The sequence below is a fragment of the Cytobacillus firmus DS1 genome (genome assembly GCF_000565285.1).
Lineage (GTDB): Bacteria > Bacillota > Bacilli > Bacillales > Cytobacillaceae > Cytobacillus > Cytobacillus firmus_A.
The window spans coordinates 115,343-212,166 of sequence record NZ_APVL01000010.1; the positions used below are offsets into that span (position 1 = coordinate 115,343).

At 41.9% G+C, this 96,824-nt stretch carries 92 protein-coding genes, 1 tRNA gene, 2 pseudogenes and 2 riboswitches (1 of these 97 cut by a window edge); of the genes and pseudogenes, 20 read left to right on the forward strand and 75 right to left on the reverse strand.

Annotated elements, in window-relative coordinates; translation table 11 throughout:
• From opuFB to PBF_RS14520, 4 genes are all read right to left on the reverse strand, one after another.
• A protein-coding gene (gene opuFB / locus PBF_RS14505; RefSeq protein ID WP_035330565.1) for an osmoprotectant update ABC transporter permease/substrate-binding subunit OpuFB crosses the window boundary here: on the reverse strand, positions 1 to 974 show its 5' portion. 544 nt of this gene lie to the left of the window's left edge; only the first 974 of its 1,518 coding nucleotides appear in the window; it begins with the start codon at positions 972 to 974; its stop codon lies off the left edge, out of view.
• Positions 971 to 1,924 (reverse strand): ABC transporter ATP-binding protein, encoded by a 954-nt coding sequence (locus tag PBF_RS14510; protein ID WP_035330570.1) that lies wholly within the window; start codon positions 1,922 to 1,924, stop codon positions 971 to 973. The genes opuFB and PBF_RS14510 overlap by 4 nt, the downstream gene beginning before the upstream one ends.
• Positions 1,925 to 2,099: 175 nt before the next feature.
• Complete coding sequence (locus tag PBF_RS14515; protein ID WP_035330573.1) at positions 2,100 to 2,396, reverse strand: hypothetical protein; 297 nt, start codon at positions 2,394 to 2,396, stop codon at positions 2,100 to 2,102.
• A 137-nt stretch (positions 2,397 to 2,533) separates the two neighbouring features.
• A complete protein-coding gene (locus PBF_RS14520) occupies positions 2,534 to 3,739 on the reverse strand; it encodes an NAD(P)-dependent malic enzyme (RefSeq protein WP_035330576.1) in 1,206 nt (401 codons plus the stop codon).
• Between the two features lie 139 nt (positions 3,740 to 3,878).
• Here PBF_RS14520 and PBF_RS14525 point away from each other — a divergent pair, with 139 nt between their 5' ends.
• Positions 3,879 to 4,772 carry a LysR family transcriptional regulator gene (locus PBF_RS14525; RefSeq protein ID WP_035330579.1) on the forward strand — a complete coding sequence of 298 codons (894 nt, stop codon included), beginning with the start codon at positions 3,879 to 3,881 and terminating at the stop codon, positions 4,770 to 4,772.
• 48 nt (positions 4,773 to 4,820) lie between these two features.
• Here the strand turns inward: PBF_RS14525 and PBF_RS14530 are convergent, their stop codons facing one another.
• The 3 genes from PBF_RS14530 to PBF_RS14540 all read right to left on the reverse strand — a co-directional run bounded on the left by PBF_RS14530 (position 4,821) and on the right by PBF_RS14540 (position 9,102).
• Complete coding sequence (locus PBF_RS14530) at positions 4,821 to 5,525, reverse strand: gamma-glutamyl-gamma-aminobutyrate hydrolase family protein (RefSeq protein ID WP_035330582.1); 705 nt, start codon at positions 5,523 to 5,525, stop codon at positions 4,821 to 4,823.
• Positions 5,526 to 5,668: 143 nt separating this feature from the next.
• Positions 5,669 to 7,318 carry a catalase gene (locus PBF_RS14535; protein WP_035330584.1) on the reverse strand — a complete coding sequence of 550 codons (1,650 nt, stop codon included), beginning with the start codon at positions 7,316 to 7,318 and terminating at the stop codon, positions 5,669 to 5,671.
• 668 nt (positions 7,319 to 7,986) lie between these two features.
• Positions 7,987 to 9,102, reverse strand: a complete 1,116-nt coding sequence (locus tag PBF_RS14540) for an IS110 family transposase (protein WP_035330586.1) — start codon at positions 9,100 to 9,102, stop codon at positions 7,987 to 7,989.
• A 183-nt stretch (positions 9,103 to 9,285) separates the two neighbouring features.
• Between PBF_RS14540 and PBF_RS27040 the strand changes: the two genes are divergently transcribed.
• Complete coding sequence (locus tag PBF_RS27040; protein WP_268745120.1) at positions 9,286 to 9,411, forward strand: hypothetical protein; 126 nt, start codon at positions 9,286 to 9,288, stop codon at positions 9,409 to 9,411.
• A gap of 324 nt (positions 9,412 to 9,735) precedes the next feature.
• Here PBF_RS27040 and PBF_RS14545 read toward each other — a convergent pair whose 3' ends face one another.
• Positions 9,736 to 10,521: a glucose-1-dehydrogenase gene (locus tag PBF_RS14545; protein ID WP_035330588.1), complete on the reverse strand. Its 786-nt coding sequence runs from the start codon at positions 10,519 to 10,521 to the stop codon at positions 9,736 to 9,738.
• Positions 10,522 to 10,533: 12 nt separating this feature from the next.
• Positions 10,534 to 11,388, reverse strand: coding sequence for a GRP family sugar transporter (locus tag PBF_RS14550; protein ID WP_081757284.1), 855 nt, complete (start codon positions 11,386 to 11,388; stop codon positions 10,534 to 10,536).
• Positions 11,389 to 11,682: 294 nt separating this feature from the next.
• Between PBF_RS14550 and sstT the strand changes: the two genes are divergently transcribed.
• Positions 11,683 to 12,915 carry a serine/threonine transporter SstT gene (gene sstT / locus PBF_RS14555; RefSeq protein ID WP_035330592.1) on the forward strand — a complete coding sequence of 411 codons (1,233 nt, stop codon included), beginning with the start codon at positions 11,683 to 11,685 and terminating at the stop codon, positions 12,913 to 12,915.
• Between the two features lie 88 nt (positions 12,916 to 13,003).
• Here sstT and PBF_RS14560 read toward each other — a convergent pair whose 3' ends face one another.
• Complete coding sequence (locus tag PBF_RS14560) at positions 13,004 to 13,399, reverse strand: VOC family protein (protein WP_035330595.1); 396 nt, start codon at positions 13,397 to 13,399, stop codon at positions 13,004 to 13,006.
• A gap of 302 nt (positions 13,400 to 13,701) precedes the next feature.
• Positions 13,702 to 13,989 carry a M4 family metallopeptidase gene (locus PBF_RS14565; protein ID WP_343299442.1) on the reverse strand — a complete coding sequence of 96 codons (288 nt, stop codon included), beginning with the start codon at positions 13,987 to 13,989 and terminating at the stop codon, positions 13,702 to 13,704.
• Between the two features lie 311 nt (positions 13,990 to 14,300).
• On the opposite strand from PBF_RS14565, the gene PBF_RS14570 reads away from it, so the two are divergent.
• A complete protein-coding gene (locus PBF_RS14570; RefSeq protein ID WP_035330600.1) occupies positions 14,301 to 16,208 on the forward strand; it encodes a CoA-disulfide reductase in 1,908 nt (635 codons plus the stop codon).
• Positions 16,209 to 16,347: 139 nt separating this feature from the next.
• Positions 16,348 to 16,674 (forward strand): hypothetical protein, encoded by a 327-nt coding sequence (locus PBF_RS14575; RefSeq protein WP_035330603.1) that lies wholly within the window; start codon positions 16,348 to 16,350, stop codon positions 16,672 to 16,674.
• Positions 16,675 to 16,732: 58 nt separating this feature from the next.
• Here PBF_RS14575 and PBF_RS14580 read toward each other — a convergent pair.
• From PBF_RS14580 to PBF_RS14625, 11 genes and pseudogenes are all read right to left on the reverse strand, one after another.
• Positions 16,733 to 17,342: pseudogene (locus PBF_RS14580) on the reverse strand (YdeI/OmpD-associated family protein).
• Positions 17,343 to 17,926: 584 nt separating this feature from the next.
• Positions 17,927 to 18,103, reverse strand: coding sequence for a hypothetical protein (locus PBF_RS26505; protein ID WP_019381986.1), 177 nt, complete (start codon positions 18,101 to 18,103; stop codon positions 17,927 to 17,929).
• 195 nt (positions 18,104 to 18,298) lie between these two features.
• Entirely contained in the window at positions 18,299 to 19,489 is a 1,191-nt protein-coding gene (locus PBF_RS14585) for a PLP-dependent aminotransferase family protein (protein ID WP_035330605.1), read from the reverse strand.
• A 55-nt stretch (positions 19,490 to 19,544) separates the two neighbouring features.
• Positions 19,545 to 20,117, reverse strand: coding sequence for a GNAT family N-acetyltransferase (locus PBF_RS14590; protein ID WP_035330607.1), 573 nt, complete (start codon positions 20,115 to 20,117; stop codon positions 19,545 to 19,547).
• A gap of 108 nt (positions 20,118 to 20,225) precedes the next feature.
• Positions 20,226 to 20,804: an O-methyltransferase gene (locus PBF_RS14595; RefSeq protein ID WP_035330610.1), complete on the reverse strand. Its 579-nt coding sequence runs from the start codon at positions 20,802 to 20,804 to the stop codon at positions 20,226 to 20,228.
• 110 nt (positions 20,805 to 20,914) lie between these two features.
• Positions 20,915 to 21,021: riboswitch (SAM riboswitch) on the reverse strand.
• Between the two features lie 74 nt (positions 21,022 to 21,095).
• Entirely contained in the window at positions 21,096 to 25,556 is a 4,461-nt protein-coding gene (locus PBF_RS14600) for a hypothetical protein (protein WP_035330612.1), read from the reverse strand.
• Positions 25,534 to 26,280, reverse strand: coding sequence for a DUF6063 family protein (locus PBF_RS14605; RefSeq protein WP_035330614.1), 747 nt, complete (start codon positions 26,278 to 26,280; stop codon positions 25,534 to 25,536). Before PBF_RS14605 ends, PBF_RS14600 begins: the two co-directional genes overlap by 23 nt.
• The gene (locus tag PBF_RS14610; protein ID WP_235192259.1) at positions 26,280 to 27,791 is read right to left on the reverse strand and encodes a hypothetical protein; all 1,512 of its coding nucleotides are present in this window, start codon (positions 27,789 to 27,791) and stop codon (positions 26,280 to 26,282) included. Before PBF_RS14610 ends, PBF_RS14605 begins: the two co-directional genes overlap by 1 nt.
• Positions 27,782 to 28,855 (reverse strand): Wadjet anti-phage system protein JetD domain-containing protein, encoded by a 1,074-nt coding sequence (locus PBF_RS14615; protein WP_235192260.1) that lies wholly within the window; start codon positions 28,853 to 28,855, stop codon positions 27,782 to 27,784. Before PBF_RS14615 ends, PBF_RS14610 begins: the two co-directional genes overlap by 10 nt.
• 275 nt (positions 28,856 to 29,130) lie before the next feature.
• The gene (locus PBF_RS14620; RefSeq protein WP_035330620.1) at positions 29,131 to 29,616 is read right to left on the reverse strand and encodes an AraC family transcriptional regulator; all 486 of its coding nucleotides are present in this window, start codon (positions 29,614 to 29,616) and stop codon (positions 29,131 to 29,133) included.
• A gap of 113 nt (positions 29,617 to 29,729) precedes the next feature.
• Positions 29,730 to 30,260 carry a cell wall hydrolase gene (locus PBF_RS14625; protein ID WP_035330622.1) on the reverse strand — a complete coding sequence of 177 codons (531 nt, stop codon included), beginning with the start codon at positions 30,258 to 30,260 and terminating at the stop codon, positions 29,730 to 29,732.
• A gap of 219 nt (positions 30,261 to 30,479) precedes the next feature.
• Between PBF_RS14625 and PBF_RS14630 the strand changes: the two genes are divergently transcribed.
• On the forward strand, positions 30,480 to 30,989 hold the full coding sequence (locus PBF_RS14630; protein ID WP_035330624.1) for a GNAT family N-acetyltransferase: 510 nt from the start codon (positions 30,480 to 30,482) through the stop codon (positions 30,987 to 30,989).
• A 48-nt stretch (positions 30,990 to 31,037) separates the two neighbouring features.
• On the opposite strand, the gene PBF_RS14635 is transcribed toward PBF_RS14630, so the two are convergent.
• The 7 genes from PBF_RS14635 to PBF_RS14665 all read right to left on the reverse strand — a co-directional run bounded on the left by PBF_RS14635 (position 31,038) and on the right by PBF_RS14665 (position 38,958).
• On the reverse strand, positions 31,038 to 32,408 hold the full coding sequence (locus PBF_RS14635; RefSeq protein ID WP_035330627.1) for an excalibur calcium-binding domain-containing protein: 1,371 nt from the start codon (positions 32,406 to 32,408) through the stop codon (positions 31,038 to 31,040).
• 227 nt (positions 32,409 to 32,635) lie between these two features.
• On the reverse strand, positions 32,636 to 33,637 hold the full coding sequence (gene add, locus PBF_RS14640) for an adenosine deaminase (RefSeq protein WP_035330629.1): 1,002 nt from the start codon (positions 33,635 to 33,637) through the stop codon (positions 32,636 to 32,638).
• A 54-nt stretch (positions 33,638 to 33,691) separates the two neighbouring features.
• A riboswitch (purine riboswitch) is annotated at positions 33,692 to 33,791 on the reverse strand.
• A 45-nt stretch (positions 33,792 to 33,836) separates the two neighbouring features.
• The gene (gene nadR / locus PBF_RS14645; protein ID WP_035330630.1) at positions 33,837 to 34,859 is read right to left on the reverse strand and encodes a multifunctional transcriptional regulator/nicotinamide-nucleotide adenylyltransferase/ribosylnicotinamide kinase NadR; all 1,023 of its coding nucleotides are present in this window, start codon (positions 34,857 to 34,859) and stop codon (positions 33,837 to 33,839) included.
• Entirely contained in the window at positions 34,860 to 35,555 is a 696-nt protein-coding gene (gene pnuC / locus PBF_RS14650; protein ID WP_035330632.1) for a nicotinamide riboside transporter PnuC, read from the reverse strand.
• A 31-nt stretch (positions 35,556 to 35,586) separates the two neighbouring features.
• Positions 35,587 to 36,351, reverse strand: a complete 765-nt coding sequence (locus PBF_RS14655) for an NUDIX domain-containing protein (protein WP_035330634.1) — start codon at positions 36,349 to 36,351, stop codon at positions 35,587 to 35,589.
• A 236-nt stretch (positions 36,352 to 36,587) separates the two neighbouring features.
• The gene (locus PBF_RS14660) at positions 36,588 to 37,562 is read right to left on the reverse strand and encodes a bile acid:sodium symporter family protein (RefSeq protein WP_035330635.1); all 975 of its coding nucleotides are present in this window, start codon (positions 37,560 to 37,562) and stop codon (positions 36,588 to 36,590) included.
• Between the two features lie 4 nt (positions 37,563 to 37,566).
• On the reverse strand, positions 37,567 to 38,958 hold the full coding sequence (locus tag PBF_RS14665; RefSeq protein WP_035330636.1) for an FAD-binding oxidoreductase: 1,392 nt from the start codon (positions 38,956 to 38,958) through the stop codon (positions 37,567 to 37,569).
• Between the two features lie 200 nt (positions 38,959 to 39,158).
• Here PBF_RS14665 and PBF_RS14670 point away from each other — a divergent pair, with 200 nt between their 5' ends.
• Positions 39,159 to 39,854 carry a FadR/GntR family transcriptional regulator gene (locus PBF_RS14670; protein WP_035330637.1) on the forward strand — a complete coding sequence of 232 codons (696 nt, stop codon included), beginning with the start codon at positions 39,159 to 39,161 and terminating at the stop codon, positions 39,852 to 39,854.
• A 20-nt stretch (positions 39,855 to 39,874) separates the two neighbouring features.
• On the opposite strand, the gene PBF_RS14675 is transcribed toward PBF_RS14670, so the two are convergent.
• Positions 39,875 to 41,935, reverse strand: a complete 2,061-nt coding sequence (locus PBF_RS14675) for a DUF4179 domain-containing protein (RefSeq protein ID WP_235192261.1) — start codon at positions 41,933 to 41,935, stop codon at positions 39,875 to 39,877.
• Between the two features lie 162 nt (positions 41,936 to 42,097).
• Positions 42,098 to 43,009 carry an SDR family oxidoreductase gene (locus tag PBF_RS14680; RefSeq protein ID WP_035330640.1) on the reverse strand — a complete coding sequence of 304 codons (912 nt, stop codon included), beginning with the start codon at positions 43,007 to 43,009 and terminating at the stop codon, positions 42,098 to 42,100.
• A gap of 95 nt (positions 43,010 to 43,104) precedes the next feature.
• On the opposite strand from PBF_RS14680, the gene PBF_RS14685 reads away from it, so the two are divergent.
• Both PBF_RS14685 and PBF_RS14690 read left to right on the forward strand, forming a co-directional pair.
• Positions 43,105 to 44,070, forward strand: coding sequence for a helix-turn-helix transcriptional regulator (locus tag PBF_RS14685; RefSeq protein ID WP_035330642.1), 966 nt, complete (start codon positions 43,105 to 43,107; stop codon positions 44,068 to 44,070).
• 476 nt (positions 44,071 to 44,546) lie between these two features.
• A complete protein-coding gene (locus PBF_RS14690; RefSeq protein WP_035330644.1) occupies positions 44,547 to 44,876 on the forward strand; it encodes a hypothetical protein in 330 nt (109 codons plus the stop codon).
• 247 nt (positions 44,877 to 45,123) lie between these two features.
• Here the strand turns inward: PBF_RS14690 and PBF_RS14695 are convergent, their stop codons facing one another.
• Together PBF_RS14695 and PBF_RS25875 are read right to left on the reverse strand one after the other, a co-directional pair.
• Complete coding sequence (locus PBF_RS14695; RefSeq protein ID WP_035330646.1) at positions 45,124 to 45,618, reverse strand: DUF1456 family protein; 495 nt, start codon at positions 45,616 to 45,618, stop codon at positions 45,124 to 45,126.
• A gap of 182 nt (positions 45,619 to 45,800) precedes the next feature.
• Positions 45,801 to 45,897 (reverse strand) — tRNA-Sec (locus tag PBF_RS25875).
• A 123-nt stretch (positions 45,898 to 46,020) separates the two neighbouring features.
• Between PBF_RS25875 and PBF_RS14705 the strand changes: the two genes are divergently transcribed.
• Together PBF_RS14705 and PBF_RS14710 are read left to right on the forward strand one after the other, a co-directional pair.
• Positions 46,021 to 46,446, forward strand: a complete 426-nt coding sequence (locus PBF_RS14705) for a DUF2621 domain-containing protein (RefSeq protein ID WP_035330650.1) — start codon at positions 46,021 to 46,023, stop codon at positions 46,444 to 46,446.
• Between the two features lie 112 nt (positions 46,447 to 46,558).
• Positions 46,559 to 47,053 (forward strand): DinB family protein, encoded by a 495-nt coding sequence (locus PBF_RS14710; RefSeq protein WP_035330652.1) that lies wholly within the window; start codon positions 46,559 to 46,561, stop codon positions 47,051 to 47,053.
• A 49-nt stretch (positions 47,054 to 47,102) separates the two neighbouring features.
• Here PBF_RS14710 and PBF_RS14715 read toward each other — a convergent pair whose 3' ends face one another.
• The 3 genes from PBF_RS14715 to PBF_RS14725 form a co-directional block, all read right to left on the reverse strand.
• Positions 47,103 to 47,591 (reverse strand): CcdC family protein, encoded by a 489-nt coding sequence (locus PBF_RS14715; RefSeq protein ID WP_035330654.1) that lies wholly within the window; start codon positions 47,589 to 47,591, stop codon positions 47,103 to 47,105.
• A 152-nt stretch (positions 47,592 to 47,743) separates the two neighbouring features.
• On the reverse strand, positions 47,744 to 48,103 hold the full coding sequence (locus tag PBF_RS14720) for a response regulator (protein WP_035330744.1): 360 nt from the start codon (positions 48,101 to 48,103) through the stop codon (positions 47,744 to 47,746).
• Between the two features lie 278 nt (positions 48,104 to 48,381).
• Entirely contained in the window at positions 48,382 to 49,089 is a 708-nt protein-coding gene (locus tag PBF_RS14725) for a cytochrome c biogenesis CcdA family protein (protein ID WP_035330656.1), read from the reverse strand.
• Between the two features lie 319 nt (positions 49,090 to 49,408).
• On the opposite strand from PBF_RS14725, the gene PBF_RS14730 reads away from it, so the two are divergent.
• On the forward strand, positions 49,409 to 49,579 hold the full coding sequence (locus PBF_RS14730; RefSeq protein ID WP_035330658.1) for an aspartyl-phosphate phosphatase Spo0E family protein: 171 nt from the start codon (positions 49,409 to 49,411) through the stop codon (positions 49,577 to 49,579).
• 61 nt (positions 49,580 to 49,640) lie between these two features.
• Here the strand turns inward: PBF_RS14730 and PBF_RS14735 are convergent, their stop codons facing one another.
• A complete protein-coding gene (locus PBF_RS14735) occupies positions 49,641 to 50,048 on the reverse strand; it encodes an Lrp/AsnC family transcriptional regulator (protein ID WP_035330660.1) in 408 nt (135 codons plus the stop codon).
• 118 nt (positions 50,049 to 50,166) lie between these two features.
• On the opposite strand from PBF_RS14735, the gene PBF_RS14740 reads away from it, so the two are divergent.
• The gene (locus PBF_RS14740) at positions 50,167 to 50,928 is read left to right on the forward strand and encodes an MBL fold metallo-hydrolase (RefSeq protein WP_035330661.1); all 762 of its coding nucleotides are present in this window, start codon (positions 50,167 to 50,169) and stop codon (positions 50,926 to 50,928) included.
• Positions 50,929 to 50,967: 39 nt separating this feature from the next.
• Here the strand turns inward: PBF_RS14740 and PBF_RS14745 are convergent, their stop codons facing one another.
• The 9 genes from PBF_RS14745 to yneA all read right to left on the reverse strand — a co-directional run bounded on the left by PBF_RS14745 (position 50,968) and on the right by yneA (position 59,793).
• Entirely contained in the window at positions 50,968 to 52,761 is a 1,794-nt protein-coding gene (locus PBF_RS14745; RefSeq protein ID WP_035330663.1) for an ABC transporter ATP-binding protein, read from the reverse strand.
• A 4-nt stretch (positions 52,762 to 52,765) separates the two neighbouring features.
• A complete protein-coding gene (locus tag PBF_RS14750) occupies positions 52,766 to 54,514 on the reverse strand; it encodes an ABC transporter transmembrane domain-containing protein (protein WP_035330665.1) in 1,749 nt (582 codons plus the stop codon).
• A 106-nt stretch (positions 54,515 to 54,620) separates the two neighbouring features.
• Positions 54,621 to 55,061 (reverse strand): DUF6376 family protein, encoded by a 441-nt coding sequence (locus tag PBF_RS14755; RefSeq protein WP_235192262.1) that lies wholly within the window; start codon positions 55,059 to 55,061, stop codon positions 54,621 to 54,623.
• Positions 55,062 to 55,195: 134 nt separating this feature from the next.
• Positions 55,196 to 55,411 (reverse strand): YneF family protein, encoded by a 216-nt coding sequence (locus tag PBF_RS14760; protein ID WP_009330559.1) that lies wholly within the window; start codon positions 55,409 to 55,411, stop codon positions 55,196 to 55,198.
• A gap of 86 nt (positions 55,412 to 55,497) precedes the next feature.
• Positions 55,498 to 55,935, reverse strand: a complete 438-nt coding sequence (gene sirA, locus PBF_RS14765; protein ID WP_035330668.1) for a sporulation inhibitor of replication protein SirA — start codon at positions 55,933 to 55,935, stop codon at positions 55,498 to 55,500.
• Positions 55,936 to 56,197: 262 nt separating this feature from the next.
• Positions 56,198 to 58,204 (reverse strand): transketolase, encoded by a 2,007-nt coding sequence (tkt, locus tag PBF_RS14770; protein ID WP_035330670.1) that lies wholly within the window; start codon positions 58,202 to 58,204, stop codon positions 56,198 to 56,200.
• A gap of 224 nt (positions 58,205 to 58,428) precedes the next feature.
• A complete protein-coding gene (locus tag PBF_RS14775) occupies positions 58,429 to 58,662 on the reverse strand; it encodes a DUF896 domain-containing protein (protein ID WP_035330672.1) in 234 nt (77 codons plus the stop codon).
• Between the two features lie 141 nt (positions 58,663 to 58,803).
• A complete protein-coding gene (locus PBF_RS14780) occupies positions 58,804 to 59,451 on the reverse strand; it encodes a YneB family resolvase-like protein (protein WP_035330674.1) in 648 nt (215 codons plus the stop codon).
• Between the two features lie 9 nt (positions 59,452 to 59,460).
• Positions 59,461 to 59,793 carry a cell division suppressor protein YneA gene (gene yneA, locus PBF_RS14785; protein WP_035330676.1) on the reverse strand — a complete coding sequence of 111 codons (333 nt, stop codon included), beginning with the start codon at positions 59,791 to 59,793 and terminating at the stop codon, positions 59,461 to 59,463.
• A gap of 158 nt (positions 59,794 to 59,951) precedes the next feature.
• On the opposite strand from yneA, the gene lexA reads away from it, so the two are divergent.
• Positions 59,952 to 60,575, forward strand: coding sequence for a transcriptional repressor LexA (gene lexA, locus PBF_RS14790; protein WP_035330678.1), 624 nt, complete (start codon positions 59,952 to 59,954; stop codon positions 60,573 to 60,575).
• Positions 60,576 to 60,860: 285 nt separating this feature from the next.
• Positions 60,861 to 61,145 carry a DUF4257 domain-containing protein gene (locus PBF_RS14795; RefSeq protein WP_009330566.1) on the forward strand — a complete coding sequence of 95 codons (285 nt, stop codon included), beginning with the start codon at positions 60,861 to 60,863 and terminating at the stop codon, positions 61,143 to 61,145.
• A gap of 112 nt (positions 61,146 to 61,257) precedes the next feature.
• On the opposite strand, the gene glnA is transcribed toward PBF_RS14795, so the two are convergent.
• The 4 genes from glnA to hflX form a co-directional block, all read right to left on the reverse strand.
• Complete coding sequence (gene glnA, locus PBF_RS14800) at positions 61,258 to 62,592, reverse strand: type I glutamate--ammonia ligase (RefSeq protein ID WP_035330680.1); 1,335 nt, start codon at positions 62,590 to 62,592, stop codon at positions 61,258 to 61,260.
• Positions 62,593 to 62,695: 103 nt separating this feature from the next.
• Positions 62,696 to 63,103 (reverse strand): MerR family transcriptional regulator, encoded by a 408-nt coding sequence (locus tag PBF_RS14805; protein WP_035330681.1) that lies wholly within the window; start codon positions 63,101 to 63,103, stop codon positions 62,696 to 62,698.
• A gap of 188 nt (positions 63,104 to 63,291) precedes the next feature.
• The gene (locus PBF_RS14810; protein ID WP_035330683.1) at positions 63,292 to 64,563 is read right to left on the reverse strand and encodes an aminotransferase class I/II-fold pyridoxal phosphate-dependent enzyme; all 1,272 of its coding nucleotides are present in this window, start codon (positions 64,561 to 64,563) and stop codon (positions 63,292 to 63,294) included.
• Positions 64,564 to 64,576: 13 nt separating this feature from the next.
• A complete protein-coding gene (gene hflX / locus PBF_RS14815) occupies positions 64,577 to 65,833 on the reverse strand; it encodes a GTPase HflX (protein ID WP_035330685.1) in 1,257 nt (418 codons plus the stop codon).
• A gap of 236 nt (positions 65,834 to 66,069) precedes the next feature.
• Between hflX and PBF_RS14820 the strand changes: the two genes are divergently transcribed.
• Complete coding sequence (locus PBF_RS14820; RefSeq protein WP_035330687.1) at positions 66,070 to 66,684, forward strand: trimeric intracellular cation channel family protein; 615 nt, start codon at positions 66,070 to 66,072, stop codon at positions 66,682 to 66,684.
• Between the two features lie 68 nt (positions 66,685 to 66,752).
• Here the strand turns inward: PBF_RS14820 and PBF_RS14825 are convergent, their stop codons facing one another.
• From PBF_RS14825 to miaA, 4 genes are all read right to left on the reverse strand, one after another.
• A complete protein-coding gene (locus tag PBF_RS14825) occupies positions 66,753 to 66,986 on the reverse strand; it encodes a glutaredoxin family protein (protein ID WP_035330745.1) in 234 nt (77 codons plus the stop codon).
• A gap of 66 nt (positions 66,987 to 67,052) precedes the next feature.
• Complete coding sequence (gene spoVK / locus PBF_RS14830; protein WP_035330689.1) at positions 67,053 to 68,003, reverse strand: stage V sporulation protein K; 951 nt, start codon at positions 68,001 to 68,003, stop codon at positions 67,053 to 67,055.
• Between the two features lie 423 nt (positions 68,004 to 68,426).
• The gene (hfq, locus tag PBF_RS14835) at positions 68,427 to 68,660 is read right to left on the reverse strand and encodes an RNA chaperone Hfq (protein WP_035330690.1); all 234 of its coding nucleotides are present in this window, start codon (positions 68,658 to 68,660) and stop codon (positions 68,427 to 68,429) included.
• Between the two features lie 27 nt (positions 68,661 to 68,687).
• The gene (gene miaA, locus PBF_RS14840) at positions 68,688 to 69,650 is read right to left on the reverse strand and encodes a tRNA (adenosine(37)-N6)-dimethylallyltransferase MiaA (protein WP_035330692.1); all 963 of its coding nucleotides are present in this window, start codon (positions 69,648 to 69,650) and stop codon (positions 68,688 to 68,690) included.
• Positions 69,651 to 69,924: 274 nt separating this feature from the next.
• On the opposite strand from miaA, the gene mreBH reads away from it, so the two are divergent.
• The gene (mreBH, locus tag PBF_RS14845) at positions 69,925 to 70,932 is read left to right on the forward strand and encodes a rod-share determining protein MreBH (protein ID WP_035330694.1); all 1,008 of its coding nucleotides are present in this window, start codon (positions 69,925 to 69,927) and stop codon (positions 70,930 to 70,932) included.
• A 171-nt stretch (positions 70,933 to 71,103) separates the two neighbouring features.
• On the opposite strand, the gene mutL is transcribed toward mreBH, so the two are convergent.
• The 6 genes and pseudogenes from mutL to PBF_RS14870 form a co-directional block, all read right to left on the reverse strand.
• Positions 71,104 to 73,026, reverse strand: coding sequence for a DNA mismatch repair endonuclease MutL (gene mutL / locus PBF_RS14850; RefSeq protein ID WP_035330695.1), 1,923 nt, complete (start codon positions 73,024 to 73,026; stop codon positions 71,104 to 71,106).
• Positions 73,027 to 73,044: 18 nt separating this feature from the next.
• Positions 73,045 to 75,645 carry a DNA mismatch repair protein MutS gene (gene mutS, locus PBF_RS14855; protein WP_035330697.1) on the reverse strand — a complete coding sequence of 867 codons (2,601 nt, stop codon included), beginning with the start codon at positions 75,643 to 75,645 and terminating at the stop codon, positions 73,045 to 73,047.
• A 379-nt stretch (positions 75,646 to 76,024) separates the two neighbouring features.
• Positions 76,025 to 76,642 carry a PH domain-containing protein gene (locus PBF_RS14860; protein ID WP_035330699.1) on the reverse strand — a complete coding sequence of 206 codons (618 nt, stop codon included), beginning with the start codon at positions 76,640 to 76,642 and terminating at the stop codon, positions 76,025 to 76,027.
• Positions 76,643 to 76,758: 116 nt separating this feature from the next.
• Entirely contained in the window at positions 76,759 to 77,217 is a 459-nt protein-coding gene (locus PBF_RS26805) for a VOC family protein (RefSeq protein ID WP_430515285.1), read from the reverse strand.
• A 279-nt stretch (positions 77,218 to 77,496) separates the two neighbouring features.
• Positions 77,497 to 77,829 (reverse strand): annotated as a pseudogene (locus PBF_RS26810) (VOC family protein); the annotation flags it as partial.
• Positions 77,830 to 77,971: 142 nt separating this feature from the next.
• Positions 77,972 to 78,517 carry an outer spore coat protein CotE gene (locus PBF_RS14870; protein WP_035330703.1) on the reverse strand — a complete coding sequence of 182 codons (546 nt, stop codon included), beginning with the start codon at positions 78,515 to 78,517 and terminating at the stop codon, positions 77,972 to 77,974.
• 307 nt (positions 78,518 to 78,824) lie between these two features.
• On the opposite strand from PBF_RS14870, the gene PBF_RS14875 reads away from it, so the two are divergent.
• The 3 genes from PBF_RS14875 to PBF_RS14885 all read left to right on the forward strand — a co-directional run bounded on the left by PBF_RS14875 (position 78,825) and on the right by PBF_RS14885 (position 79,953).
• Positions 78,825 to 79,199, forward strand: coding sequence for a hypothetical protein (locus PBF_RS14875; RefSeq protein WP_035330705.1), 375 nt, complete (start codon positions 78,825 to 78,827; stop codon positions 79,197 to 79,199).
• A gap of 43 nt (positions 79,200 to 79,242) precedes the next feature.
• A complete protein-coding gene (locus tag PBF_RS14880) occupies positions 79,243 to 79,539 on the forward strand; it encodes a hypothetical protein (RefSeq protein WP_035330707.1) in 297 nt (98 codons plus the stop codon).
• 63 nt (positions 79,540 to 79,602) lie between these two features.
• Positions 79,603 to 79,953, forward strand: coding sequence for a hypothetical protein (locus tag PBF_RS14885; protein ID WP_035330709.1), 351 nt, complete (start codon positions 79,603 to 79,605; stop codon positions 79,951 to 79,953).
• A 106-nt stretch (positions 79,954 to 80,059) separates the two neighbouring features.
• Here PBF_RS14885 and PBF_RS14890 read toward each other — a convergent pair whose 3' ends face one another.
• From PBF_RS14890 to ymfI, 15 genes are all read right to left on the reverse strand, one after another.
• Entirely contained in the window at positions 80,060 to 80,485 is a 426-nt protein-coding gene (locus PBF_RS14890; protein WP_035330711.1) for a RicAFT regulatory complex protein RicA family protein, read from the reverse strand.
• On the reverse strand, positions 80,485 to 82,035 hold the full coding sequence (gene miaB / locus PBF_RS14895) for a tRNA (N6-isopentenyl adenosine(37)-C2)-methylthiotransferase MiaB (protein WP_200870051.1): 1,551 nt from the start codon (positions 82,033 to 82,035) through the stop codon (positions 80,485 to 80,487). Before miaB ends, PBF_RS14890 begins: the two co-directional genes overlap by 1 nt.
• Before the next feature lie 293 nt (positions 82,036 to 82,328).
• Complete coding sequence (locus PBF_RS14900; RefSeq protein ID WP_035330715.1) at positions 82,329 to 83,195, reverse strand: 2-oxoacid:ferredoxin oxidoreductase subunit beta; 867 nt, start codon at positions 83,193 to 83,195, stop codon at positions 82,329 to 82,331.
• On the reverse strand, positions 83,196 to 84,932 hold the full coding sequence (locus tag PBF_RS14905) for a 2-oxoacid:acceptor oxidoreductase subunit alpha (RefSeq protein ID WP_035330716.1): 1,737 nt from the start codon (positions 84,930 to 84,932) through the stop codon (positions 83,196 to 83,198). It lies immediately after the preceding gene.
• A gap of 300 nt (positions 84,933 to 85,232) precedes the next feature.
• Entirely contained in the window at positions 85,233 to 86,156 is a 924-nt protein-coding gene (locus PBF_RS14910) for a dipeptidase (RefSeq protein ID WP_035330718.1), read from the reverse strand.
• Between the two features lie 441 nt (positions 86,157 to 86,597).
• Complete coding sequence (gene spoVS / locus PBF_RS14915; RefSeq protein WP_009330666.1) at positions 86,598 to 86,858, reverse strand: stage V sporulation protein SpoVS; 261 nt, start codon at positions 86,856 to 86,858, stop codon at positions 86,598 to 86,600.
• Positions 86,859 to 87,185: 327 nt separating this feature from the next.
• Positions 87,186 to 87,983, reverse strand: coding sequence for a TIGR00282 family metallophosphoesterase (locus PBF_RS14920; protein WP_035330721.1), 798 nt, complete (start codon positions 87,981 to 87,983; stop codon positions 87,186 to 87,188).
• A gap of 129 nt (positions 87,984 to 88,112) precedes the next feature.
• Positions 88,113 to 89,678: a ribonuclease Y gene (gene rny, locus PBF_RS14925; protein WP_386850996.1), complete on the reverse strand. Its 1,566-nt coding sequence runs from the start codon at positions 89,676 to 89,678 to the stop codon at positions 88,113 to 88,115.
• A gap of 365 nt (positions 89,679 to 90,043) precedes the next feature.
• Positions 90,044 to 91,084: a recombinase RecA gene (gene recA / locus PBF_RS14930; RefSeq protein ID WP_035330723.1), complete on the reverse strand. Its 1,041-nt coding sequence runs from the start codon at positions 91,082 to 91,084 to the stop codon at positions 90,044 to 90,046.
• Positions 91,085 to 91,356: 272 nt separating this feature from the next.
• The gene (locus PBF_RS14935) at positions 91,357 to 92,607 is read right to left on the reverse strand and encodes a competence/damage-inducible protein A (RefSeq protein ID WP_035330724.1); all 1,251 of its coding nucleotides are present in this window, start codon (positions 92,605 to 92,607) and stop codon (positions 91,357 to 91,359) included.
• A gap of 27 nt (positions 92,608 to 92,634) precedes the next feature.
• Positions 92,635 to 93,213, reverse strand: coding sequence for a CDP-diacylglycerol--glycerol-3-phosphate 3-phosphatidyltransferase (gene pgsA / locus PBF_RS14940; RefSeq protein ID WP_035330725.1), 579 nt, complete (start codon positions 93,211 to 93,213; stop codon positions 92,635 to 92,637).
• 505 nt (positions 93,214 to 93,718) lie between these two features.
• Complete coding sequence (locus PBF_RS14945; RefSeq protein ID WP_035330726.1) at positions 93,719 to 94,624, reverse strand: helix-turn-helix domain-containing protein; 906 nt, start codon at positions 94,622 to 94,624, stop codon at positions 93,719 to 93,721.
• 21 nt (positions 94,625 to 94,645) lie between these two features.
• A complete protein-coding gene (locus PBF_RS14950; protein ID WP_035330727.1) occupies positions 94,646 to 95,437 on the reverse strand; it encodes a YmfK family protein in 792 nt (263 codons plus the stop codon).
• A gap of 234 nt (positions 95,438 to 95,671) precedes the next feature.
• The gene (locus PBF_RS14955) at positions 95,672 to 95,929 is read right to left on the reverse strand and encodes a DUF3243 domain-containing protein (protein ID WP_035330728.1); all 258 of its coding nucleotides are present in this window, start codon (positions 95,927 to 95,929) and stop codon (positions 95,672 to 95,674) included.
• A 115-nt stretch (positions 95,930 to 96,044) separates the two neighbouring features.
• Positions 96,045 to 96,767 (reverse strand): elongation factor P 5-aminopentanone reductase, encoded by a 723-nt coding sequence (ymfI, locus tag PBF_RS14960; RefSeq protein ID WP_035330729.1) that lies wholly within the window; start codon positions 96,765 to 96,767, stop codon positions 96,045 to 96,047.
• Positions 96,768 to 96,824: the final 57 nt, after the last annotated feature.

A 96,824-nucleotide genomic window follows, 5' to 3' on the forward strand; every position in this document is an offset into this window, starting at 1 on the left:
TGTTCCTTCATCCCTTTTCTCGCCTGCTCATATACCTCTCTGCGATCAGTGCTTACCGCTGTCTCTTTTAGAAATTCAGCAATGGCTGTACCGGTAAACTCAGGATACACATCGATACTGCCAGACTTCAGAGCATTAAAGACGAATGATGTTTTTCCTAACCCTGGTTTTAACTCGACATTTAGGCCCGTTTCATTTTCAATAAGCAATTTGTACATATTGATCAGGATTTCCGGTTCTGAACCAAGCTTCCCGCCAATGACAATATTCTCTTCTGATTTATTTGTCAGCAGCGGGATCGCCATTACCAGTATCATTGCGCCAATAAAGACTCCCAGCGCTGTGAGCGACCGTTTAAAAGACATATGCTCGAATCGTCGCAGCAGCATATCAAAAAGGATTGCTAATATGGCTGCAGGTATGGCCCCAAGAACGATCAGTGCTGTATTATTTCGATCGATTCCAAGGAGAATCAGTTCTCCCAAGCCTCCCGCTCCAATTAAAGCTGCAAGAGTAGCCGTTCCTACGATTAGTACCATAGCTGTCCTTATTCCGGCCATAATGACCGGCATCGCAAGAGGAAGCTCTACCTTCATGAGCCTTTTGCGCCTGTTCATCCCCATTGCCCTTGCCGCTTCGATAATTGAATCATCCACTTCCTTTATGCCTGTATATGTATTTCTCAGAATGGGCAAAAGGGCATACACGACTAACGCGATAATAGCAGGCACTTTGCCTATTCCGAACAAAGGAATCAAAAGACCAAGCAAAGCTAATGAAGGAACAGTCTGCAATACGGCCGTCACGCCAATGATCCCTTCTGCGATTTTTTGTTTGTTAGTCAGATAAATACCAAGCGGAATCGCAATCAGTACTGCAAAAAACAAAGCGATAAGCGAAATCTGTATATGCTCAATAAGTACGCTTAATAATTGCCCTTTCCTTTCATTAAAAACAGAGCTCAAGGTGTTCATGACCTCACCTCTTCCTGTTTGCTGCGAGCCAGCTTACGAATGACGGCCTGCCTGTTGATCATTCCAATGATGGTTCCGCCATCTTCCACAGCAAGTTCTTCATGAGTGGCCAATAAGCTAAGCGTTTCTTCCAATGAAGCCGAGGCGGAAATGACTGACCCGTTCTGTTCAGATTCTGAAATCGGCAGGAGGATTTCATGAAGGCTGAATCCCTCCATGTATGGTCCCTGCTCTTCCCCCACAAACTGACGGACAAATTCGTTCTCCGGAGTAGAAAGCAGCTCTTCTGGTGTGCCAATTTGAACGATTTCCCCGTCCTTCATGACACAAATGCGGTCGCCGAGCTTTAAAGCTTCCTTCATATCATGTGTGACAAAGACGATTGTTTTCTTTATTTTTTTCTGAAGATGGATTAGGTCATCCTGAAGCTTTTCCCTGCTTATTGGATCCAGTGCACTAAAAGGCTCGTCCATAAGGATGATGGGCGGATTGGCTGCCAGCGCTCTTGTTACACCCACTCTTTGCTGCTGTCCCCCAGAGAGTTCATGCGGCTTTCGGCTTCGGTAGATGTCAGGCTCCAATCCGACCATTTGCAATAACTCATCAATCCGTTCTTTGATTTTCCCTTGATCCCAGTTCTTTAGCTCGGGTACGATCGCGATATTTTCCCCGATAGTCATATGAGGAAACAGGGCAATCTGCTGAAGGACATAGCCAATATCCCAGCGGAGCTCATGAATGTCATAGTCACTGATCCGTTTACCATTGATGAAAATCGTTCCGGATGTCAAAGGAATCAGCCTATTAATCATCTTCAGAACGGTGGTTTTCCCGGAACCGCTCGGACCAATTATCACGAAGAACTCGCCTTCTTTTATATGTAAATTGATTGAATTTACAGCTTTGGTACCATCCCTATACTGTTTCGACACATTGTCAAACTGAATCATTGCTCCACCCCTCTAATATGTTTACATCTGAATTATTCCCTTAACAAATATCCGAAAAACGGTCCTGCCTGCGTTTTCTTTTTTGCTGTTATACTATCATACAGATAGACAGGAAACATTTCCATTTTGACAATCCAAAGAAAAAAACAGCCTCCGCATTGGAGGCTGCCTGTTATTAAGCGGGAGTTCTTTTCAGGTTCTTAAAAAGGGTCGGAAAGTCTTTTCTGATTGCTTCGCGGATATCCCCAAATGCAAGATGGCGAATGGGATAGGTTTTTACTTTCTTTAAGGTGGAATGCGGGTTTCCTTTAAAAATATTTACGGTCTCTTCTAAAAATCTTTCCTGCTGAAACAGATGATTGTTTCGATTTTCAAAGACTTTGTTTTCTGTTTGCTCATAAATAACGTAATAGTTTTCAATGATTTCACCACGGAACATTTCCTGCGTTTCAATTACTTCGTATACTTTCATCGGTATCAGTCTCCCTTTTAAATAAATTCAACATGACGAAAGTGATCAATTCAATCCCATTGGCAAAACCAGCAGCTTTATATTTTGGATACTATGATGTATTTCACTTGAACATGCCTTCGCATGCTAATTTCATTCTATTGGCTTATTATTTGGTTCAGTATAATTTCGATTCGGGCTGCACCTGTTTCCTGGGCTGCTTTTATTACGGCATCCCTTACTGCAGGGACAACCCGGCTGTCGAGCGGCCCTGGAATTACATAATCAGGTGTCAGGTCTGTAGCATCGATTAATCCGGCAATAGCTTCGACTGCAGCCATTTTCATTTCTTCATTAATTTCAGAAGCCCTGACGTCCAGGGCCCCGCGGAAAATTCCAGGGAATGCGAGGACATTATTCACCTGATTCGGCAAGTCGGATCTTCCTGTTCCAACGACTTTAGCTCCAGCCGCTTTCGCCTCTTCCGGCATGATTTCAGGAACTGGATTAGCCATGGCAAAAATAATGGAATCCGGACTCATCGTCTCGACCATTTCCTTTGTTAAGGCACCGGCAGAGGAAACCCCGATAAACACATCGGCCCCAATGATAACATCCTCAAGCGGTCCTTTACGTTTTCCTGGATTGGTGATTTTCGCAACAGACTCTTTGACAGGGTTCATTCGCTCCTGCCTTCCTTCATAAATCGCTCCCTTTGTATCACACATAATGATATTTTTTGCTCCCATATTAAGGAGCAGCTTGATAATCGCAATTCCTGCCGCACCCGCCCCATTGATTACGATTTTTATTTCATCCATTTTTTTGCCGGCAAGCTTCAGTGCATTGATTAACCCTGCTGCTGTTACGATCGCTGTTCCATGCTGGTCATCATGAAAAACGGGGATATTCATTTCCTGCTTCAGCCGTTCTTCAATATAAAAGCAATTTGGTGCCGCGATATCCTCCAGGTTAATGCCTCCAAAGGAAGGCTGCAGCAGCCTGACTGTTTTAATGATTGCTTCAGGGTCCTTCGTATCAAGGCAAATTGGAACGGCATCAATCCCTGCAAAAGCTTTAAATAATGCAGCCTTCCCTTCCATAACAGGCATGGAGGCTTCAGGGCCAATATCGCCAAGTCCCAGCACAGATGTGCCATCAGAAACCACGGCGATTAAGTTTCCTTTTATTGTATAATCATAGACTTTCTCAGGCTGGTCATGGATTCTTCGGCACGGCTCAGCCACTCCTGGGGAATAGGCTAAGCTTAAATCTTTCATGCTGTTCAGCGGCATTTTTACATCGACCGTTAACTTCCCTTGAAACTTCTCATGAAGCAGTAAAGATTCCTTCTGCAAATCCATTCTATCCATCTCCCTATATTGAATATTGTTAATTTTCAGTATTTGTTGTAGATTATTATATAATGAGTGGCATTCATAAATGAAATACATATAATCTATAATCCTTATGCCTTTTGGTTATATGAAAGGAGTGAAATAATTGGATATCCGGCATTTAGAATATTTTGCTGAAGTAGCACAGCACTTAAGCTTCACAAAAGCATCCCACACCCTGCATGTCACCCAGCCTTCTATCAGCAAAGCCATCAAAAATCTCGAAGGCGAACTGGGAGTGCCGCTATTTTACAGGTCATCGAAGCAGCTTGAATTAACGGATGCTGGAAAAGCGGTGTTAATCAATGCGAAAAAAGTGCTGGACGCATTTCAGAACCTTACATTGGAGTTAACAGATCTAATGGAGCTGAAGGGCGGTGAAATCAAAATAGGCATACCTCCCATAGTCGGCGCAGCCTTCTTTTCGAAGCTAATCAGCCAATATAAAGAAAAGTTCCCATTGATCGAAATTAAATTAACAGAGGTCGGCACGAAGAAAATAAAGAAAGGGGTAGAAGATGGCACATTGGATATTGGCCTGATTTGCACGGTCCCGGCCGATGGAAGCGGCTTTGAAATAATCAATGTCCTAAGGGATCCCTTAATGCTCATTATCCACCGGGAACATAGGCTTGCTTCCAAAAAGGAAGTGCATTTTTCAGAATTAGCCAAAGAGCCTTTCATCCTCTACAGAAAAGATTTCACCCTCTATGATCTGATTATTGAGGAATGTTTAAACAGCGGATTTCAGCCTAATATTGTGTGTGAAAGCTCGCAAAAGGACTTCCTGCTGGGAATGGTTGAAGGAAAACTGGGAATCACCATGCTGCCAAGCAAAATCTGTCAAAATATAAACTGCAATGACCTAGTGGTTCTGCCAATCTCTGAATCTGCTGTAAATTTAGAGCTAGGGATGATTTGGAAAAAGGAAAAGTACTTATCCTTTGCGGTCCGGGAGTTTATCGCCGGTGCGGAGATTTATCTGGAGGAAGGGCAGTGAAACGGCCGTCGCAAATTTGAGAATTGCGACGGCTTTTTACTTCTGGAGTTATTGTGAGCAAGCCTTAACAAATGCATCAAATATAGCTTTTGAAGGGTCATCATTCTTTTGTGTCATGCATTCAGGGTGCCACTGTACTCCTAATGCAAAGTGATGCCTTGTACTCTCAAAAGCCTCAATAACCCCATCACTCGCCTCTGCACATACCTCAAAGTTTTCAGGCATTTTGCGGACAGCCTGATGATGATAGCTGTTAACTTTAAAGCTTTGCATTCCAGTAATTTTGTGGAGGAGAGAATCTCTTTTTACCTTCACAAAGTGAGTCGCATGCCAGCGGGGGGCTTTTTGGCCATGCTGCAGCAAAGGTACGCCCATTTGGGAAAAGATGTCCTGATACATATCACCCCCAAGAGCAATACTGAGGACTTGGCAGCCCCTGCATATGGCTAAGATTGGTTTATTTCGAGCAAGCACTTTTTGAATCATTCTGATTTCGAATACATCTCTTTCCGGACAAATACTGCCCAGCTTTTGATGGGGTTCTTCACCAAATAGTGTTGGGTCGATGTCCCCCCCGCCAGTAAGCAGCAGCCCGTCAAGCGTTTCAGCTAATTTTTCGACTTTCTCATCATCCAGCAAATTAGGCACAACAACTGGAACGGCCCCTGCGTTTAATAATGAATGGATATTATCCATTGAAACGGAAAGAGTATGATCATCTAAATTTGATGTAACTCCAATAATTGGTTTCATTCGGCACCTCTGGTTATATAGTTTAGAAGATTATTCTATAGAACCGGGAAGAAGTCCTATCTGCCATAAAAAAAAGAAGCAAAATAAAAAAAGAACTGCCCTGCAGTCAGTATTGCTGACTTTTGGACAGTCCATGTTTGCTATTAATACGGATCCGTTTCATGGCTTTTCTCAACCGCTTCTTTTGATGCCTGGTTTTCATCGATTGAACCCTGGCCATATTTAGATCTACCAGCGTCACGGCCTGGAATTTGTTCTTCCCCGCTCATCGCCTGGATCTCTTTCAAGACTTTCCCGGTTTCTTCCTTGACACGGCGGCCATAGTCTTCATCAGCTTGTGTGAAATGCTCAAACATAGCATCCTGAATCCATTTGTCGCATACCGCTAAAGCTTCAGACAGGTTTTTGATCAGTTCATCTCGCTCCCAGTCATCAAAACTCCTGTAAGTATGGCCGGCCTGGCCGTAATTATTTGGCCGATCGATCGGTGCGCTCATGGCTGCCGCATTATAAGTTGGCCGGTGCGGTGTGCGCCCTTCTTCTGGTGCTTCCTTAAAGCCGCCCTTCATTGAAGGCTCGTAGTTGATATGCGGATTATCTCCTGCCTCTTTCGGGTCACGAATATCCATTTGGCCGCGCTGCTGATTCGTACGTACAGGCGCTTTCGGAGCGTTAACCGGCAATTTCAGATAGTTCGCTCCAACGCGATAACGCTGTGTATCGGAATATGAGAAAGTCCGGCCTTGAAGCATCTTATCATCGGAAAAATCCATTCCATCAACAAGTACTCCCGTTCCAAAAGCCGCCTGTTCAATTTCTGCATGGTAATCCACTGGATTGCGATCAAGCACCATGCGGCCAACAGGAAGCCAAGGAAACTGATCCTCCGGCCAAAGCTTGGTATCATCAAGGGGATCAAAATCCAATTCTGGATGGTAATCATCCTCCATGATCTGTACAAAAAGCTCCCATTCCGGATAATCTCCCCGTTTAATCGCCTCAAATAAATCCTGTGTAGCATGTCCGACATTTTTAGCCTGAATCTCGCTTGCCTCTTCCAGTGTCAGGTTGCGGATACCCTGCTTTGGTTCCCAATGATATTTCACCAGTACAGCTTCCCCTTTTTCATTCACCCATTTATAGGTATTGACACCGGATCCCTGCATGTGACGGTATGTAGCGGGTATTCCCCAAGGTGAAAACAGGAAAGTAATCATATGTGTGGCCTCTGGTGTCCTGGAAACAAAATCAAACATCCGCTCGGGATTTGGAACGTTTGAAACAGGATCAGGCTTGAATGCGTGAATCATGTCAGGAAATTTCATCGCATCACGGATAAAGAATATTTTAAGGTTATTACCGACCAAATCCCAGTTTCCGTCCTCAGTATACATTTTTACGGCAAAACCTCTTGGATCACGTGCTGTTTCAGGAGAATCCTTCGCACCTGCCACAGTTGAAAAGCGGACCATTAATGGCGTCCTCTTCCCTGCACCAGAGAAGACCTTGGCACGTGTATACTTCTCAACCGGCTCATTGCCCACTTTTCCGTATGTTTCAAAGTAACCGAATGCGCCTGCTCCTCTTGCGTGCACCACACGCTCTGGAACCTCTTCCCTGTCAAAATGGGAGATCTTCTCAATGAAATGATAATTTTCCAAAGTAGCAGGTCCCCGATTGCCTATCGTGCGAATGTTTTGGTTATCCGTAACAGGATGCCCCTGCCGAGTTGTCAGTGTCTCACGACTAACATTCTGCTCATTTTCTGTATTCATATCTTTGTTATTTGCCACAATCTAACCTCCTAAAAACGAATGACCATATTTTTCCTCCGAATTAAAAATTCATACCTGAATTTACTTTGATTGTTAATTATTGGATCTTCTTCCAAAATAGATTGCTTGGTTATCATACCCATGTAAATGGAAATAAAACCTTATTGAGTAAATGTACTGATATGAACGAAACTGTCAATGCTCCCTACACAAATTGATTTTGGTTTCAGTTTATGGGTAACTCTAAGAAGAGAAGCGTTTTTCGGCTTCTTTGCTTATTAGTTGGGGTTCAGTCTTTTTCAAGGCTAAGGAATCTCCTTCTCAGCTTACTGACTCCTCCTCAATCTCCAAATTGGCTGTCAAGTGATTTCCTTGACAGGTAATTTGGAGATTGAGATACTTTTTAAAGCTGAGAATGAATAAATTTCTCCTTTCATTTTGATATAAAAAGTTAAGCACACGGCACGAAGGCAAAAATCTCAACTGCGGTTAGCACTCTGATATTCGTGGGTTTTCACATTTTATCTTTCCGTATAAAGGAGCTTCCACTAACTTAAAACGTGCGTTAGCCTATTTAGGCATAGCACAAGTACATTTCGTGGTTTCTCCTTTCCGGTTTTTACCTTTGCCTCCGAGCCCTATGCTCCGACTTTTAAAGAAAATTGAACTCGTTTTATTCGTAATTTTTACTTTGCAATAGTGTTATTTTCAATTTCTTGAGTTACTGCCCAGATAAATCCTGCTAATTCTCTTGCAACGGCTGTTAGTGCCTTCCCAAATGACTTTCCACGTGATAGTAAACGAAAATACTTTTTATGAAGGCGGTTTTGAGCTTTCCATGAGATCATTTGAACATTAGGCAACTGTCCTTCTAGTCTTTTCTTTAAATCTCCCTTTATGGCAGGCGGAAATCGATAGCTCCAGGCTGCTTCTACAAGCAAACGACGAACATGACGGTTTCCTGTTTTTGTAATATTACCTTGCCTTCTGATTTCACCACTTGAGCTTTCGCTTGGAATTAACCCAACGTAAGACATTAATTTTTTGGGAGAATCAAATCTCTTAAATGATCCAATCTCAGCCACAAGGCTGGTAGCTGTTATAGTAGCTATTCCCCTTAATGATTGGAGTGCTTGAATCATTGGTGCATGGTATCCTTCTATTGATTGTAATTTAATCTCTTCTTCTAATCGTTTTACCCGTTGCTCAACTTCATGCAGATGGTGAAGATACTCTTGAAAAACTGCTTTAGAAGTGGAACGTTCAAACTTTAGAGTATTTAACCATTCTCGATATCTACGAGTCCATTTTTTCCCTTTAAAAGGTGGGTGAATATCATTTCTTAAAAGAAATTTAGATAATCGATGTTTTGCTCTTAATTCATCCTCTTTGGCATCTTCACGAGCCCGGACTAAATCCCTAAGTGCTTCGTCATCCTCTGTTGGCACATAAATAGACGTTAATTCACCTGCACGGAATAATTTTGCTAGTTTAATCGAATCTCTACGGTCAGTTTTAATGCGTTCACCTGGTTTCTTAGGGATTAAAGATGGGGCGATCACTTCACATTCAATTCCTAAGCTAAGAAAAACACGATATAAACCATAGCCAGTTGGACCAGCTTCATAGCACACTCGAAGATTCTCTTTTTCTCCAAGCTTTTTTACTAATTTTCTAATGGATTCCGGAGTGTTAGGAATCATTCCCCAATACCTTGGCTCATCTCGACCCTCATCTGCAATGGCAACGGCAATTTTTTCTTTTGAAACGTCTAAACCTACATATTTTATGGTATCCTTCATAATAACTAGCTCCTTCCGTAATGTAGCTCTGATTTGGTTTGCTTTTCCAGTAAACAGTGTAACCAAATTAACCTACGGTGTTACGAGTAAGGAGCTAGTTTCGTTCATGATAACTTAATTAATCTCGTCAGAATAATGTTCATGCCTTTGTAAAAAATATTCTTGTCCAGGGGAGGTGTAGACATGCCGAATCTTAATGATAACAAATTCAAAAAAATTCAATCTGAGAGCCAAAAGCAGGGTAAAACTTACGAAGAGTATGCTGCTGAACTTGAAGCGAACAAAATGGAAGCTCAGAAAAGAAAATAAGTGACAGTAAGGCAGGGAATCAATCCTGCCTTTTTAGTACCCCCTGCATAGCAGGAATTGTCACTGTATGTAACTTTTCTGTTCCCTACACAAAATCTAACATGGTATATTTAATAATTTGTCCGCATCCCGGTCATAGTTTGTTAACATTTACGCATTACAATATAAATGTACCGAAACATTATAAAGCCCTTTTTCTTTACCCCTTCAGGTCCGGCCCTTTTTAAGCGGCCGGATTTTTTATGTTTATCTTTTACGATGGGCATTAAAAGCTCTGTTAACTGCCTAAAAAAAGCCCCTCTGACAATCAGAATAGCTTTCCATTCATCCTTTGCCAGCCTGAAATCCCGGATATTGTGTCATGCCTCCATCAGCATACAAGGTCATTCCGGTGACGTAGCTTGCTTCAGTGGATGCCAGCCATACTGCACATGCTGCTATTTCTTCCGGCTTGCCGATATAGCCCATGGGGATCAGCTCAATGACTCCTGTTTTCAATTCAGGGTCTGCGAATTTTTCCGCATTAATAGGTGTATCAATAGCACCAGGGGCAATGCAGTTCACCCGGATACCGTACGGGGCAAATTCAAGCGCAAGTGTCTCGGTCATCAATTTGACTCCACCTTTGCTTGCTGCATAATGAACAAAATGTGGCCAGGGAATTTCCTGATGAACAGATGACATATTAATGATTGAGCCTTTTATTTTGTTTTCCAGCATGTAGTCAATCGCTTCACGGCAGCCGATAAATTGTCCCGTCAGATTTGTAGAAATAACTTTGTTCCAATCATCCAGGGTGAGTTCTTCTGAAGGGACTTCATTTTCGATCCCCGCATTATTAATCATGACATCGAGAGATCCGAACGTTTTAATGGCATGGGCGATCATTCTTTTAACATCCTCTTCCTTTGTAACATCCCCCTGGATGGCAGAGGCACTGCCGCCAGCCTTCTCAATCGTTTCTATAATTCCCTTTACTTCCTGTTCCTCAGTAAAATAATTAATGACTACCTTCGCTTTTTCAGCACCGAACCGTTCTGCCATTGACTTCCCCAACCCGGACGCTGCGCCGGTAATAACGACAACTTTCCCTTCAAGACTTGGATACATAAGATCACTCCCCTATTTTTTCGTAAAGCCCAGCAATACTCCCCCAGCAATAATAAACAAACAGCCAAGGAGAACCATAAACACCTGTTTTCTGCTTTTCCGCTCATTTAAAAAGAAAAGCCCTCCAATGGTCGAAATTACTATTCCGGTCTGAGAAAGCGAAAAGCTGGTGGCCACACCGATCTTCGGAAGGGAAAGCAGCAATCCCAGATTCCCGGTGCTCCAAATCAGCCCCGTAATGATATTACGGATTGCATATTTGTTATATGGCCTGCGGCGGAGGGTTATGAGGAATGCTCCTGTTACCATTCCAATCGCCTGAGGCAGGATGGCAGACCAGCCGTCAATTTCAAACCAGCGAATTAGTACCACATACCCGACAAAGCCTGCTGTCGATAAAAGGAGTACAAGAAGGCCTTTCTTGAGACTTTTTCCCTGTTCCTTGTCATTTCCCTGTTTCAAAGAAGTAAGAACAGCACCAACAATAATGCAGACCAGAGAAGTTACTCCGATGATAACGCTCATTGTTGTTTCCCATTCTTTAAAGATAAATACTCCAAAAAATGTCGTTCCTATAAGCTGCAGTCCTGTGGACATCGGAGCTGTCTTAGCAACCCCCAAATAGTGGACTGCCCCAAACTGATTTTTCTGCCCAATCGACCAGAACAAACCAGATATAAAGCCGACTGCCCAAACTATATTGGAAAGGTCCGGGCTCTTAAAAAGATAGACAGCGATGGCAAAGAATAAGGCTCCTATTGTCGTACCTAGCGTCTGACTGTCTTCGTCCCCGCCAAGCTTGTTGCTGACAAATACAATGCTGCCCCATGAAACCGCTGCTATGAGGGCTAATAGAATTCCTGTCATGGTGTGTACCTCATCTTTCGATTTTATGTACATTTTTAGATTGCAGTTATATAAGGGCTCTTATTCCACAAGCAAAAAAGTATTTAATTATTTGTTATCATTCCACATAAGCAATCCAATAAAACCATGATAAACAGCAATCTATCTATATTAATAGCCGTTTAACAGATATTTCAATATAATAATTTATCGCACAATTTATAATATTTGTGTTAAACTAACAAATATCACTGCAGGATAACAGTGAAAAGCCATTATTCTCTTTTATATAATAATCACTTCGGAGGGAATCGAATGAAAAACGCAATTAGCAAGTGGAACCAAATAAGCCTGGTTAAAAGAATTCTGCTGGGTATCATCGCAGGTATAGCCCTCGCTTTGACTATTCCGAAAGCAGCGGGATGGGTTTCTATCTTTGGTACTTTATTTGTAGGTGCATTAAAAGCAGTAGCACCGGTACTGGTTTTTTTCCTGGTAATGCATGCCATTTCCAAGCATAGAAGCGGCCAGCAGACAAATATGAAGTCCATTATAGCTCTTTATGGTGTAAGCACCTTTTTAGCCGGACTTGTCGCCGTTGTAGCAAGCTTTATTTTTCCTGTCACTCTTTCACTTGTACCGGGAGCAGAGGATGTAACACCTCCTGGAGGGATAGCAGACGTTCTTACAACCCTGCTGACTAATGTTGTGGACAACCCGGTCAATGCATTGATCAATGGCAATTATATCGGCATCCTGACTTGGGCAATCCTTCTTGGCATTGCCATAAGAAAAGCAGCTGATACAACAAAAAACATGCTCGCAAACTTCTCAGATGCCATCTCGACTCTAGTAAAATGGGTGATCAGCTTCGCTCCAATCGGAATTATGGGTCTTGTGTTTGATGCGATTGTCAGCAATGGGCTTTCTGCACTGATGGATTACGGCAAGTTACTGATCATCCTACTGGGCTGCATGTTCTTTATTGCTCTGATTGTGAATCCTCTTATCGTATTTTTTAATATTCGCAGAAATCCATATCCTCTTGTTTTTAGATGCTTACGGGAAAGCGGAATTACAGCGTTCTTTACACGCAGCTCAGCAGCAAACATTCCTGTAAATATGAGCTTATGCGAAAAGCTTGGGCTGGATGAAGATACGTATTCCGTATCCATTCCATTAGGCGCAACGGTTAATATGGCAGGTGCAGCTGTTACAATTTCTGTTCTGACTCTTGCAGCGGTTCACACTTTAGGTATTCAAGTAGACTTTGGAACAGCCTTAATCCTTAGTGTATTAGCAGCAGTTTCTGCCGCAGGGGCCTCAGGAGTGGCAGGCGGATCCCTTCTTCTCATTCCTTTAGCAGCCAGCTTATTCGGAATTCCGGATGACGTAGCGATGCAGGTTGTCGCGGTAGGATTCATTATTGGGGTATTACAGGATTCATGCGAAACAGCCCTTAACTCTTCCTCAGATGTTCTATTTACAGCAACAGCTGAATATGCAAAGAAGCGAAAGGAAAGCAAAATTGCAAAACTTAGTGCATAATAAATAAAGGAGTCACTCTAAGGTGACTCCTTTACTGAAGCCCTGTCGTTTAAGACGGGCTTTTTTTTATGTATTGTGTCGTTACTATTCACTTCGCATTTGCATCAGGCTGGTGAATTCCGAAAATATTCCCTTCTGTATCCTTGTAGTAACCCTGCCAAGCCATTCCAGGAAGAGCATACTTCGGCAGAGCGACAGTGCCGCCATTCTCAAGGATTCTGGCTTCAGCTGCATCATAATCTTCCACACCCATCGTACACGCATATCCATTTAACGCTTGATTAGCTCCCGGGGGCGGCCCCTGCCTTTGCATCAAAGCACCATTAATGCCCGGCTCTTCTTCATTTCCAGTCACTGCTCCATAATAAGGCATTCCGGCGTACTCACTCCAATCCTGAAATGACCATCCGAATACCTCGCCATAAAACTTCTTGGCCCGCTCCATGTCATCCACATGAACTTCAAAATGAACTAATCTGCCCATAGAATCCTCCTCAGACTTGTAATCGCTTACATAATTATTATAATGCTTGTGTAAAAAAGTACAACTTAAAAAGGGACATTCACATATAGAACGTCACCTCCACATACTCCTATTTATCATTTCTTTGCTATAAGCGACTCAATTTCTTTTGTAATATCAGCAATATACTTATTGTTCAGCTCCTCTTTATCTTTTCCTCTGCTTCAATCATCACCTTTTTAACACAATTAAACAATGTCCATCGGCTTCCGTGATGGTCCACTTTAGATCAGCAAGGGAAGATTCACTTATTTCACCGTCAATCACTGACGCGCATCGTTAAAATCATAATTAGAGGTTAAATATAAAGTTAAAGCGCGGTAATAAATTTTTCCCAGCTTCTCCCTGCCAAGTTCCTGTCCGATTAGGTACGCAGCATGGTTTGTTATGGAAGAATTCACATGGACTCCGCCATTATCGACATTTAAAGGCATGTCGTAATATTCATCCATATTTGCCGGATAGACTCCGCTGCCATATGCTGCTCTTTCCGGATTACTTACGACAACACTGTTAGGATCACTTAAGCTGCGGAATCTCGTTCTCCCAATAGTTAAAAAATTACCAAACCCCTTTCTTTATAATAAATTATTATTAAAATACAGACCGAATCTATCGTTTAATAGTTAACGAAGCTTTTTTTGTCTATTCTGTATACGCCACAATATTGTCACACAACAATAGACAGGATTTTATTGCGTATTTTCATATACCCCATATAGTATATTAATATAAACAATATCTTTTAAACACATCATCATAAAAGGGGATGACTGTACTTTTGCAGGAGTAAACACTGACGGGATTTACAAGTGAAAAAATCAGGTTAAGCATATTTAAAAATAGTCAGGAGGAATATATCATGTCAAAGAAAATTGTTATTGTAGGCGGTGTTGCGGGTGGTGCTACTGCTGCTGCACGATTAAGAAGATTAGATGAAAAGTCAACGATCGTCCTGTTTGAACGGGGTGAACATATCTCGTTCGCCAATTGCGGTCTTCCCTATTATATCGGTGAAACCATTAAGGATCGGAATAAGCTTTTGTTACAAACGCCTGAAGGTATGAGCAAAAAATTTAATCTGGATATTCGCAATCTTTCAGAGGTTATCGGAATAAGCCGTGAACAAAAAACAGTGGAAGTCAAAAACCTCCGTACCGGTGAAATCTATAAGGAATCATACGACACTCTACTTTTATCACCAGGTGCAAAGCCCATCGTGCCGCCTATTGAAGGGCTATCAGAGGCGCAGAATGTTTTCACTCTCAGAAATATTCCGGATACAGATAAAATAAAGGCGTTTGTTGATGAGCAGCATCCGGAAAGCGCAGTTGTAATTGGAGGAGGATTTATCGGGCTGGAAATGGCAGAGAATTTGGCAGAGCGCGGGATTCACGTAACGGTGGTGGAATTAGGCAAGCAGGTGATGGCCCCTATCGATTTTGAAATGGCCTCTATCGTTCATTCCCATCTCAATGAAAAAGGAGTCGATTTGATATTAGAGGATGGAGTCAAGGCGTTTAAGCAGTATGGGAAAACCATTGAACTGGCAAGCGGGACACAGCTTTGCACCGACATGGCGATTTTATCCATAGGGGTAAAACCTGAAAATAAGCTGGCCCTCATGGCAGGGCTGGATGTAGGACAGCGCGGGGGAATTCTGGTAAACGAGTATCTGCAAACGGAAGATCCAGATATTTATGCCATTGGCGATGCCGTTGAAGTGAGGGATTTTATCAATGGAAATGCAGCCATGATTCCTTTAGCAGGCCCGGCTAACCGCCAGGGAAGAATTGCAGCCAATAATATTTACGGGAAGCAGGAAAAGTATAAAGGGACACTCGGTACATCCATTGCCAAAGTATTTGATTTAACCGTCGCCTCCACAGGCATCAATGAAAAACAGCTGTCACAGCTGGGCATGAAATATCAGGCTGTCCATATTCATCCAAGCTCCCATGCAGGTTATTATCCTGGAGCCGCTCCAATCAGTATAAAACTGCTATTTAGTCCAGATACAGGAAAAATCTATGGTGCACAGGCAATTGGGGAAGATGGAGCAGACAAAAGAATTGATGTAATTTCCACAGCCATAAAAGGCAATTTAACTGTGTTTGATTTGAATGAAATTGAGCTGTCCTACGCTCCGCCATTTTCATCTGCGAAGGATCCTGTCAATATGGCAGGATATGTGGCAGAAAACATCATAAATGGCGACACGGTTACCGTCCAGTGGAATGAAATCGATGAAATCGTTGAAAATGGCGGCCTCCTGATCGACGTCCGGGAGCCAATCGAAAGGGAAATGGGCTATATTGCAGGTTCTATAAACATTCCGCTGAGTGAAATACGGGATCGCCTGAATGAAATCCCTAAGGACAAAACGGTTTATGTTTCATGCCAGGTTGGTTTAAGAGGCTATTTAGCTTCTCGTATTCTCAAAGAAAATGGCTTTGTTGTGAAAAATCTGGATGGGGGCTGGAAAACATATTCAGCTGTTCATCAGAAAAAGAGAGCCCTCAATCCAGAGTACGAGGAACACATTCATCCATCCATCTCCATTGATGCAGCGGGGTTAACCTGTCCCGGGCCAATTATGGAGGTCCATAAAAACATAAAGTTCCTTCAGTCAGGTGAATATCTTCAGATCACCACAACTGATTGCAATTTTGTAAAAGATATTGCTTCGTGGTGTGAAAAAAATGGACATTTGCTGGTTAAGACCGGACACAGCAGCAAACACTATCAAACCATTATTCAAAAACGGTAATTGTTTTTTTCAGGATAATAGCTTGGGAAAAAGGAGGAATATCAAACTCCTTTTTCTTATGCTTGAGTTTCTATAGTACAGAATAGACAATCTGCCTTATAATATGAAGTGGCATTATTAATTGGAGGTGAATGATCCTATGGGAAACATACATAATACGTTTGGGTTAAACAAATTCAAAACGATGAAGGAAACATCAAAGGGTGTTGAATTTAAACATATTGGAAACGACGAAATCATTTATCTGCTTCCGAACAAAGAAATTACGATCGTTTTAAATCCAAAAACCGTTGAAGGCAATAAGAAGCTTGTGGAAAAATCCACTGGTCTGAGTCATAGTACTGCACTAAGGGAATTCCCTAAACGGGAACATACTGGCCTTGAACCAATTTCCTATGGATATGCATATAAATTTTTATCTGAAGATGAATTAGATGCATTCCTAAGTGAGTTAAATAATTTTTAGTTTCTAAAAAAAGTTCCTTTCCCAAATGACAAAAAATAAACTGGGTCAGGAACCATTTTTATTTCTTCTTTTGCCTAAACAAATCAATGGATTTATACCCTTGTGATAAAATATCGACCATTTGGGCTTTTCGTTTCTCACGGGTTTTCTGCTGTTTAACAGAAAAGATGTAGCGAGCCCAATCCTTTTGGTAACCTGGGGTTAGTTCCTGATAAAATATCAATTCATTTGGATGATTTGATAAGATTTCTACAATATCATTCACGTTATTTTCATAATCAGCCACACATTGACTAGGAGCTGATGACTTTTTCTCTTTGTTCTTTACTCGTTTCCATCCAACTACCGTAAAGACATCATCCATACTAACCATTTTCGAGAATTTCACTTCGCTATTTTCCAAATACCCATCTTCTCCGACTTTCATTGCCGGGAAAATATCATCCCTATGAACGTATGTATCATACCGTTTATTCTCTTTTTTAGGATAAGAGAAAAATAAATATCCTTTTTCAAGCAGGTGTTCTTCATTCTATTACTTTTCGTGTATAAAACACCATTTCATCAATTGTTTCTACAAAGAAGAAGATTGCATCATGTTCTCCTGATAAAGTGGTTATGCATTCATTAAATACAGCATAGTCACTTGGCTGGTTGAGAACAGCCAAATTATTATATTAGTTAAGCTTTAATTTATAAATGATTGACATAATATACTGCTCCTTTAAATTACCTTCACTTTTCTAAATAGTTTATTAAAGCATCCAAATCTTTCGCACTGGCTTTCTTAAAGGCTCCAGGGATTGGAATTGCCAATGAGAGTTACCCCTTCCAGTTCATGGTAATTCAAGAAGGGGAATTTAAAACATTAACACTTTTATGCGTTTTCACTTTAATAAGTTGAAATAAAAAACAGAATTGTATAAAATTAAAGTGGTCGAACCCTCACAATTCGACCCCCTATTATCCATTGAGCTTAGGAATTTTCTAAGCTCTTTTTTAATGATGCTTTCCTGCCAGTTTGTATAAGATCGATTGAAACTGAAAAACGTATCCTAATTCAAGCTTTATTGGCGACAGGGTATTTTTAAAACCCATAGACTTACCCATCCTATTTATAAAACCACAGAAGATGCCTGCACTTTTCCATCAGGCAGGCATCTTTTGTGGTTTCAGTATTTCCTTTTAATTGGACAAACACTTACGAAGACACTCCAATTTAAAAAGCAGATATGTTATGTACTCTTTGAGGTTAAGATCCTATTGACTGCTCTACTGCATTTTCCCAGCTCGGAAAATAATACAATGCATTTTTCATTAGCTCTGGATTTGATTTCTTTACTTGCTTCTTTCGGGGCGGCTGCCCTTCTTTTTCCAAAAGTTCAGAAATCCCGGTTAATACTTCTTCAACACTCATACTTGTTTCCACATCATTCCTCCTTTTTGAATTCACCTATATAATTTCCATTTGCCGAAAAATTATTCAGTATTTAGCTGGTATTCTATCTGATCCAAAAATCGTTCAAATAAAGCAATCAAATTAAAAGAATAATTTCATCCCTTCATGACTCGCAAAAAATTATCAAAAGGGGATCGTGATAGTCGATGCCACACTGTCCGGCATTTAAAGATAGGCCTCTGCGACTTTTCCCAGCCTGCGAATCCCCTCTGTTATTTCCTTCTCATCCGCATAACTGAAGGAAAGGCGCAGAAACTCCGTTCCGGCTCCCTGGTCTTTGAAAAAGTACTTGCCAGGAATAAAAGATACCCCCTCTGAAAGGGCATGTGTCAACAGTTCCGATGTATCGGCACCGGGAATTTTCATCCACACGAAGTACCCTCCTTCAGGCACATACCAGGAAGCTGATTCAGGAAAGTACTGTTTCAATGCAGAGGTCAGAACATCGCATTTGGATCGGTATGTATCTCTCAAGGTTACTAATTTATTATTAAAATCCGTGTTTGCCAAATAAACAGCCATGGCAGATTGAGCAAACGGATGGTTCAGATCCTTTTTATACCAGGCGCATGCATGGATTATTTCACTTGCTCCCGCTATCCATCCTATACGCATGCCCGGGGCCACTATCTTGGATAGCGAACCGACATGCAGAACTCGGGAGCTTTGATCCATTGCTTTAAGAGTGGGGAGACTTTTATTAAATGATAATTCCCCATAAGCATCATCCTCAACTAATAGGAAATTATATTTGTCTGCCAGCTTCATTACATGCTGCCTGCGTTCTTCTGTCATTGTTGTTCCTGTTGGGTTTTGGAAGTTCGGGATCGTATAAAGAATACGCGGGAGAGCAAGCCCATTTTGCATTCTTTCCTCTAGAATTTCTTCAAATACCTCTGTTTGAAGTCCGTGCTTGTCAACAGGAATACTAATTATATGTTTTGTGTAGTTTTGGAAAATCTCTAAAGCCTCCATATAGGTGGGGGACTCTATAGCAATAATTGTATCCTCATCAAGGAGAATACGGGCAATCAAATCGATCGCCTGACATGCACCTGAAGTGATCAAAAGCTCTTTTTCAGCAACAGATATCCCCCGCTCTTTCAATCTCTTTAAAACTTGTTCCTTGAGTTTTATTATTTTAGGACTTCCTATATAATGGAGCGGCAAATCATGTTCTTCTTCTAATAGACTGTTAACAGCCGCCTTTACCTCTTCATCCGGCACAAGTGCAGGTGCCGGATATCCGCAATGCAGGCGAATACATTCATCTGGAATCTCAGGAATCCACTCCCCAGGAGGAGTATTCTGAAGCGCCTTTTTGATTTTATCATGAAAAAAAGAATCAGCATTCACTACAATCTGCACCCTTCCAGCAGTTTTATTATTCAGTATACATGTTCCACAAAACTTAGAGTAGCAAGTTTTCTTCGAAATGTTTTTTTACTTTTCCCCAATCTTCCTTAATGACACTATAAAGGACAGTATGGCGAATGGTCCCTTCTTTAAGTATCATATGATTTCGAAGTACGCCTTCTTTTACCGCACCGATCCGTTCGATAGCTTTTTGTGAACGGAAGTTTTCATGTCCGGTTTTAATTTGTACGCGATTCAGAGACAGTTCTTCGAAACAGTATGTTAATAACAAATATTTACAGTTCGAATTAATATTCGTGCGCCAATACAGGGTGTTTATCCACGTTGAGCCGATTTCGAGCCGTTTATGCGGGATTGAAATATCGAGAAACCAGGTAGCACCGATTATATTCCCTGTTTTTTTATGGACAATAACAAAAGCAAAATCGGTGCCCTGCTCACGTTTTTGTATCGCATCTTTGACATATTGAATAACCCGGCTTTTATCAGTTAAATCAACAGACATATGCTCCCATATACGATGATCCTGGGCCGCTTCATAAATTCCTTCTGCATGCTCAAGTTCTATCGGAATTAATTGAACAATATCATTCTCTAATTTTTGCATGTCAGCACTCTCCTTGATACAATTAAACCCCTTTTCATTGCTTCAGACAAATATGCAGCAACGCAATTCATGAGATTCCCCATCTGCACTAATAAATATATTCATCTATCAAACCGCTGTTTTCACAGCGAGTACCAGCCCGGTAGCCCAGTCCAATTCTGTTATGTCCAGGTCAGATCTGTCCTGCAGGGTTTTTAATAGTTTAGTGGCTTTGATTTTATACCCTTCAGGCAATTTCTGCTGCGGAAACACATCGTGAATTACATAAAAACCGCCAATATTTAAATGATCCAGGGTTTTGTCCAGAAGCTCGAATTTCCCCGGCCATGTATCTGCAAAAATAAAATCGAACCCTTCCGACAGGTTTTGAATAAAAGCTGCTCCGTCCTCACAGCAAAATGTGATTCTGCTGTCATTCCCGAGGTATTTTCTCGCGATCGATTGGACTGCCGAATCAATGTCAACGGTCGTAAGATTACTGTCCTCATCCATCCCATCCATGATCCAGGAAGCAGACGCTCCCGTACCTGTTCCCAGCTCCAAAAAGCTGCCACCTGGTTTTGAGGCAGCCAGCCCCTTTAGTAAAAATCCTGTTTTTCGATCACAAGACTGTCCGAAGCCGAGCACATCTGATTCCTCAATTATCCTCGTGTATGTTTTCGGAACCTGTATAACGCCGTTTTCCATTTGACCATTCCTCCTCTTTATTCGTGTTTATCTAAAACCAGCCCGAATCACGAAAGAGCATCAAAAAAAGGCCACTCATTATAAGAGGCCTTTACTTATCAAAAAACGACCTCTTATCTCCCAGAGCTTCAACTCTGTTGGAATTAGCACCTTCCTGACCTAATCAGGGGTTGCTGAGGCTTCGCAGGGCCATTCCCTCCGCCTCTCGTGATAAGAATTTGTAATAAATATTAATTTTCATCCAAGTATTGCATAGTTTCAGTAAAATGGCAATACTTTCATTCTTTTAATCTAATGAACAGCTTCCTCCCCCTGATAAATCCGAAAAGCCGGAACAATCGTATCCGACACAATCTCTTTTCCCTTTTCACGGATGAAATCCAATTTATAATACGCGTCGAATCTCTGGCTGATCTCTGTTTTCACTAATTCAGGCGGGGTAACAACGATGAATTGGAACTTCAGCTTATTCGCTACAGCGAAAATAGGATCAAGCACATGGGCAGAAGCAGCTTGTCCGAACGGGTTATCACAGACTAACGGAACCCAGCTTTGGTCAGTTTCACTCTTAACCGAAAGAAGCATCATCATCATGACCATGCGGGCAGAAAGCTTTTGACCGCCGCTGCCATCGGATTTCGTCCTTGAACCCTGGTTGATCGTCTGCCAGGTTGAATAATGCTCTCGCTGCGGTTTTCCGTACATGAAGGCATTATCAGTACGCATGTTATAAACCAACAGTTCTGGGTAACGATTTCTAAGAGAGACAAATAAAATCTGCTCATCACTGATAAGCTGTTTAATTTCCTGATCAAGCAGCTGATTATTGTCATCAATTATCTCGAATCGCTTTGTAATTTTGTTAATGGCTGAAACAAAATGCTGTTTCAGTAAAGGTTCAACATCTTCCGCTTTTTTAGGCAGGATGTCTTCTTTGAGCTGGACAAGCGGGAATGAACCCCGTTCATTCTTCAGCTTCATTTTCGCAATCATCGAGCGAATCGCTTCTGAAATGCTCATCACCTTCATGCTCGCCCGGCTGGCCCAGAAGTTCTGCGCTTTTTCTGCCCGTTCTTTATCGCGTTCCAGCTGATCTAAGCCGCTCTGTGAAAAGCGCTTCATGTTCTGGACGACACTTTGAATATGAGCATAATGCCTTGTATCCATATGATCAAGCGTACTTAAGACTTCATTCTTAAAACGGATTTCCCAATCCTTGCCTTCAATAGCAAGCTTTAAGTTTCTTAGTGATTGTTCAATCTTCGCATGCTTTTCTTGCCCTTCATCCTGAATAGCCTGATGTTTTTCACTCCAGGATAGGATGCTTTGCTTTCCTTGACTCTTTATTTTTTCTATATCCTCATCCGAAAAAGCTGCCGCTTCCTCTTTAAGAATGACGGATAAATGCAATTGATTGTTTTCAAACTCAGTTATGTTTTGTTCTGTCTCTTTTTTGCGCTCTTCTGTTTTCTTTATTTCTGCATTTGTCTGTTTGGTCTGGTCAGCAATTTCTACGGTCTTCACTTCCAGATCAAGCTCTTCCCATTCTTCAGGCTGCTGCTCATGCTTTGCCACTTTTTTAGCGGATTTCTTACGCTGATCCATTCCATGCTTTAAGGACGTTTCCGCAATGGTAACGGTCTTTTCCTGCTCACGCTCTTCTTTTTCTGCTGCCTTTGTTTCCTTTGCAGCTGTCTGAACCATATTCTCCAAAATACTTATTGGTTCATCAGGTACAGAAGCATCCTTCCACTCTTCATTAAGAGCATGAAGTTTTTTTTCCAGCTTCCTTTGCTGCTTCTGTTCGGATTCACGTGTCGCCTGAATCGCGAGCAGTTCACTTGCTTGTTCTTCTTTTGATTTTTGAAGCTGTTTAAGCTCCTCAATGCTGCCATTGATTTTTTCTAAAATATAGGGTGATAATCGCGGAACCTCCTCAGAAGCTTCTGCTTTCTCAGCCGCTGGAAAAGCAGCACCGTCTATAAAAAAGCTTATCTTCTTAATATTTTGCTCGGCTGACAGCTTCCATTCCAGATAGGTTTGGCTCCACTTTTCCTGAAGGTCATTCATGGTCTGAAGCTCGATTCCCAGCTCATTCTGCAGCTTTTCGAAAGCTTCCTTTTGTTTCTCTTTTTCCTGCTTTACCCGTTTATTTTCCTGATGCATCGATTTTTCCCGGTTAAATTCCGCTAAGGATTCGGCATCTTTAGAGAGTTTTTCAATCTTTTTCTTCGTCTTTTCCAGCTGTTCTCTAAGTCCCAGCTGCAGTTCTTTTTCTTTTTCCTCCTGCACGATGATAGCCTGCAATTCCGTTTTCCTTGAAAGCAGTACTTCCTTTTCCTGATGCAGTACTTTTTCGATATCACCTGCAAGGTCATGGGAAATGAATCGGTCTATCTCTTTTATAATACTTCGCAGTGCTGTTTCTGTTTTTTCTAACTCTGCAAGTATATCTTTCTTTTCTTCTATTTGTTTCGCAATCTGAATTTTCCAGTTTGTGAACTGATTTTTATCCGCCAGCAGCTCCTTCTCCGTCCCGGTGATCATCACAAAGGCATTCTGCTGATTTTCACCCGCCATTTCCTCCCTCATAAAAATCGGGACCGGACTTTTAAACATCCTTCCTCCAAGAACCTGCTTATTGATTTTTTCCCATTGCGGCCTGCTGACTACTAAGCCGTACGGCAGGAGAGGATGAGAAAGCATGTGGCTCGCCGTTTCATCGGGCTTTAAGGATTGGAGAAATTGGGATCCGTAAAATACATCAATCCCTGTCTTCTCATCAATCCATTCCTTCAGTTCCTTCACATCATTATTGGCAATCCAGAAATGCTCATCATTCAAGGCATAATCCAGCTGCGTTTCCCAGAGCGCTTTCTTTAATTCTTCCCCCTGCTCGCGATTTTGGGCGAGGAGCTCCTCCACCTCCAGGGCATATTTTGATAAAAGAGCATTCGAGAATGGAGCTGTGACACCTTGCAGCACACCTTGCAGCTGATCGTACAGCTTTGTTTCTTTTTGCTTCTGCTCTTCACTTTTCTTTTTTAGCTCTTCACACTTTTCTTCAGAAAACTGAATGGATTGTGCGAGTGTACCATGGGAAGAAGCAAGCTGATTTTGTTTTTCATTTGATCTATTCTCTTTTGCCTGTAGATCTTCGAGTGCCGCTTCTTTAGTTTCTATCTGTTTAGTCAGATTTTCAATAAAACCTGTTAAATCATAGGTAATGCGGTCTCCGAATTCCTTGATAAGCTGTTCTTCTTTTGATTCAAATTCATGAATTTGAGAATAAAGAAAATCAATTTCTGTTCGAAGCTGGGCAATCTCCTGGGTCTTTTGTTTATCCTGCTTAGACAGGTCGTTTGCTTTTTTCTTTAAAAACCTTTGATATCCGGAATATTGCTGAACGGCTTCCCTAATGGCAGCAGAGGATTTCTCCCATTGCTGTGCCGCTTCTTTTTTGATTTCATCCATTCTTTGATTCACTTGCTCCAGGCCGCTGTTCTGCTCGAGCTTTGCAATTTGCTGGGAAAGCGCGCGAATACTTTGTTCCCCTTCATGCCATTCTTTTAATAATAGCTGAAAAGCCAGCTCCTCTTTTCGCTCCTGCTTTTCCTTCACAGCTTCCTGCAGAACAATATGCTTCTTCTGCTCTTCCGCTAATTTCTTCTCCCAATCCAGCACTTCCCTGTGAGCTTTTGCATACTCAAGATTATCTTTCTGAAAACGCAGATCCACTTGCCTGCCTGTTAATTTTTCGATTTCCTTTTCCAGCTCAATGAGAGTTTCTTCTTCTGTTTTCTTCAAATGCTCCAAAGCGCCAAGCAGCTGTCTTCCCGCCTTAATGCTATCATCTACAATTTCCTTATGCCCGACACCCTTTGCCAGGCTCTCTTCAAAAGGAAGAATATCTTCCAGGAACTCTTTATGTGCCTGCTCTCTTTTCAGCAAAACAGGGAGGTCCTTCGCGATGCTTGCCTGACTCTTAAAAATCTCCACCAGATCGTTCTTCTGATGCTCAGTCCGGTGAAGAACCTGACTGACTGTAGGAATAATCCGCTTTTGGAACAGGGAATGATCATCTTCAGCGCCTTCAAAGAATTTTCCAACACCGCCTTCATCCTTATTAATGTCCTTCATAATATCCCAGTCTTTGCGGTTAATGCCGTATGTATCAAGAATGCGGTAGTGCTTCTTTGTATCCCGGTAAACATCGTATCCATTCCATTTTAAATAATCCTTCAGGCCTTCTGTTTCAGCCAGTTCTCCATCTTCATAGAGCGGAATATGTTCAAGTGATGCTTCTTCTTTCCGTTCAAACTCCCTTGTATAAAAGGTAATATTCGGGACAATTTTCGCTTCCTGTTCAAGCGGTTTGCTCTCTCCGCTTTCTTCATTCATGGAAATCCGCTGTTCTGCTGAAAACATTCCGCCCGTCACCAAATGCCTGCGGTCAGCCCCGTCGAGCTCCCATTGTATAAGAACATGAAAGGTATAAGGTATGAATTGCTCTTTATTATTAAAAAAGAATTGCTGATAATAGCGATTATTCTGCTTTCCCCATGCAGTACCCGGCTTAAGGATCTGAAATATGGTCTGAAGGAAAACACCTTTCCCTCCTCCATTCATCATCGAAATGAGCCCATTTGTGGAGGTTTCCTCATTATGAAAATTAAAGGTGGTGTCCCTATACTGCTTTTGCATGCCATCATATTTCAGGCCGGCAATTCTAATTCGATGTATTTTCGGCATGCTGATCCTCCTCTGTTTTCATTAATTCCTTGAACATTTCATAACGGTCATAGTCATGATACAGGTATTCAATCCGCTCAAATAACTCCTGCTTCGGAATCGCCTTCGGTATTTCCTCCCGATCCAGGATGACGATGAGTCCTTCTGTTTCCAAAAGACGCATGGCACTTGCAATCAATCCGATGCGCGTTCTGCGATTGGCTTTCCTGGCTCCTAAATCATCTGTGTCGACCTCCATGTATTTCCATGTCGTCACAACGTCTTTCATATCAATTTTTTCTTCTTCTCCGAAATCAGGTTTTGCTTTAAGCAGACTATCCCAATTCATGATGACATCATTGACTTGCCGTTCTAATGTATAGAAGCTGATCCCTTCGCGCTTCGTGCGGATCTTAGCCGCCTGATTTCGGTCGATGCCCGCCAGGAATGCCATAATGACAACACTCATCAGGTGAAAATGTTTTTTGGTTTCAACCTGCTTATGCCTGTCCTTCATATGTGTAAAATTCGTTGCAAAAACAGATCCGGTCGGCTGCACAACCAGCTGAATACGTTTAGGCGATTCAATGATAAAGGTCCCGGATTCGTCTGCCATTAAAAGCACCGTCTGTCTTACATCAGGAACGTAATACGCCTGAAAGTGCTCGCTGTTTTCATCGATAACCTTGTCTTTTAAAAGCGTAAAATAAACCGCTGATGCAGTCTTAATACTTTCTGCACTCATCATTTCTCCTCCTGAACACAAATTTTAAACGGAGTGATTTTCATTTGATACCAGAGGAAAGGTTCCGCACGATGGTCAAACTCGGTATAAAGTTTCAATCCTTCAAACACCTGGAATTGCGGATACTCCTGCATCAGTTTATAGAGGAGAATCTCCCTCTCATCGCTCAAGCTCTCTTCCCTCCGGTGCAGCACCTGAACCTTCAGCGGCTTTTTATCAAACATCATCCATAAATCAATCGTTTCCGATTCTTCAAACCATAAATCCTGTACCTCAAGCGGCAATGTCGTTAAATCAGCCAGGGAAAACTCTCCGTATGTCTGCAAATATTGAAACACATAGCTCCAGGCCTTTATAACAGAATCCCAGTTCGTTACCCGCTGATGGGTAATACTTTCCTCTGCCGTTTCTTCCTCCATCGTCTCTGTGAGCTGCTTTTCATCAAATTCCTGTTCGCCCCAGATCCAATCCAAGGGCAAGATAAATTCATTCTTTGGAGAAAATAAAGGACCCAGTACCTTCTCAACACGATCGAAGGAAGATCCCCCCTCCTTCATGAACCAGTTTTCAAAAATGTGCTCCCGAAACGAAACGAGGCTTGTTTCCCAAAATAGTGAAGGGTTTTCCGCTTTTAATTTCATTTCATAGGAGATATTCTGAATCACAAGCTTGGCAAAACGGTCATGCAATTGCCTTGTATGGCCGATCTTTTCCTGCAGGAGGATCAATTCTCTTTGAATGTGATCATCTTCCTCGTTTCTTCGTTTTGTCTTCTCAATCATACTGCTGATGGTACGGAAGTGATTTTTCTCTTCTTCAAATTGTTTTTCAATTTCCGCACGATTATCAGCCCTTTGCATTTCTTCTTCCATCAATAAGATTTTGGGATTATTGATCATTTCTTTTTGAAAGGAGAATTCTCTTGCCATTAAGCGGTTGACCCGTGAAATGAGGTGATCGAGGTTTCGGGTAGCTTTGCGGAAATTACCGTTTTTAATCAGCTGCATACTGTAGAGCTGTTCAATGGTGATCGAGAACTCCTCCGCCATTTCCCTGCTCATGAAAATCATTTCCTGTGAGACATCTGTGAGTTTGTAGACGATTGATCCGCCCATTTCCAGGTTTGTATATAATTCATCCATTGTCACATAACGGAAAACCTGCGTCTCCCATGACTGTCTGATTTCATCGTAATAAAGGGCTTCAAACGGCCTGCTGTACTCTTCTCTTCCCTGATACAAAAGTCCGCTTGTGATTCGTTCAATCTGCTTCTCATCAGCCAATAGCTTCATTTGTTTAATCGAATCTTCCACCATATATTTGATATCTGATTTTCTCCGGTGATCATCATCATTCAATTCCCGATAAAAAATGGTGAGGAGCACCTGCATCAGAATCGTCTGGATATGAGGCTTCAGCTCTCCGACTTCCATTCCTCTTCCAAGCTCAAACAGCGGGTTTAAACGCTGCATCCGCTGGGCGAATCCTTCCCATGACTCGTTCACATCCATCTCCTCCATGTTTCAATTGTCAGGACTTCCTGAGGAATCCGTTTATTTTCCTGCCATAATTGCAATAAGTGTTCTTGCTCCTCTTCCGTAAACCACTTAAAGAACGCTTCACGGTATTTAAGATTTTGAAGCTGGCCGGATTTCTGTTCATTTCTTTGCTCCATACAATCGAGCATTTTACGGTATATCTTCAATGCAGGCTGAATGCAGCATTCCGGATATTTATCAAGCAGCCTGGTCATGATACCGTAGCCTGCAGCATCCAGATCCCCCGCATAATAGAATAGATACGATTTAGCAGGGAAAATTTTAAAGAAAAATGAAAAGCTCCGTTCAATTTTAGTACCTTCCCCATAAATGATCAGTTCAGGCTCGTAATCGAGCAGATCGCTTTCCAATAATTGAATAGAAGTATGAAAGAATGATAGATTCTCGACAATGAGCACTCGCTGGATATCATTAATTTCTTTTCCCTGCTTCATCCAAAACACAAAAGGCTCCCCGTATTTCACTACTTTCAGCTGCTCTTCAGATACGCCAATTCGGGCTAAAAAGCCTTTTCCATCTGGGAAACTGACAGCATCCTGCAGGAATTTTTCATGGCCGAACAGCTCCAGGCTTCTTTCCTCAAGTGAAACAGTTTCCCGTTCGCCGCTGGATTGGAGAAAAGCATATAAATTCCTGATCCGGCTCCATTCCTCCTTCGTCTGCCATTCAGGGTGCCGTTCATAAAACGAAAAATCGAACCGATCAGTTAACTTCATCATCTCGAGGCGATCCCATTTGCCGGTGTGAGCTTTCACATTCACCCAGAAATATAAAGGCAGAGACGGTGTTTTCCCGTTGTATTGATGATTATGTATAGGTGTCAGCTGGCCATCATCCTGCAATGATTGAATGGCTTCATAAAATAGCGAATAACCGTCCATTTCATAATAATCATCCAGCAATTTGCGCAGCTGAAATTCCAAATCATTTATATTTAACTTCTTCTTTTGCTTAGGGTGCTGAATATCTTCAATGAAACTTCTCACCCTTGTTTCGATGATGTTGATTTTGTTCACCTTCTTAAACATCTTTGGGTCTTTAGAGACTGAAAGTATCTCATGCAGACATCAATTTTATTATAAACTAGTTGTGGAATGGATGTAATGGATTTAATAAGGGAGAGAAGAAAATGGGGCAGGGAGTAAGGCAATAAAAGCTCCTCCCCCATTTATAGAGACTGGGGATCCATGCGGCTTCAGTCAGGAAAGCAGGAAAAAATCCAATGGTGCATTTTTTCATAGAAAATCATTTCCTCCTAACTGTTAAGTTATCATTGGGCACTTCAGTAAATTCATCCGGTAATTTTCCTTCTCACCGGTACATATAAGTCAACTCTGCATTTCCCTTCTGCATCTTCAGCAGGATTATTCAGATTAAATTCAAGGTTATGTCTAGCATAATCCGGATCATAACCGCTATTTGGCAGCCATTCTCCAAACATGTACTGATAGGCATTATGCAATTTATCAGGGGTATCATAGAATGGGTAGAGAGCATAATCCCCGCCATCCAGTTTTTTGAACTTTATTTCCTTATGTTTCTCTTTATCAAATCCTTCCGGTAAGGTAACACAGGCATCGTGGCGGCAATCCTTGTTTTCCACTTGATTAGGATTATCCAAAGAGATGCCGATAAAAGATTGCTGTGGCGGGATTAAATTATTGTTGCTTGCCCAGCTAATCAGTCTTCCCCAATGATCCTGCGGCTCAAAATAACTTCCGGTACGCCTGATATGCGCTACTTCTGTTTCAGGTAAATTTTTTACAATGATCTCCATCTTAATCATCTCCCTTATTGGAAGTATTTACCCTGACTTATTTTCGCTATCTTTCTTTAAATTCCTTTTTTCTCCAACAAAAAAGCGCGCAGCTTTTTATGCTGTACGCGCCTTTATATAGCAAATGCATGGCTGCCTATTTTTTTCACAACTTCACGTGAAAAGATCCACTGGCTTGTGGCTGTTTCAGGGTTATAAAAGTAAAGAAACTCTTCGTTTTGCTCCTTATCAATAAGAGCTGTCTCGACGGCCTGAACTGCTTCAATACTTGCCGGTTCATTGATTGAACCATTTTGAACAGGTTCAAAAGCATTCTTCTGATAAATAACATCTTTGACTGTATCCGGGAATTGTTCGTGCTCGACACGATTCAGAACCACGTCAGCAACCGCTACTTTTCCTTCAAACGGCTCCCCTTTTGCTTCAGCCTGTACAAGACGGGCAAGCAGCTTTTTTTCTTCCTCTTTGATGAAGCGATGATCTGTTGATGATGACTCTTTCACGTCAACCTCAACTTTTTTATATGTTAGTGTCTCTGCAGCTTTCTGATCCACTGTCTCGGCATCGAAATGATCTGCAGGAAAAACGCTATATGAACCCATAATGAGTGAAATGGCTGCAACAAACGTTACTATATTTTTCATTTGTAAACCTCCTGTTTGTAGTTTTTAGGTAAAAACAGGCCACTTACAAGGCTAACAGGTTTACAGGGAGAACTCATTAGTGAATCTATGGGAGAATTACCAGTCAAGAAAAAAGAAAATTCAATTTTGCTCTAATAATAACTTTAGATGTATATTTGTTATAGCATGCTAAAAAAAATAAGGTTAACAGCCTGGAAATTGATTGAGGTGTTAAAATAATTGAAAGTACTTGAAACTGACAGATTAATTCTTCGCTGGTTAACAACAGATGATGCAACATTCATTCTCGAACTTTTAAATGAACCTGCTTGGATTCATTATATTGGCGATAAAGGTGTCCGGACGCTTGAGGATGCTAAGAATTATATTGTGACCGGACCCATGAAAATGTACTCCCAGCTGGGCTTTGGCCTTTTTCTAGTTGAACGAAAAGAAGGAAGCTCTCCTATTGGCATGTGCGGATTGATAAAACGAGATACTTTAGACAATGTTGATATTGGCTTTGCTTTTTTATCCAGATATCAAACGCAAGGTTATGGGTTCGAGTCAGCTTCTGCTGTACTAAAATATGGTCATGACCAGCTGAATCTGCAACGGATATTGGCCATAACATCCTTAGATAATCATGCTTCCTCAGCTCTGCTTGAAAAGATAGGCATGAAATTTGAAAGAACGATTATTTTGGATAAGGAAGAGCTTAAATTGTATTTATCGGGGTTCCGAAATTAATAAAATAGGAGAGCAAATCTGCCCCCCTAAACAAATCAGCAAACTCATTTACCCTTCACAAGCAATTCCATCACCATCACGGTCAAGCTTTCTTGAATATCCAAGATCGCCAGTTCTGATAGGAGCTGCGCCTGCAGCTTTTACAGCGTCACAGTTTTTATAGTAGACATTGGCTGCAGCTGCTTTTGCCTCAGCTTCTTCTTGTGCCTTTTGTTCAGCGAGGCGGGCAGCTTCTTCCTCTTTTGCCTTCTCCTCAGCAGCTTCTTCTTTCGCTTTTTGTTCAGCAGCAATCCGTGCAGCCTCTTGTTCTTTTTCCTTTTTTTCGGCAGCAAGGCGGGCAGCTTCCTCATCCTTTGCTTTCTGTTCAGCTGCCAAATTATCACTTTGATCGTCTTTAATTTCAGTATTTGCCTCAGCTACCTCCTGGGAGGGAATTTTTTTATTCTCAGGATCTTCATCACCAAAAATCATAGCCATTCCTATAAATAGAATTAACAAATAGGAAACAGAGGCGACACTCTTTTTCCAGAGCTTACCGCTGCGAAAACCAAGTATTTTTTGGTGCCATTTTCTCTTTTGAATTGTGAAAAAAGCTCCCTTTTCAGCTAATAGATCTGCAAACTCTTTCCCATTGGAGTTAAATGTCAGCTCTCCTCCCTCAATTGCAACAACTGTTTTAAGGGCGAAGTAATCCACAGTTACACCATTGAAGGCACCAATTGCCCACGTGTATAAAAGTTCAGCAAAACGTTCATTATTATCATATTTGTAAATATAGACTAAATCATCTACCACAATATAGTCGCCTTCTGCTTTGTCTTTTTTAAAATTCCCTTGAACAATAAATAGAGCATTAGGATGTTTCTCTTTTAATAATCGTAGACCATTAGCATTACTTCCCTGATTATCTCTTTTTAATAGAAAAGGGGTGATTACTACATTTTGCTTGCGGAATTCTTCCAATCGACCTGCATGAAGAAAATAACTGAAATCATGAGTAACCGTAGTTTCAATCCTGCGATTTGGATTTTGAACTTTTTGATTTAATATAAAGAAAAATTCATCTGTGTCATCATTCTTAGAAATATCATCCACTACAATAAGACGGCCGCCTGCAGAAAAGCTCAGCTTCCATTCATGCTTATCCTTTCCATCTTCAGCAATCCGGATATTAGTTATTGAAGAATAATTATATGAAGAATTCTCAGATCGTGAGATAAACATGATACGGGTATCCGTAAGAGCAACAATTCCATCAATTTCTTTTCCCCCACGTTTATTCAGTTCAGCCTCGATAACTTTCAATACACGTTCATTTTCACCAAGAACAGCCCATCTATCCACTTGTAAAATCTGTCGATACTTCACCTTTAGTGATTTCTGTGACAAGGTAGGATGATTTCCAATCCATTTCTCCATACTCTATTTACCCCCTATGTATACCCCAAGTTGTGATTAAATGATAAATTCCCTGGAATATGGTAACACATCTCCTGTAATATTTGTCATTGCTTCGTAATAATTTAACTAGTAATAATTCCCATGTCTATTAGTTAATTTAAAGAAGATCAAATGGACATAGATTAAAGAGGCGGCGAACCCGAGTTACATTTCACAACCAGGTTCAGAAACCTTATCTTGCAAATTTATATGTCTATCAGATATTTTTTTATTTTTTCCTTTGTCCCTTGATCCGCAAAAGAAGCTTCCACACTATTCATATATATTTGTTTATAATCCTCAGCACTCATAGCAAATTTATTTGAGACTATATCACATTCCTTTGCCATTGTTGTATCTGATACCGTTCTGTTGTCCGTATTAATTGTTACTTTTATTCCATCCCGATGGAAGTCAGAAATGGGGTGTTCACTAAATTGGTTTACCGCTTTCGTTTGCACATTGCTGGTTGGGCATATTTCAAGCACTACCTGTTTTTCCTTTACAAGCTTATATGCCTCTTCACAGTCTTTAATGAATACACCGTGTCCAATTCTTTCAGCTCCCAGCCATTCAACGGCCTCCAGCACATTTTTACCGATTCCCGTTTCACCGGCGTGAATAGTGACTCTGTAACCATATTCTCTGGCAAGCGCGATCGGTTCAATGAATTTTCCGCAGAAGCCTTCCTCTTCGGAGGCACATAAATCAATGGCGACAACCCCTCTTCCAAGGAATGCCTTTCCCTTTTCGACGACCTCAAATGCACTTTCCACACTCATCGTTCTCATGCATGACAAAATGAAATTTCCATTAATATCAAATTCTTCTTCAGCTTCTCTCATCCCTTCAATCACACTTTGGATGATTTCTTCTACGGATAATCCCTTTCGAGTATGAAGCAGAGGGGCAAAGCGGACCTCCATGTATTTCACATTTTCCTTTGCAGCATCTTCAAAAAGCTCATAGGATATTCTTTTCAAATTTTCTTTTGACTGCATAACCAAGTTAGGGATGGAGAATCTTTTTAAATATTCATCCAGGGATTCGCAATCCAACGGGGCAATTAGTTCTTCTTTGATTTTTTCTTTATCAAAAGAAGGCAGGCTGATACGTTCTCGCTTTGCGATATCAATGATGGTCTCCGGTCTGACACTCCCGTCCAAATGGCAGTGAAGTTCAATTTTAGGCATAATAGTAAAATTCATAGCTGGACCTCCTAGATTTTTTTACAAAAAAAATTCCTGATTACGAAGAAAATACAGAACATGTATCTTCTTCGTAATCAGGAATTATTGGTTCCTGGTAGAGACCTCCAAACCATATTATTGGAGTTATACGAATGAAAGTATTTCATTAGGTTTTTTAAAAGGATAATTAATATTATCTTTTTTGTCAATCACTCTCTCAAAATTTCAGCAGCTCTTCAATATGCCCTAATGCACTCTGAAGCCGACCCCTGTAATCACCGCTCAGGATTTTATAATCAATATTATGCTTTCTCAGCAGTGTTTTTAAAGCCTCGTTGTTTTGGAGTCTTACCTCATTCTCACCATGAACCCGAAGACCATCATCCACCCATTTTACATCAGGTTCCAGGTATAGCCACAGGTCATAATCCTGCAGGCTCGCAATTTCATCCAATACTGCTTGATGATCATGGTTGTAAAGGTTGGAATAGAATTGAGTCACAATTGCCTCCGTGTCAATAAAAACCACTTTGTTTGCTTTTTCAATTGCCTTGATTTCTTCAAGCTTGTGGCCGTACGCAATTTTATGGTAATCTTCCTTCACTATTATCCCTTCGCAGCCGCCTAATTCTTCGCAAACCGTCCGGCCATATTCCTCCACAAAAGAAGTATTATAGATTTGAGCAAGATTTCTCGTCAAGGTAGATTTCCCGCAGCTTTCGGTTCCCACCAAAACAACCTTTTTAACGAAATAAGGTTTAACAAAGTCAGGAATGTACTCCCAATGATGAAAGACACCTTGATTACGGATCGCTGTTGCTGATATATTCACAAGTCCCCGATGGGGATCAATCAACTCGTGTTTCGCCTCTGGATAAAGTTCATTAAAGATATCGCTATATTCATACTCTGAACTAAATACATAATCAATGTGCTTTCCAATTGCTTTTTTTATACTCCTGGCACCTTCAGCCCAATTGTAATCGTCATTTCCCTGATCGTCTTTAATGGAAATAACCTTAACATGGGGCATATCTTTTGTTAATTGACTGAGCCAGCGCAAACGGATATGAGGCGGAATATAATCCATTTTAGAATGCTGGCACAATTGCCTGTCACGCAGTTCGCTATGGGACAGCACCACGTACAGTTCATCAACTATGGATGAGGCCTGCACAATGGCATACACGTGGCCAAGATGGAGGGGGAGAAACTTGCCTCCAATAAACCCGACTGTCATTTAAACCGCCTCCTTATTCTGTTTCACATATAATTTCCGCCAGTTGATATAACCATAAATGCTGTTGACCAGGAATGCAGTCCACATGACCAGCATCGAAAAGTCATTGCCTCCCTGCGAAATGAGAGCACTCGCCCAAAGAATAATGGATAGTACATTTACGGAAATCCACAGGAGCCATTGCTCCGCAAATCTCTTCAGCATCAATATCTGAGCAGTTATAGAAAGAACATTTGTAGCTGAATCCGTCCAGACAAAATTGCCCTCTAAATATCTAAGGAAATACCCATATCCAATTGTAAGGACGAGAATGGATACTAATGTATAGAGCCAGCCCTTTGTTGTCAGACTTTTAACCTTCACATCTTCCCCTTTAACATCCCGATTTGTTTTATGCTGTCTCCACAGATAAATCCCGATAAATTGCACCGGAAAATAAAACAGGGCATTGAGCATGGCTTCTCCATAAAGACCATAACCGTAAGCAATATAAGCATAAGTTAAGGTCTGCACGATGCCAAAGTAATAGTTTGCAATCTTCCCCTTCGCCACCAGAACCACACATAACATGCCGCTTATGGATGATATGAGGCCAAGCAGTGAATCCGACCATGCAAAGAAAAGATAAATGTTAACCAACGTAAACGTGATCAGCCATATAATTTCAAACCGCGTCCAGTTCTTAAAAATCCCCATGTGAATCTCTCCCCTTTTATAATGTGCATTTTCACCCTTGCAGCTTATTTCTATATACGGACACAATCGGCTGGAAGTCATTGAATCGATAAAGCTGAGCCGGCGTTTTAGAATAGCGGTTTGATTTCTTGGGCTTTCCGTCTTCGCATACCGCTTCAATAAAAGGAAGTGTCGGTGCTTTTCTGAAAAAGGCAGCATCAGTCGAGATCGAAGGATCATCCAACATCGTCAGTAAGACCCCCTGCAGTTCAGAAAGCACAAATTCCTCAGGAAGAAAATGTTTGGCAAGTGTTGTGAGCGCCATATCTTTTTTAATAAACCAAAGTGCATCATCGATAATGGTTCGATGATCAAATGCAAAATCAAGTTCAACTGCTTCTTCAAGTGAAAATAACTCAATTTCAGATGCATCATATGTCTTTTTCCGGCTCCTTAATGCCGCTTCATTAGCAATAACATAATGTGCATTAGAGATTATCCATCCCCGCAGATCCCGGCCAGGAGAATCATAGACACCAAAATGCTTTATTTTCAATCCTTCCACTCCTGTTTCCTCAGCTAACTTTCGCTCCGCTGCCTGAAATGCAGTTTCTCCTGGCCGGACAAATCCTCCTGGAAGCGCCCACTTCCCTGCTTCCCTGTTTGGATTTCCTTCATGATCCAGCTCACTTCTTTTAATCAGCATAATCTTCAGCTCTTTTTTTGGAGGTTTATACTCTCCAACTTGTTCGGATGTGATTGTAAAAACCGCAATATCACTTGTATAACCGTCTGGTGTAATAAATTGATTCTTCAAATTGGTTCACCTCTGTTTAATTAACATTTTGTTAATTGTTAATTAAAATATATTCCATAATTTGCTTTTCGTCAAGATAGTTTTTCATTCATACGCAAAAAAAAGCTGCCCATTTAATTGAGCAGCTGAAAAAGCGAGATAATTTAGTGTATTCCTTATTTTTACTGAAAGAAAAAGGTGCTTTTCCCTCTCAGTCATGATCGGATAATCGAATGGAAAAACAACATTATTCCAATTTACAACTTCACTTCAACAGGACGAACTGACGTATCTTCTTCAGTTTTAACAGCAGGTTTCTTTGACCAATAAGTCGCCAGAATCGGACCTGAAATGTTATGCCAGGCAGCAGCCAGCACACTTGGAAGTGCTGCCAATGGGCCAAAGTGAGCGGTCGCAAGTGCAACGCCCAGACCTGAGTTCTGCATGCCGACTTCAATGGCAATCGCTCTCCGGTTTACTTCATCCTGACCAAGCACTTTTCCTGCAAAGTAGCCAAGCAGGAGTCCGAATCCATTGTGGAGCATGACGGCTGTAAAAATCAGAAGCCCAGATGCAGCAATAGTTGCTGAATTGCCCGAGACGACTGCAGCCACAATAGTGATAATCGCAGCTACCGAAATAAGCGGTAAAACAGTTAAGCTTTTTTCTACAGCCACAGGGAAGAATTTCTTGATTGCCAGACCTAGAACAATTGGAACAATGATAACCTGGACAATAGACATAAACATTGCTACTGCATCAACCGGCATCCACTGTCCCGCCAGCAGCAGGAGAAGCAGCGGTGTCATGATTGGAGCCAATAGAGTTGAAACGGAAGTCATGGCGATGGACAATGGTACATTTCCTTTGGCCAGATACACCATAACGTTAGAGGCAGTTCCCCCAGGCACACATCCGAGCAATACCAGGCCTGCTGCCAATTCTGCCGGCAAATTCAAAAGTTTCGCAATGACGAAAGCGACCAGCGGCATGATGATAAACTGCGCACAAACACCGATTAAGACAGGCAGCGGTTTCGTAAAGATGATTTTAAAATCGACTGCCTTCAGTGTTAGCCCCATTCCAAACATGACGACGCCGAGAAGGATGGTGATATAGCCCCCCAGCCCTAAAAATGGATCTGGAAACATAAAGGCAATAACCGATGTTAAGATCACCCACACGGCAAAATATTTTCCTGCAATGGTACTGACCGCTTCTAATACCTTCATATCATCACGCTCTTTCTTTTGTTTTTAAGATTTTATTTGGATTGAAAAGGTTATCTGGATCCAGGGCATGTTTTATTTTTTCCATAACCTGAAGCGCCTGACCATGTTCTTTTTGCTGATACTTCTGCTTGCCAACCCCTACACCATGCTCACCCGTGCAGGTACCGCCCCGCTCAAGAGCATAGAGGACAATTTGTTCATTGAACTTTTCTGCCTTTTCCACCTCTTCGGGGTTACTCATATCAATCATCAGGAGTGTATGGTAATTTCCGTCCCCCACATGTCCGACGATTCCTCCAGGAAGTCCCAGCATATCTACTGCTTCCCTCGCATGGCTAATAGCGCCGGAAAGTTCTGAAATCGGCAGGCAGACATCTGTAACCATCATTTTCTTCCCTGGATGGCCATGGATATATGCATAAGCAAGATTATGCCTGGCCTCCCACAAGCGATTTCTTGCTGCATTATCGGTTTCAAATTCAATATCGAGACAATGATGGTCTTCAACAATTTCTCTTGTAAAAGCTACATCCTGCTTCAAGCCGGCTTCATTGCCGTGAAACTCCAAAAAGAGTGTAGGGCTTTCGTTATAGTTCGTTTCACTGAACAAGTTCACCTGTTTCATGGATGGTTCATCGACAAGCTCCACCCTCGCAATCGGAACACCTGCCTGTAATATGGAAACAACCGCTTCAACCGCATCGTTCAATGATGGAAAAGAAGCTCTTGCCGCCATCACATGCTCCGGAATTCCATATACTCTTAAGGTCAATTCCGTAAAGCAGCCAAGCGTCCCCTCAGAGCCAACGAATAGACCATTCAAATGGTATCCCGATGAGGATTTAGCAGCTAAATTGCCTGTATGTATGATCGACCCATCAGCCAGAACCACTTCAAGATCACGTACCTGATCACGCATCACTCCATATTTAACCGATGTTGTTCCGCTCGCATTGGTTGCTGCCATTCCGCCAAGCGTAGCATCCGCTCCCGGATCAACAGAGAAAAACAGTCCATATTTTTTTAATTCCTTGTTGAGCTGCGTGCGAGTGACACCAGGCTGTACACGGACAAGAAAATCATTCTCACGTACTTCGAGGATTTTATTCATCAATGAAAAATCAATTGTAATTCCATGTTCGTACGGTATCACATGCCCCTCAAGACTGGATCCCAGTCCAAAAGGAACGATTGGCACTTTAAATTGGTTTGCCAGCTTCACAATTTCACTGACCTGCTGGGCTGTTTCTGGAAAAACCACAATATCGGGAAGACTCTCCTTATGATATGATTCATCCCTGCCATGCAATTCTCTTACTGTCTGATTTTCAGTTACCTGCTGCTCAGAAAGAGCCTCCTTTAAAGCATGTACGAGGCTCATACTAGTTGTTTCCATCCTATACTCCTTCTTTCTTCTGCTGAAAATTTGGTCAAACCAATGTTATAATTGGTCCAACAAGTTAAATTAATTATACTAACTTGTCAGAAAAATTAAATTATTTATTTTATTATTTTTTAAGGTATTGATTAATAGATTTTAGGTCTGTTACATTTAGGAAAGTAAGAGAGGCCTATTTTGAAAAGAGGGTACGGGGGATGGCGGAGAAAAAAAAGACCTATATGGTTTTAGCAAATAAATTGATAGAATGCTATTTGAGAGGAAATCTTAAACCAGGTGAACGGCTGCCTTCAGAAAGAGAATTGGCAGGACAATTCAATGTCAGCCGGACAACCATCAGAGAAGCCCTTAGAACCCTGGAACTGAACGGGCTTATTGATATCCGCCAGGGAGGCGGAAGCTACGTTAAAGTCTCTGAAGTCCAATCAAGAAAACAAGAGATCATCACAGCTGTTAAAGCAGAAAAGCCTCTGGTTTATGAAATGCTTGAGCTCAGGCGTGCATTGGAAGTCGAATCCTCCTTCCTTGCTGCCAAAAGAGCCACTTCGGCAGACCTTGAAAAGCTGCGTATCGCTTTACATAATATGACACTGTCAAAACAAGACCCAAAATTAGGGTTAAAAGCAGATCTGGACTTTCACATCGGAATTGCCGAGGCCACCCATAACTCGATTTTCATTGAATTGATCCATACCTTAAGGGGGCATATGGAAGATACTATTAAAGCTACACAGAATCATCGCTTTAAGGATCCTTCCCGGTACGAGGATACGATGGAAGAACATAAGGAAATTTATCTGGCTATTGCTTCTGGGGATGGGGATAAAGCAAAGGAATTGATGGAGTGCCATATTACGAAAATCTGGGCGGAACTGGTGGAGTCGATGATTTAATAAATTGTAGCAGGCACCATTCAGGTACCTGCTTCATCTTTTACGATCAGCTCAGTTTCCAGCTCTACTTCATCATCTAAATATTTTGTCGTGCTATACCCATAAATATCCAGTGATTTAGGAGTCACTTTCTTTCCATGTATCTTTGTACTTTGAACAGTAAAGAAGTGGCGGGGCTGTTCCATTTCTTCGTATATTTTTGGCGTAACCTTTTTCATATCGTATTCTTTTCCATTTTTATCAACAATAATTCCTTCATGATCCATCTCCATTGGAGAATCATCCCCCTCCTCAGACACTATGTTGTAATGAAGTGATTCATACGCCCGATTCTTAATTTCGTGATTGCTGAAAACAACAGTAGCAGGCGGACCCATTTCCACCTGATCTATTGAGATGGTACTGCCCGCATATTCAAAGGTTTGCGGATATTCCTTCGAAGCATTAAGGGCAATCGTTTTATTATCTACAATTGACAAATAAACACTACCGAATCGAACTTTGACTTCATCGGTTTCTTTTTCAAATAGAGGTTTAAAATGCGCCTGAAACTTGCTCCATCTCAAATCATTCTGTGCATGCACGTATGAGTTCCCGTATAAATCAGCTTCAGCTACTTTATTGTTAATTTCCAGATTTTTAAAATTGATCATATCAATCCGCTTCTCCGGCTGTTCATTGTTGAGTCCATATTGCAGAATTGTCCCTGTTGGGGCAAGGATTAGTTTATCAATCAGAACTGCTGCTCCTTCAATTTCAACTTCTTCATCCAATGCATACTCAATAGAGGGATTTTTTGTAACAGGAATGTCAAAGTTCCACTCCCCTTCTTCCGGCTCCATATTTACATATGAATCTGTGGAGTTTGGTTTTAATTTCATAACCTTATTAATATTGAGCTGAATGGTCGCTTCATTTTCTTTCAGCGGACGCAGGCTCATTTTCCCATGATAAATGTTCTTTTCCTTTTTATTAAGATCTGATTCCATATCAGGCGGAAAGTACCTCGGATAGGTATTTGCCACCATTATTTTCATTTCTTCCTCAATGAAAATGCCATCATCTATGTTAATCATATATTGATTGTTCTCATTGGTATCTTCTATCTCATAAAAAATAAGAGTTTGAATCTCATCAGCAATCACACTCTTAATCTTTATTTTAATCCCATCGTCTTCCGCTTCCAGCCCAAGCCTTTCACCCAAATCCTCCTGAAGAAAAACGCGCAGCTCCTGATTTTCTTCTGTCAATGTGTAATAGATTTTTGAAAAAATCCCGGTAAAAAAACCTGTACATATGAATAAGGCGAAGACACTTGCTGAAATAAGTCCAATTCTTTTCCATTTCTTCTTCTTCTGCTTAAGGAAATTTTCCCTTTGTGAGATTCGTTTTTTTACGTTTTCCATGAAACCTGCTGGTACGCTGAAGGTCTCAATGATTTCAGAGAAGTTCAAGATAGCTTCCTGCAGAGATGCTAAATCATCCTGGCAGTTATGGCAATGATAGATATGCATTTCAAAATCAATTTTCCGCGGCCGTTCCAGTTTTCTTTCCAGGTAATCCACGTAAAGCTTTTGGTACTCGTTGCAGCCTTGATAGTAATCTCCATTTCCCAATTCTTTTCTGAGTAATTGGAATCCTGAAAATAAAAGCTCCTTTATCTGTTCAGGTGACACTTGGAGAAGCTGTGCTGTTTCCTCCCTGGAGATTCCTTTTATATATGCTAAGACCATCACTTCTCTTTCCTGCTCTTTTAACTGTTGCAGTGCAAGAAAAATGCTTCCTCCTGAAGCTTTGAAACTATCATCAACAGAAAGCTCCCGGCAGACTTCCATAAAAATAGATAATACCCGCATTTCAAAAAATGTGCTGCTTTTAAACTTTGGCACTTCCTTGCGGACCTTCAGGATGACCCGATAAAATAACTCCTCTATCTTGTGCTGGTTCCCCAGACACGCCCAGCCGACCGCATAAAAGGATCTCTGTTGCTGTTCAAACCAGTTAATGATGGATTCTATGCCTTTTACTCTTATCGTCACTGGTAAAATGGGATTATTTTTTACTGGGATGATCAAGATCATTCTCCCCTTTATGTATGCCTAATTATTTATATACCTGGTTTTATTATAACGATTAAAGTAATATTGTTCACCAGAATTTGGATAAGAAAGTCATATTCCCTTTGACAATTTAAAAAACTCGTTTTGCAGAATTTCTGCAAAACGAGTTTTTCCACTGAAAAGCTACCTATATCCCTCAGCATTGGCAGGCTTCCCTGCCTCCTGGACCTCAGCCAAATATCTGAAAGCCTCCGGCTGAGAACCATCCAAATCATGGAAATGATACATTTTCGCCAGCTCCCCGCTTGAAAAGGATTCGCCGTTCAATCGTTTTTTATCAGGATCTTTTGCAATGGCACTAATTGCCCGTCCTATATACCTTGGTGTTTCAGATATCACAAAATGAGGCTCCTTTTCGGCGGCATCCTTCCAATTCTCTTCTGTGACCCCAAATACCTCGAGCATAATTTCTGAACGCATCCAGCCTGGTGAAACAGCAACCGCCGTGCAATCATAAGGCGAAAGTTCATGGGCCAATGCTTTGGCCATACGGATGACGGAGCTTTTGGCCAAGTCATAAAACAGAGACACCCGGTAGCGATTTTTATTATACTCTTCTGTTCCGTCTGTTACTTCGACCACTAATCCCCCTTTGTTTTTGATCAGAAGGGGAAGGGCATAATGACTTGTGATAATATGCGTATCAATCGCCAGACGAAGCATTCTCATCCCTTTTTCCAGTGAATGCTCCCAGACAGGAATGTCCCATTCAATCAAATTTTCGCCTCCCCATATATCATTAACGAGGATATCCAGCCTGCCCTGTTCTCTCTCAATTTTTTCAATCAATGACTGCACCTGATCCGGTATAAGATGATCCACTTGGACCGCTATTCCAGTTCCGCCCAGCTCGTTGACTAAATCAGCCGTTTCTTCAATGGTTTCCTTGCGCACATATTCCGATAACTGATTCCGAGTTGTACGGCCTGTAACATACACAGTCGCCCCTGCTGCACCGAGTTCCATGGCTATGCCGCGGCCAGCTCCCCGTGTTCCGCCGGCCACAAGTGCTACCTTCCCTTTTAATGATGTCATTCCGATCTGCCCCCTTTTGTGTTATATGTATACTATAATCATTAATGTTGACATCTAATGTCATATTTAAAACTTTTTTATCAGGGGTGACCAAATTGCGCGCGGACAGACTCATTGCCATAGTATTATTGCTTCAAAATAACGAAAGAATGACCACAAGGGAATTGGCTAAAGAATTAGAGGTAACGGAGCGGACCATTCACCGGGATATGGAAGCCTTAAGCACTGCAGGCATCCCTGTCCTGGCTGAACGCGGAAAATTCGGGGGCTGGAAACTGCTTGAGAACTACAGAACAAATCTTACCGGGTTAAAAGCCGCTGAAATCAAAACACTGCTTCTCTCCCCTTCCTTCGAGCACCTTGCAGACCTTGGCATCAGCAATGATTGGAAAGAAGCACGCCAGAAACTCCTGGCGGCCATTCCTGGTCCACTGAAAGAGGATGTGAAAGACATTTCCAACCGGATTCATATCGATACCAGCACGTGGAGGCAAACACCACGCGAAATGAAGTCTTTTGGAATAGTACAGCAGGCCGTTTGGGAAGAGAAAAAACTTCAGATCCAATACGAAAAGGCCGACAAACAAACGAGTGAAAGAATTGTTGAACCAATAGGACTTGTCGCTAAAGGGACCACCTGGTATCTAATAGCTGCTTCTGAAGCAAAGATAAAAACCTACCGTGTTTCAAGAATAGTTGATGCCGAGGTGATTGATGAGAATTTCAGCAGGCCGAATCAATTTGATCTCGCTGAGTATTGGCAGGAATCGAAGCGTACATTCATTAGCAGCTTGCCTAAATTTGAGGTTGAAGTGGAGGTTTCACCAGCCATTCTTCAGCGAATTAATTTTACAGGGCGATTTGTTCAGGTCCTTCACACCGATTCCCCTAAGGAAAATGGATGGATTCCTGTAAGCCTTTGCTTTGATACTGAACAAGAGGCAAGGGAGTATATTCTTGGGTTTGGGAATCAAATTAAGATCGTACGTCCAGTTCTCCTTAGGAAAAGTGTGAGGGAGATGGCTGAGGGTGTGGTTGCTTTATATAAGGAAAATGACTAGCGACTGGGTCCCATTTTCCAAAACCGAGCCTCTATGATTTCTAGGGCTCGTTTTTTTTTAAAAAAGGTGTTTTACCACTTAGAACTTAACGAATTAACTCAGAGGGGTTCAGCACCATCGCTCCCGCAAAGAAAGCCAATTACACTGTTGAATATTGCTTTATATACTATGGAAAGCGTTCACATAATTATTGATAAGTTTTTAAAATGCAAAAATTTTAATGATGCGAAATGTGGTATTATTTTCTCTGAAGGCAAACTAAACGAAAAATCGCTTCTCTAATCTTCTTAAACTCCACTATCTCCCAATTAAAACAGTGATCTGTAAATCCCTTTATCAAAATTATTTCATACTCTCTCATACTACTGTCTCAATCGTAATTTTCTATAAATATAAAAACGTGAAGGGAGTGGTATGCCATGTAAACTACCCCACAGCACCACTAAAAAAATTTAAATTTGAAGGAGGAATATTAAATGGGTCATGATATATATGGCTGGAATAAAGCAAGGGAAGAAATAGCTTATGCCCGTTTTAGCATGGGAAATCACAACGCCATACTGCTGTACGGTTTACTTGAAGCATATCCGTTCTATGCTGGAGTTAGTGGATCAGGTAAGAGTTCAATTTTCTCGTTACAACAATTTGAAAAGGCTTTGAATGAATATAAAAAACTTTTTAATACTAGTGCTTCACTGAAAGAAAGTGATTGTACATCTTGGGATCAAAAACAGATCTTGAATTTTATCCAAAAATGTTTGGCAACAGCACAGAAAGAAAAAAGTGTGGAAGTGTATTTTGGCTAGTATTTTATAAAAAGAAATAAAGGACTTTCCTACAAGCCCAATCTTCTGATCATCCCCCATTGCATCCTAGGTCTCTTCTCAAAAAGGTGCATGATTCCTCAGTCTTTAACGTAATAACAAATTTCTCTAGAAGACTAGCACATTATTCTCATTATTCCAAGACCGGGCCGTAATCATTTGGTGGGCCCGGTTTTGTTAATGGACCAGGGTACATGTCAGTTCTGGAATTCCTTATTTTTATCTTGTCTTATCCCCTATACTTGATCGTTAGTCCTTTTAAGAAGTTTCTGGCAAAATTGTCTAAGCAAACTTTATAATTTTTATGCCCTTCCTTTCTTAAAAAAGCTCCGAGCTCTCCTTTTGATACGTTTAATCCAGCTTTTTTGAATACATCTATCATGTCTTCTGTCGTTAAGGACAAGGCAATTTTGATTTTCTTTAAAAGGATATTGTTTATGTTTGAATAATTTTCAATGGACGGTGCTGGCGTATTGGTTTGACCTGGTTTTGGCTCCTGTTTACCTCTTTTATAGATAATAAAGCCATTTAAAAAAGTATTTAACATACTATTTGTCAATTTTATTTGGCTGTCATTTTCTTCTTCATCATCAGACTTTTTGAGGATTCTTACCACCTCTGGTACGGACACTTCTGCTCCTCCAAGTTTAAAGATCTCTGCCATTTCACTATTTTTGATTTCTAACGCGTATCTCAATCGAATTAATATATCATTATTATCCATGAATTAATTTCCTCCTATTTAATGCTCTTTGCCGCTTAACTATCTTCAGTCTATCATCACTTTAGCCTCACAATACATAGAAAACAGAAACATTTATGTTTAATTACCTAAAGAGAATTTATGAATGGCACAAAAAAACCGCACAGCATCCCACTATGCGGAAATCAAATCATATGTATTGTTGGCGGGACCGCCTGGGAATCGAACCCAGCTGACCACACACGGTGGTCACAAGCGGTTTTGAAGACCGTGGAGGGCACCAGCACCCCAATCAGCCCCGTAAAGACTCTTCTTATTATAAGGGCAAACTGGGCTGTTTTCAAGACTTATGCTTCCTTTCTTGTCGTTTCGAGGGACAAGGCTTATAATAAGGACAGGAAAATATATGTGTAGGTGAAGTAAATGCTAGAAGGCTGGTTTATGTACTTTATATTGTTCTGGGTTGTCATTCTGATTTCGTTCTTTGCGATTGGCGGCTTTTTTATGTTCCGCAAATTTTTAAAGCGCATGCCGAAAGAAGATGGCAAATCGGATCTGGATTGGGAAGAGCATTATGTCAATGAAACGCGGCATCTATGGCAGAAGAGGGAAAAAGATCTGCTGGAGGATCTTGTAAGTCCTGTGCCTGAACTGTTCAGGGATGTAGCAAGAATGAAGATTGCCGGTAAAATTGGAGAACTTGCTGTAAAAGAAAAGGCAGATCAAATTGACCAGGACCTCCTGATTCGCGGCTATATTCTAGCCACGCCGAAACGGGACCACAAATTCCTGCGCAAGAAATTGACAGAGAAACAGATAAGCATGACCCCATATGAACATTTGTTCTAAACCATTTCGGAACACCGGAATGGTTTTTTATATTTTCCGCCTTTAAGAAGGATACTCATAACCTTTATTGAATAGAAATGGAGAGTAACTCTATTCAAAAAGGAGTAATCCAATGACTACAAAAGAAGTTTTATTAAAACAGCTATCCGCATGCCTCGACCAGCCCAATTGGTTTGTTCCGTTATCATCTGCCACAGAAGGATTATCAGCAAAAGAAGCATCTTTTAAGTCAGGAACCGCCAATTCAGTCTGGCAGATCGTCACCCACCTTACCTTCTGGAATGACCGCTATTTAAGAAGATTCAAAGAATTGCCGCTCGCCCAAACTCATATCGCCAATGACGAAACATTCAGCACCAATGAATCCGTTACGGAAGAGGATTGGCAATCTGCCATAAAAGCTCTTCAAAACGTATTGTCTGAGTGGATCCAAGCCATTGAAGAATGCAGTGAAGAAAACCTGCTCTCATCCGCCTATAAGGAACCGATCGAACCCTGGTCGTCTGTCATTTCAAACTTAACCATCCACAACGCCTATCACATCGGTCAAATCGTAGAAATCAGGAAAATGTATGGACTATGGGACCCCGAAAATGGAGTCCATTAATTAACAATGGAAAGGCCGCCGTGTGCAATACCCGGCGGCTTTCAATCTATTATGTTGTTTTTGGATTCCCCGTTCCATTCAGCTCCTGATGAAGCTTCCGATAATTCAAATACATCGCAATTCTCCAAGGTACAATCATCGAAAATGCGAGAATCCAGAACATGCCGCTCAGCTGACCATAGTCGATGGTTGAGCTAAGAACTATTTTTCCAATGATGCGGATTACAAGCAACCCTATTAATATAAAAGCAAATGCTTTGGAGCGCTTCAGAAAAATTTCGCTTTCCCTGATTTCAAAGGAGGATGTTTTAATTAAAAGGATGGAAAACAGTAATCCAACCGTGGACGCTTCCAGGATCTCCATTGGAGTAACACGAAAATAAGGAACGGTAAACATAAGAGCACCTGTGCTCATAAAAATCGGCGGCAAGATGATTTTCTTGGCGGAGGCCGGCTTTTTTGCAGCCTTCATGCGGATGAACATCGCGATGATTGCCATAAATACGGCACCGATTGATGAAATTAATACAAAGTCCATTCGATTTCATCCTCTATTCCATTTTATTACTAACCATATTATATCTTAATAGGCTTAATTAAGGTACTCAGAAGGATAAAAGTTCATCAAAAAAAGCCGCTCCAGCTGATACCCGGACACATCCGTATGTCCAGGGTACCCAGAGTCAGCTCTTAACTTAATACCCGATTTACCGCTTCTAATACACGGCTTTCATCAAATGGTTTTATGATAAAATCTTTCGCTCCTGCTTCAATGGATTCCACTACTACCTTCTGCTGGCCCATGGCTGAACACATGATAACTTTTGCATTAGGGTTGTCCCTCTTAATTTCCCTGACAGCCTCAAGCCCGCTCATTTCGGGCATCGTGATGTCCATCATCACTAGATCTGGCTTCAGATTTACGAAAAGGTCCACTGCTTCCTTTCCGTTTTCCCCTTCTCCCACAATTTCATGGTCATCTTTTTTCAGAATACTGCTCAGGGTAACCCTCATAAACTTCGCATCATCTACTATTAAAATTCTCGCCACCATTTTTTCCCCCTTGTAGTGCATTGGAAGCTATATCTCTAGTATACTACATATATAGTAAAAAATACCCATAATAACATTTATTAAACATCTAGCAGAAAAAAAACATTCCTTTAGAGAGATACATTAATCCACTCCGAAAGAACACATATTTCAATATATCGAACTATCGAATAAATTTCAATTGAAAGAATATGACAAATTTCGACCACCAATCATAGCTCTTTTTCCTCATAACATAAAAAGAGGCACATTCCAACTTGAATGTGCCCCTGCTTTTAGAACCCAGTAAATCCGCCAAAAAACGGTGAAAGGAAAATAATGATTTTTGTCATCCAGTCAAAGAATAAAACAACACCCATGATCATCATCAATATACCGCCGATTTTCATAATCTTGGCACTGTTTCGCCTGATCCATTGCATTTTTCCGATGAAGAAGGAAAGAACAAAGAATGGAATAGCAAACCCAAGAATATAGGCAATCATATAAACCATTGCTGAATTAGGATTTGTGACTGCTAATGACCAAACCGCCCCTAATATTGGACCTGTACAGGGGGTCCAGCCTGCTGCGAATGCCATTCCGATCAGAACAGATCCCAGAAGGCCTGATGGACGGTTCTTAAATTCAAACCGCCTTTCTTTCATAAGAAATTCTGGCTTAATAATGCCTACAATTAATAATCCAAAGATAAATACAAAAATAGCGCCAATTTGCCTGATTAGATCCTGATATTGCTGAAAGAATTGACCAAGCAAGGTTGTTCCAAACCCAATTGCGATAAAAATGGCAGAAAATCCGATCAGGAAGAATAGTGTATGAAGCATGCTCCTTCTCTGCATCATCGCATTTTCTTCTTTAATCTCTCCTACAGACATTCCGGTGATATACGATAAAAAAGCCGGATATAATGGCAGGCAGCAAGGTGAAACAAAGCTTAAAAAGCCTGCCCCTAATGCAATAAATACATTCAAATCTGTCATATTCACAACTCCTGATACTCATTCATTCCAATTTCATTCTAACAAATCCCATCTAGAAAAGATAATGGATAGCATGTGAACATTTTGTGTCACAAGCTGCTGCTACTAAAATTCATATTAATTTTCAACCTGGAACATGTAATTTTAATGTAAATGTTACTAAAGTTTAAAACAAGTTTCTTTTGAATTTATTACCATAATTCGATATACTAGTAGAGATGTTAACAAATTCTGTTATTATCTATCAGCTTTTGACATGGATTCAAATTGGCAGAGAATACCCTACATATAAGAAATGATCAGAGAGGAACTATTGGCCATGTGTAAACAGGAACTGCTTACATTAATTGAACAAAAAAGATCAGAGTTAATTCAAGTGGCCATGAAAAGCGGCTTAAGCTCTTCCGCAGCAATCCGATACAGCCAGGAATTGGATGCCCTATTAAACGAATATAACCGAAGCTTCATTAAAAAAGTGCAGACACATTAAGAAACAGCCATGCAACCAATGCAGGCTGTTTTTTATATTTCGCCCCTCTGGTTCTAAACAGTTATTTATTAATGACAATCGATAATTTATAATTTGCATGCTTATTCAAGTCTGTTAAAAATTGAACTAACCGTCCATTGGACGGGAATTTGCATTCAAGCAGATAACAGCCATCTCCGCTGATTTTATAATTATGTATGATTTCCTTCTGTGCTTTCACAAATGTCAGATACGGCTGATGATTCATACTTTGAGTGATAACCGTAATAAAAGCATGGATGGAATTCCCTAATTTCTCCTGGTTCACTTTAATTGTGTATCCCTCAATTACGCCCTGATCTTCTAATTTCGTTACTCTCGATGCTGCTGCCTGGCCAGTTAAATGGACTTTCTCCCCCAGTTCCTTCATGGTGATCCGGCTGTTTCTGGAGAGTTCCTCCAATATACGCTGATCGGTGTGATCCAGCATTTTTTCAACTCCTTTCACTTTTCAAGTTAAATGGCAAAAAGACTTGACTTTATCTATGTAATTGCCAATGGGTCTTAGTATAAACTATACGTAAATCAAAGAAAAGGAGTACATTTATATGAATATACAGCTGATCCGCAACGCTACACTAGTTGTCCAATATGCAGGGAAAAAGTTTTTAATAGATCCCTTTTTAGCCGAACAGGGGACTTATCCGCCTTTTCCAAATTCATTAAGAAAAGACCAAAACAATCCTTTAACAGAGCTGCCAGTCTCCATTGATGAAATTATTCATAATGTGGATGCTGTTATTGTTACCCACCTGCATTTAGACCACTTTGATGATGCAGCCAAACAGGCATTGCCAAAGGACTTTAAAATCTTTGTGCAAAATGAAGAAGATGCTGCTGAAGTGAAAAATGCAGGTTTTAATAATATTGAAGTCCTCCATGAAAATACTGCTTTTGGAGATATCCAACTAATAAAAACAAAGGGCGAACATGGCAGGGGCGAAATTTTAAAACTGGCCGGTCTCGTTTGTGGAGTGGTCTTCAAACATCACAGCGAAAAAACACTTTATGCAGCAGGAGATACAGTTTGGTATGATGATGTTCAGGAAGTCATAGAATCACACAGACCTGAAGTCATTGTTGTAAATGGCGGAGATAATCAGTTTCTTGAAGGCGGCTCGCTTGTTATGGGGAAGGAGGATATTTATGAAGTTTCCAAAGCTGCCCCGGATGCCAATATTATTTCTGTCCATATGGAGGCAGTCAACCATTGGACACTATCAAAGGAAGAGTTAAAAAGCTATAGTAAAGACAAAGGCTTTTCCTATCAACTATTAGTGCCTGAAGATGGAGAATCCTGCTCCTTTTAATAGACAAAAAGACGTGTGGCCATTCACACGTCTTTTCTATTACCCTGCTGCATCCTCCACTTTTTCAGCAGACCCATTCTGAAGCAGATACATTTTATGATACAAGCCCCGCTTTGCAAGCAATTCCTGATGCGTTCCTCTTTCTACTATTTCCCCCTGATGAAGAACGAGAATCAATTCTGCATCCTGTATCGTAGACAATCGATGCGCAATCGCAATCGTTGTGCGGCCCTTCCGCATTTTTTCCAGTGCGGTTTGAATCGCTTCCTCTGTTTCTGTATCAATATTGGCTGTTGCTTCATCCAGTACAAGAATTTTCGGATTGACAGCAATCGTTCTTGCAAAAGCAATAAGCTGTCTTTGACCGCTTGAAAAAGTAGATCCCCGCTCCACCACCGGATGGTCATAACCGTCTTCCAACTTGTCTATGAATATATGAGCCTGAACAAACTGAGCTGCAGCTTCAATCTCAGCATCTGTCATACTCTCATTATGCAGCCTGATATTATCCTTAATCGTCCCATAAAAAAGGAAAGGATCTTGAAGGACGAGCCCCATCTTCTTGCGCAATTCTTCTGCTGGATAAGACTTAATGCTTTTTCCATCAATAAGTATATCGCCGCGCTCATATTCATAAAATCGCATCATTAAATTAATGATTGAGCTTTTTCCGCTGCCGGTATGGCCAACCAGGGCAACCGTTTCACCCTGCTTGGCTGTAAAAGAAATATTTTTCAATACATCCCTTTTGCCGTCATAGGTGAAGCTTAGGTTCCTGAATTCAATCTCTCCCTCCTTAATTACATCAGACAGTTTATCCACCTGTGCCGGTGCAAGTTCCTTTTCGTCCAGCAGGGCAAACGCTCTTGAAGCGGCAATGATTGCCTGCTGATACATGGACAGCCTCATCATAATCTGATTCACAGGCTCAAAAAAGCGGTCCAGATAGCTGACAAAGGCATACAGCACACCGATTTCAATCGGACTGTTAAAAGAAGAAATGCCAAAGAAGCTCAATACAATAATAAGTGCCAGAACATACACAAGGTCAATGGCCGGCCTTAACAGCAGCCCATCCATTTTGATATTGCGCATACCTGCTTGGTAATGCTGCTCATTGATATCGCCAAATTCCTTCCGCAGCCTTTTTTCCTGCCTGAAAACTTGTATGATGGACATTCCCTGCAGTGATTCACTCAGCTTTGCATTCAGCTGACTCAGCCTTTCTCTTAGATCCTTATAAAATACAGAACTGTATTTACGGTACGTACGAATGATCATATAAAGAATTGGGAGAATCACCAGGCAGGATAGAGCCAGCTTCACATTCAGGATAAACATCGCCACAAAGATCCCCGTCAGCAGGAAGGCACCCTGAATGAAAGTAACCAGGACACTGACAAACATATCTTTAATCGCCTCTGTATCATTGGTAACCCTCGATACAATGCTACCTGCAGGCGTTTTATCAAAGTATTTCAAGCCCAGTGACTGAACTTTTGAAAAAACATCCACACGCAGCTGCTGAATGATTTTAAGCGCAATTTCCTGAAATTTCAGCAGCTGAAAATAGGATACCAGCACATTCATGATCTGAATCCCCAGATATGCTCCACCAAGAGCAAATAACGGCTCGAAAACCAGGTTCCTTGGTGTTAAATAATCATCGATAAAAATTTTTACAAGAATCGGCCCCAATATGTCTCCAATCGTCGTTAACAGAAGCAGACTGAAGGCAAGTATGATTGTTTTCTTATGAGGTTTTGTATAGGTAAGAAGCCGGAATAGAACCTTCCGCTGCTCTTTCCCCTTCATAATCGGTATTTTTTCCATCGTCTTATCCCCCATGCTCCACAAGCTCTTCCAGCTGCTGGCGAAGATACATATTCTTATACCAGCCTTCTTCAGCCATCAGTTCTTCATGTGATCCCTGCTGAACAATTTCCCCTTCATCCAGCACCAATATGAGATCCGCATGCTGAATTGCGCTGAGCCTGTGTGCGGTAATGATCGTAGTCTTGCCTGCCCGCTCACCACGCAATGAAGTAAGGATCGCTTCCTCAGTTTTCGCATCAACGGCAGAAAGGGAGTCATCCAAAATCAATACTTCAGGATTCATTACAAGAGCCCTTGCAATGGAAATACGCTGCTTCTGCCCTCCGGAAAGCGAGACCCCTCTTTCACCCACAACGGTTTTATAGCCTTCAGTGAATTCGAGAATATCTTCATGGATACTGGCCAGTTTCGCTGCCGCATAAATATCTTCAAGGTCTGCATCCGGCCTCGTGAAAGCTATATTTTCAGCAACGGTGGCCGAGAACAGGAAATGCTCCTGCGGGACATAGCCAATCGCTTCCCTCAGCTTGTCGATTTTATAGCGGTTGATAGGTTGTCCCGAAAAAAGAATTTCCCCTTTATATCCTTCAAACTCACGGATCAATAGCTTCAGAAGTGTGGTTTTGCCCGCCCCTGTTTTACCCGCTATGCCGAGAGTCTCTCCTCTTTCCAATCTAAAATGAATATCCTCAAGCAGCGCTTCCTGTTCACCCGGATAGGCGAACTTCTCAATCTTGTACTCAATATCACCGCTCGGAACTTCATTGATGCCAGTTTCATCATCCTTAATATCGATTTCTTCTGCAAGAAGAGCAGAAACTCGATCATAAGAGGCGCGGCCTCTCTCGACAATGTTGAACAGCCAGCCAAATGCCAGCATTGGCCAAATCAGGAGACCTAGATAGGCAGTAAAAGAAACCAGCTGCCCGATTGTCAGCTCTCCTGCAATCACGTATCTTGATCCAAATGCAATAGATAGGAAGAAAGAGATCCCTACAATAATGCTGATCGTCGGATCAAACAAAGAATCAACACGTGCAACAGAAATATTTTTTTGCACTACATCTTCAGACTGCCTGCGGAAATCTTCAATATCTTCTTTTTCCTGGCCGAATGTCTTAATCACTTTAATTCCTGAAACACTTTCCTGAGTTTTGTCATTCAGTGAAGAAAAAGCCTCCTGTGCTTTGTGGAACTGTTTATGAAGAAGTGTTCCATACCAGCTTGTCAAAAGTGCCATGAACGGCATCGGAATCAGACTGATAAGTGTAAGCTTCCAGCTGATTGTTGTCGCCATGGCGATGATAACGAACCCGCCTGTCGCCAGTGAATCGACAAATGTGAGGACCCCCGCTCCTGCCGTCTGCTGAATCGCCTGCAGATCATTTGTTGCATGGGCCATCAAGTCCCCCACCCGCTTTTTCTGGTAGAAGGACTGTGACATATTCGTAAAATGCTGATAAAGCCTGTTGCGCAGGAGTTTGGACAGCTTAACCGCTGATCCAAAAATCATGATGCGCCAATAATAGCGGAGCACATACATCATGAGGGCTGCAACAGCAAGTATTCCTATCCACATTAATAAGGCTTTTGCAGTCAGCTCGCCATTTTTAATCGAGTCGACCACAATGCCGACCACCTTTGGCGGCACAAGCTGAAGCATTGCCACAAATAACAGCAGAATAATCCCGTTTACATAAGCCTTTTTCTCCTGCTTAAAAAACCACATCAAATCCAAAAAAACCTTCATACCCCATCCTCCGAAATTCGAAACATAATAGCTTAAATAGTTTAACAAATATTGAGAAAATAAGGAAGATTTTTTCTCACAAGAAAAAAGCACCCATTTGGATGCCTTATTGCCCTAATGATTCTATCCTGTTTATCAGGTTTGTTGCTTGATTAATGGTAGTGAACAGCTCTGAGTTCTCCAGCTGATCCAGCGCAAGGCTGCCGTTTTCCATTACTTTATTGATCTCAGCCAGAAGCGCTTCGTTCTGTGTAACCAGCTCCTGATGAACATCTTCTGCCAGCTTCGGGATATCCTTAATGGCGATAAACTCTTCAACTTCCTGCTTAAGTGTTGTCAATCTGTCTTCAAGTTCCTGTTTTAATGCCGGATCCGCTGCCGCCTCCTGAATCATTTGCGGCGCCTCTTCAGCAAAGTCGCTTAATGTATTGATATGCTCAGTCGCTTCATTAACATAATCAATGGAATTATTCACTTCTCCCAGAACGGAACAGCCGCTTAATAACATAGAAACGGTAAGGAGCCCGGTTAGAATTATTTTTTTCATTTGCTCGTTCCTTTCATGATTTGTCATAATATAAATACGGACTGTTTCAAAGAAGGTTTCATTATGGGTATAAAAAAACCACCTTCCTTGTATTGTAACAGAAAAGTGGTTTCCGATGGGATGCTTGTCCCTGATTACTTGCCAGTCTGCTTGTTCATGGCATTCATCATTTGGTTGATCTTCTTTTGAGATGGCTTCATGCCCATTTGCATCATCATCATTTTAAGCATTTGTTCATTAATTGGCGGATTTTTCTCCAGGTAGCTCATCATATATTTTCGAGCAATGAAAAATCCTAGTGCTACACCGGCAAGAAGCGCCAGTACACCAACTAGAATGTACATACCCATACTAACTTCCTCCTTCATGTTGTCTATCATACAGTGTACTAGACCAAAGGTTATTATACAATATTTGCTTCGTTTTTTCTCTTATTTTAGACGAATTTTCTCTCTTTTATCGGTTTTAGCCACCCATAGCGCTTATGCTGGAGGTCAACAGCCAGGAAGGAAGACTCGCTTTTTCGCAGCACTTCGAAAAATACCGTCTCGGCCTCATAGCTGCCAGCCGCTTCTAAAACCAGGCTCCGTTCAAATACTTCAAGCTTCGCCCTGCTTCTTTTGCTCATCTCTATATAGTATGCACTTTTTTCTATAATAAAGTCTTTTTTTCGCTGCAGCTGCTGATGGATATATTGATGCACTTTCAAACCCGGGATTGGCTTAGTCACAAAATCAATTTGCTTCGATAGAATAGACTTCATTTCACCTGATGAACACTCATACTCTTCAAACAACTGAAAAAACATTCGCTCTCTGCCAAAATAATGGGACGCAAATTCATCTTCTATTAAATACAATTGATAAGCTCTCATCTGGCCCCTCCTTCCGGGACAATCCATTTCTTTCAATTATAAGCAACCAAATATAAGGAATGTGTCTGAAGATGTTAAAAACTTTCACTAATTTTGTCGAAAACGAAGAATTCAGTTGATTATGAGGATTCTTGGTGGAAGAGCTGCTAAATTAGCTGATCAAAATAGTTACTATGTCATTTTCCCGTTTTACTGAAATGTAATCCTTTTTTTTGAAACACAAAAAAGGAAGAGCCTCTCAGCTCTCCCTCGTCAGTTAATATTATCCCTGCAGCAATGCTTTTACGCGTGCTACAACATTTTCAACTGTGAATCCGTATTCTTCCATAATCTTCTCACCTGGAGCAGATGCGCCGAAGGTATCGATTGCAAGAACATCGCCTTCGTCTCCTGCATAACGGTGCCATCCAAGTGAAGATCCCATTTCAATGGCAAGACGCTTCTTGACTGTCTTAGGAATTACGCTTTCTTTGTACTCTTTTGATTGAGCCTCGAAGCGATCCCAGGCAGGCATGCTTACTACAGATGCATGGATGCCTTCGCCTTCAAGCGCTTTTTGTGCTTCAACAGCCAGGCTTACCTCAGATCCTGCAGCAAGCAATAATACATCCGCACTGCTGTTGGAAGCTGGTGAAACAACATAAGCACCTTTTTGTACGCCTTCGTATGCCGCTGAATCCGTTCCTTTTAATGTAGGAAGGTTTTGACGGGTCAATACTAGTGCAGTTGGCTTGTTTGTTGATTCGATTGCTGTTTTCCATGCAGCTGCTGTTTCGTTTCCGTCAGCAGGGCGGACAACAGAAAGGTTTGGCATTGCACGCAATGCAGCAAGCTGTTCTACAGGCTCGTGTGTAGGGCCGTCTTCACCGACAGCGATACTGTCATGTGTGAAAACATACGTTACAGGCAGATTCATAAGTGCAGCCAGACGGATTGCCGGGCGCAGGTAATCAGAGAACACGAAGAATGTTCCGCCGAAAACTTTTAATCCGCCGTGAAGAGCCATACCATTCAATGCAGCACCCATTGCAAATTCACGTACACCGAACCAGATGTTGCGGCCGTCAAATGATTCAGCCGTAAAGTCACCCGTACCTTTTATCATTGTTTTGTTAGAGCCTGCAAGGTCAGCAGATCCCCCAAAGAATGAAGGCAGATTTTGCGCGATTGCATTTAGCACTTCACCGGAAGAAGCGCGGCTTGCTAGGCTCTTCCCTTCTTCATAAACAGGGATGTCTTTATCCCAGCCTTCAGTAAGCTCACCATTGATCGCCTGCTCCAGCTGTTTTCCTAACTCAGGATGAGATTCTTTGTATTGAGCAAAAAGGGTTTCCCATTCCTGCTGCTTTTTCTCACCGTTTTCAACAACTTGCTGTTTAAAGTGATCATATACTTCCTGTGGAACATGAAAGTCTTCTTCAAATGTCCATTTATATGCTTCTTTTGTTAATTTCAATTCATCAGCACCAAGAGGAGCACCGTGAACATCAGATTTGCCTGATTTGTTTGGAGAACCGTAGCCAATGACCGTTTTTACTTCGATCATTGTCGGACGGTTTTCGTCTTGCTTTGCTTCTTCAATTGCTTTTGCAATTTCGTGGAGATCATTGCCGTCATCTACACGGATGTACTGCCAGCCGTATGACTTGAAGCGCTGTTCAACACTTTCAGAGAAAGACTTATCAAGGTCTCCATCAAGTGAGATATCATTTGAATCATAAAGAACAACCAATCTGCCCAGCTTCAGATGTCCAGCAAGGGAAGCAGCTTCAGCCGAAACCCCTTCCATAAGGTCTCCGTCACCGCAGATGCTGTATGTATAATGATCAACAACATTGAAGTTGCCTTTATTGTATGTTGCAGCCAGGTGGCGTTCAGCCATAGCCATACCGACAGCCATAGCAATACCTTGTCCTAATGGGCCTGTTGTTGCGTCAACACCAGGAGTATGGCCGAATTCAGGGTGGCCAGGCGTCTTGCTTCCCCACTGTCTGAACTCTTTAATGTCATTCATGGAAACATCATAACCGGAAAGATGAAGAAGGCTGTATAAAAGCATAGAACCATGTCCGGCAGAAAGGACAAAACGGTCACGGTTGAACCAGTCTGGATTTTTCGGATTGTGGTTCATGAAGCGTGTCCAAAGTGTATAAGCCATTGGAGCAGCTCCCATTGGCATGCCCGGATGGCCGGAGTTTGCCTTTTCAATGGCGTCAATTGATAAAGTACGAATGGAACTGATGGATAGTTCATCTGTGTGATTAAACATTCAATACATCCTTTCGAGTAGTAATTCTTCACTCTTTTAATATTATCGGGTGTCCCTTTTTTTCACAACCAATAGGGTCAGGTAAAGGGCAAAAAAAGCCGGTTTGTTACTATATTGACACAAAAAGACCCGGCATATGTAAAAAAAGCGGAGATAGATCAGTAATGCCATCTCCTCTATTAAAAGAAGGAATACAGCACAGTGTATCCCTTGCAATTATATTATTAGTGAAGGCGGTTTTTATTTTGGAAATCTTTCAGCTTTTTCGGAGTTACATCGTTCCCTTTCGGGTCAACGATTGTAACGCCTTTCAGCGTGTTTAACATGCCAGAGCGGAAAGTCTCCAAATACTCTTTGCGTAAAGACGTTTGTTCTTTCGCTTCTGCTTCTGTTAGTCCGGATTCCTTGGCCTTCTTTGCCAGTTCATTAATTCGGGCAAGTTTTTGTTTAGGCAGCATTATTAAAACTCCTTTATATCAAAAGTTTACCTTTGAATAATTCTGATGGAAGTTTTTATTATACAGCAGCTTCAGATATGGAACAATACTGAAACTCATGCCATCATACTAAAATTGAGCACTTTTGACAAGAAAAGTGCTCTACTCAGCAAGTGAATCAATATGTTCTTTATACCTTCTATGGACAGTTGCTTTGGAAATATTATAGCCAAACCCCCTAAGCGTAGCAGCAATTTCAGCAAACGTTAATTCGTTTTTTCTCAGACGGACAATTTCCTCGATCGGTACCTCAATTCTCTCCCTGCCGCCATTTGCTCCCTGATTACTTAGGTTTTTCTCGGGCCTGTATCCTTTATCAACAGCCCGCTGCATGCCGCGTCTGATTTTGATGTTATGCAGCTTTCTTTGATATTCCTCAACCATCCCTACGATGCTCAGCACCATCGAATCTGATTCCGAAAGCTCCAGCTTGCCGTTATTAGAGATGCTGTATAACTGGACCTCTTCTTTGAAGATGCAATGGAGAATCGCAATCTTGGCATTCCCCCTCCCCAGCCTGGTTTCATCCTGGATGAGGACAACCTTAATATCCTTTCTTTTAATTAAGTCTAAAAGCTCCAATATACCGTCTCTTTCAAGATCATAACCGCTGGCTTGTTCGCGGATGATTCTGACTACTTCAAAGTCATGCTTTCCAGCCAGATTCACCAGCTCTTCTTCCTGCCTTGAAAGGGACGTTTCCTGAGTATCCTTTGTTGTACTAACTCTGCAGTAAATAATTGCTTTCATAACTTCTCCTTATTCTTTAAGGTTTGAACTGGCAAGCTCTTTATATGGCTGATTATTCAGTGCTTTTACTGGAATGACAATTTCATCCCCCGGAAAAATCCTTCCTGCCGCTATCCCATTATTTCGTTCTACCCAATTAATAAATTGATCTGTAGACAGAGAATGCTCAGAAGAAAAATTTTCAGCAATCTTCCATAAAGAATCACCTTCTGCAACAGTGACTTTCACAAACTTTTCCGTATCAGGTGTTTCTATCTGCACGAGCATTATTAATGATGCTGCCAGGCTTAAAACGAAGAGAATAATAGCATAAGAATATGATTTCCACAATTTGTTCAGCATGATATACCACCTCAAAAAGAATATATGTTCGTATTTGTTACTTTTTATTATAGACCGAACATTTGTTTTGTGTCAATAAAAATTCGAACTTATGTTTGTATCATATGGTAATTGATGCTATAATTGAGACAACAAAAACACATACGAGGTGCGTAAAGATGGTGAAATTATCAAAAAGGCAGCAAGATATATTAGAGTTTATAAAAGAAGAAGTTAAATTGAGAGGATATCCTCCTTCTGTTAGGGAAATCGGGGAAGCAGTCGGCCTGGCCTCAAGCTCGACCGTTCACGGTCATCTCGCCAGGCTTGAAAGCAAAGGGCTGATCCGCAGAGACCCTACTAAACCACGCGCTATTGAAATTTTAGATTTGGACGAGGCTTCAAACATTCCCAAGGTTAGTGCAGTCAATGTCCCGATCGTCGGTAAAGTAACTGCAGGGCAGCCGATAACGGCAATTGAGAATGTAGAAGACTATTTCCCTCTTCCAGAAAGAATGGCACCTGCTGATGAGCATGTATTCATGCTTGAAATTATGGGTGAAAGTATGATTGAAGCCGGAATCCTGGATGGCGACTATGTCATTGTCAAACAGCAGAGCACCGCCAATAATGGAGACATCGTGGTAGCAATGACAGAGGAAGATGAAGCAACTGTCAAGAGATTCTTTAAAGAGAAAGACTATATCCGTCTTCAGCCGGAAAATTCTACAATGGAACCTATCATACTTCGAAATGTTTCCATCCTCGGCAAAGTTATAGGTGTATACCGCCATATGCATTAATAGAATGATAAAAAGCAGGCAGTCATTGCCTGCTTTTTATTTTCCCCAATTTTAAGAAGATTATCAGTTCCTATTACCTGATGCTATTAGTGAAATCATACGAAAGTAACTGACACTTTTTCTTTTGACATAAAGTTACAGTTAAGTAAGACTAATTTAACGTTCAGAAAATTCGGTATTTTTATGCATGTTATTTTATAGCCCCTTTCTATATAATGGTAATACACCGAGAATCAACCTAAGGTCGCTTGTCCAAAATCTCGACTTTAGGAGTGTGAAGAAAAAATGTTTTTGAACATTACCTTCGCTTTGTTGATTGGTGGGCTGGTTGGTGTCGTTGGACATATTCGGAAAGAAGGCAAAATGGTCAAACCCAGAAGAACAAAAAAGTTCATCTATCTGGGGGTCTTTGAAGAAGTAATCATGGGGGCTTTAGCGGCTGTTTTTTTGGTCGTATCTTCAGATCCTGATTCTGCCTTAAAGGTAGTTCTCCTGGCGGTAATTGCAGGATTTGGAGGAGATGCACTGCTGACATGTCTCGATTTCTTAAAGATAAGACATAAAGAATAGAGACATGCAGGGAAATACAAATTAGTTAAAACCTCGTTCATCTTTAAACGGGGTTTTTGTATTTTAAATGATAAAAAACCCCCGGCTCGAACGGCCAGGGGTTGCTATTTTCTTAGTACATGCTCAAGTACTGCTCGCGCTCCCATGGATGCACTTGCGTACGGAACATATCCCACTCAATTTCCTTCGCTTCAATGAAGTGTTCAAAGATATGTTCGCCAAGAGCGGACACGATGACTTCATCTTTCTTAAGCTCATCAAGTGCAGCAGCCAATGTAGCCGGAAGATCCTTAATGCCTTCTTCTTCACGTTCCTGCTTGTTCATTACATAGATGTTGCGGTCTACTGGTGCCGGAGGAGTCAATTTGTTCTTGATTCCGTCAAGGCCAGCTTTTAGAAGTACAGCCATTGCAAGGTATGGGTTTGCAGCAGGGTCTACACTTCTTACTTCAACACGTGTACTTACACCACGGGAAGCCGGAATACGGATAAGCGGTGAACGGTTTTGAGCTGACCAAGCAACATAACAAGGTGCTTCATAACCAGGCACCAAACGCTTATAAGAGTTAACAATTGGATTTGTTACTGCAGTAAATGCTGTCGCATGGTTGATGATGCCTGCGATAAAGTGACGTGCATCTTCACTTAATTGAAGATCACCAGTTTCGTTGAAGAATGCATTTTTGCCATCCTTGAATAAGGAAACGTTACAGTGCATACCTGATCCGTTAACACCGAACAGCGGTTTTGGCATGAATGTCGCGTGCAGGCCGTGCTTGCGGGCAATTGTTTTAACAACAAGCTTGAATGTCTGAATTTGGTCGCAAGCTGTAAGAGCATCAGCATATTTGAAGTCAATTTCGTGCTGTCCAGGTGCAACCTCATGGTGAGAAGCTTCAATTTCAAAGCCCATTTCTTCAAGCTCAAGCACGATATCGCGGCGGCAGTTTTCACCAAGGTCAGTTGGCGCAAGGTCAAAGTATCCGCCATTGTCGTTCAGTTCAAGAGTCGGCTCTCCAGCCTGGTCAAGCTTGAATAAGAAGAATTCCGGCTCAGGTCCTAAGTTGAAATCAGAGTATCCTAACTCTTCCATTTCTTGTAAGATTCGTCTTAAGTTGCTGCGGGGATCACCGAGGAATGGAGTTCCATCCGGATTGTAGATATCACAGATAAGGCGTGCAACTTTCCCTTTTTCAGCTGTCCAAGGGAATACCACCCAGGTATCAAGGTCAGGATAAAGGTTCATATCTGATTCTTCAATACGTACAAAGCCTTCAATTGAAGATCCATCAAACATCATTTTGTTATCAAGGGCTTTTTCAAGCTGGCTGATCGGAATTTCAACGTTCTTGATAGTTCCAAGAATATCCGTAAACTGTAAACGGACGAATTTTACATTTTCCTCTTCTGCAATTCGCTTAATATCTTCTTTAGTAAACTTTGCCACTGGTAGTTCCTCCCTTAAATTTACATGAGTGATTTATTTTTTGCTCTGTTAATGTGCGCTCAGAAATCCAAGACAATATCAACGAGCTTAAAAACGGCTTTTTTTAATGAAAAAAGCGATGCATGTTGCCCTGACGCAATGATGAACGATTAAATCGGCCCGCCTGCACTATTTCCTTGCGAAGGAGTTTCCGGATTTCTTCATCTGATAGATCGCGTCTCGCTTTTTCTGCTTGCTTATTCATGTTTTCAGTTATCGCTTGCTGTTCTTTTACGAAAAATAGTTGCTTGATCCCAGCCATGTTCACGCCTTGATCAATCAAATCTTTAATTTCCAGAAGGACATCGATGTCGTTTAAGGAAAAAAGCCTTCTATTTCCGTCAGTTCTAGCTGGAGAAATTAATTGGTGCTCTTCATAATAGCGAATCTGCCTGGCGGTCAGGTCAGTCAGCTGCATGACAGTACCAATTGGGAAAAGCGGCATGGAACGTCGAATTTCGCTTCCAGTCAACTATTTCTCCCCCTTTTCAATTACTTCTTGAGTTTATTATATGTAATGTCAGATTATCTGTCAACTATATGTTAGCTTTTATAACATGATTTTTTCAAAAAATTTTTGCCTTTCATATTTTTATATAATTCTCAGTAAAGAAACAGAAAAGGACAACTAACTATGTAGCTGTCCTTCTTAATATTCACCTAATTTATTTGGACTAAACCTTTTTCCAGCAATTGGTTCAGCGCGATGCATACAGCCATTTTCACATGGGAATAAGTAACTCCGCCTTGAACATAAGCAACATATGGAGGCCTGATGGGGCCATCAGCCGTCAGTTCAATGCTTGCCCCCTGAATAAAAGTACCCGCTGCCATGATAACATCGTCTTCATATCCTGGCATATAAGCAGGATAGGCAGTTACATGGGAATTAACAGGAGATGCAAATTGAATCGCCTGGCAAAAAGCCACCATTTTTTCTTTATCATCAAATTGAACAGATTGGATTAAATCGGTTCTTTTACTGTCCCACTTTGGATTGGAGTTCATTCCAAGCCGTTCAAGCAGTGCTGCTGTAAAAACAGCCCCTTTCAAAGCCTGACCGACAACATGGGGAGCCAGGAAAAAGCCCTGATACATATCCTGAAGGCTGTAAAGGGATGCACCCGCTTCTGCACCAATTCCCGGTGAAGTCATTCGGTAGGAACAGGCTTCCACCCATTCTTTTTTCCCGACAATATAACCGCCAGTCTTGGCAATCCCCCCTCCAGGGTTCTTGATTAGCGACCCGGCCATCAAGTCTGCCCCAACATGGCAAGGCTCTCGGTCTTCAACAAACTCTCCATAGCAATTATCAACAAAAACAATCGCATCCGGCTTAATTTCTTTTACGAACTGAATCATTTCTTCTATTTGTTCGATTGTGAATGATGGTCTTGTTGCGTATCCCTTAGAACGCTGTATGCCAATCATTTTCGTATTCGGTTTAATTGCTTTTTCAACTGCAGGATAATCAATGCTTCCATCTTTATTCAGCGGGATGCTATTGTATCCAATCCCGAACTCTTTCAGCGAACCGTTTCCAGTTCCCCGGATTCCAACAATTTCTTCCAGTGTGTCATAAGGTTTTCCGGTGATGTACAGCAAATCATCACCCGGCCGCAATACGCCAAAGAGTGCAATGGAAATGGCATGCGTGCCTGATATAATCTGAGAGCGGACCAATCCTGCTTCCCCGCCGAAAACCTCAGCATATATTTCCTCCAATGTATCCCTGCCGATATCATCGTATCCATATCCGGTTGAAGGAATGAAATGCGAATCGCTGACTTTGAAATTTTGAAAGCTCTTTAATACACGGTATTGATTCTCATCAATCCGCTCATCAATACTCTTTAATACCTCTGAAATTTTCTGCTCCACTTCTTTTACAATCGGCTGGAGCTTTTCTCCTTTTGATAACTGTTGAAACATGATGTTCTCCTAACTATACGGTATATTTCATTAAATGCCCTGAAATCTGATGGTCTTCGAGGTAATAGCCCTTGCAAACATAGAGCTCTTTATCTTCATTGAAAGTCAATTCCCTCAGGACGGTTTCGTTCTTGAGCTGTGACAGCAGTTTTCCCTCTGTCGAAGGCACCTCCACATGATAATGCTTCATCATTCCCAGGATCATCTGCTCGACTTTCCGTTTCAGCTCATTGCGGTCATCTTCTTTAAAGGCACTGATCTGAATCGTTTCTGTTCTAGCGGTCGGGACAAAATCAGGATGCCTTAAATCTCTTTTATTATATACCGTCAGCTGCGGTATTTTATCATTTTCCAAATCTTCTATCAGTTTATTGACTGTCTGCTCATGCTGGTAATAATCGGGATTGGACATATCGACCACATGAAGAAGAAGATCTGCTTCATTAACTTCTTCCAGAGTGGAACGGAAGGCTGCAATAAGAGTAGTCGGCAAATCCTGAATAAATCCGACTGTATCTGTCACAAGTGTGATAAATCCGCTTGGCAAAATCAGCTTGCGGGTCATCGGATCAAGTGTGGCAAACAGCTGGTTCTCTTCATAGGAATCCGCTTCGGACAGCCTGTTAAAAATCGTGGATTTCCCTGCATTTGTGTAGCCGACAAGCGCAATTTGAAATGCTTTGTTTTTCTTCCTGCGTTCACGGTATCTGTCACGGTGCTGCACAATGACGGAAAGCTGGGTCTTAATATCATCAATGCGGCGGCGGATATGGCGGCGGTCTGATTCAAGCTTGGTCTCACCTGGTCCCCTTGTGCCGATTCCCGCTCCAAGCCTTGAAAGCTGGACACCCTGTCCTGACAGGCGAGGCAGCAGATACTGCAGCTGTGCCAATTCGACCTGTAGCTTCCCTTCTTTAGAACGCGCTCTCTGCGCAAAAATATCCAAAATCAGCTGTGTGCGGTCAATGATCCTGGCATCCAAATCTGCAGATAAGTTGCGGACCTGGCTAGATGAGAGCTCATCGTTAAAAATGATAATATCTGCTTCCATTTCTTCCTGAAGTGCAGCCAGTTCCTCTACTTTCCCTTTTCCAATATATGTAGACGGATGGACACGTTCCCTTTTTTGAGTAATCGAAGCTAAAACTTTTCCGTTTGCAGTTTCAGTCAGCGATTCCAATTCTTCCATTGAATATTCAAACCGCTGGTCATCATCATCAGTATGACAGCCCACAAGAATGACTTTTTCATAATCTGGCTTATGCTCCAACCAGCATCCCTCTTTCATATGCTTATTTTAATTGATAACATCATAACAAAAAACAATTTCAAATACTAATTTTTACCGCTAAACACAGGCTTTTGCACCGTCCATTTGAAATGACAAAAAAAATGGTTGTATTTCTATTTTTCCGTGTTAAAATCATATTGTTTGGAAAGAATTTACGTTTTTAATTAACTAACTTAAATAGATATATAGATTTGCATCAAGAGGAGAAATGGCATATGACATGGGAAGTTTTAAGTATGATCGGCACTGTTGCTTTCGCTGTAAGCGGTGCAATTGTAGCCATGGAAGAAGAATATGATATTTTAGGTGTATATATCCTTGGGATTGTTACTGCTTTTGGCGGCGGGGCGATCCGAAACCTGCTAATCGGTGTTCCTGTCTCTGCCCTTTGGGAACAGGGGTTATTTTTTCAGATTGCCCTTTTATCCATCACAGCAGTAATGCTATTCCCGAACAACCTGCTCAAACACTGGCAAAAATGGGGCAATTTCACTGACGCAATCGGATTATCCGCCTTTGCCATCCAAGGAGCACTGTACGCAACTGAAATGAACCATCCTTTAAGCGCCGTAATTGTGGCTGCTGTATTGACTGGAAGCGGCGGGGGTATCATCCGTGACCTTCTAGCAAGAAGAAAACCGCTTGTATTACGCTCTGAAATCTATGCGGTCTGGGCTATCCTTTGCGGTTTTGGAGTGGGACTCGGAATCGCCTCAGCCCCCTTTGAACTTTACACTTTGTTTATCATTATTACCGCTTTGCGGGTTTTATCTTACACATATAATTGGAAGCTTCCGGTAAAGAGGCTTGGGACAAAAGCATCGGCTTAAGCTGGTGCTTTTATTTTTCGAACTATATTAAAAAGACCTGCTCAATCCATGAGCAGGCCACATCTATATTATTGCTTCACATTCGCCATAATTGTATTTGGATCAAAGCCAATGACCCATTTGCCATTCACATTGATCTGCGGAACTCCCATTTGTCCGGTTGTTGCAACCAATTTTTGTGCCTCTCTCTGATCATTCTGCACATTAACCTCTATATACTCCAGCCCTTTCTCATCCAGAAAATTCTTGACCATTGTACAGTAAGGGCAAGTATTCGTTGTATAAACCGTAATAGTGTTCATTTTATATTCCTCCTTCAATAAAAAAACAATGTTTTTTGACACTGTCATGTTTATTACAATATCCCCTTAATCAGCTTCTTCAAACACCAAATCATTGCTCCTGATGGTCATCAGATCATGTTTGTCATAGCTGTTTTGCATTAACAGGCGCATGGCCTGAGTCCGGATTGATTTTTCTATAATATTTCGGATGTAGCGCCCGTTCGAAAAGCTGTTTGGGCTGAGATTATTTTTTACATAGTGTAAGTGTTCCCTTAGTTTTCTTTCCGATTCGTGACTTAAAGTATACTCCCTTTCTTTTAGCATCCTCTGCCCAATTTCCATCAGCTGCTCTATCGAGTAATCAGGGAAGTCAACAACAAGGGGAAAACGGGAATGAAGACCCGGATTCAGCGTTAGGAAATGATTCATTTCTCTAGAATAGCCTGCCAGAATCAGGATAAATTCATGCTGCCGGTCTTCCATATGCTTGACGAGGGTGTCAATGGCTTCCTTGCCAAAGTCTTTTTCTCCGCCTCTTCCTAATGAGTACGCTTCGTCAATGAAAAGAATCCCGCCTATCGCTTTTTTGACCAGATCCCTTGTCTTTTGGGCGGTATGGCCGATGTATTCACCGACAAGGTCGGCCCGCTCTGCTTCAATCAGATGTCCTTTTGACAGCACATTCATTTTTTGAAAAAGCTTGCCTATTAATCGGGCAACCGTTGTTTTACCTGTGCCGGGATTGCCTTTGAACATCATATGCAATGCTTGCTTTCCAGCTTTGAGACCGGCTTCCTCGCGCTTTTTATTCACATAAATCCACGCATAGATCTCCTTGATCATTTTCTTCATCTCTTCCATTCCCACAAGAGCGCCAAGTTCTTCTTCAATTTCTTTTAGAGCTGTATGCTCAGGCGGAATGGCTTTTGGAGCCGCTTGGGATTCGGGAAGCTCTTTTGTGTATGTTTTTCGCTTTTGTGAATTGAGCACGATGCTGATCTGTCCGTTATTCTTCAGGCGAATCGGCTGGTCCAAAAGCTATCACCTCACATTCTTAGCACAGTATACGCATAGAAGTAATCGTTGTGACAAAAGCCTATATGCATCCGTGAGATTACTGTTATTTAGGCTAAAATACGACATGTTCCCGTCCATTTCAGCAATCAATGATGCAGGAGTGTCGGTTCATGCGGTTTCCCGAGAAATAAGGTGAAATTTCCATAAAAGCTATGGCTTTACTCCGTTTCTGCATGGCACAGAGTAATTAAGCCGTTCATCATGGACAAGGGAAACGAGCCCGCAATCAGCTTGCCCTCATAGAAACAATTACATTCCCATACCTATATGTATTCAGATAGCGTCCGTTTCATTAAATATTTTTGCCTTTCTTATCGCACTGACATAAGAAAATAGCCCGCTTCATTCAAAGCGGGCTGTTCTTCCTGACTATGTTATATTCTATTGCTGGTTTTCTAAATCCAACTGAACATTGCGCTGGGGAACGAATGTTGAAATCGCATGCTTGTAAACAAGCTGCTGCTTTCCTTCTGATTCAAATAGTACAGTAAAATTATCAAAGCCTTTAATACAGCCTCTAATTTGGAATCCATTTAATAAGAACACGGTACAATTCGTATTATCCTTGCGTAGCTGGTTAAGAACCTGATCCTGAATATTGATTGCTGATTTCATTTTAATCCTCCTCTTTTATCTCTAACATTATGTATTCGATTTTATTTTCAGCTTTCCTTCAATATGAGCAGAAATTTCAGCGAATTTTTTTTCAAACTCATGAGGGTCGGCTGTATCGGACATATCAAACCATTCCACATTCATCTTGTTTCGAAACCAAGTTAGCTGCCTTTTTGCATATCTTCTTGAATTTTGCTTCAGATTTTCTACGGCATCCTCCAGAGAAACACTTCCTTTAAAGTATTCATACAGCTCTTTATACCCGATGGCCTGTATGGACTGGCAATCCTTTAATCCCTGATCATACAAGGATCTCACCTCTTCAAGCAAACCTTCCTTCATCATGATCTCAACCCGGTGATTGATGCGTTCATATAAGGATTCCCGATCCAAAGTTAATCCAATCAGTGCCATATCATAAAGAAGTTCCGGGTTTTGTTTTTCCTGATACTGGGACATCGTATTACCTGTGCAATGGTAAATTTCCAGTGCCCTGATCACTCTTCTAACGTTATTAGGGTGAATTTTTTCGGCGCTTTCAGGATCTACATCCAAAAGCTCCTCATAAAGAACAGCGTTCCCTTCTCTTTCGGCGCGCTCCTCTAATGTTCTTCTGAATTCCTCATCTGAAGGCGCATCGGAAAATTGGTAATCATAAATAACAGATTGAATATACAACCCCGTCCCACCAACAATCATTGGAAGTTTGCCTCTAGAACTGATCTCTGTGATCTTACTTCGGACAAGTCCCTGAAATTCAGCTGCCGAAAATGGATCTTCAGGATTTTTGATATCAATTAAATGATGCGGAATCCCTTCCATTTCTTCTTCTTTAATTTTTGCCGTGCCGATATCCATGCTTTTATATATTTGCATAGAATCTCCGCTGATGATTTCGGCATTAAATCTTTTTGCCAGATGAATGCTTAATTTTGTTTTTCCAACAGCTGTAGGGCCAATCAGTACTGCAAGCTTTTCTTTTTCACTCATTTGTTCACTGCCTTTACTGCCATTTAATTATTATCCTAACATATAGCAGGAAAATTTTTCAGGTATCATCTTACCATTCTTTTCATAAAAACAGAACATTTATGCATTATGAACAAGTATCACGTTTCCTATTCGACAAGTTTCCTAAAATTTTCTTATAAAATTACATTTTATTAACGATTCCATAACAAACAAAGGCTAACCCCCAAAATCGTGTTAATTTATTAGAAGGTTATATTGTTACAATATAAATTTGAAATTGGGTGAAGAAATCATGTTAAATACATCTGAAATTGGAATAGACTTAGGAACTGCAAATATCCTTGTATACAGCAAAACAAAAGGCATTATCCTTAATGAACCTTCTGTAGTAGCAATTGATACAGAAACGAAAAAAGTGTTAGCTGTCGGTAAAGAAGCAAAAGAGATGATCGGGAAAACACCGGGCCGCATCGTTGCCATCCGGCCTCTTAAAGACGGGGTTATTGCCGACTATGACACAACAACTGAAATGCTTCGCCAGGTTATGCGAAAAGCATCGAAAAAAGTTGGATTTGCCATCAGAAAGCCAAATGTCGTTGTATGTACGCCATCTGGTTCGACAAGTGTTGAAAGAAGAGCCATTCATGATGCTGTCCGCAATGCGGGAGCTAAGAAGGTACATCTGATTGAAGAGCCTGTAGCAGCAGCAATTGGTTCAGGCATGCCTGTTGATGAGCCTGTCGCGAACGTAGTAGTTGATATTGGCGGCGGTTCAACGGAAGTAGCCATTATCTCTTTTGGCGGAGTTGTAGCCTGCAATTCAATCCGCATTGGCGGAGACAGACTTGACGATGATATCATTCAATATGTACGGAAAGAATACAACGTCCTGATTGGAGAAAGAACAGCCGAACATATTAAAATGGAAATCGGCTACGCGCTGATTGACCATGAAGAACTGACAATGGAAGTGCGTGGCCGCGACCTTGTTACCGGCCTGCCGAAGACTATTACATTGTCTTCCTATGAAATCCGCGATGCAATCAAAGAATCATTGCTTCATATTCTTGAAGCAATCCGCGCAACCTTAGAGGACAGCCCGGCCGAACTTAGCGGAGACATCGTAGACCGCGGTGTGATTCTTTCCGGCGGCGGTGCCCTTTTAAACGGCATGCAGGAATGGCTTTCACAGGAAATTGTAGTCCCTGTACACCTTGCACCAAGCCCGCTTGAATCTGTAGCGGTTGGAACAGGAAAAGCCCTGCAATTTATTGATAAGCTGCATACGGCAGTGAGATAAGCTATAAGAAAAGCATCCATTCCTCGAAATGGATGCTTGTTTGTTTTGTATATTGACCTTTTGAGCGAAAAAAGAAAAAATCATGGGCCAAACACCATTTAGTTTACATAATATTATTATCGTCTATAAATAAAAAAACGCCGAACCACTCTGGTTCAGCGTCGTTCTCTTCTACATTACCCTCTTAAACATTTTCTCCATCTCATAAGTGGAGTAATGTATGATGATCGGCCGTCCATGCGGGCATGTGAACGGATCGGAGGACCTCCGCAGTTCATCAAGCAGCGCCTGGATTTCATCATTGCGCAGATGGTGGTTCGCTTTAATGGAAGCTTTACAGCTCATCATGATGGCAGCTTCCTCACGCAGTTTTTTTATATCGACTCTCTTCATGGCTAAGAGCTGTTCAATCATATCCTCAATAATTTCCTGTTCTTCACCTTTTGGCAGCCATTGCGGGTGGGAACGGACAATAAAGCTGTTATGTCCGAACGGCTCAAGGAATACCCCCACTTTTTCAAGTTCGCCTTTGTATTCATCGATTTTGATATAATCATCCGTTGAGTATTCAAATGTCAGCGGTATGAGCATTTCCTGCAATTCGCTTTCAACCTGGCCGACCTTCTCCCTGAAATACTCGTACTTAATCCGCTCCTGTGCGGCGTGCTGATCAATGATATAAAGGCCACGGTCATTCTGGGCAAAAATATACGTCCCATGCATTTGCCCGATCGGATAAAGCGGGGGAACCCGTGATGGCATCCCATCTGTGACAGTCTCATCGAAAAAATGTTCCTGTCCTGCAGCTCTCGGCTCTTCGGGCTGGAATATGTGCTGATCCCCTTGCGGCAATTCTTCTGATGAATGGCTAAAATCCTTGAAAGGAATATCCTGCACTTCAGATGATTCTGCTGCTGTCGGTTCAGCTGGAGGACTTTGCAGGCTTTTCAGAACTCCCCCACTCGGGTACTCCCGGACAGCTTCCTCCCTTGTTTCACGAATATAGGAAGGCACATGCCCCCGATGTTCAGGCAAATGATCCAGTTCAAGAGCAGTCTGTTCTGATTTAGGCTGCATGCTCTTTGGCTGTGTAAATCCTGAAGGAATCAGTTCCTCTTTTTTAAATGCTGCCTTCAAAGCACCTGATACAAGCTCATTCAATTCATGCTCCTTGCTTAAGCGTACCTCCATTTTCGACGGATGGACGTTTACATCGACAAGGAGCGGGTCCATTTCAATGTTCAGGAGTACAATCGGGTAGCGTCCGATTGGCAGCAGAGTATGATACCCATCCTGAATGGCTTTGGCCAATGAGTAATTCTTGATGAAACGGCCGTTGATCATGGTGGAAATGTAGTTTCTTGACGCCCTTGTAATCTCCGGCAGTGCTGCATAGCCGCTGATTTTAAAATCAAGTGATCTGGCTTCAATCTGAACCATCTTTTTCACAATATTAATCCCATAAATAGCTGCAAGCACCTGCCGGACATCCCCGTTTCCATTCGTCTGCAGAAGCTTACGCTCATTGTGGATCAGGCGGATGGCGACCTCCGGATGGGCAAGTGCCAGCCTGTTAACCACATCTGTAATATTGCCAAGCTCTGTGTGGATTGTTTTCATATATTTGAGCCGTGCCGGTGTGTTGAAAAATAAATCCGTTACAGTAAGGTCAGTCCCTTTTCTGCCGGGTGCCTTTTCCATCACGTCCACTTTTCCGCCTTCGATGACAACGCGCGTGCCCGCTTCGCCTGTTGAAGTTTTCATCTCAATTCTGGAAACCGACGCAATACTCGGCAAGGCCTCGCCACGGAACCCGAGCGTGCGGATGCGGAAAAGGTCATTTTCGTCCTTTATTTTACTGGTAGCATGGCGATGAAAGGCATTCAGGACGTCATCTTCCTCAATGCCTTCCCCATTATCGATGATGCGGATTTTAGCCAGGCCGGCTTCTTCCACTTCAATTTCAATAATCGTGCTTCCGGCATCAATCGAGTTCTCCATTAATTCCTTTACCACTGATGCAGGCCTCTCCACCACCTCGCCGGCAGCAATCTTATTTGAAAGCGAATCATCCAGCTGAATGATTTTCCCCATCTCGTCACCCCCTGTTTATTAATTCTTCAATTTCTTATGGAGCTCATATAAAGTATTTAATGCCTGCATTGGCGTCATATCCAGGATATCCAGCGCTCTGACTTTATCAATGATCTTCTTTTCTTTAGAGCTTATTGAAGCTTTCTTCACGCCTTCAGGTTCCTCGAAAAAGGATAATTGCGCAGCAGGCTCTGCAATCTTTTCTGCAGCAGGAATCTCTTTTTTCACTGGATGAGAGTCGTTCGATTCCAGCCCTGTTAAAATTTCATTTGCCCTGACAATCAGTTCATTCGGCAGCTCTGCAAGCTGGGCAACATGGATTCCGTAACTCTTATCTGCTGCTCCTTCTTTAATTTTATGAAGGAACACAACCCGTCCATTTTGCTCGACTGCGCTGACATGGATGTTTTTCACCTTCTGCAGTTCTTCTTCAAGCACAGTCAATTCATGATAGTGCGTGGAAAATAAAGTCTTCGCACCAATCCGGTTGTGAATATACTCAATGATTGCCTGCGCCAATGCCATTCCATCATAAGTGGATGTTCCGCGCCCGATTTCATCAAATAAAATTAAGCTATTTTGCGTGGCATTCACAATCGCATTTCTCGCCTCAAGCATTTCTACCATGAACGTACTCTGGCCGGAAATAAGGTCATCAGCGGCGCCGATTCTCGTAAATACCTGGTCAAAAATAGGGAGCACTGCTTCAGCAGCAGGCACATAGCATCCTATTTGCGCTAAAATCGCTGTCAGTGCGATTTGACGCATATACGTACTTTTACCGGACATATTTGGCCCTGTAATCAGCAGCATTTCCCTGTCTGCATCCATATAACAGTCATTAGGCACATATTCCTGTGCGTTCAGCACCTTTTCAACGACTGGATGGCGGCCGTCTTTGATATAAACCCGTCTTTCATTTGAAAAACTTGGCTTTGTATAATGTCTCTGTTCGCTGACAGCGGCGAAGCACTGAAGAACATCCAGCTCACTAACTGTTTTCGCCAGCTTTTGCAATCTCGGAATATATTCTTTTACATATTCGCGGACATTCGTAAATAGTTCATACTCGAGCTCCACACACTTTTCCTGCGCTTCCAGTATGAGTGCCTCTTTTTCCTTCAATTCAGGCGTAATAAATCGTTCGGCATTAGTGAGGGTCTGCTTGCGCTCATATTGCCCTTCCTGAAGAAGATGCAGATTGGCGCGGGTAACTTCGATATAATAGCCAAACACACGATTAAAACCGATTTTTAAAGATTTAATGCCCGTCTTTTCACGTTCCTGCTTCTCAAGCTGGGCAATCCATTTCTTCCCATTGCGGCTGGCATCGCGGTATTTATCAAGCTCTTCATGATAGCCGTCCTGAATAATGTTTCCATCCTTCAAAGACAGCGGCGGATTTTCCATAATCGCGCTTTCCAAAGTATCCGTGACTTCTTCACAGGCATCCAGGCGCTCAGCAAGCCTCAGTGCTTCCTCATTCGGCAGATTTGAAACCATTTCTTTTAAAATAGGTATCTGCTGAAGAGATTTCTTGAGCTGCACAAGGTCGCGGGCGTTGACATTTCCAAAAGCGACTCTTCCTGCAAGTCGTTCCAGATCATAGACTTCCTTCAGCTTTTCCCGGATTTCTTCCCGTTCAAAGAAAGAGCCTATCAGCGTTTCAACCAAAGAATGCCGCCGCTTGATTTCCTGTTCATCTATTAGCGGCCTGTCAATCCATTGCTTTAATAAACGTCCTCCCATGGCTGTCTTTGTTTCATCAAGAAGCCACAATAGCGAGCCCTTCTTGCCTTTGCTGCGGATGGTCTCTGTCAGCTCCAAATTCTTTTTCGAGAAATAATCGATTTTCATGTATTGATTTACTTGATAAGTCGCCACTTTTTGCAGGTGATCCAAACTTCTCTTCTGCGTACGGTACAGGTAATTAATTAATCTGGAAGATGTTCTCCTTAGCTTGTCCTGATTTAAATCATCCAGAAGTCCTTCAAAGGAGTCCCGGACTCCGCAATCATCCTCGAAAGAAATCGCCATGACGGAGCGTTCTTTCATTCTCCTCTGCGATTCCCCATCAAAGTCGGAAGAGATGACTACTTCCTTTGCTCCTGACATGGACAGCTCGTTCAAAACTTCCTCAAACCCATTGCTTAACATCGTTACCTTCATCTCACCTGTGGATAAATCATTGGTGGCAAATCCAAAGGTTTCATCTTCAAAAGCAGAAATCGATGCAATGTAGTTGTTTTCTTTTTCCTGAAGACCTTTGCCTTCCATCATTGTTCCAGGCGTGATAAGCTGGACGACTTCCCGCTTCACAACGCCTTTTGCATGTTTTGGGTCTTCGGTTTGCTCGCAGATTGCGACTTTGTATCCTTTTTCAATCAATTGTTCAATATAAACCGGTGCTGAATGATATGGCACTCCGCACATGGGAATCCGTTCCTCCGTACCTCCCTCGCGGCTCGTTAACGTGATTTCAAGCTCCTGTGATGCTTTAAGTGCATCATCAAAAAACATTTCGTAAAAGTCGCCAAGGCGAAAAAATAAAAAGGCATCCTGATATTCTGCCTTTACCCGTAAATATTGCTGTATCATAGGCGTGTATGCTGCTGCCATAACTTCCTCCAACGATCCATAATCTATTATTTTTTATTTTTTTTTTAGAGGATTCCTCTAAAAACATCTTTTTCATTATATCATAGATTATTAGGTCACTCAGATGTGCAATATTTGTCTTGGCTAGTTTTTAATAGGTTTTGATGCATAAAAACAAAACCCGTTGATTTCCGCTCCAGGCACGCAGCGAACCCGCGGGGAGGAACGGGAGCCTCCTCGGCTTCGCCTGTGTGGTCTCCCGCTCCCTCTCCTCCCGCAGGAATCAAGTGCCATCCGCTCCAATCCACTCAGAGGCTAAACATTTTTTGCGTTTATTGACCATCAAAAACAGTCTTGCCACAATAAAACAGCAGCTCCCCATTGGAGAGCTGCCAGGATCTTAGTTATTAATGTATTTTTCAAACACATAGCCAAAGTCTTTCACATTGTATTTCTTGCGGCTGTTCATCAGCCAGTTGAAGGCTGTTTCATTTAATACGCGGAAATTGTCCACTACGTTGGCATCCTGATTGGAGACTGAACGTCCAAGCGTGCTTGATGCCAAATTCAGGCTTTTTTCGGCATATTCCATGGAAACTTCATTCTCCCGGCAGATCTCGGAAATGCGGATCAGGGCTTTATATAAATCTTTCAATTCTTCGATATGTTTTTTATGTACGTCGATCGAGAAGGCCTGAGATCCGATCACGAATTTGATTTCCACATCCAAATCAACTGTACCGGCTGTTTCGAGCATAACATTTGAGATGGTGTATTCGCGGTAGCTGTATCGCTTTAGAGTGCGTTTTTTGCTGACTGCACTAGTACCATCCAGATGAATAAGCGCCTTATTCGTAAAGCAATATTCATCAGATTTGGACTTGATCAGGAAATAGATTTTCTCATTATCTTCGTGCAGGACATAATCATCCGCATCGACTTTGTCATAATCAGCCGGGTGAATGACGCTTCCCACATCACTTAATCCCAGCACATCAGAAGCAACCTTTTTAAACATTAACCCTCAACCTTTCTGAATTCAGTTTACTACCTTGCTATTTTAACATATATAGGAAAACGATAGCTTCTTCATTTTAAAATTTACGTTGGAAAAGCTCCCGCAAACCGGAAGCTTTAGATCCCTGGTGTATTCATTAAGACAATCGGCCATCCATCAGGATCTTCTATTGTTATTCCGCCTCTGCCCCAATATGGATTTTCCGGTTCTGTTTCCATATACCCAAAAGCAGCAAGCCTTTCGGCAATTTTGTCCCGCTCCAAACGATCTGCTACATAAAAGACTAATAAATGCTCCTTTGTCGGCTGAGGATGCTCCATTTTTTCTTTGGATTGAGTAAATTCAAGATGGTATTGGCTATCGGGAAGGCCGATCATGATTCCATCATAACCTTCATGATTCCAAAACTCCCCGACTCTCTTCAGCCCCAGTCCTTTTTCGTAAAAGGCAATAAGTTTGTCAAGATTATTTGTCGGACGTGCAATTCGAAATTGCACAGCCGGAATGCTCCCTTCCCATTCCTTTCTCACAATCACTTCGTATGGATAATCGGGATGTTTAAACCTGGCATCCATTTGTCCTGATGCAAATATTTTAACAGGAGAAATAACGGCAGCCCTTTCAGTCGGATACCAATTCCGCCCCTCCTTAACCAGGACAAAAACCCCCTTTCTATCCCCATAAAAGGCAAACGTCTCACTGGAATCCATTTGTTCATTTTTCAGGTACTGATCTAATACCTTCTCCATATCAGCAACATCATTAACAGGCAAACCAATCTCTCCGACATCATGCCATTGGACCCGCTTCTTTTTTATTCCCTCTAAGGGACGCTCCAGCATCTCCAGAATATTTCCGTCCGGATCAATAAAATATGCCTGCTTGCCTTTCCAAAACATGCTGTATTCGCCTTTCTGATTTGGAAGCAGCACACTTTCAGACCCTAATTTCTTATACATATGATCAAAGTATTCGGCATTTGTCCGGAAACACACATGATAAAAAGGAATCGTATCACTTTTTTCAAAAAGAACTTTTGTTGTGCCTGCCATGATCGAAAAATAACTCTCAGTTTCAGTCAGCAGCTCCATCTCCAGCACATTTGTATAAAATTCTTTCATCCTCTGCATATCATGGCACTTTAAATTCACTTGAAATATTTTCATCCTCGCCTCTCCCCTTTGCATCTTATAACTCCATTCTAAGGAAATTCTCTTCAAAAGGATTCAGACTAAAGATGGAAGGTGGTTTCGTTATTTCGCTTGATTTTGGCTGACAATATGAAAATATAAAAAGAAAAACTAGGAAGCAAAACCTCCTAGTTTGACATTACTCTTCTTCAGTTCCCACCAGAAAATCCGGGTTTAAATCCTCGAATTCTTCATCTTCCACATCAAGTCCCCAAGCGTCATCATCACATTCGCACTTGTCTGGGTAGACAGCTACACAAACTTTTGTTTCGCCGATCACCTCAACCATGAACTCTCTTTCCACTGTGACGATGATTTTGTTGCCATTTGGAGAAATGACAGCTTCGCAGCAGCTCGGCTGCTGCAGAACACGGGCGATGACATCATGGTCATCCAAACAGTCCGGATCACGGTACTTCAATTTAATGACATCTTTATACTCAACCCGTTCGGTAACAACTTCAGTTTTTGTATTATTGTTAAAAGAGTACCAAACGTTAATGTCATAATGGCCGCAGATTTCCACTGTTTTTCCAGCTTTTTTCGCCTCGTACGTATGGTTTATGATCCAGCAGCCAAGTATGCTTGACGGATGGTGTGACGGGCAGATCGTATGATTGGACTGTGTGAATTTACGTCCTTTCGCAACGACCGCTTTCGTTATAATCTCTCTGTAATCTCCCATTGCGAGCGAACCCTCCTCATTCATTTTCAATTCATCCTATGCGGGATATTAGACTAGTGTGCGATAATTTTTATGAATGTTAGGCAAAAGTATTGGCATGATTTATAGTATGCCGGAAGCGGGCGAATGTTCCGGTCTGAACAAATCCGGCAAGAGAATTAAATATGTAAAATGCCTGCCTTAAGTAAATGAATTTACTTCACAATAGGTAAGTAATTGAAAAATGCACGTTTGTCCTATTACACCAGCGGAGACAGCTTGGCTAATGAATCAATATAATAAACTATCGATAAGGAGGTGAACAGGAATGGCAGACAAGGAGAACTCCAGCTATAAAGTTTCAATCAATGGAAAAGAGCTGACAGGGGAAGAAGCAAAACAATATGCAGAACAAATGGTTGCCAAAATTACTGAATCATTGGGCGGAATTTATACAAAAGGATTAGAAAAAATTCAGTCTGAAGAGTTAAAAGGAAATATAATGGAATCTCTTAAGCCATTGAAAAACTTGGATGGCCTTTTCGCTAAAAATTCCTCCGGGATCGGGAATATGATTCCAGCATTAAAAAATCTGCTGCCTGTTGTGGAAACATCCGAGGATTACAAACAGGTGAAACTATCTGTAAACGGTAAAAAACTTTTGGATTTAGATCTTACCGACATGATGAAGAAAGATTCATAATCTGGACATCAGCCACTTCAATCAATTGAAGGAGGTGAAAACCATGCTATCAAGATGCTACGACGATTACGAAAATGACAATAGCGTATTGCCAAGCGGAGGAGCAGTAAATGGAGCAGACAGCGGCAACGAAGCTGAAGCTTTTACTTTCGCTGCACAAGCCAACCTTCCGCAAACAAACCTGAACGGGCAAATACCGATTTCAGGAGGCGGATTTGCTGTCAATGCTGCACTGATCAACATTCCGATTCTTTCAGCTCAATATAATATTGCAAATGGAGGAGACTCCACAGCCATTTCTGTAAACACTACAACTCAGCAGCAAAGCAATAAAGCGTAATATAAATAAAGCCATTTTTCTATGCAGAGTCTAAAAATGTCCAAAAAGAAGGGAGGGAGTACCATGCTAAGTCAAAATATGCAAAAGCTGGATCTGGAACCGGAAGTCCTCAAGCAGCTGGGTATTCCAAAGGAGTTTATTGATATGGCTGCAGAAGCAGGAATACCGTCAATCAATAACCATGCTGCCGGCGGAAAGGGCGGACGGGCTATTAATCTCACATATGTGGATAATTACTCGACATTGCTCCTTGTTTATACTTTCCTTCTTAACTTTTTGGACAAAAAGTCTGATGATGCAGGAACTAAAATGCTCAATCAATCCTTGCTGTCGACATTAAATGCTGCGATTATCGAACAGCAGGAGTATAGAAAAGAATTTTTAAAGGCAGTAGAACTATTGAGAAACCAATAAATGGCCCCCCCCACAACCCATGGCCAATACCAATTCCTCCCTTTAATATATAGAACGTAAAAAACACCCTGCACTAATTGGTGCAGGGTGTTTCGCTATCTGTTAATTAATGGCTGCAGCTGCTGTTGCTGATTTTTGAACCCGTTTCGCCGCTCAGGAGATTTCCGCCTGTGGATGTAATAACTTCGTCAGTTACAGTGTTGGAAATCGTATTAGCCACAATCTGCAGCAATTCATTAACATCCACCTGGGATTGCTTGAATTCCTGGACAACCGGGATTTCATCCAGCTGCTGTTCCAACTGGGCAATTTTTTCTTCCGTTTTCTTTAACGCTTCAGCTTTACCATAGTGCTGAAGATTGACAGCCTGCTTTTGCAAGCCTTTGATTGTTGTAATGGTAGCACTAACCTTTTCGTTTTCATTAATCTGTGCTTCTGCACGCTTGAAGAAATCCACTTCTTCAGTCTCTGCAATCATGCGTGCCAATTCCATCGCACGTTCTACAATCTCATCTTTTGTGTATTTAGCCATTATTGCTTCACCTCAACCGCATCTAGTTCTTCAACCATTTCTCCGTTTAGAGACCAAGTCTTTGCATCGGTTACTTTTACTTTTACAATTTTGCCGATCGCTGTTTTTGGCCCCTTAAAGTTTACTAGCTTGTTCTTTCTTGTGTATCCTGCAAGAATTTCAGGATTGTTCTTGCTTTCCCCTTCTACAAGAACTTCGACAGTCTGGCCTTTATATTGTTTCATTGCCTCTGCCGATAATTCATTTACAACTGCATTAAGGCGCTGAAGGCGCTCTTTCTTTACTTCCATTGGAACGTTATCCACCATATTGGCGGCTGGTGTACCTTCACGAGGTGAGTAAATGAACGTATAAGCAGCTTCGAAACCTACCTCCCTGTATAGGGAAATTGTTTCTTCAAATTGCTCTTCTGTTTCATTAGGATAGCCAACGATGATATCAGTTGTGAAAGTTGCCCCTGGAATAGCCGCTTTAATTTTGCGAACCAGCTCCAAGTATTGTTCCCTTGTATATTTACGTGCCATGATTTTCAAGACATCCGTAGAACCGGATTGAACCGGAAGGTGAATGTGTTCTACCAGATTTCCTCCTTTGGCAAGCACTTCAATCAGATGATCATCAAAGTCGCGCGGATGGCTGGTTGTAAAACGTACACGCGGAATATCGATTTTACGCATTTCATCCATTAAATCGCCCAGACCATATTTCATATCCTCAAAATCTTTTCCATAAGCGTTTACGTTTTGCCCAAGGAGGGTAATTTCCTGATAGCCCTGTGCCGCTAACTGGCGCACTTCCTGAATGATGTCCTCAGGACGTCTACTCCGCTCTTTTCCGCGTGTATATGGAACGATGCAGTAAGTGCAGAATTTATCACAGCCGTACATAATGTTAACCCAGGCTTTGATATTGCCGCGGCGCACTTTTGGAAGGTTTTCAATTACATCCCCTTCCTTAGACCATACTTCAATAACCATTTCCTTTGACATATAGGCTTCTTGAAGAATGTTAGGAAGACGATGGATATTGTGTGTTCCAAAAATCATATCTACCTGGTTATATGTTTTAAGAATCTTGTTAACAACCGATTCTTCCTGTGACATACACCCGCAGACCCCAATCAGAAGATCCGGTTTTTCTTTTTTTAAATGTTTAAGATGGCCAAGTTCTCCAAACACTTTATTCTCGGCATTTTCCCGTATGGCACATGTATTAAGCAAAATGACATTCGCATCTTCCACTGAGTCTGTAGGCTCATATCCTAGACCAAGGAAAATGCCGGCCATTACTTCTGTATCATGCTCGTTCATCTGGCAGCCGTATGTGCGGATATAGAATTTGCGTCCATTTCCCATGCCGTGAAATTCTTCAGGGATGTTAAAATCTTTATGATATTTTACTTCTTCTTTACCGCGTTTTTTCGCTTCCTTTAAGGAAGGTGCAGTGTAAACAGTTTCAAAGTATTTGCTGTAATCTTTTACGGATTTTTTGTCCGAAGGATTTGCTGTTTGCACTTGCTGACTTTCTAAGCGTTGTTTTTCGTTCATCATTTATCCCCTTTCTCTTTCTCCTGAGCAGCATCTATCATTTAAACTCATTTTTCAGCAATTATAATGTTGTGCAATATATATGTGCACATTATTATAGTATAAGGCTTTCTGATAGTTAAAACAATAGAAAACCGCTGTCTGCTACTTTTCAGCAGCTATTACTTGTATGTACGATCAGGGATATTTTTAATCCTGCACAATGACTAATACTAGACTAAATTTAGTATTTTGTGTGTGACAAGTGTCACATTAGACTCAAAAAAAGAAGCCCGGGTGCCCCGAGCTTCTAACTATTACATAAATTCAGCTGCAAGTTTATCAAAGTGAGCTTGATCAAGTTCAAGATCCGCTTGTGATAATGGAGTTTCAGAGTAACCTGAAAGCAGCTCCTGATAAGACTTTCGCTCTGTGTCCTGGTAGATTAGGCCAGTTACAAGACCGCTGTGCTTCATAAGAGTCTGCATAGCCATTTCGCGGCTTGAATGATCATAGCCTTCCACATCGCTAAGCTTTGTCAGATTTTCTTTAAACCAGTCATATGTGTTTACTTTGTTATATGTAACACATGGACTGAACACGTTAATTAAAGAGAAGCCATCATGCTTGATTCCTGCTTCAATTAACGCAGTCAGATCTTTAAGGTCAGTTGAGAAGCTCTGTGCTACGAAAGTCGCACCAGCTGTTAATGCCATTTCCATTGGAGAAATCGCCTGTTCAATAGACCCTTGCGGAGTAGACTTAGTTTTGAAACCAGCCGCAGAACGAGGTGAAGTCTGTCCTTTTGTTAAACCATAGATTTGGTTATCCATTACGATATATGTGATGTTCACATTTCGGCGGATCGCATGGATCGTATGGCCCATACCGATTGCGAATCCATCTCCGTCACCGCCGGATGCGATAACTGTTAAATCCCGGTTAGCCATTTTTACACCTTGGGCGATCGGAAGTGAACGTCCATGAATGCCATGGAAACCATATGAATTGATATAACCGGAAATACGTCCGGAACAGCCGATGCCTGATACGACAGCTAAGTTCTCAGGCTCTAAACCAACGTTTGCTGCCGCACGCTGAATTGCAGCCTGCACGGAGAAGTCTCCACAGCCCGGGCACCAGTTTGGTTTTACATTATTTCGAAAGTCTTTAAATGTGGCCATTTAGAACAACTCCTTGCATTTTGTGTGAATTTCATGCGGCAAGAATGGATTTCCGTCGTACTTTAATAGCTTATAAACTTTCTCAGCATGTCCGACGTTCATCTTCATGATGTTCGCTAATTGTCCTGTAGCATTGTTTTCAACTACGGCAATTTTCTTAGCTGTTTTTACAAGCGGCAATAAATCATCAGTTGGGAAAGGATGAATCAGGCGAACTTGTGCATGGTTTACTTTAATGCCGTCCTGTTCAAGCCTGCTCATAGCTTCCTCAATTGCACCTCTTGTTGAGTTGAAGCCAACGATCAGCAAGTCCGCTTCTTCATGAGGAGCATTCTTGTGAACAGGTGTATTGAATCTAATATTTTCCACTTTGCGGAAACGCTTATCCATTTGCGCGTTGCGGTTTGCAGCTGATTCTGAAGGTTTTCCGGTTTCATCATGTTCAACACCTGTCACATGGTGGATTCCGTTCTTCATGCCAGGAATTACACGTGGAGAAACTCCATCTTCTGTAACTTCAAAGCGCTTAAAATAGCCTTTGTTTTCAATTTCAGGAAGTTCTTCTGTAACAAGCTTTCCGCGGCGGATTTCAACCTTACTGAAATCAAGCGGCTCCACTGTCTGTTTTCCAAGAGAAAGCTGCAAATCTGATAGGATAATAACCGGGCACTGGTATTCCTCTGCCAGGTTGAAAGCTTCAGCAGTATCATAGAATGCTTCCTGTACAGTGCTTGGAGCAAGAACGATTTTTGGAATCTCGCCATGAGTACCGTAAATCATTGCCATTAAATCAGACTGCTCCTGTTTTGTCGGAAGTCCTGTAGAAGGTCCTCCACGCTGTGTATCCACGATAACCAGCGGTGTTTCAGTTATCCCTGAAAGGCCGATCGCTTCCATCTTTAGGGAAAGTCCAGGACCGGCAGATGCTGTAAGTGAACGGACACCTGCGTAGTTTGCACCGATTGCCATTGTGACCGCGGCAATTTCATCTTCTGTCTGGATAACAGATCCGCCAAGCGCAGGAAGCTTTTTAATCAGGTATTCCATGATTTCGGATGCAGGTGTAATTGGGTAAGCGGCCATAAAGCGGCAGCCGCCTGCAAGCGCACCAAGAGCGATCGCATCGTTTCCGATCATAAATAAACGCTTCAGCCCGTCAGCTTTTTCAAGCTCCATTAATTCCACATCATCGCTAAGCTTTTCTTTCATGAAATCAAAGCCTGCCTGAATGGCTTCCATGTTCTTATCGACAACCTGCTGTCCTTTTCGTCCAAAAATCTCTTGAACTACTTCTTCAAATACTTTAATATCTAAATTTAGAACTGCACATGTCGCACCAACAGCAACCATGTTTTTCATCAGGGATGTTCCAAGCTCAGTAGCAATCTCTGTAAAAGGCACTGCAAACAAAGCTGCATTCGTATCTTCTGGCTGTTTAGGATCAAATTTTGCATCTGCAATCATGATCCCTTTATCGTGAAGTTCTTTGTAGTTTAAATCGATTGTTTCCTGGTCGAAAGCTACCAGAATATCTAAATCGTCTGAAATAGAACGGATTTGTGACGTGCTGACGCGAATCTTGTTGTTCGTGTGCCCGCCTTTAATACGCGATGAAAAGTGGCGGTAACCGTACAGGTAGTAGCCTAAACGATTTAGCGCAATGGAAAAAATCTCTCCGGTACTTTCAATACCTTCCCCTTGCTGTCCTCCAACTTTCCATGAAAGTTGATTGATCATGTCTTACACCCCTTTAGATACGTTAAGAAATTATGTAAAAACGCTTATTTAATATCAGTGTAGTACTTGTCCAGTCAATCCCGTTATTTCAACATGCATTTAAGGCTATATTCCGGAAGATGGATGGGTACTAAACGCTTTCAATTCTAGACCTATGTGTCTAAAAAAGCAACCCTTTCCGAATATTTATCAGTTAAAAGATGAATATTTTTTTATTTTTTGAAAAATCTTAAAAAGATCATTTAATTTTCGTTTTTTGAAGTTCCTCGCATACCTTGATATATAGTTTTTTCACCATTTTCACCTTGGAAACCTGCTATAAAAATTGCGAAATAAAAATTTTTCAGCTTGTATATCAGAATAATATTTTAACAGTTCATTTATCAGGCTATCGTATTTTCTTGCATCCTCCAAATCTGCAACTCTTCCATCCGTACCGTCAAAATCCGAACCAAAGCCCACATGATTTTCTCCTCCAAGTGAACATATATGCTCAAGGTGTCTTAGGATGTCAGTAATTGTGGCTGTTTGTTTTCCAGATAAAAATTCAGTCACAAATGTAATGCCCATCACACTGTCCCGGTCAATCAGAGCTTCGATCTGTTCGTTTGATAAATTGCGGGGATTCTGGCACATCGAATAGCAGTTTGAATGGGTGGCAACCGGATAGTCGGCCCATTCCATAACATCCCAGAAGCCCCGTTCAGAAAGATGGGAAACATCACACCATGCTTTGCTGGCATTTAATTCATAAACCACCCCTTTGCCAAATGAAGAAAGGCCTGCGCCCCTTTCTTCAAGCACTCCATCAGCTGCACAGTTTGCATAATTCCAGGTCAATCCCACTGAAGATACTCCCAGCCTGAGAAGAGTCTTCAGTTTTAGCAGATCGCAGCCAACTGCATCACATCCCTCCAGTGTCAGCACTGCCCCTATTTCATCATCCTGCAGCAGGTCGATGTCCCGGGTACTTCTAATGAGCTTTAACTGCGGATTGGGTTTAAGGACTTTCTCGTAAAACAGATCTGTCATATACAGGGCTGCATTGAACTTCATTTCAGGATGGATGGAATCCGGAACATATATGGCAAAGCACTGAACCTTTATGCGGGATGCCTGCAGCGCTTCCAGATTTACCTGAAGACTGCCTGAATTTTGAAAGTTAACCCTTTTGTCCATAAACATTTTATATAGAACATCACAATGCGCATCATATATTTTCAAGCGTTCTTCCTCCCTCTTTTTCTCCGTAGCATTATCTTATTAAGAAAAGCGCAAGCGCCTTGCCCACCCCCGACAAGCACAAGACGAGCCTCCCGGAAAGGCGTTTTTTGCCTTTTTGGGAGGATTGTCCGAAATGTGGAGGCGACTGCATAGGGACGACAAGCATAAGACGAGCCCTGCAAGAAGGTGTTCTTTCCTTCTGGAAGGGATTGGCTAGTCTTTCGTCCCTAGGAGACGAAACAAGCCAAGCTTGTGACCTCAAGGGGGTTAGCGGCTTGCGCTAGACAGTTATCGACGTTCAAAATTTTATACTTTCTTACCTTCTAAAAAAAGAACCTGTTTGCCTATGATGCAAACAGGTTTTATTATTTTTGTGAGAATCTATATTTTAATGACTTATGCATATGACAAAGGATGATTTCCCATTCTGAAGCTTTTGGGCTAGCGCGGCTCCACAATCAGCTTAATGGCAGTCCGTTCTTCGCCGTCAATCAGGATATCCGTGAATGCAGGGATACAAATCAGATCCACTCCGCTAGGCGCTACGAATCCTCTTGCAATCGCTACTGCCTTAACAGCCTGGTTCAATGCACCCGCACCAATTGCCTGGATTTCCGCATTTCCTCTTTCGCGCAGAACTCCAGCAAGCGCACCAGCTACAGAATTAGGATTAGACTTTGCTGAAACTTTTAATATTTCCATTCCTAGCTCCTCCTCGTTTTACCCCTCCTGTATGCAATGCTCAAAGCGGTGATTCACCTTCTGCAAAGGCCGGATGCCTTCAGACAGGCAATTTCTTTCCGTTCACACAAGCCGCTTTGATGGAATTTAGCACCAGGTCTATATATCATTCCATTGCTACTATATTCAGCTTGGAATTCACATATTCCGGCTTGGACAAAAAAAGCAGGGTTTCAGCCAGATTTTCTTCCGGCTTTCTGCTTGTTCAATGAAAATGGAGCTGATGTCTTGTTTTGCATATACAAAAAAACTGCAATCCGGCCCATCCGGATGCAGTCTTTTATCAGTTTATGAGTAAAAAGGGTGGTCATCATTAATTAGGATCCGGTCAATTTTTTTGGCCAATCCTGTTTTAGGATTCAGTTCAATGACCGCAGCACTTAACTGGGTTCTGCCTTCTTTCGGAACTTCAAATCGAACCGGGAGCCCGGAAATAAACCTTTTGATCACAGCTTCTTTTTCCACACCAAGGATACCGTCATAAGGGCCTGTCATTCCCACATCAGACATAAAGGCCGTCCCGCCAGGCAAAATGCGGTTATCAGCTGTCTGCACGTGGGTGTGCGTACCTACGACAGCTGATACTTTTCCATCCAGGTACCAGCCCATGGCCTGCTTTTCGCTTGTTGCTTCTGCATGAAAATCAACAAAAATAAATGGAGTCCTTTCACGGGCTTCTTTTATCAGTTCATCTGCCTTTTGGAAAGGGCAGTCACTTGTATTCATAAAAGTTCTGCCCTGAAGGCTGATAACTGCTACTTCCTCTGTATTAAATTTCAAAAAAACCATGCCTTTGCCAGGATTATTAGAAGGAAAATTGGCCGGACGAACCATATATTTCGCATGGTCAATAAATTCAAAAATTTCCCGGTTATCCCAGGTATGATTCCCGAGAGTCACCGCCTGTGCACCAGCCTCAAGAAACCCCCGATAAATCTTCTCCGTAATTCCCTTTCCTCCTGCTGCATTTTCCCCATTAATAATAGTGATATGCGGCCGGTATTTTTCTTTAAGCTTCGGTACATATTCAGTGATCATATCCCGCCCCTGGGATCCCACTACATCTCCGACAAACAATATATTCATGTCATTTCCCTTTCTGTTTTTAAAGATATATGTATGCTTTTACAGTCCTTTTTATTAGTGTAACACAGTTTCCTGCCTCAATTTAAAGCACGCCATGAAAAAGAAATAAAGCGATGCATGTGCATCGCTTTATTTTGCATATTCAACGGCCCTCGTTTCACGGATAACCGTGACCTTAATGTGGCCTGGATAATCAAGTTCCTCTTCAATCTTCTTACGGATATCCCTTGCCAAACGATGAGCTTCAAGGTCATCAATTTGTTCAGGCTTAACCATAATGCGGATTTCGCGTCCAGCTTGAATGGCGAATGATTTTTCAACACCATCATAGGATTCGGAAATCTCTTCAAGCTTTTCAAGACGGCGAATATAGTTCTCAAGTGTCTCTCTTCTTGCTCCAGGTCTTGCTGCTGATAATGCATCAGCTGCAGCGACAAGAACGGCAATGATTGATGTTGGCTCTGTGTCACCATGGTGGGAAGCGATACTGTTTATGACAACAGGATGCTCCTTATACTTAGTGGCAAGCTCCACACCGATTTCAACATGGCTTCCTTCCACCTCATGGTCGATTGCTTTACCGATATCATGAAGCAATCCTGCCCGTCGTGCCAATGTTTCGTCTTGTCCCAATTCTGCAGCCAGCAGTCCTGAAAGCTGAGCCACTTCCATGGAATGCTTTAACACATTCTGGCCGTAGCTTGTACGGAATTTTAAACGGCCAAGAATTTTGATTAAATCTGGATGCAGGCCGTGGACACCAACCTCAAAAGTCGTTTGTTCACCGATTTCGCGGATGTGTTCATCCACTTCACGGCGGGCCTTATCAACCATTTCCTCAATCCGGGCTGGATGGATGCGGCCGTCCTGAACCAATTTGTCTAAAGCTAAGCGTGCAGTCTCACGGCGAATTGGATCAAAACCGGATAAAATAACCGCTTCCGGCGTATCATCGATAATGAGATCAATTCCGGTCAGAGTTTCCAGAGTACGGATATTACGGCCTTCACGGCCAATAATGCGCCCTTTCATCTCATCATTTGGCAGGTTGACAACTGATACAGTAGTTTCTGCTACATGATCAGCTGCACATCTTTGGATAGCCAGTGACAGGATTTCCTTCGCTTTCTTATCCGCGTCCTCTTTTGCTCTGGTTTCGCTCTCTTTTACCATAATCGCGACATCGTGAGCCACTTCCTGCTCCGTGCGCTCTAAAATGATGGACTTTGCCTCTTCACGAGTCAAGCCTGAGATGCGTTCCAGCTCAGCTTGCTGCTCTTTAATCATCACTTCCACTTTGCTTTCCATCTCTTCAATATGCTGTTGTCTTTTGCTAAGAGAATCGTCCCTCTTTTCTAAAAGCGCTTCACGTTTATCTAACGTTTCATCTTTGCGATCAAGGTTCTCCTCTTTTTGCATTAAGCGATTTTCTTGTTTTTGCAGTTCATTTCTTCGATCACGAACTTCACCTTCCGCATCTGTGCGGAGCTTGTGAATTTCATCTTTCGCTTCAAGCAGGGCTTCCTTCTTAGTAGCCTCAGCTTCTCGCTTTGCGTCTTCCAAAATCTGCTCAGCAGCATCTTTAGCTCCTGCAATTTTAGCTTCGGCAATTGATTTGCGAACAAAATAGCCAACAAAAGCACCGACGATTAGGCCAAGCAAAATGGAGATGATTGCTGTTACTAGATCCATCATTTCACCTCCTCTTGCTATGAACTTGTTTGTGTTACGTTTTTTAAAGTGTTGGCATGTACATTGTCCAATTCAATATACAGCACTAAGGCTTTTAAACGTTTCAATCTTTAAGAAGCACTGGGCATCCATCTGACGGCTGACAGTTTATTAACGTATGAAAAGCCAATGGAGCCTGCAGCCAGACAAAGTCCGACTCAATAAGAATTTCTTTACATATAAAATGTAAAATATACATTTTTAATTGTAAAGCTGTGGAATTTTATTGTCAAGGGTTTGTCTTAAGGGCTTTTCTTAATATTTCGATGGTTTGAACACTTTTGAAGAAAAAAAAGCAAAGCCACTCAGGACCTTGCTTTTCTTTAGTATTAATCGATCAGCTCGAATTCTTCCTGCTCTTCGTCTCCACTGGCTACTTTTTCTTCATCAAGTCCATAATGTTCGCGGATTTGTTTTTGGATAGTCAGGCGAATCTCAGGGTTTTCTTTTAGGAATACTTTGGCGTTTTCACGGCCTTGGCCCAGGCGCTCCTCGTTGAATGAGTACCATGAACCGCTCTTTTGGACAATATCCAGCTCAGAGCCAAGATCGATGATTTCACCTTCCTTGGAGATCCCTTCACCGTACATGATGTCAACTTCAGCCACTCGGAATGGAGGAGCGACTTTATTTTTGACAATTTTAATCTTTGTCTTATTACCAACCATTTCATTGCCCTGTTTAAGAGTTTCTGCACGGCGCACTTCAAGGCGGATGGAAGAGTAGAATTTCAATGCGCGTCCCCCTGGAGTCGTCTCAGGGTTTCCAAACATAATCCCGATTTTTTCACGGATTTGGTTAATGAAAATCGCGATTGTCTTTGATTTATTGATTGCGCCTGATAGCTTACGAAGTGCCTGTGACATAAGGCGGGCCTGCAGACCCACATGGGAGTCACCCATTTCTCCTTCAATTTCAGCCTTGGGAACAAGAGCTGCCACAGAGTCAACTACGAGAATATCAATAGCACCGCTTCGAACAAGGGCTTCTGCAATTTCAAGCGCCTGCTCCCCCGTATCCGGCTGGGAAAGAAGAAGCTCGTCAATATTTACACCAAGCTTTTGTGCATAAACAGGGTCTAAAGCGTGTTCGGCATCGATAAACGCAGCTTGTCCGCCGCTTGCCTGGACTTCTGCAATAGCATGCAGGGCTACTGTTGTTTTACCTGAGCTCTCCGGCCCATAGACTTCAATAATACGTCCTCTTGGATAGCCGCCTACCCCAAGAGCTGCATCAAGAGCAAGAGACCCGCTTGGTACAGTGGAAATTCTGCGGTCAGTCTGTTCCCCGAGCTTCATGATAGAACCTTTACCAAATTGCTTTTCTATTTGTTTTAACGCCATTTCAAGAGCTGCTTGACGATCACTCACTAATAGTTCCTCCTTTTATATAGACGAATCTGTCTTTTGATTAGATTCGTTTTGTCTCATCTCAAAACCTAACTCTACTATAAACCTTTTCAATGCATTTGTCGAGCAAAAAGTCGAACATCCATTCGATTTTTTTCACCGGGACATTTTGCCCGAAAATATCAAGACTGCCGGGAAAAGTGAGGTTTTTCAGGGGTCAATCAGTAGTTGAAATCGCATTTCGGCAAGAAATCTGTCTTTTGTTTTGGCTACTAAAAACTCAGAACGCAATTTCAGGCGTTCTGAGTTTCTTTTAATGCTTTAATAAGAAAATGGCAGCCGTACTTTACTGTACGAACCCGATTGGCTGCCCTGGTTCCTCCAAGGTTCAGCTTTTCGGTCTGGACCGGCCTTCCTTTAATCCAGATGCCTATATATACGGTTCCGACCGGGTTGCCTTCCAATTCATCAGGACCTGCAACACCTGTGAAGCTGATTCCGATATCGGCATTAGTCAGGCTTGCGACATTCTCGGCAAGTTCAGCTGCACACTGTGCACTGACGACCCCGTCGTTATCAATCGTTTCTTTGCGGACTTTTAATACTTCAGCCTTAACTTCGTTTGTGTAGCAGACCACTCCGCCTTTTAAAAGTCCGCCGGCTCCCGGAATGGATGTAAACTCCTCCTGGAACATTCCGCCTGTTAAACTCTCCGCTGCGGAAATAGTCATGCCGCTCTCTTTAATCAGCTTGGTGAGCTCATACATCAGGGAAGTATCATCATAGCCGTAGAAGTATTCGCCGACACGATCCAGGATTTTAGTTTCCGCTTCATTAATCAGCATCATAGCCGTGTTAGGCTGACTATGCTTTGCTGTAAGCCTCAAAGTCACTTCACCATCAGATGCAAGCGGGGCAATGGTTGGATTACTCTGCGCATCGATAATATCCTCAATCTCCGTTTCCAGCATGGCTTCTCCGATCCCGAAAAAGTGCAGCACCCGGGAAACAATCACATCCTCGGTGCCCAGCTTGGATTGCAGGGCTGGAAAGGCATGTTTGAGGAACATCGGCTCCATCTCATTTGGCGGCCCCGGAAGAAGCATGAAAACATGCCGGCCACTATCGGCAATCATTCCGGGTGCCATTCCATGTTCGTTAGGAAGCACTTGCGCATCCTCAAGAACCAGGGCCTGTTTTTTATTATTCTCAGTCATCTCTCTGTTGGTGCGTTTAAAATAAAGCTGTATAGATTCAAGGGCCTGTTCGTCCATGACGAGCTCTTTGCCAAGATGGCGGGCAATCGTTTCTTTCGTTAAATCATCCTTTGTCGGTCCCAGTCCGCCCGTGAAGACGATCAGGTCCGAACGGCCTTCGGCAATTTTAATCACCGATTTCAGGCGCTCGGGGTTATCTCCAACCACTGTATGGTAAAAAACGTTTATGCCCAGTTCAGCAAGCTGCCGGGAAAGAAAGCGGGCATTTGTATTAACGATTTGTCCAAGTAAAAGCTCAGACCCGACAGCTATAATTTCAGCATTCATTCAAAAGCCCCCTTCCGGGTAAAGTAATTATTTTGAGTTAATGAAGGCTTGCTTGTTTTTTGCAAAGTAGTCCCAGCCGGACCAGATCGTAAAGAACATCGCAACCCATAGGGCAATCAGGTCAAACCGGATTGAAACCATTTCAAAAATAATATTATGTAAAAGCAGAGCAGAAATGGCCACGATTTGAGCCCAGGTTTTAATTTTGCCAAGCTGATTAGCTGCGACTACTTCTCCTTCCCCCGCCAGAACAAGCCTTAAACCTGTTACAGCAAATTCTCGGCTGATTATAATAATGACAATCCATGATGGAGCAAGGTTAAGATCAACCAGTACAATCAATGCTGCAGAGACAAGAAGCTTGTCTGCAAGCGGATCAAGAAACTTGCCCAGGTTTGTAACCAGATTGTATTTGCGGGCAAAGTAGCCGTCGACCCAATCGGTAACAGAAGCAATAATAAATATAAGAGCTCCAATCAGATGGGTAACGGGCATTTCAGCTCCTAATAACTCTACATTTCCCCATGAAAGAGGGACGAGCATGACGAGCAGAAATATTGGTATCAGCAAGATACGGGACACTGTAATTTTATTTGGCAGATTCATGTTTTACCTCCAAGTATAATAAAGTGAAACTTCAATCAGTGGGGGCTTTATCTCCCACTGATTGTGAGGCCCACGGAAAGTGGGTCACAAAGACGTTGCCACAGGACAAGGAAAGCTGCGGCAGCGATACATCGCACGACCGAAAGCGGCAGCTTTTGGGAGGATGTGGCGTTCTTAGTCTTTGTTCTTCTTTTCGGGCCTTGACATTATAAAGCGAGGCGACTTGCCCAGGGGTGACAAGCATAAGACGAGCAGCTGGAGGGAAGTGCCTTTCTTCCCGCCAGCTGATTGGCTTATGACCTCGAGCCCCTAGGAGCCGCAGCTAGATTGGGCAGTTTGACCCTCATTTATCCCCCTTTGATTCCACTGAGTCTTGAAGTGGGGGTCTTACTGCCCGTTAGACTGCGATAAATGAAGCTTCTTGCAGAAAAAGTCTAAGATATTTGCTGCAATCCTTTTACTGATAATTTTTACATAAAAAGCGAAAATAGTCATCTAAAGATGACTATTCGGTCTTCGGCGCGTACTTTATGGTTATATCCTGCTTGACGGATTGTGAAGGCGGCACCTTATACTCAATTTTTTCGCCGTTTACATAGATTTCAGTTTGAGTCGAATTTCCGACTACAATGGAAGCTTCCGTTTCCTTTGAAAAGTCTATCTTCTGGCTTTTCGTGCCATCCGCAGTCAGCATTCCCTGGAAGAGGGAATCCCCTTTGCCGTTCTTGATATTCACCCAAGTTTCTCCTGTAGACAAAACCTCCAGTTCAAACTTGTCCGCATTTTTCAATTCATAAACGGTTCCATTTCCGCTGGATTGAACCACAGCAACCTCCTGCTTTGGCTCTTCCTCAGCTTCTTGGTCCTTGCCATTTTCCTCAGCAGCATCTTTGTCAGCAGATTCTTCTTTCTTTTCTGCTGATTCATCTTTTTTATTTTCGGCAAGGTTTTCAGACTCTTCTATAACTGTCTGTTCATCAGTCAGATCTGAGGGCTTCTCTTCATTATCCGCCTGATCTTTTGCCCCCAGAAAATTGTATAGGACCGCAATGAGGCCAACAATGAAGACGCCAATGAGAACCTTCGGAAGAATATCGAATACTTTTGAAGTCCTGCCGGAAAGATCTTTCCTGGATTGAACGCGCGATAGTTTTTCAGGAATATCATCATTCACCTGTGCAGGAATATCACCTTTATACTGTTCGAAAATTTCTTCCGGTTCAATTCCAACTGCTTCAGCGTACTGTTTTATAAATGCCCTGACATAAAACTTTCCGGGCATCATGCTATAATCGCCCTCTTCAATTCCCACTAAATAGCGTTTTTGTATTTTTGTGACCTTTTGCAGATCGTCAAGGCTCATATCTTTGGCCAGCCGCGCTTCTTTTAAACGATTGCCTAGTTCTGTCAATTTACAACACCTTCCAACTTACTAAAAATCAAAGCCTCCAAAATCAGATTCAGAGAACATATTGTTCTTCTCTACCACATCATATGTTATCTCTTCATCATGGTCGTGACGAAGCTCTATAATATAATCAAAATCATTAAGAGAGTATTCAGTGTTTTGCACAAAAATATCCGGATGCTCTACTACCTTAACTGCCGGGAGGCGCATAATTTCCCGGACGAGCTGCCAGTGCCGTTCGTTGGCACGTCTGGTTGAGACAATTCCGTCAATTATAAACAAATTGTCTTCATTATATTCATCCTCAATCAGCTGATTTCGTATCGTCTGCTTTAGCAGCGTGGATGAAACAAATAGCCAGCGTTTGTTCGCACAGACACTTGAAGCGACTATGGATTCTGTTTTTCCAACCCTTGGCATTCCCCTGATCCCTATTAGCTTGTGCCCTTCCTGTTTAAATAATTCGGCCATGAAATCAACTAATAGCCCAAGCTCGTCCCTGACGAACCTGAACGTTTTTTTATCGTCGGCATCCCTTTGAATATATCTTCCATGGCGCACGGCCAGCCGGTCCCTCAGCTTAGGCTCACGAAGCTTAATCACTTTAATCGTGTCCATTGTATTAAGAATGGACTTCAGGCGTTCAATCTGTTCATGATCTTTTGCCAAAATCAGCAAGCCTCTGCGGCCTTCATCCACTCCATTGATCGTGACAATATTAATGGAAAGCATACCCAGCAGGGAAGAAATGTCACCAAGCAAGCCGGGACGATTCTTTTGGATTTCATATTCCAAATACCATTCTGTTTTCTCCACCGGAAAACCTCCTCCTGCATGATGCGCATGTATCTGCGCATCTTATATGTAAATGCATCTCATTCTTGTATGTAAAATTTTATTAAACTTATCCTGAATTTTCATCTAGGTTCTATAATATATGATTTTTTGCCAATATGAAAGGAAAAACCCGTTTGGCCGGATAGGAAATGTTTTTGGGGAAAAAGCGAAAAGAGAGGCAATCCTCTCTTTTCACAGATTACTATTATTTTCTTAGCGAGTACCGTCGTTTTGAACAAGCTTTACCATCATATTGGCAATGGCATGCTGCTCATCAGGGCTTGCTACAGACCAGAGATCAGCCAGGATTTTTTCCTGGTCATTTTTTGGCTCCACTTGCTTGGCTAAATAATCGCCGATTTGATAAGCAAGGTCATTTACTGTTTCCTTATTCATTCCCTGATCCATTCCCTGATGAAGACGATCGCCAAGGAAATCTTTCCATTGCTGCCAGTTATCTAGTACAGACATAATTTTGCCTCCTTTAAATGTTGTACAATTATATTGTGCTTAGGGGCTGAATAAAATATGCATGCACTTTGACATGACTCAAAAAATATGTGACACTTCTTAGAACGATTGACAGTTACGTATACCAGCCGCCATTTACAGCCATGACCTGCCCGGTAATATACGAGGCATTTTCCGAAAGAAGAAAGGAAATGGCATTGGCTATGTCAGCAGGCAAGGCAAGCCTGCCCATAGGAATTTCACTTTTTACAGCTTCAAGCTCTTCTTCAGTAAAATCCTTCAGCATGTCCGTCTCAACGGCACCCGGGGCAATAACATTAACCCTCACCCCGTTCAGGGCAACCTCCTTGCTTAAAGCTTTTGCAAAAGCAATTTGTGCACCCTTTGCAGCGGAGTAAGCAACTTCACAAGCGGCACCCGTCTGGCCCCATATCGAGGAAACCAATACGATATTTCCGCTCCCCTTTGATAAAAGTTTCGGCAGAAGCTCTTTCGTCAGGAGAAGCGGCGAGGTCACATGAAGGTTCATCAGAGCTTCCATTTCCGTTTGCTGTATTTCAGTAAGAAGTCCATATTGTGCTGTTCCGCTATTATGAATAATGGCATCAAGTGAAAATATATTAGGAATCATTTTTTTATACCCGCCTGGTAAAGACAGGTCTGCCTGGATCGGAATAAATTCTCCGCCAAACCTTTGCAGGCGGTCCAGAAGCCTGTTGATCCCCTCCTCATTTTGATTGTAATGCAAATAAAGCGAATAGCCTTCTTCTGCCAGTTTGACGCTGACTGCCTGGCCGATTCCTCCGCTCGCTCCAGTTATTAATGCAAATTTCTTCATTTCATATCCTCCCGAGTAGAGTAAGAAACTGATTTCGAAGGGATAGCTTACGCTATC

What these genes read in the sequence shown, in the direction of transcription:
- PBF_RS14510 (WP_035330570.1), bottom strand. Translation starts at nt 1,924, where the DNA reads ATGATTCAGTTTGACAATGTGTCGAAACAGTATAGGGATGGTACCAAA.
- PBF_RS14515 (WP_035330573.1), bottom strand. Translation starts at nt 2,396, where the DNA reads ATGAAAGTATACGAAGTAATTGAAACGCAGGAAATGTTCCGTGGTGAA.
- PBF_RS14520 (WP_035330576.1), bottom strand. Translation starts at nt 3,739, where the DNA reads ATGGATTTGCAGAAGGAATCTTTACTGCTTCATGAGAAGTTTCAAGGG.
- PBF_RS14530 (WP_035330582.1), bottom strand. Translation starts at nt 5,525, where the DNA reads ATGAAACCAATTATTGGAGTTACATCAAATTTAGATGATCATACTCTT.
- PBF_RS14540 (WP_035330586.1), bottom strand. Translation starts at nt 9,102, where the DNA reads ATGAAGGATACCATAAAATATGTAGGTTTAGACGTTTCAAAAGAAAAA.
- PBF_RS27040 (WP_268745120.1), top strand. Translation starts at nt 9,286, where the DNA reads ATGCCGAATCTTAATGATAACAAATTCAAAAAAATTCAATCTGAGAGC.
- PBF_RS14545 (WP_035330588.1), bottom strand. Translation starts at nt 10,521, where the DNA reads ATGTATCCAAGTCTTGAAGGGAAAGTTGTCGTTATTACCGGCGCAGCG.
- PBF_RS14550 (WP_081757284.1), bottom strand. Translation starts at nt 11,388, where the DNA reads ATGACAGGAATTCTATTAGCCCTCATAGCAGCGGTTTCATGGGGCAGC.
- sstT (WP_035330592.1), top strand. Translation starts at nt 11,683, where the DNA reads ATGAAAAACGCAATTAGCAAGTGGAACCAAATAAGCCTGGTTAAAAGA.
- PBF_RS14560 (WP_035330595.1), bottom strand. Translation starts at nt 13,399, where the DNA reads ATGGGCAGATTAGTTCATTTTGAAGTTCATGTGGATGACATGGAGCGG.
- PBF_RS14570 (WP_035330600.1), top strand. Translation starts at nt 14,301, where the DNA reads ATGTCAAAGAAAATTGTTATTGTAGGCGGTGTTGCGGGTGGTGCTACT.
- PBF_RS14575 (WP_035330603.1), top strand. Translation starts at nt 16,348, where the DNA reads ATGGGAAACATACATAATACGTTTGGGTTAAACAAATTCAAAACGATG.
- PBF_RS14590 (WP_035330607.1), bottom strand. Translation starts at nt 20,117, where the DNA reads ATGCAAAAATTAGAGAATGATATTGTTCAATTAATTCCGATAGAACTT.
- PBF_RS14595 (WP_035330610.1), bottom strand. Translation starts at nt 20,804, where the DNA reads ATGGAAAACGGCGTTATACAGGTTCCGAAAACATACACGAGGATAATT.
- PBF_RS14600 (WP_035330612.1), bottom strand. Translation starts at nt 25,556, where the DNA reads ATGCCGAAAATACATCGAATTAGAATTGCCGGCCTGAAATATGATGGC.
- PBF_RS14605 (WP_035330614.1), bottom strand. Translation starts at nt 26,280, where the DNA reads ATGAGTGCAGAAAGTATTAAGACTGCATCAGCGGTTTATTTTACGCTT.
- PBF_RS14610 (WP_235192259.1), bottom strand. Translation starts at nt 27,791, where the DNA reads ATGGATGTGAACGAGTCATGGGAAGGATTCGCCCAGCGGATGCAGCGT.
- PBF_RS14620 (WP_035330620.1), bottom strand. Translation starts at nt 29,616, where the DNA reads ATGGAGATCATTGTAAAAAATTTACCTGAAACAGAAGTAGCGCATATC.
- PBF_RS14625 (WP_035330622.1), bottom strand. Translation starts at nt 30,260, where the DNA reads ATGAAAAATATAGTAACGTTTGTTGCAGCCATTTCACTCATTATGGGT.
- PBF_RS14635 (WP_035330627.1), bottom strand. Translation starts at nt 32,408, where the DNA reads ATGGAGAAATGGATTGGAAATCATCCTACCTTGTCACAGAAATCACTA.
- add (WP_035330629.1), bottom strand. Translation starts at nt 33,637, where the DNA reads ATGAATTTTACTATTATGCCTAAAATTGAACTTCACTGCCATTTGGAC.
- nadR (WP_035330630.1), bottom strand. Translation starts at nt 34,859, where the DNA reads ATGACAGTCGGGTTTATTGGAGGCAAGTTTCTCCCCCTCCATCTTGGC.
- pnuC (WP_035330632.1), bottom strand. Translation starts at nt 35,555, where the DNA reads ATGGGGATTTTTAAGAACTGGACGCGGTTTGAAATTATATGGCTGATC.
- PBF_RS14660 (WP_035330635.1), bottom strand. Translation starts at nt 37,562, where the DNA reads ATGAAGGTATTAGAAGCGGTCAGTACCATTGCAGGAAAATATTTTGCC.
- PBF_RS14665 (WP_035330636.1), bottom strand. Translation starts at nt 38,958, where the DNA reads ATGGAAACAACTAGTATGAGCCTCGTACATGCTTTAAAGGAGGCTCTT.
- PBF_RS14670 (WP_035330637.1), top strand. Translation starts at nt 39,159, where the DNA reads ATGGCGGAGAAAAAAAAGACCTATATGGTTTTAGCAAATAAATTGATA.
- PBF_RS14675 (WP_235192261.1), bottom strand. Translation starts at nt 41,935, where the DNA reads ATGATCTTGATCATCCCAGTAAAAAATAATCCCATTTTACCAGTGACG.
- PBF_RS14680 (WP_035330640.1), bottom strand. Translation starts at nt 43,009, where the DNA reads ATGACATCATTAAAAGGGAAGGTAGCACTTGTGGCCGGCGGAACACGG.
- PBF_RS14690 (WP_035330644.1), top strand. Translation starts at nt 44,547, where the DNA reads ATGGGTCATGATATATATGGCTGGAATAAAGCAAGGGAAGAAATAGCT.
- PBF_RS14695 (WP_035330646.1), bottom strand. Translation starts at nt 45,618, where the DNA reads ATGGATAATAATGATATATTAATTCGATTGAGATACGCGTTAGAAATC.
- PBF_RS14705 (WP_035330650.1), top strand. Translation starts at nt 46,021, where the DNA reads ATGCTAGAAGGCTGGTTTATGTACTTTATATTGTTCTGGGTTGTCATT.
- PBF_RS14710 (WP_035330652.1), top strand. Translation starts at nt 46,559, where the DNA reads ATGACTACAAAAGAAGTTTTATTAAAACAGCTATCCGCATGCCTCGAC.
- PBF_RS14715 (WP_035330654.1), bottom strand. Translation starts at nt 47,591, where the DNA reads ATGGACTTTGTATTAATTTCATCAATCGGTGCCGTATTTATGGCAATC.
- PBF_RS14725 (WP_035330656.1), bottom strand. Translation starts at nt 49,089, where the DNA reads ATGACAGATTTGAATGTATTTATTGCATTAGGGGCAGGCTTTTTAAGC.
- PBF_RS14730 (WP_035330658.1), top strand. Translation starts at nt 49,409, where the DNA reads ATGTGTAAACAGGAACTGCTTACATTAATTGAACAAAAAAGATCAGAG.
- PBF_RS14735 (WP_035330660.1), bottom strand. Translation starts at nt 50,048, where the DNA reads ATGCTGGATCACACCGATCAGCGTATATTGGAGGAACTCTCCAGAAAC.
- PBF_RS14740 (WP_035330661.1), top strand. Translation starts at nt 50,167, where the DNA reads ATGAATATACAGCTGATCCGCAACGCTACACTAGTTGTCCAATATGCA.
- PBF_RS14745 (WP_035330663.1), bottom strand. Translation starts at nt 52,761, where the DNA reads ATGGAAAAAATACCGATTATGAAGGGGAAAGAGCAGCGGAAGGTTCTA.
- PBF_RS14750 (WP_035330665.1), bottom strand. Translation starts at nt 54,514, where the DNA reads ATGAAGGTTTTTTTGGATTTGATGTGGTTTTTTAAGCAGGAGAAAAAG.
- PBF_RS14755 (WP_235192262.1), bottom strand. Translation starts at nt 55,061, where the DNA reads ATGAAAAAAATAATTCTAACCGGGCTCCTTACCGTTTCTATGTTATTA.
- PBF_RS14760 (WP_009330559.1), bottom strand. Translation starts at nt 55,411, where the DNA reads ATGGGTATGTACATTCTAGTTGGTGTACTGGCGCTTCTTGCCGGTGTA.
- sirA (WP_035330668.1), bottom strand. Translation starts at nt 55,935, where the DNA reads ATGAGAGCTTATCAATTGTATTTAATAGAAGATGAATTTGCGTCCCAT.
- tkt (WP_035330670.1), bottom strand. Translation starts at nt 58,204, where the DNA reads ATGTTTAATCACACAGATGAACTATCCATCAGTTCCATTCGTACTTTA.
- PBF_RS14775 (WP_035330672.1), bottom strand. Translation starts at nt 58,662, where the DNA reads ATGCTGCCTAAACAAAAACTTGCCCGAATTAATGAACTGGCAAAGAAG.
- PBF_RS14780 (WP_035330674.1), bottom strand. Translation starts at nt 59,451, where the DNA reads ATGAAAGCAATTATTTACTGCAGAGTTAGTACAACAAAGGATACTCAG.
- yneA (WP_035330676.1), bottom strand. Translation starts at nt 59,793, where the DNA reads ATGCTGAACAAATTGTGGAAATCATATTCTTATGCTATTATTCTCTTC.
- lexA (WP_035330678.1), top strand. Translation starts at nt 59,952, where the DNA reads ATGGTGAAATTATCAAAAAGGCAGCAAGATATATTAGAGTTTATAAAA.
- PBF_RS14795 (WP_009330566.1), top strand. Translation starts at nt 60,861, where the DNA reads ATGTTTTTGAACATTACCTTCGCTTTGTTGATTGGTGGGCTGGTTGGT.
- PBF_RS14810 (WP_035330683.1), bottom strand. Translation starts at nt 64,563, where the DNA reads ATGTTTCAACAGTTATCAAAAGGAGAAAAGCTCCAGCCGATTGTAAAA.
- PBF_RS14820 (WP_035330687.1), top strand. Translation starts at nt 66,070, where the DNA reads ATGACATGGGAAGTTTTAAGTATGATCGGCACTGTTGCTTTCGCTGTA.
- PBF_RS14825 (WP_035330745.1), bottom strand. Translation starts at nt 66,986, where the DNA reads ATGAACACTATTACGGTTTATACAACGAATACTTGCCCTTACTGTACA.
- hfq (WP_035330690.1), bottom strand. Translation starts at nt 68,660, where the DNA reads ATGAAATCAGCAATCAATATTCAGGATCAGGTTCTTAACCAGCTACGC.
- miaA (WP_035330692.1), bottom strand. Translation starts at nt 69,650, where the DNA reads ATGAGTGAAAAAGAAAAGCTTGCAGTACTGATTGGCCCTACAGCTGTT.
- mreBH (WP_035330694.1), top strand. Translation starts at nt 69,925, where the DNA reads ATGTTAAATACATCTGAAATTGGAATAGACTTAGGAACTGCAAATATC.
- mutL (WP_035330695.1), bottom strand. Translation starts at nt 73,026, where the DNA reads ATGGGGAAAATCATTCAGCTGGATGATTCGCTTTCAAATAAGATTGCT.
- mutS (WP_035330697.1), bottom strand. Translation starts at nt 75,645, where the DNA reads ATGGCAGCAGCATACACGCCTATGATACAGCAATATTTACGGGTAAAG.
- PBF_RS14860 (WP_035330699.1), bottom strand. Translation starts at nt 76,642, where the DNA reads ATGTTTAAAAAGGTTGCTTCTGATGTGCTGGGATTAAGTGATGTGGGA.
- PBF_RS26805 (WP_430515285.1), bottom strand. Translation starts at nt 77,217, where the DNA reads ATGGATGCCAGGTTTAAACATCCCGATTATCCATACGAAGTGATTGTG.
- PBF_RS14870 (WP_035330703.1), bottom strand. Translation starts at nt 78,517, where the DNA reads ATGGGAGATTACAGAGAGATTATAACGAAAGCGGTCGTTGCGAAAGGA.
- PBF_RS14875 (WP_035330705.1), top strand. Translation starts at nt 78,825, where the DNA reads ATGGCAGACAAGGAGAACTCCAGCTATAAAGTTTCAATCAATGGAAAA.
- PBF_RS14880 (WP_035330707.1), top strand. Translation starts at nt 79,243, where the DNA reads ATGCTATCAAGATGCTACGACGATTACGAAAATGACAATAGCGTATTG.
- PBF_RS14885 (WP_035330709.1), top strand. Translation starts at nt 79,603, where the DNA reads ATGCTAAGTCAAAATATGCAAAAGCTGGATCTGGAACCGGAAGTCCTC.
- PBF_RS14890 (WP_035330711.1), bottom strand. Translation starts at nt 80,485, where the DNA reads ATGGCTAAATACACAAAAGATGAGATTGTAGAACGTGCGATGGAATTG.
- miaB (WP_200870051.1), bottom strand. Translation starts at nt 82,035, where the DNA reads ATGATGAACGAAAAACAACGCTTAGAAAGTCAGCAAGTGCAAACAGCA.
- PBF_RS14900 (WP_035330715.1), bottom strand. Translation starts at nt 83,195, where the DNA reads ATGGCCACATTTAAAGACTTTCGAAATAATGTAAAACCAAACTGGTGC.
- PBF_RS14905 (WP_035330716.1), bottom strand. Translation starts at nt 84,932, where the DNA reads ATGATCAATCAACTTTCATGGAAAGTTGGAGGACAGCAAGGGGAAGGT.
- spoVS (WP_009330666.1), bottom strand. Translation starts at nt 86,858, where the DNA reads ATGGAAATATTAAAAGTTTCAGCAAAGTCTAATCCTAATTCTGTAGCT.
- PBF_RS14920 (WP_035330721.1), bottom strand. Translation starts at nt 87,983, where the DNA reads ATGAATATATTGTTTGTCGGAGATGTAGTGGGATCCCAGGGGCGGGAT.
- rny (WP_386850996.1), bottom strand. Translation starts at nt 89,678, where the DNA reads ATGATGGATCTAGTAACAGCAATCATCTCCATTTTGCTTGGCCTAATC.
- PBF_RS14935 (WP_035330724.1), bottom strand. Translation starts at nt 92,607, where the DNA reads ATGAATGCTGAAATTATAGCTGTCGGGTCTGAGCTTTTACTTGGACAA.
- pgsA (WP_035330725.1), bottom strand. Translation starts at nt 93,213, where the DNA reads ATGAATCTGCCAAATAAAATTACAGTGTCCCGTATCTTGCTGATACCA.
- PBF_RS14955 (WP_035330728.1), bottom strand. Translation starts at nt 95,929, where the DNA reads ATGTCTGTACTAGATAACTGGCAGCAATGGAAAGATTTCCTTGGCGAT.
- ymfI (WP_035330729.1), bottom strand. Translation starts at nt 96,767, where the DNA reads ATGAAGAAATTTGCATTAATAACTGGAGCGAGCGGAGGAATCGGCCAG.